We start from the raw sequence: 93,589 nt of genomic DNA, 5'->3' as shown, positions 1-93,589 counted from the left end.
AGTCAGGCAGCGGCGAAAGGGGATCTGTCGGGATTATTTACCGCAATGGCACCATGACGGCGCGGCTGCGGTCGTCACTTTTTGCTTGACTGGAACGGCCCCGTTACCGAAGTCCTGACCCTAAGCGATATTTAACCGACGCGTCCTATGGATGTAGGGATCGACGCCTGGGAGAAGACATGTCGCGTTACAGCCCGTTTCACTCAAATTCAGAAACCACCTTAGAGGCGGCGTCAGAATGGAGAGACCGCTGCCTGAAGAAGGACGGATCGCTCTTCGGGCCGGACCACCTCTGGTCGCATGAAGGCCTCACGGAAGTCGCCGAACGCTTTAGCGGCGCCGTCGAAAGCGGCGTCGGCGGATTCTACGAGAAATTGACGCAGCAGTTTAAAGGCGCATCCCCGAACGTCTGCAAATTGCTGTCCGAGATTCTGTGGATTCTGTACCTCTTCCCCATCAACATGGGTCCGCATTCGAAGCGCGAAGGTATAGGCAAAGTATGGGCATGGTCGGGAGCGCCGCTCCAAGGTGAACAGGCCGAGCGACTTCTATCCGACGACGTTCTAAAGGGACTCGGCTCTGGCGGACCCGGCTTTATGAACCATAGGCCACGAGAGTTGGCATTCCTCATTCGTGCCATGATGGCCTTCAAGTCGCTCTCACCCGAAATGCAGCTGTCGTTGCTCGATGATGCGTGGGCTTTCGCGACATGGCTGGATGAGGTGCCTGACGCCGGCAGGCGGCAGCTCAAGCTAATCGTGCCGCATTTGCTCTTTCCCGAGACGTTCGAGCGATTTTCAAGCGCGGGGCAAGTCAGGCAGGTTCTTGAAACGCTTGGGAACCTGCCCCGTACAACGGTCAGCCAGATGACCAAGATCGAGCAAGATCGTGAACTGGCGCGCGTTCGCCAGAAGTTGGAGGAGAGCCGGGGAGAACTGATCGACTTCTACCAGCCTGACGTCAAGGAGGTGTGGGATCCGGCGAAAGAAATTGACGATGCGCCAACCCCGACCTCCGTCGGCATCCACGACGTCGCGGGCGCCGACGAGATTTCGTCGAGCATGCCGCTCAATCAAATTCTGTATGGCCCTCCCGGAACGGGCAAGACCTTTCAAGTCGTCGATCGAGCCGTCGCCATCCTAGACCCGACTTTTCTGGTTCGGTCGGAGGGGGATCGCAAGGGCCTGAAGGATCGTTTCGATGAACTTGTCGATGACGGTTCAATCCGCTTCGTCACTTTTCATCAAAGCTTCAGCTACGAGGAGTTCATTGAGGGCCTGCGGGCGGAAACGACAGATGAAGGATCTGTCCGCTACGTGGTTCGCGATGGCATCCTGAAGTCGTTCTGTGCATCCCAGATCCGGCCCTTCAAGCTCGGAGAGCAGTTCTCGAGCGGATATGTGGTCAGCCGATGCACTCCCGAGATTTTGTGGCTCGACAAGCCGAACGGCTCGCAACTGCCTTTCCCTTGGAAGGTGCTCGACGAACTCGCTGAAGCGGTCCGACATGGCAAGCTCGCCGTCCAGGACATCCGGGACAAGAAGGTCTTCGATCTCATTCCCGATTGCCGGCTCGAGAAATTCCTCGTCAACGGCTACAACAACATCATCCCAGTTCTAGTTGAGCGGCTTCTCGAGCGCACCCCGACAAAGAACGACGTTTTCCGCAAGAGGGTCCTTATCATCGACGAGATCAACCGAGGCAACATCTCAAAGATACTCGGCGAGACGATCACGTTGATCGAACCGTCAAAGCGTCTCGGTACGAAAGAAGCGCTAACGACGATCCTGCCCTATTCTAAGACGACGTTCGGCGTCCCAGTGGGGCTTCACATCATCGGCACGATGAACACCGCCGATCGCTCGCTTGCGTCGATCGACATGGCTCTACGTCGTCGCTTCGTTTTCGAGGAAATAGAGCCGCAAACGACTCAGCTTGAAGGGGTCGAGATCGCGGGCGTTGATCTTGCTCAGTTGCTTTCAGTGATGAATGCGAGGATCGAGGCGCTTCTGGATCGTGATCACCGCCTGGGACATGCCTATTTCCTGAACTTGCAGGCTTCCGACGACATCGATCAACTCAAGGAGCTGTTTTCCCGAAGGATCGTCCCGCTTCTAAAGGAATACTTCTTCGACGACTGGCGGCGAATTCGCCTCGTCTTGAACGATCAGCGGAAGAACGACCCGCGGGATCGATTCGTCGTCGAGGGACCGCACGACGCGGCGGCGCTTTTCGGACCCGAACAACACGGGGTCGCGATCAATGGAACCTGGCGGATCAATGCGACAGCCTTTGATCGACCGGAAGCCTACAGGCAAATCATCGGCGGGCAGAATGCCGACCGTTAAGGAGTTCGCCCGGCTGACGACCAAGCAGGTATCTTCCTCCCTGGATTGCGCGTCGATCTCGGCGAGTGCCTTCGATTGGCTGCTGCGGTACGGGCGAGGCAATGACGAAGAATTCCCGTTTGTGCAGATCAAGTCCCCCGATACGATAAGCCTACAAAACTATGTCGGCGTGATCGAAACGCCATGCGGCACTCGGGTCGAAATCTTGCCGAAGCACGTCTCAGAGACGTCAGACGTGACTAGGATCCGCAGCCTGCTCATCAAGATGATAACGGAAAGCCTCAATCTGCGCCCTCGTCGCGCAGGCAACGCGGGCGTAGCGGCCTTCCATATGCCGATGACCGAGTGGTTTGCCAGTGCGTTCCTAGAGGAAGCTTCGGACCTGATCAGGCGGGGCCTCCGCTCCGGCTATGCCACCATCGGAACAAGAGAGCCGTATCTCCGCGGGCGACTTGAGGTCGCAAGGCAGATCGGCGCAGCCGGCGGACTTCATCAGTTCAGTGTTCAGTTGGACGAGTATTCGCTGGACCGGCCGGAAAACCGGATTTTGCGGTCCGCCGTGGAACATGTCGCCCGCAATACGGCCTCGTCGGAAAACTGGCGCCGAGCCAGAGAACTGTCAGCGCTCCTCGGCGAGGTACCGGAAAGCGGAGACGTCGGCTCCGACCTCGGAAAATGGGAGCGAGGGAGGCAACTCGCCGACTATGGACGCGTTAAGCCCTTGGCCGAATTGCTGCTCACCCATCAGCTGCCCTTTGCGACGCTCGGCGACCGGAAAGGCATGAGCATGCTGTTTCCGATGGAGCGGCTTTTTGAACGATATGTCTTTTCTTCAGTGTCGGCCTCGCTCAAGCCGGGCTTCGAGTCCGTTTGGCAACCGAGCCGACATCACCTCTGCTCCCTCGGCGCAGAGGAATGGTTTCGGTTGAAACCCGACATGCTGGTGCATGACGAGGCGCGGAGATGGATCATCGATGCGAAATGGAAACGGTTAAACCCCGACCGAAGCGAAAAATTTGGACTGGCGCAGGCGGATTTCTACCAGCTCTTCGCGTATGGCCAGAAATACTTGGGGGGATCGGGGGACATGTTCTTGATGTATCCGGGGACCGATGAGTTTCCCGAAGTCCCGGGACCATTCGAATTTTCCCGGGATCTTCGCCTTCACGTTCTGCCGTTCGATATGCACTCACGTACCGCGCCTGTGTGGCTCTCCGTTATAGGCAGCGACAGCAACGAGGAATCTGCGGCATAATTTCTCAGTCCGACGAGCTATCGTTGCAACATTGGAGCTCGAGCAAAGAGGATCCAGTCTACGCTCGTTCTCCAAGCATTCGGCTTAGGCGAAAGCCGCGTGAACCGAAACTACGACAGGGCCTCGCGATCCATATGCCCGCACTGTAACTTGTCGGCCGGCTCGGTCCGCCCGTAGCGCAGGCAGCGTGGTCCATGATGTGAAAGGATTTGAACCAAAGACCGGCCAACTAAAAACTCAACTGTCTGAAGCAGCTACTTTTCTGACTTACGGCTCAGTCTTCCGTCATCGCACGCGCCAGTTGGTCCGACAAAGGCTTCAGCAGATAGGACGTCGCCGGGCACTGTTACTTTAACGAGAGTGCAGACGTAACGTATTCTTTGGCGCATCTGTCATGCGGATTTCAGGCACGTGATTTCGCGCCACATGTCAGTGGCGGCTTGTCGTAACTCACGATGATCGGCGGCATTGAATTGGTTTCGGGGGAAATAATTTAGGTTGTAGATCGGATCATGTATCGACGTGAAATTTTGCACATGTCGCGCCGATTTAAAGCGCTTCATAACCCGCTCTCGTCGTCGGATCGGCTGATGCGAATTCTCTGCCCGATTGTTCAAACCCTTATGCTGGCGATGATCGCAAACGCTAAGTCCCATCGTTCGTTTGGCAGCGCCATATGATCGTAGTTTATCGGTGACCATGATCCGGGGTGCACAGCCCTGTGCAGAGAGAAGCTTGCGCATGAAGCGCTTGGCGGCCTTGGTATTACGGCGTTTCTGGACCAGAACATCCAAAACAAAACCATCCTGATCAACTGCTCGCCAAAGAATGTGATGCTCACTTTTGATAGATATTACACATTCATCCAGGTGCCATTTATCGCCAAGCCGCGGTGTGCGGCGACGGATATTACTGGCATAAGCACGTGCGAATTTCTCCGCCCATTCGTACACGGTCTTATATGTGACGAAGATGCCACGATAAGCCAGCATGTCTTCAACCATGCGAAAGCTTAGCGGAAAGCGGAAATACAACCACACCGCCTCTGCAATAATCTCAGATGGATAACGATGGCGGCGGTAAAGCGAAGAACGAGGTTCGGTCATCACCCGTTATCGCAACTGATGTTTACACTTAGGTTAAGGTAACAGTGCCCTTCGACCAGCTATAATAAAGGCTCTCGGCGATCCCCTCGCGGCGGCAGATCGCAGCAATGCTGTCTTCCCCGCGCAGTCCTTCCAGAACAATGCGGATTTTATCCTCTGCCGAATAATGTTTACGCGTGGCACGCCGGATGTCTTTGATCGTTTTCTCGGACGCAGATGTCTGAGGTACGGTTTTCTGTCTCATCTTCGCTTCCTTTGAATAAGCTATGATGAGCCGAAAACCCTCTCTTCTCAATTAATCCAATTTGGTCTCATGGGCGTTGATCCGGGACAAATTTCCACCACGTTGTCGAAAGTAGTGGCGATTTCATCATTCGCTCGAGCTAGAAGACGCACAAGCTATGGATACCCGAAAGCCGGTCGCGCTTTGACGTTTTCAAAGCGCTTGGTGACACACAAGAAGACGAGGTACAGCAGCCAGTAGACGTTCACTATCGCCATGCGCAAACCGCAAAGTGCCGCATACCACAGTCGAGAACGGGTACGCGCGACACGGAGAAGACACCAGCACCACAATCGTCCATAGCGGCTGAGTGAGTTCACGCTCGTGATTACTTCGTTGTCTCGTGACGAATATCCACCCGAACGGGTCCGACGTTGTATTCCATACGCTGGCAAGTTGAGCTTGCCTTCAAGAGGCTCAAAAGCTTGCTTCACCTCGGTCGGTTACCGGCCAAAGACAAAGCATTAGCGCGGAACTGGATTATGCTCACCCCATCGTAGCTTTTCTAATCGACGATATGACCTGAGATCTCCTAGACTCCCTCCCCTACACACGGAACAATCGCACATAGAAAGACTTCTATCCGGCGACTCTACAGATTGTTCGTGGCAATCTTGCGAAATGCTATTCTGGACCTGCCAGAGATTTCCCATGTAAAATTGAACACTGTCAAAACTCTACGTCACAGGCGCTAACGCCTTAAGTTTGCGCCCATGGCGGCGTCCATCCCATCAGAACCATTATTCCCGCATCAAAATTTCATTTCGAAATTTGCGTTGAAAACATGGTCCCGTGAAGAAGCAGAATACTGTCCCGTGTAAGACAATCCCAACGTGACGCTGGATGTGACGTCAATATCCAGCCCCGCCTCAATTGACGCGCTGTCTTTTGCAAGAGGCACACCGGCAATGGTAAAATTGTCGCCATCTGAGAAAGCAAACACAACTTCAGGCACCGTGCCATTTATTGCGTGTCGCCAGCCGGCCATGCCGCGCAGTGTCGCTTTCATTTCCCCAAGGGTAACAATCTGCTCTCCGCGCAGGCCAAGCGTGGTAAATGTCATATTGGTATTGCTGCTTGGACTGTTAAGCGCTGCTGCACCACCGGTCTCTGATAAACCATTGGTGTGCAGGCTGACATGCGCCAGATTTGCAAAAGGCTCAAGCCGCATGCCATTCTTCAGACGAATATCGTAACCGAGTTCGCTGAAGGTCTGAAAAGTACCGGCGCTGTAGTCCGCTTTGAGCTGCTCGTTCAAACCCGGAATGGCCACAAAACGACCGGCATCCACATTATGGTATGTATAAGCAATGCCGCTTCTGAAATTCACATTGCTCCAGTTAGTTCCTGCATAAAGACCGAGATGATAATTGTCAGAGGATGCCGATCCGCTGCCAGTATCCCCTTTGATGCGGGAATGGCTGTAACCGGACAGCATACCTGCACGCCAGTAATCAAGCATGGTATCTGCCCCAATCAAGAGACCACCGGTATTGCGACCCATACCGCGGGCATTGCCGTCACTATCCGCTGAGCCCCAGCTGCCAAAAGCCTGTGTCCAGAATACCGGCCCCGAATGCGTCGCGGCAACGGCAACCGGATCACTCTGTGAGACGTAGGCCAATACCGGAGCAGTAGACGCACCAGCATCACCGAAAGCTGCACGCAGACGATCATTGGCGGCATTGCGGATAAAACGGCTGTCTTCAATCAGTGCTGTCTTTGCGGAGGCATGAATTTCACCGGACAGCGCATCAAAGGCCTGCCGTGCACTGGTCTCATCTGTCAGTGACGCCACGAGATCATAGACCGTATTACCGACGCCGATGCTCTCAATCCCATTGCCCGTTGCACATTGATTGGAAGTCACGGCAACATCGCAGAAAGCGACGGCATTACGTTTAGCATCAATATATACGTGATTACGGTCATAGCTGAGTGCGAGATCAACAAACGGCATATTCTGATCAAGGTTGTTAAAGACCCCCGTCACACCGCCTACAACAGTCACAATCGTCCACCGGCTTTCGGGCAGATAGACACCACCCGCTTTCAGTGCATAGACCGTTCCGCCGTTAATATTGGCCTGTCCTGTTACCGTAATCAGATCACTTTCAAGCGCCGGATTGATCTCGGCTTCCAAGGTTGAACCCGCTTCAAAAGTAAGATTACCGTCAATTGTCAGTGTATCGATAGAATTACCCGGTGCAATTGTTGCACCCGAAGCAACCCTCACCAGAGATCCTGTGCCGGAGCCGATCGTGCCGGAACCGCCAAGTCTCGCTCCGGCGAGCACATCCAGTGATCCGCCAAGATGGCCGGTGCCGTTTGCATTGCCGACCAGCAATGTTCCCGCATTGAGCGTGGTTGTGCCGGTAAAGCCGGAGCTGTCACCGGTCAAAAGCACGGTTCCTGTACCATCCAGCGCAAAGCGACCGCTGCCGGACAATACACCGGCGTAATGGCCTGCATGACTGCCGTCGAAATGGAGTGAAGTGCCGGAGGCAATCTCCGCATTACCGCCGAACCGGTCAGCCGCGGTGATCAGTTCTCCACCGGCAATCGTCCAGTCCAGCACAGATGTGCCCGCAAGCGTAAGCGTCCCTGCGCCGCGCTTTTCCATCCGGCCTTCAACACCGTCCAGACCGGCAATATTCCCCGCAAATGTCCCAGCAACATTCTGATCAAAGATCATGGTTGCAGCATTGCCGATATGGCCGGATAGCGATCCGGCATCGCCGGTCAAAATGCCGGACTGCACGAGTGTATTGCCGTAAGCGTTCCCGCCATTCTCAAGGCGCAGAGTGCCTGCACCGGACTTGATCAGATCACCGGTGCCGGTGATAACACCGGTCAGGCCGAATTCGGTTCCGGCAGCGATGTCGAAAGTGCCGTTTCCGGTCAGCCCGATTGCACGGGCACTGTCAAAACCGGCTGTGGTGGCAAGTGTTCCGCCGCTAAAGGTCAGCCCCCCCAGCCCAGCTCCCAGATTATTATCCGCAGAGACCTGCAATATGCCGCCCGCAATGCTTGTTCCGCCCGTATAGGTGTTGATACCCGACAGGATGAGTGTGCCGCTGCCGCGCTGCTCAACACGACCGGTTCCGGAAATAACATTGCTGAAAGCAAAACTATCTGAACGGTTGAAGGCAAGAGCGGCATTATTGGTGATGTCGCCCAGAACCGAGCCCGTTATGCCGCCGTTGCCGAGCTGCAAAACCCCGCCCTGAATTGTGGTGCCGCCGCTATATGTATTGGTGCCGGTCAGCAGCAGCGTGCCGTCCCCCGCTTTCGTCAGACTTGTACCATCCCAACCGGACACGACATTCATCACCTGATCGGCCAGTGCTGTACCGACGGTAAAATGGTCAGTTGCATTGGCAAGGGTGAATGTACCATGAGCAAGATTATTACCCGCAGTCCAGCTCAGACCATAGCTCGCCAGATATTTTGTTTCGTCATCGGATTTGCGGGTATGGACAGTCATATAATCGACCGTTCCGTTAAAACCGCCGATCGTCACCGCTGAAAAATCCCCGCTGATGCCGTTCCGCGTCGAGATCAGAACCTTCTCAAGCTGACTTTCGTTCTGAATGCCACTGAGATTGAACGCAACACCATTGCCGATCCTCATCCGGTCAGACTCAAGTGACGGCTGTCCCGCACCGGCATTGATTGCCAGCTGTGTCTGATCCTGCAGATCAATGGTATTTGATACCCACAAGGATGAGGAACCGGCGATTGCGAGTTTGCTTCCCGCACCACTGACATTCAGATCACCCGAGAGACTGTTGATCGTGCTTTGTGCCCCGCCGCCAAATTGCAGTGTTCCGCCCGTGACTGCAGCCGAACCGCCAAGTGTGCCTTGCACGATCAGCTTGCCGCCGGACACGGTTGTCATACCCCTGAAGTCGGTATTGTCAGCCGTCAGCACTGTTGTTCCGGCGATCTGATTGATGCTGCCCGTGTTCCCGCTTTTCATGCGTGTATCGAAGACATAATTGCTGTCGGTGTGGTTGAAACGCAGCGTGGCGGTTCCCTTGCCAAATTCGAGCAGCCCCGCTTTCAGCCGCCCTGCAACAGCCGCCTTGGCAGCGTCATTGCTGTCTGCACCGATGCTGAGCGTACCGGTTGAACCAAAACCCGGGAACAATCCGTCTTTCGCCAGATAGACCGTGCCCTTTCCGTCCGCTCCGGCCTCAACGACTGCGCCCATCGTAATGGAAACGGAACCCGAGCCGTAATTAAAGGGCGTACCAAAGCCGATATTGAGGTCGCCGGTATTGATCCAGCGAGAACCTGATCCCTCAACAATAACCGAGCCGGTGCTGTTAGTCATACTGCCGATAAAGCTGTCACCATTCGTAACAATACCGCCATTGGTGATCCGCAAAGTTCCTTTGCCGCCCATGTCACCGACCCGCAAAGTACCGGCATTGCTCCAGTTCGAACCTGTGCCGGACACGACGACCAGACCTTCACCGGCGGCACCATTGAGTGAGCGGCCGATATGGCCGTCAGTGCTGGTCAGGGTTGCACCGTTCAGAACATAAACCTCCCCGTGGCCATCTACACCGGCCAACAGAGCGGCGCGGTTATCCCATCTGGATCCCCGACCATTGACGACCGCTGTCGCCGGTTCTCCGGACACACCCTTCACATCACCGAAACTGTTGGTAACTATGCCGCCCTGATCAATGACGAGCCCGCCGTTACCGGCACCGCCAATTGAGAGATTACCGTCAATCAGCCAGCGCGCGTCAGTACCAGTGACACGCAAATTGGCTGTTGCACCACTGGTCGTTCCCGCATCGATATGGCCTGCACTGCTGCCAAGCTTTCCGGCAATTTGCAATGTGCCCTTGCTTACACTGGTTTCACCCGTGAAGGCTGAACTGTTACCGGTCAGGATGGTTATGCCTGTGCCTGATTGCAGGAGGCTCCCGTTTCCGGAGATTGCACCTGCCAGTGTCAGAATACCGGAACGGTTGAAGGCAAGTGCCGCACTATTATGAATATCTCCTGCAAGGGAGCCTGTTGTGCCGCCGTCACCGATCTGCAAGGTGCCGGTTTTAATATCCGTGCCGCCTGTATAGGTATTGTCTCCCGTCAGCGCCAGCGTGCCGGTACCGTCCTTGATCAGGGATAATCCGCCGCTGCCGTTTTCAATAACACCGGCAAAAACAGAGTTTACATTGCCATTCGCAGTGATCACAGCAGAATTCGGAGCACTGTTAGTAACAGTACCGCTGCCGGATAGCGCAGTGAGATTTGTACCAAAACCGTTGACATCAACAACGGCATCTTTCGCAATCGCTACGCGCACGGGAAGTGTAGAATTTGTATCTATGCCCAGCGCTGTTTTGCCGGCGAGCAAACTTCCTATCTTAACTGTGCCGCCCGCAACATGCGTTTCCTGACCGGCAGCACCGGACCGGCTGGCATTGCGAAAGCTGAGAAAAACAGTTCCCGTATCCGCAGCACTTCCCAGTGTCAGAACAGAGCCGTCTTCCGCCTTAAAGCCAGTCATAATATTGAGCGTTGCGCCAGCGGCTGCAGCCAGTGTTCCGGACTGACCGCTCAGTAAACTGATTGTGCCTGTCGACAGTAACATGTCCGCAATGGCGGATATGACACCACCTTCAAGATTATAAGAGACGTTACGGGATGTCGCCCTGTCAAAAGCCAAAGTGTCTTTGACGGTCAGCGTTGCCGGTGCGGATGCGCTCAATTCGCCGCGCACAGTTGTTTTACTGTCCTGCAGTACAGAAGCATCGCCGGACAGGTTCAGTACGCCGTTAATCTCACCACCGGAGAGGATCGTTTTACCAGCAACATTAACCGTCGTGTCTTTGGCGATGACACCGCGTTTTTGTGTGAAAGTACCGGCATTCAGGGTGATATTCCTGCCGGTTGTCCCATCTGTCTGATTATAATGCCCGCTGATATTAACTGTCGTACCGGTTCTGCCGGATACTGTGCCACCGGTTTGCTGCAATTCTCTGATTGTTTCGTTACCGATAAGGACGTCAAAGGCGCCATTGGCGCCAACATTAACCGTCGCACCGGATGCCAGCGCCGCACCATCAGTCTGCAATGTTCCGTTACGCACTGAAAGTGTGGTTGAACCGACATCCCCTGCCCCCAGAAGTGCGAGGGTTCCGCCTGTCACATCAATATCGCTGAACATGGAACCGGCACTGGCCCCATAGAGTGTCACTGTACCGGCACCGGTCTTGGTCAGCTTATGCGTGCCGAAGATCTTGCCTGCAACACTCATTTCCGCGTTTGCGCCAACTGTATCGACAGTTACATCCGATGCCAGATTCAAAACAGCCGTCGACTGAAAAATTGGCGTATGATTCCTGCGGGTCACAATAATACGGGCATCATCCGTTGTTCCCGAATTCAAGGTCAATGTACCGTTCTGAAAAGCATATCCGCCCAGAACACTATTGTTTATGTTGAGGGTTCCGACGGTATACGGACCACCATCCAGACCGACATAATAAGTTATGCCGTCACTCATGCCGTTAAAGGTAACTTCCGCTCCGGCGCTGTCGGGAATGCTGCCGGATGACCAGAATGCGGGCGAGTTCCATCCCCCGGTGGTTCCTGTCCATACAAATTCAGCCCGCGCGGTCTGCACAGAAAGAGCCGGACACATCACAATTGCTGCTGCAACAGACCAATATCTGATCCCGACAAGCGCCGTTGTGTTCTGCAATAAAGAACGCATCTTGTGCACGGTTGTCTTATACATGATCAGCCCCCGGATCTGCCGATACCGTCGGGCGACCTGAACCTGCACGCACATAACGACAATCAGCATTGCAGGCGCCACATTGCTTTATTTTTAAAACAATGTTGCCACCTGATATAAATAAAATCTGATCGCAAATTTGAATTTAAGCTGGTGCTTGTCAAGCCGTAAGAGACTAAAATTTATAACTATATCAATCTGTTATATTGAGCGTCTCAAAAAATATTCCAAAACTTTTCTGTATGTCTCACATCGTAAAAATGTCGCGCTCTGTTAAACCGACAAAATCCTATCGCATGGCTGCAAGCCAGCGGCTCCAGTCAACCTCTGAGGTCGATTCGGTATGATGACGGGTACTGCCGAAGGCCATTTCCCGATAGTCGCGTGGCGGCATGCCGAAATGGCGTGAAAACAATGTGCTGAAAGTCTGCGCATTCGCAAAACCCCAGCTGATTGCAATCTCGCTGACAGACAGGTGACGGCAGGCCGGATGCACCAGATCATCCCTGCATCGGTAGAGCCGCCGCTGCCGGACATAGCTGGAAAAGCCGTGAACCGGTTCCATGATCCGGTATAATGTTGCCCGCGAGAAAGCAAAATGCTGTGCGACACTTGCTGAACTCAACGTGAGATCGGCCAGATTATCCTCAATATAGCGACGCACCGCCAGCCATGCCGCTGTACGGACGGGGACAGCCTGCTCTTCTGTCACCACGCCATTGAGAACAGCTGCAGCCAGTGCCAGTGTAGGCCCCTGCATCGCCATAGCCTGCGCCGGTGTCATTTTGGGTCCTGCTGCATAAAGGGCCAGAACATGACTGCGCAATAAGGCCGTCAGCGGTTCCTGAGCCGCCAGTCGCGAACCGCCATAGCCATCAGGCTGCGCAAGCAACGGATCAAATAGACGCCGTGGTAAAACCAGATCAAAACTCTGATATTCCGTCGATACAGTCTTCAGTGGCTGCGTCATGTCAACGATCAGAAGATCACCTTGCTGGGCAATTTCTTCACGGCCACGCGCCTGTGCGCTGCGCTTACCAAAGACATAAAATTGCAGCATATAATAATCGAGGCTGTCGACGGCGATCCGCGATTTAACGCGCTCGGTCGTCTGGCCGGAGCTGCGAACAGTGCCAAACATCAGATCGCCCGCATGAAAAGCGTCGACATTGGCATAGAAACTGTCATAGGTGAGCTCAGAAACATCCCAAACGGAAGTCGCACTGTCCCGCCACAGCGGAATGCGCTGATGCAACGGCAGTTGGTTGGTATTGAGAACCGACCGCGGTACGAAACTTCCCCCAGACCCCATTCGTTCACATTTTCCTTGTCGTTAAAAGCACACTTAATGCTTGAGTATACACTCTTCATCTTTCCGCTTTAGCAGGTGAGCTTGTATGCATATTTATGCTTTGTATCGTAATCTTTTTATCGATCCAGTGCCAGAACCAAGCACCTCAACTTCCGATAGCCTGAGACCGCTCCTTCGCTGCGTCAGCACTAGGCGTTCCACCGCTGACAATTTCGGTGAACATTCTACATCGGGACTATTGGAACGAAGCTCTCCACACAAGCCGTGACGCCTCATCAGCTCAAATCCGAAATCCGACACGGCCGCGTTGCGAGCGTCTTTTTTCAGCAAAGGATCCTCCCTACCGGACGGAAGACCAAACGGACCGCCGTTTCGAGAACTTTACCGAACGGGTGACGATGCGCTCATTTATGCGGCGACCCGAAATTTCGTAAACGTCGCTGACGAACTTTTTTGGCGGAATGCAGCCCCTGACTCTTTCATACGAAAAACTGTTGGCGTGCAAGCATTGTTCGATGTGTTTCGCGAGATAGCAGGGCCTATGCTGAAAGAGGGCGACCTCAGTGCAGACGCATTTCGCAAGCGGCTATCTCCCGCGAGCTGGGTCGACTTCGCTAATGTGCGTTTCCAAATTGCTTCAGGTTCCAATCGCACTGTAATCCGTCGTATCATTCGTGCCAATTTGGAACTGATCCCCGTATCCGAGCTACCGATCGACGACCATCAGTTTGTTAGAAACTGAATATGAAGTAGCTTCATCTAAGCGGTGAAGTGCGTGAAGCGTTGCTAAACAACGCCCCACGCGCGAAACCGTCCCCTGCCGGTCATTTCGCGCAAATTTAGCTCTTCCACAAGTCGAAGGGCGGCACGGGGCGTGATGTCGAGTTCCGCAGCGATCATACCGGCCGAAACCAGGGGCCTCGCCAGCACCAGTTCGATCAGACCGGGAAGATTTGACGAGGCACGTCGGCCGAGAAGCCGTCTTTCCATCATCTGGCGCGCCAGCAGCAACCGGTCATGCTCTTTAAAACACGCTTCAATTCCGGCAATCAGCCCGTCGAGACTGGCATGCAGTCGGGTTTCAAAGTTGCGATGGCGCCGCCGTTCGACACGGATGGTTTTCAGGGCGGCATTGAAGGCCAGCAAATGCGCTTGGCTTGTCAGCCCTTCGCGCCGGAGCAATGAGGCGGCCAACAAGCGGCCCAACCACGGCGCTCGCTGCAAAACGGCAAGCTCGTTCCACGCATCAAGCGCCAGAATGGCCTGCAGCACCGGCGGCAGATCGTTGATCGACCGCAAAACGGTTCGCCATTCCTCGAGCCGTTCCTCTTCATCCCAGTCGGGATCGCGGATCAGCGGGTCAGTCTCCGGCTTAGCCATCCTCTGCGGCTGTTTCGCTTTGGTCAGAACGTCTTCGGACCGTGCCAGCACAGCGTCGATGGCGTCGAGATCGATGCCGGGCAAGTCGAGTCTCTCATCCCAACGATTTTTTCTCCCCTCCCCGTCCTGATCCGGCCGTTCGACAGTCGCATCGTGCACAGTGGCGCTTTCGCCCTCCGCGACGATGCCGCCGCCACCCAATGAGGCTGCAGGCCCTGCCTGTCGCAGACTGCGCAAACCGTTTTGGCTCAGCGCCCAGTCCGGCGCCTGCGCGGAAATGCGCCGCCTTGTCTGCAACACGTCCCGGGCAATTGTCAGCGCGTGGCTGGGCGAGCGGATATCGCGGGCCGCCTCATGCAGGACGAGGTCTTCCATCTCGACCAGTTCGCCATCGAGCCACAATGAGGCGCAGGCATCGGCAAAATGCAACCGTTCGATCAGCCCCGCGCCGACCGGCGAGTGGGCAAGGCGCTCGTCGAGGCGTACCAGAGCCGCACTGGCGCGCGTCAAGGGCTGCAACAGGGCCTTCAGAGGCAAATCATCGAGATCGTAACGCATTGAAAACATGGTAAACAAATTCTCGAACGGACACCAGTGTTTATTTACTGTCCGGCACTGGCGATGGTTGGAAGTAGCACCTTTCATCATCGATAATTATACAGTATCGATGATTAGCCATCTCGGAGGAGAACCTTGCCATCTTAGCCTCTGATTGCTATGCTTGCCTGAAAAGCAGCGAGGAAAAGGCAATGTCCGAACAGCAACTGTCCGTGCGCAGTTCCAAAGCACGTGATCTGGCCCATTCCCTGGCCAAACGCACCGGCCAGCCAATCAACAAGCTCGTTGAACGGGCACTGGAGCGTTACGATCAGGAATTGCGCCAGCAACAGGCGCTCACCCCCATGGACGCGCTTCTCGACCTGATGGCGGAAGGCCGGCGGTCCGTGCCAGAAGGCACGACCTCTGCGCATGATGATCTCTATGATGAACACGGACTGCCGCGATGATCGCCATTGATACCTCGGTCATCCTCGCGATAGCCTTGCGCGAACCGGAAGCTGACCCGTTCGAGCGCCTGGTGCGTCGCGATGCGATCCTTATCGGCTGGCCAACCCTTCTGGAATTGCGCATGGTTCTCACAGGCAAAGGCTTCGCGAATGCTGCAGCTATTGTCGATCAACTCATCGGTTTGCCGAACGTGACGACTATTGCCTTCGATGAAGCCCAATATCGCGCGGCAGAACGGGCATTCGACCGGTTCGGCAAAGGCCGCCATGCCGCCGGTCTGAACATGGGGGACTGTTTTTCCTACGCCGTCGCCTCGATTGCCAGGGCGCCGCTGCTGTTCAAGGGACATGATTTCGGAAAAACCGATCTCAAACTACACCCTGAATCATCGACGGCATAATGATGACCGCGGATAAACCGATCGAATGGCGTGCCCAACAATTGGATACGATTGCAGCCGTCCTGCCGATGAACCGGCGCGACATGCTGGCCGAGATTTTGACGGATCAGGATGTCGAGACACTCCGCCATCTGGTCAATGAAGGCATGGGCGAGAATACGCTGCGTGCGCTAACCTCGGATCTGGCCTATCTCGAAGCCTGGTCGCTGGCCGCAACCGGCAGCCCCCTCGCCTTCCCGGCACCCGAAGCCCTGCTCCTGAAATTCATCGCCCATCATCTGTGGCGACACCAGCAACGCGAGATCGATCCCGATCACGGCATGCCAGCCGGCGTGGAAGCGGAATTGCGCAGCCAGGGTTTTTTGCGCGCATCAGGACCGCATGCGCCAGCAACCGTGCGGCGGCGCCTGTCCAACTGGTCGACATTGACCCGCTGGCGAGGGCTGGAAGGACCGTTTTCGGCACCGTCGGTCAAATCCGCTCTGCGTCTTGCCGTGCGTGCCACCAATCGTCCGCGCAGCCGCAAGAGTGCGCAGGCCATTACCGGCGACATCATGACAAAACTTCTGGGAACCTGTGTTGGCGACGATTTGCGCACGCTGCGCGATCGGGCCATTCTGATGGTCGCGTTTGCCTCGGGCGGCCGCAGGCGCAGCGAGGTTGCACGGCTCTCATTGGAACAGCTCACCCTGGAAGAGCCCGTAATCGACAAGGACGGCAATCCCCTGCCCTCTTTGTCGATCCGCCTCGGGCGCACCAAGACGGCCAGTGCCGAGCAGGACGAGGTCGTCTATCTGACCGGTCGCCCCGTCGACGCGCTCTATGCATGGATTGCAGCGGCGAAGATCGAAAGCGGAAGCCTGTTTCGCTCTGTCGATCGATGGAACAATGTCGGACGCCAGGCGATTGATGCCCAAACGGTCAATGCAATCGTCAAAGCACGGGCCGTGATCGCCGGTCTGGATCCGAAGGCGTTTTCGGCGCACGGGTTGCGCTCCGGCTATCTCACCGAAGCGGCCAATCGTGGCATTCCGCTGCCGGAAGCCATGGAACAATCGCGCCATCGCTCCGTGCAGCAGGCGTCCGACTATTATAACAACGCCAAGCGGCGTAGCGGACGAGCGTCGCGGTTGCTTTAGCCCCGGAAGCGTAGAGCCTCGATCGGCACTGTTACCTTAACCTAAGTGTAAACATCAGTTGCGATAACGGGTGATGACCGAACCTCGTTCTTCGCTTTACCGCCGCCATCGTTATCCATCTGAGATTATTGCAGAGGCGGTGTGGTTGTATTTCCGCTTTCCGCTAAGCTTTCGCATGGTTGAAGACATGCTGGCTTATCGTGGCATCTTCGTCACATATAAGACCGTGTACGAATGGGCGGAGAAATTCGCACGTGCTTATGCCAGTAATATCCGTCGCCGCACACCGCGGCTTGGCGATAAATGGCACCTGGATGAATGTGTAATATCTATCCAAAAGTGAGCATCACATTCTTTGGCGAGCAGTTGATCAGGATGGTTTTGTTTTGGATGTTCTGGTCCAGAAACGCCGTAATACCAAGGCCGCCAAGCGCTTCATGCGCAAGCTTCTCTCTGCACAGGGCTGTGCACCCCGGATCATGGTCACCGATAAACTACGATCATATGGCGCTGCCAAACGAACGATGGGACTTAGCGTTTGCTATCATCGCCAGCATAAGGGTTTGAACAATCGGGCAGAGAATTCGCATCAGCCGATCCGACGACGAGAGCGGGTTATGAAGCGCTTTAAATCGACGCGACATGTGCAAAATTTCACGTCGATAAATGATCCGATCTACAACCTAAATTATTTCCCCCGAAACCAATTCAATGCCGCCGATCATCGTGAGTTACGACAAGCCGCCACTGACATGTGGCGCGAAATCACGTGCCTGAAATCCGCATGACAGATGTGCCAAAGAATACGTTACGTCTGCACTCTCGTTAAAGTAACAGTGCCCCAGCACCTCATATCCGTTGATGAACAACTATTTCGTGTATTCTTCTTGGATAATTACAAAATGTTGTTGCGCAAAGGATAACTGATCCTAGAATTCGGTTAACGGGTTCTTGGGGTAAAAAACTATGGTCAACACAAATGTTGTGTGGGGAGTCGGTGTATCCGCATTGTTTGGCTTCATGATCTTCAAAGGGCAACAGGATAATTGGAAGAAGGCCGAGGCCGCAAAAGGTTTCAGCGACAAAATCAATACCCAGCTCGATGACGCTGAGAAGAAGGGGAGCACCCCTGCCCTGTTGAACAAGCTGATCGTCGATATAGCATATTCCGTTCGCCCGAGAGACGGAGATGCCGTCAAAGTCGTCAATGACCGATATCCAGATAAGACTGTGCGACAACGCGCTCTGGAACAGATTCAGTTAGGATATCAGGAAACAGATCCGATTAATCCGAAGGCGATATCGAGATTGGCTGAGGAGGATTGCGATTATCGGGCGCGTAACCTCGAACGCAATAACAAAAATTATAGCGCTGATGATGTCATCGCCGCATGGCAACTCGCGAATGCCGACCTTCAAGTTTGGCTTCCATATGTCCAGTATCAGGATTTATCCGTTAAAGCGTGCCAGGCCACGTTTCAGTCAATGATTAGAAAGCTGCAGGACAAGAAAGACAAAGAGCTCAACGCTAAAAACATCGGTGCGGCGGTCGGCAAGGTCACCGGAACGATTGGGAATCTTTGGGATCAATCGACCAAGCCCATATCCGATGCTGTTGACGGTGTCGTGAACGATTTTAAGACTGGCTATTCCGAGGCAACCAAGTGACGCGACCCCTCTCCGCCAGCAACTTAATTTACTCGTAAACGACATCTACTAAATCTACGGAAGCTATTGAAAATGAAAAGAATTGCAGCGGTTTTGATCGCCAGCGTCAGCCTTGTTTCGAATGCCTATGCGTTGCACCCAAGCGATATAATCGACAATCCTTCGAAGTTCTCCGATATGTGGACACGGGCCGCTGTACAGGCGTTTTCCTGCAAGAACGTCGACTACGATTCCAAGCTCAAAATTGTGCAATTCGATGACCACTTCTATGAGTTTCCACGCTTTGAAGGCGATCCCAGGAAAGATGATCGGATTTCATCTCTAACGCGGCCGACGAACACGCTGATCCTTTCGGAAGGCATGGCGACCGAGACAACAAGCATCGCGGGTCGCAGCCTCTTTGGAGCATCGGAAGACACCCCTACTCATTTTTCTGCTGGCCATTATACAGCTGTCACAGCGTATCCGAAGTTTGATACCGCCAAGATAGGCAAAGGCATTTTGGAACAGGATCGGTTGCTCGAAGGAAGCGAAGTCCAATTTAAAGGCGTCGTGCTCGACAAGAAATCCGGCAGGCTCACGGCCTTGATCAGCCAGAACCAGGCATCATCAGGAGAGGCTCCATAATACGAGAGTTACGAAGAGCAGTTTGATTGCAAGGCGATCCCCACGGATGACGTTGCAAACTTTGCTGACAAAACGGTGCGCACTCTGTTGGCTTCAATGGCCAAGGTTCGAAAGGAAGTGGCAGTTTCGTCCTCGCCTACGGCTGAATCCACTGCTACCCCACCAATCGTTCAAACGATGCCACCCAAGGACGATGTGTCAGCAGAATACGACGCAGGTCCAGTCGGCAACCTTGAGAACCCCGGCCCTTACATTGCCCAGGTGTCGAAACAGACAAAATTCGCACTCACCTGCAAAGACGACGAGGGCGACAGAATCCGCGTTGCCGTGTTCGAGCATCCATTGCGTGGGTTTCCCCATCTTCAAATCGAGCACAATGAAGACGAATTGAAGCGGGATAAAATCTATACGAAAGATCGGCTTCATGTGACGGCTAAAGTCCGCAGCATCAGAGAACCGAGTTCCCCGAACTCCAAGCTAGCTCGTCATGCGCTAGTCATTGTTGACTATCAGCTGGGTGACGAAATCTATCCTGCGGGATTAAGCTTCATTGCTGATTTGGCTGAAGGTCCTAACGCATATGAAGGAGGGCGCGGAACACAGCTTCGCGCTAGCTCGGAGTTACCGACAATCATGCGTCCAAAAATTAGAAATGAGTACGGCGAGTTCAATGTCACATTGAACAAGCTAAAAATCGACCGCGTGACGGGGGATACCACACTCACGATGTCGTGGTTTCTAGTTCCGGCCCTACATATCAAGCATAAGTGTCAGATCTCGAAGCAGCCTGATAAAGACGCTGCCATTATGATTGGTGAGGCGTTTGAGGGGATGAAAGCCGAGATCAAACGGATCACTAAGAAGGGTGTCGAAAACCGACTTTAGCGAAACCCGAGATAGGAGAGGCCCGAGATAGGAGAGGGAGGAAGGCCTTCCCTCCATTTTCAATATTCTCAATTTTTGCGTTCCTGTAATCAATGAGGTCGGTTCGGCGCTCATATTGCTAGTGGTGAAGAGCGGAGGTTAAAGGACGTATTCGAAGCTGTCCTTGCTGCTGCACTCGGTTAGAACCGTCAGCTCCTCACATCGTCGGCTCGCAAAGAATTCGAAAAACTTTACAACTGTAAAGTCGCCCGCAACGACGGCCACCCTGTGAAAAACTTTACAGTTGTAAAGTCGAGCGTCAGCCAATGCCTCCGTTAAGCTCTCGTTAACGAAAAATTCCTTGTAGAATCGGTTGCATTCGGGTCTTATGACGGAAAGTGAACCGTATCGGGTTCAAAACCGTCAAGAGAACTAAATGCTTCAGTCGCACAATTCCGTCGTCACAGACACTGCGTCAAAGATCGAAGGCTACACCGCCAAGCTCTCGGCTGAGTTGAGGGAGATGCGTGAGGCCTTTTATCCGCCTTCCTCGCGAAAGTCATTCTCGCGCACTTTTTCGACACTCGATCTCGTCAGACTCCTCGATGTCCCTGAGAGCACCTTGCGTCAACTCACCATTGAGGGGAGGGGGCCTCAGCCTGATCGCGCGGAAAACAATCGTCGCACCTACACCATCGAGCAAGTCAAAGAACTTCGGCAATTCCTAGCTGATCTTCGTCCAGACGAAGCCGTGAGCCTGCTGCCGTATCGCCGTGGCAACGAGAAGCTTCAGGTTATCGCCACATCCAACTTCAAGGGTGGCTCCAGCAAGACGACGACTTCTGCCCACCTTGCGCACTTTCTTGGCCTGCAAGGCTATCGCGTTCTGTGCATAGATCTCGACCCTCAGGCATCATTGACGTCGATTTTTGGCATTCAACCTGAATTCGACCTTGAACCAAATTCGACCGCGTATGCCGCGCTGCGGTATGACGAAGAGCGTCTCCCTTTGTACGACGTCATTCGTTCCACATACTTCCCGGGTGTCGACTTGGTGCCGGGAAATCTGGAATTGATGGATTTCGAGTTCGATACTCCGTCATATCTGGCTGACCGAAACCGAGACGAGCTGGGCCTCTTCTTCGAGCGCCTGGTTAAGGCAATTCAGACAGTCGAAGATCGTTACGACATCGTCATTCTCGATACACCGCCTTCACTCGGTTACACGACGCTTGCGGCTCTATATGCGGCGACATCCCTGATTGTCACTGTTCATCCGGCAATGCTTGACGTCGCGAGCTGCAACCAATTCCTGATAATGATCTCGGATTTGTCGGAAGTGTTGGCGCAGTTCGGAGCAAAGTTCGAGCACGATCATTTCAAGTTCTTGCTCACCCGCGTAAACCCGAACGATGGCCCGCAGAAATATATGGCTGGTGTAATGCGCCGCCTGTTCGGGGACGACGTTCTGGTTGCTGAGGCATTGGAATCGACGGCTATCGCGGGCGCTGCAGTCGCCAAGAAGACACTTTACGAGCTGGAATCTGGAGAGGTGGGTCGAGAAGCCCTGAAACGGGCCTTGGAGAGCGCGGATCGCGTTAATTTCGACATCCTGAGCCTGATCCATAAAGTTTGGGGACGTAACCCATGAAAAAAAGCATTCTAAAGCAAATGGCCGATGTCGAGGCTAGGGGAGGGGAAGGCGCAGATAAAGCGATCCTGAACCCAATGGCGGCTCGACGTCATTCGTCACCAGTGATCTCAAACGTCGGCCGTGCGCTCACCCAGCTGACCGAGGACAGCATTGTCACGCTCGAAGCCAGCAAGATCGAGCGGTCTCCGTTCAAGGATCGTTTTGAAGCTGATGCTGAAGCCAACGAGGAACTCGAAGCCCTTAAGCTCTCGATTGCTTCCGAAGGCCAGAAAATCCCTGTTCTGGTGCGGCCGCATCCATCAAAGCCGGGGCATTATCAGCTTGCCTACGGCTATCGTCGCCTCGCAGCCATAAAGGCGCTGAACGAGGAGGATGGTCGCTCTGACCCCATCAAGGTTAAGGCCTACGTTCGTGAACTGACGGATCGCCAGCTCATCGAAGAGCAGTCCCTTGAGAATGGTGTTCGCGAAAGCCTGACCTGGATCGAGCAAGCGATGTGGACACTCCAGCTGAAGGCTGTAGGGCTGTCTCAGCGGGCGATCTGCCCCATCCTCGGCCTGACTGAAGCCGCGATCTCGCATTTTGGTAAGGTGACTTCAGCCATTCCTGAAGACGTCATCTATGCGATTGGGCGCGCGAAGTCAGTTGGTAGGCCGAAATGGACATCGCTCGCAGAGCTGATGTCGGGCGATGGCAAAGTCGAAGCCGTTCGCGAACTGATCAAGACGCCGGATTTCCAGGCGGCGGACAGCCCGACTCGTTTCTCGAAGGCCTTCGAAGTGGCCAAAGGCGAGAAGACTGTGCCTCAATCTGCGCCTGCTGCTAAGTCCTGGACATCCAAAGACAATTCGGTCAGCTTTATGATGAATCAGAAGCCGAAGAAGGTCGCTATCGAGCTAACTAGCACGAAGGCTGCACCCTTCGGCGACTGGCTATCGAGCCGTCTGGACGTCCTCTATGAGGAGTTCAGGCAATCAGAAACAGGAAATGGAGATAACTAAACCGCGAAAGAGAAAAGGCCCCACAAACACACGGTCTGCGAAGCCTTTCGGTATTCTCTAGCAAGATAACGAATCGCATTTCTCAGAATCCGTGTCAAGCGTTTTGACGTCGTTTGCGGCGAACGGATCTCTTTTGCCTTCAGTTAGGTGAGAGAAATGCAAGCTGGAGAATATGCAACGACTCCCTTTGGGAGTCGACCGATGACGCTTGCCTCGTTGGCAGCGCAACGTGTCACACGTGAATCCGAAGGGCAGGGCAGGGCGGTCGATAAGTGGGCGCTCTACAAGGATATCTGTGAAGCTAAGAGCGTGCTGGGAACGAATGACCGTGCGTTGGCGGTCTTGTCGGCGCTGTTGTCCTTTTATCCAGACAGCGAGTTGTCAGAGGAGAACGGGCTGATCGTGTTCCCATCAAACCGCCAGCTCTCGCTGCGTGCTCACGGAATGCCTGACACGTCTCTGAGGCGTAATCTAGCCTCTTTGGTCGACGCAGGCCTGATCCTGAGGCGCGACAGCCCGAACGGGAAGCGTTACGCCCACAAGAGCAGGGGAGGGGACATTGAGGAGGCTTTTGGGCTGTCTTTGGCACCATTGCTCGCTCGCGCCGACGAGATCGCTCAGGCGGCCGACCAGGTGCGTGCTGAGGCCCAACGCATCAAGCGGACAAGAGAGCGCATTACGCTCCAACGCCGCGATATCTCCAAGCTGATCGAAGTTGCCGTCGAAGAAGTCGCTGAAGGCGACTGGAGCGGTCTCTGGAGGCGTTTCCGTGCCATTGTAGACGCTATTCCGCGTCGAGCATCTATCACCGAGCTGGAGACGATTCTCGACGAACTGGTGGCAATCCGCGTCGAAGTGGATAACGCGCTGAATTCCTTTACGAATGATCAGAATATGGACGGCAATGATGTCCATACTGGACGGCAACATACTGAATCAAACCCAGACTCACATTTTGAACTTGAACCTGCTCCAGAAACGAGCGGGGTCGAGGTTGAGCCAAAACCTAGATCGGTGGAGCCGCCGAAAGGGTATCCGCTCGGCCTGATATTGAAGGCCTGCCCAGACATAATCGACTACGCCGTCGACGGGATCGCGAGCTGGAGAGACTTGATGGCGACGGCCGCGCAGGTTCGTGGCTATCTCGGGGTTTCGCCGAGCGCATATGCCGATGCCTTAGACATCCTCGGGCAGGAAAACACCGCTGTCGTGATTGCGTGTATCTTGCAGCGCGCCAACCACATCAACTCGGCAGGCGGCTATCTGCGAGCATTGACCGACAAGGCGAGGGCAGGGGGCTTCTCTGTCGGCCCAATGTTGATGGCGCAACTGAAAACGAATGGGGTGACGACGTCGAGGATGGCTGGATAAAATGCGGATTTGCCACGGAACCTCGTCCATCCATCTGGATTCCATCCTGCGTGAAGGACTGAAGCCGCGTGGCCAGAAGCCTTCCAACTGGCAAGCATCCAGTCACGCCGACCTGGTCTACCTTTCACAGGCATACGCTCTCCATTACGCGGGGAATGCGGCCGACAAAGAAGGCGGAGACATCCTCCTGGTCGAGATCGACACCGATCTCCTTCCAGCGTCGAGTTCGATGCTCGCAGACGAGGACGCAATCCTCAGTGCGCTCTCCATGGGCATCATCGAGCGGCCGAGTTTCGCGAATTATGATCCCGATCTGGCCCTCCATGATGTTGCGGAGCTGATCACCGCCGATCTCGATAAATTCGCGGAAATCGGTGCTGACGCTGAGTGGTCGCTATCCGTCATCGGGAACTGCACGCATCACGGTGTCATCCCACCAGATGCGATTACCAGGATCGTAAGCTATTCGGCCGAGGCGAACTGGTGGATTGGTTTCAATGACCCTGTGATCGCGATTCCAAATTTTCGATATCTGGGCGGCGAGTTCACGAAAACCCAGCTGTGTCTTATGGGAAGGAAAGACGAAGCCGAACCAATACCAACAATGTTCCCAATGACTTTCAGTTTAAATGATCTCGATGATCATATAAGAGGAATGAAAAAAGAGGAATGGCACCGTGTAAACGGTCGACTGATCGAGGTGTATTAGGGGGAAGCATGGAATTCTCATTAGGAATGCTGTTTGGCGGGGCAATAGTTGCGTTTCTGGGTTGGGCAATATTTCGCCCTGCCGCCCGTGCTCATTTGCCGCCAGAACGAGCTAACGGCCTGCCGAAAACCGACGACTGGAAAGACACCTACATAAAGCGGAAATAACTTTCCGCCACTTTTGGCTGTCCGGTGAGTTTAGCAGTCATGCAAAAGCCGTTCCCAAATCACCACAAAAGCGGCCTCGTGCTAAAAGGCCAAGTCCCAAGACCGAAGACGGCCCGGTGACAGACGAAGAACTGGAAGAGCTGGAAGCGGAAAATGCCCGGCTCAAGCTCTCATTAAATGAGCAGTTGAAAGCGAAGCAGGATGGTTCTGAAAACTGACAAGCTGCTAAACTTCGGATGATTTGGATTAAGACACAGGGAGTAGTGATGGCTGTTACATTGTTGCATGGAACCGGAAATCTCATTTGCGACGGCGTTGATGTGGGCGGAGTCGAATTCAGCATTGCTAGTCCTGAAGATGGTCCGGATGTGACCAGGCGCGGAAAAGTGTGGGGAAACAAAAAGGCAGTTGTAGCCGCAATGAACGCCACAAAGACAGAACTCGCCGTACCTGAATACGATGGCTTGCTTCTCCTGGACATTCAGGACCTGGATCGCGACGGTGGAGCGCTGTTCACGGTTTTACAAACAGCTCCCGTCTGACCACGGCACGGTCGTAAACTTTTGACGATCAACGAAAGTCAAAGATGATCGAAATTTGACTTTATGATAAATACCGCTCCCAATATGCAGGAGCGGGGTCATGCATGGTCGTCTCGATTTTCATAAATCAAAAGCGTTAAACGCGCTTCTCACCACCGAAACCAATGAACAGGCGAGATCAGCGCAGGATCATCGTTTCGATAATTGGTTTGGCGAACTGTTTTCTATACGATACGTCGTTACGGTGTGCATATGCTGTGTTGCGACGTTCTTGGTCGTCGCCCAAATCCTTTAATCCCCGGCGCTCTTCCCGGACCGCCGGGGATATGCAGACATCTCCGGTCACGTTATCGGTGATGTTTACACACGGGCAACCCTATCAAGGTCGACTTCGAATTTGAAGTGTGCATGGAACAATATCCGAAAATAGGCATCGGGCATCTGGTAGACGTCGGGGGCAGCATTTCTAGAAATTGGATAGTATTGCGGTTCATTCACCGTTAGAGCCTATATCGATTCACAAAATGCTCAAAACTACTTCGCATCATATGAGTCATCGTGAAAGGGAAGGCTCCGCCGCCGAAATGCTGTTATTAGCACGCGCTTTATTCTGGAACCGACGGGAAAATAGCATCCTAGGCGCGCAACCAGCTTATTTCGTTCGGTCGAGACAATACCGACGCTGTTTTCTCGAAGAAGCTTAGCGGTGAGAAACATTGCATCGCCGGTTAACCGGATATCGCTTTGGCTGGAGTCAACCACTATAGAACCGAGCGCAGGTCCGTTTGAACGAAGTCGTCTCCTACATAGAGCAATGGACAGCCGTGCTCGTGAGCAACTTCATAGGAAAAGCAGTCACCATAGTTGAGCGAAGCTGGGTGAATGCCTTTGCCCCATCTGGCGTAAGCATTGGCGACCCGGCGTGCGGAAGCGGCTGTCACGGATACGATTTCGAAGCCGAGCCCGGAAATCAACGCGTCAACCTCTTCGCCGACATTACGTCGCGCAGCAACAATGAGGGCTTCAGTAACTGTTCCGGCGGAAATCAATAGCTCATCAGCCCGTTCGATTGCCGTCATGCAAGCTTCGCCTTTGGGCTCATTGAGCACGATCGCCATGAGCGCGGATGTATCGACAGCAATCATACGGGCATCCCATCGTCGTCATAAAGAAAGTCCTGGCTACGCGCAGCATTAGCCCCGGGTAATGCTTTAGTCGCTGCCGTTGCCCTCACCCTTTCCATCAAAGCGCGTCGGCCCTTGGGGCCGGGCGCTGCCGCAACGGCTACAAGGCGTGCGATCTCATGGCCGCGACGAGTCAAAATGACCTCATCCCCGGCTTCCGCCCGCTTAACCAGTTCGGTGAGCTGTCCTTTCGCGTCACTGACAGATACGCGCATGGTCCATGTTCCTTTGGGTTTCGCTCATACTTAGCAGTATAAATGGTCCATGTTATGGTCCATGTCAATATTGACCGGGGAACAGAGTTTGGATCTGTTCATTTCTTCCTGCAAATTGACACGAAGAGAGCGAAGCGAACGTAGTTGGCCGGAGGCACCCGCGCTTTCATATTGACCCGGTGACGATCACTTGCCCTGCGCCTGGGGTGGTCTGAATATTGCGCGATATATCTCGTGCTACAGAAAGGATCGTTCGATGTCGGCAGAAATTAAATTCATTGGTCTCGACGTTCATCGAGACACAATCGCTATCGCGATAGCGGAAGGGGATATGAAGCAGGAGGTGCGGTTTTTTGGAACGGTGGCTAACACCGGTGAAGCTTTGCGATCCGCTTTGAGAAAGATTGGACAAGACGGCGCGGAATTACGCGTTTGTTAGGAATCTGGACCATGCGGTTTTGTCGTTTACCGATTTCTGTTGAAACTCGGCATTGATTGCATGGTGATCTCACCATCGTCGATGCCTCGCCGGCCGAATGATCGGGTCAAAACGGACCGTAGAGACGCGCAAACTCTGGCTCCGGGCCATGGGTCGCATAATAGGATGTGATGGTAAGGATGAAGCAGCCGATGCCACTCAGAATAATACCTGTGCGCCCTGTAACTTCAGCTGCCAGCAAAAGCACGATGGCGTAGAGAACGGCAATAGCGCCTTCAATATCGGTGAAGGTATCGACGTAAAAGACTGCAAGCGCCAGGGCGATAGCGAGAAAGCCCGCGGCGAGATCTATTCCCTGCTTGTGCTCGGCCTCTGCAAATTTAGCCATTGTTTGTCGTTCCCCAGATTCGACTGCGCGAACCATAGAGCAATATATCTGGCCGGGAACCTATACAAAGGTTTGGGTGTGGACCTGCTGACCTGTGGAGCAGCTCTGCGATCTGAGAAGCACTTTTTTGAGACGAAACCAAATTCAAGTATCAGCCTCGCCGCTTTTTTTTGACGGTGAGTCAAGAATAGCCGTGCTTCAACCCGAAAGCTTGAGACGGTTGTGATTGCAGACCGCCAGTCAACACCGTATTCGCCAAGCAAATTGTGTCTCAATTTGTCAGACTATTTGCGACAATCCCGTCAATTCGAACCAGCCAGTAAACCGGGATCGGCGATGCCCGATTTTAAAGCGTCGTTAGCCTGATCATTTACTCAGACTCGAAGAAGTCACTCGGGTAGCGCGTGCCTCGTGCGAAGAACGCAGACGGTAACGATCTCCCGGATATGTGAATCGGCTTCGAGTGACAGGGATCCCATCGCGCCATGTCTGCCTATCTACAAGCAAACAAGGCTGACTGATATCAATCTGCAGATTTTCGCGAATGTCTTCATCCGCGCGTATAGCACGGATTGTATTGTCGACTGTCGTGACAATCGTGTTACGCAACAGCCAGAAATTCGGGGTAATCAGGGTGAAGTCCTGCTCGAGATAATCGGGCGCTTCAGCGCTATTCACATATCGCTCTTCGATTTGGATCGGTGTTCCATCTTCGAGGTGCAAAAGCTTGGAATAGAAGACGTCGTTTTCGGGCGAGCTCTGCAACATATTCCGCCGCGGGTTGTCCGCACTCAAAACCTCGTGCTGCAAAACACGGCTGCTATGCGCGCCGCCCGACAGGATCACTTCCTCTGAAGCGTCTGGCAAATTGAAAATCGCGCATTGCATCCGCGGGCCAATGACAAATGTTCCGCGTCCCTGAATGCGCAACAGCACCCCGTCAGCCTGCAATTCCCGCAATGCCCGGCGCACTGTCAGGCGAGATGCACTGAAGGTTCCCGCAAGGTCATCTTCTGAAGGCACCTGAAAGTTTGCCGGCCATTCTGCTGTTTCGATCTTTTTGTCGATAGCGCTTTTTATTTGAGCATATAATGGTTGGTCTGAACTGTTCATATCTCACAACAAATGATGTTATTGATAGCGCATAATCACATTCATAGTCGGGCTGGGTCAAGTCCACTTGCGTGATTACACATTGCATGAATCACGGGTTTCACCCCTAATGATTGCTTGCTAATGTTCTGGCTACAAATTCAGCGTCTGCCGGAAGTTGGTCCAGCGCCGGAAAGCCGAAGACATTCAAGAACATCAGCGAAACCGCTAAAATATTTGGTTTGTCATCAATGGAATCCACGCTGAAATAGATTGGGATCAGTTTTTCCAAAACATCAACTTCAATTCTTTCGGCGTTTAACTCAGCACTTTTGATAGTCTCGCGGAAGGCACCCGTATTTTCAAAACGTGTCGCCCACGCATGCACCTTCAGCGTCTTTCGGACAATTCTCAGCGGGATTACGACCTCTTCCCGCCATTCTTGTATTTCGGCGTATAGAGCGCTGAGCGCTTTTGCCGTGACATATCGGTCTGTTGTTACCGCGTGCAGAACCGCCAGATAAAACGGCACATCAATGGCATAATTGTCTTGCAAGCTCAGCAAGGCAGCCGGAATTCCGGGCTTGGCATAGAGTTGAAGCATAAAGCTCCAAAGTGCTGAATGACGTTCTATATCGTCCACTCGCGTGATCCTCTGCCTTTAAGATCCAGGCTTCAGTCCATCCCAACGTTTAACCGTGCCTGTTTCAATACCGAACAGATCAAGAGCGCGGCCCACAGAATGGCAGACCATCTCGTTAATGCTTTCGGGATGCGAATAAAAGGCTGGAACGGGCGGCATGATGATTGCCCCCATTTCAGTGAGTGCTGTCATCGTTTTCAAATGCCCGAGATGCAGCGGCGTTTCCCGCACCATGAGAACCAGTCGGCGCCGTTCTTTCAAAACCACATCCGCCGCCCGGCTCATAAGTGTCGACGTCACTCCCGACGCTATCTCGGACATTGTTTTGACCGAGCACGGTGCAACCAGCATACCCATTGTCCTGAACGATCCCGATGCAATCGAAGCGCCGACGTCAGCAGCCGAATGAACGACATCGGCGCGATCCGAAAGTTCAGATTTTTGTATACCAAGCTCCTGATGGAGAGTGAGCAGCGCTGCGCGTGACACGACAAGATGCGTTTCAACGCCTACTGATCGCGACAGTTCAAGTGCTTTGAGTCCATAAGCTGCGCCCGAAGCGCCCGAAATTCCTATCACCAGGCGTTGAATGCTCATCGGTTAAGCTCCCTCGAACCAGTCACTGGCCTTGACACTGTTGCCAAGGCGCAATCGTTTGCGTTCAAACTCCTGTTCCCGCCCCCATGGCTTGGTCGCATCCACAAGCAGCCTGCCCCAATGGTCCTTCTGTTCATCTCTATAAAATGATGGTGTATCCGGGATAATCAGCATGTCCTTATCTGGGCGACAACGCGTTAGAATGGCCCATTGAACATCATCCATGTCGTAGATATTTACGTCGGTATCCACCACCGTGATCTGTTTTGACCATATGGGTTCGGCCCCGATAGCCGCCAGCATGACCTGACGCGCATGCCCCTCGAACTGCGGCTCGATCTGGATGATGGCGTGATTGACGAATGGCTGGCAGGTGACATTGACGATACCGGGAAGCGCAGCACTCAAGCGCTGATAAATATTCGCGGAAACCGAGAGTTCGAGTGTGAGCACTTCTTCAGGTGAACCACATAATATCGAATGGAACAGCGCGTCTTTGCGCACGGTGACGCCCAGTACTTCGAAAACCGCATTCGGTCCGACAGGAACGTAATAGCCCATGAACTCGCCAAAAGGCCCTTCAGCGCGACGTTCATTGGGAAGAAAGCGACCTTCGATCACCACTTCGGTTTCTGCGGGAACTTCAAGATCGATATGGTTGCATTTGCGCATGGAAATCGGTCGTCCACGCAACCGCGCCGCCACTTCCAATTCGTCGACATCATAAGGCAGTGGCGCTGCTGCGGTTAGAAATGCATGCGAAGGCGTACCAATCAACATGGCCGCTTCGAGCGGTTTGCCCAGTTTTTCCGCCTTCTCATGATAGATCGTCAGATGATGGCGAGGTGCCAAGCGACAGCGCAGCTCGTTATCGCTGATAAACATCGAGCGATGATAAGACAAATTACCAACGCCGGTTTCCGGATCTTTGGCGATAAACATTGCAGAGGTGAAATAGGGCGCGCCGTCGCGGTCAGAATAGGTGATCAGCGGTAGATCGGACAGTTTGACTTCTTCATATTCGGGAAGCTCGCTGTCCTCGGCAAGCTTTAGCGGCTCTTTCAGCTCTGACGTGCCAAGAGATGCGAGACGGCTCCACTGGGTGCAAAAATCCTTAGCGTCAATGCCGATCACTTCGGCAATTCTGTCGCGCGTGCTGTAGACATTGCTGACAACGGGAAACCGTGTGCCTTTTACGTTGGTAAACATCACGGGCTTCGCCCATTTTTTCTGCGCAAGCTGCGTGACGGCTGCAAGTTCATGCGCAGGGTCAATCTCGCGATCAACCACCAGCAGATCGCCGCGCTCTTCAAGCTTATTGATAAAATCTCTCATCTCAAACTCCGTTCTAGGATTCAGCGGACAGTGCCCAAGTTGGGTGTTAATGCGATACGGGTGGTGCGCGCGTCGTGCGCGGAACGCAGCCGATAACGGTCTCCGGGATAGATAAAACGGCTGCGCGTGACCGGAATCCCGTCGCGCCAGGTAGAACGGTCCAGAAGCAGACAGGGCTGGTTGGTATCGATCTGCAAAAGCTGGCGTATGTCGTCTTCAGCGCGAATGGCACGAATGGCATTATCAACTGTTGTGACCACCGTTTCGCGCCGAAACCATGCTTCAGGGCCTTGCGCTGAAAACGTCTGATCCAGATATCCCGGAGCTTCTGCGGCGTTGACATAGCGCTCTTCAAGCTGAATGGGCGTGCCATCTTCCAGATGAAGAAACCGGCTGTAATAAACCACCCCATCTGCGGACAATTGCAAAATGTTGCGCGCAGGATTGTCCTGCGCAAGGGTTGTGTGAACCAGAATCTGACAGGTGTGCGCGCCGCCAGAGCTAGCGATCTCGTCGCTGATATTGGGAAGGTCGAACACGGCGCACTGAATGCGCGGCCCCAGCACAAACGTGCCCCGTCCCTGCACGCGGATTAACACACCTGCCGTTTGCAGCTCGCGCAACGCACGGCGCACGGTCAGTTGTGAAACATCAAACTCTGCGGCCAGATCACCTTCCGAAGGGATCTGGAAATTTGCCGGCCATTCTTCCGTTTCAACGCGGCGATCAATTTCGCTTTTGATTTTTTTGTAGAGATGCTGGTCAGTGTTCACGATACGCACTCTTAAAAGGCCGATGTAATAGCAAACCTCAACTATTATGATATCATTATCAACCCATTAAATTTTGCGACGCTATGATTTTATCAGGTTCCGATAGCTTCACTCGGCATAAATACGACAATATCGCGGCTTTGTCGCCATGTTGGTGCAATTCTGGCATCTTTTCTTTTTTCTATTGACTTTTAAAGTGATATCACTTTGCATAGATAGAGATATCCTTAGTGCATCTAAATGAATGATTCCGGGCCGCAAAGGCAAAGGGAAGCCATGCTTCCAGCCCGAAGGCTCGCCAAGAGGAGGGGCGATGTCGACCCACGACCTAGAAAAACTTGCTATGTATATCAACGGTGAATGGGTAGAGCCGTCATCGGGTCAATATATCGAGACCATTGATCCATTTACGGCCAAACCGTGGGCTCTCGTGCCTCGCGGCAATGCCGAAGATGCTGACAGAGCCATACAAGCAGCGCATAGCGCGTTTACCAAAGGCCCTTGGAGACAGATGCATCCCAGCGAGCGTGGCCGCATTATACAGCGCTTCGCCGACCTCATCGAACAGAATGCCGATAAACTGGCCGAGATCGAAGTGCGCGATAATGGTCGCCTTCTCGCCGAAATGCGCCATCAAATTCGATATATTCCGCGCTGGTATCACTATTATGCCGGGCTTGCAGACAAAATCGAAGGTGCGGTACATCCCTGCGATAAAAAAGCCCTGAGCTTCTCGCGGCACGAACCACTCGGCGTCTGCGTGGGCATCGTTCCATGGAATGCGCCGCTGTTTTTGTTCTCGCTCAAAGCTGCCCCCGCTTTGGCCGCAGGCTGCACTTTGGTGATGAAACCGGCTGAATACACGTCGGCTACTGCCATAAAATTGATGGAGCTCGTCGAGAAGGCTGGTTTCCCCGCAGGTGTGATTAATGTCGTGACGGGTTATGGACCCGAAGTTGGCGAGCCGTTGGTGACGCACCCGCTCACTCGCCACGTTGGGTTTACGGGATCAACACGCACCGGCGCGCACCTCTATGCGCTGGCCGCCAAAGACATCAAGCGAGTCAGCCTTGAGCTGGGCGGCAAATCGCCCAATATCATTTTCGAAGATGCCAATCTTGATAATGCCGTACGCGGCGTTGTCGGCGGTATTTTCGGCGCCGTCGGTCAGACCTGTATCGCCGGTTCGCGTTTGTTACTGCAGCGCAAAATCCACGATGAGTTTCTGGAAAAACTCACTGCCTTCACCAAGACCGCACGCATTGGCGATCCCAAACACCTCGATACCCGCATCGGGCCCATCGCGAACGCCATGCAATATGAGAAAGTGCTGGGTTACATTGATATCGCCCGGCAGGAAGGTGCAGAACTCATCCTTGGCGGCAAAAGACCTGATCTGGATGAATGTGCGGCAGGCTACTTCGTTGAGCCAACAATTTTTGCTGGCGTGAACAATGATATGCGGATTGCCCGTGAAGAGGTCTTTGGCCCTGTTCTGTGCGCCATCCCGTTCGATGAGCCGGAAGAAGCTGTAGCCATCGCCAATGACAGCGAATTCGGGTTAGCCGCCGGTGTCTGGACCTCGGATATGCGTCGCGCCATCCTCATGTCGGAAAGCTTGGAAGCGGGCAGTGTCTGGGTAAACACATATCGCGATGTGTCCTACACCACCCCGTTTGGCGGCTATAAAAAAAGCGGAATAGGCCGGGAAAACGGAATAGAAGGAATTAAAGAGTTCCTGCAAACCAAAGCAGTGTGGCTATCCACCGCAGAGGAGATAGCAAATCCGTTCGTAATCGGCTGAGAAGGAACACCAAAACAAAGCAGAAAAAGCGAGCCATTTAAGGCTGGGTGGCTCGCAAACAATCACGGCCAAAGGGGAACTAAGAAATGAATGTTGTAAAAACAAAACGCTCCAAAAATGTAATGGTGTTTACCATCGGGGCAGCAATTAGCCTTCTCATGATCACAGGCTCTGTCAATGCGCAAACAGCAGCGGACAGTCTCCCACAGAAATATCGCCAATCAGGTGTCATCAAGCTGGTTACCGACGCTAAATATCCGCCCTTTCAGTCTATGAACGACGCCGGCGAGATGGTCGGATTTGAAGTTGATCTCTGGAATGCTATCGCCGCCCGTCTCAATGTGAAGATGGATGTGACGTCTGTGGCGTTCGATTCCCTAATCCCCGGTGTACAATCCGGACGTTGGGATATTGCGATGGAAGGTATCACCGACAATGCCGAACGCCAGAAAGTTGTTAGTTTCGTCGATTACGGTTACACGACATCATCGGCTTATATCCTTGAGCAAAAAGGCACCGATATCAACGACCATCTTGACCTTTGTGGCCGGAAAGGTTCGGCACAAAGCGGCACGGAATGGGTCGACATGATCACCAAGGAAATTGGGGATGCCTGCGTTGCTGCAGGCAAGGAAAAGCCTACCGTTTCAGAATTCGGCACATCCGAAGCGACGTTGCTGTCCGTTTATTCCGGACGCAGTGATTTCGTTTTGACCTCTGCGGCACTTGCTGGAGAAATTCAGAAGTCCGCACCGCATCCAGTCAAAGTCGTTCCCATGGGCATTTTGCCAAGAATGCCAAGTGGCATTGCATTTCGTAAGAATGAAGCAGATCTCGGCGAAGCACTGCTTGCAGCTCTCAAGGAAGTCAAGGCCAGCGGTGACTACGACAAAATTTACGCGAATTGGACTGTCTCGCCAATGGCGATGGAACACGAGCCTGGTATAAATCTGGCCACGATCCCAACTTCAAAATAGCAATCTCGGCCGGTGACATAACTGATGATCGGGCTCATCGGCCGCATCAATGCGAATACGATTGAGAGACAGCCACCATGTCGGATGATTCAACTTTCGCCCCCTCGCCTTCACCTGACCGGCCCATGTTAACATATGTCCCGTCCAGCGCCTGGAAGACGCGGATTGCTGCAACGCTGCTTATCATCTTCATACTTTATTGCGTCAAGATGATTGCGGCTAATCCTAATTTTGGATGGAATGTAGTTGGAGAATATCTTTTCGACAGCCGTATCCTGTGGGGGCTGTATCTCACGCTATGGTTGACGGTAGTCACCATGGCTATTGGAGTTGTTCTGGGAACGATTTTGGCCATTATGGCAATGTCCAACAATATCGTTATTTCGAATGTAGCCAATGCCTATATCTGGTTTTTTCGTGGAACCCCCGTCCTGGTACAATTGATCTTCTGGTACAACCTCGGCGCCCTCTTTCCCGAAATGTCAATCGGGCTGCCTTTCACATCGTGGTGGATTTCGGTTCCCACCAATTCATTGATATCGCCGGTAACGGCTGCCGTCCTTGGTCTGGGTTTGAATGAAGGCGCATATATGTCCGAAATCATTCGGAGCGGCTTGATGTCGGTGGAACCCGGTCAAAAACAAGCGGCAAAATCACTTGGTATGACCAACGGAAAGGCTTTGTGGCGCATTATACTGCCGCAGGCGATGCCAGTGATCATCCCTCCGACCGGCAATCAAACGATTGGAATGCTGAAAACATCCTCTCTGGTGAGTGTGATATCGTTGGCTGACCTGCTCTATTCAGCACAAACGATCTATTCACGCAATTTTCAGACTATCCCTTTGTTGATCGTGGCGTGCATTTGGTATCTGGCGGCAACGACCATCTTGAGTGCTGCGCAGGTTCGCATTGAGCGGCATTTTGGTCGCTCCAATCAGCAGACCCATAACTCCCCACCCCGCCCAACCCGTCGTCTGTTTCGTCAGAAAGCTCAATAATATGTCTGATCCGATGATTGTCTTTGACCGGGTATCGAAAAATTACGGCAGCATGACTGTTCTCAGTAACATCAACCTTGAAGTGGCCGCTGGTGAGGTGATCAGTCTGATCGGCCCGTCGGGGTCAGGAAAGTCGACGCTGCTGCGCTGCGTGAATCATCTGGAGCGCATCGAGCAAGGTAGTATTACGGTGGACGGCGAGTTAATCGGCTACCGGCGCGAAGGCAATTTTGCGCACGAACTACCAGAAAAGCTGATTGCATGCCAACGTGCCCGGATCGGCATGGTGTTTCAGAACTTCAACCTCTTTGGCCATAAAACAGCACTCGAAAACGTTATAGAAGCGCCCGTCCATGTGCTGGGAGTTCCAAAACGCGAGGCCGAGAAAAAGGCCTTCGAACTGTTGGCTCGCGTGGGGTTGGCCGATAAATTAAACCATTATCCCCGTATGTTATCTGGAGGTCAGCAGCAACGCGTTGCCATTGCACGCGCCTTGGCAATGAAGCCCAAGGTCCTGCTTTTCGATGAACCGACCAGTGCACTTGATCCCGAACTGGTGGGGGAAGTGCTGGACGTCATGCGGTCGCTGGCAGCAGATGGCCTGACAATGATGGTGGTGACGCACGAAATGTCGTTTGCACGCGATGTCTGCAATCGGATTGCATTCATGCAGGCGGGCCAGATTGTCGAATGTGGCGCTCCGGCGGAAATATTGGATAATCCCGCATTTGAGCGAACCCGCTCTTTCCTTTCCAAGGTTCACTAGATGACTGTTCCGCACAAGGCGCATTCTTCGGACAAATGGGACCTGATCATCGTTGGCGGCGGTATAGTCGGATGTTCAACGGCTCTTTATGCCGCACGATCAGGCTTGCGTGTGCTGATTGTCGAGCGTGATACACCGGGATCCAGACAATCCGGCCGAAATCTTGGCTTTGTACGTCAGCAGGGCCGTGACTTTCGCGAGCTTCCGCTGGCTATGGCTTCTCTCAACCTGTGGGAAGGGCTGGAGCAGGATCTGGGCCGTAAAGTGGGCTGGCTTCGTGGCGGCAACGTGGTCCTTGCCACCAGTGACGGTGACCTTGCCAACCAAGCCAATTGGCAATCCAAAGCCACACAGTTTGGGTTGGACACGGTTCTGCTCACACAAGCGCAAATTCGCGAAAAGCTTCCGCTTATCGCAGACGATGCTAAAGTGCGCGGGGCCATGTTTACCGCATCAGACGGGCGTGCCGAACCGAGCCGAGCAACGCGAGCCATGTTTGAAGCGGCGATTGAAGCCGGTGTTTCCGTTATCCTTGGCGCGCGTGTGACACGAGTGGATATTCAGGCTGGTCATGTGCACGGGGTCTGGATTGGCCGCAGGCATTATCGCGCAGATCAGGTGCTGTGCGCTGCGGGCACCGAAAGCTCCAAGCTGTTGCGCGCGGTTGGGTACATTCTCCCGCAAGAAAGAATACGCGCAACCGTGGCACGAACGGTCCCGGCCGCAGATCTCACCGTCAATCCCTGCATTTCACTCCCACTGACAGGCATTCGGCAAGACGCACGTGGAGCATTCGTTTTTTCAGTGGCGGGCGGGGAATATGACGTACGCTTCGATTCCTGGCGCACCATGCGTCACTATAAAGAAACACATAAAAACAATCCTGACGCGGCCCGCATCAATTACCTTGGCCCTCTGCAAAGGTTTGCGCCCTCGCGACCGTTGGTGCCAATTGCAGATATTGCACCGACAAGCGAGGCGGTTGAACCTGCACATTATCGCGTGCAGCAGGCGCAGGATGAATTAAGCCGCTTCCTGCCGGCGATCGCTGATCTCGAAATCGAAGCGGTATGGGCTGGCATCATCGACACACTTCCTGATGTGATCCCAGTTATGGGCCATGTGGACGGCGTCAATGGACTTCTAGTGGCCACGGGTTTCAGTGGACACGGTTTTGGCCTAGGGCCAATGGCTGGTAAAGTCATGGCTGAACTCGCACAAGGACACTCGTCTTCAGTGGATATATCGGGCCTATCACCGGACCGGTTCTAACCATCATCGGTAGATCTCAAATAGTGTAACGCCCACCCAACACGATCAACTATCAAAGACAAGGAGACGGAAAAATGGCACAGAGAATTTTTTCTGGAGTCCCTTCGGAGGCAATCGCCGGATATGCCAAAGCGGTTATTGATGGAAGCACAATTTATGTGTCGGGGACCACTGGCCGCGATAAAACAACAGGCATATTTCCCCCTGATGCAGCGCAACAGGCCCGTAACGCGCTCGCAGATATCGACAACGTGTTGAAGAAAGCAGGGGCGAGCCTCGCCGATGCCGTAGCAAGCCGAGTGTATGTTACAGATTTTGAGGCCGCCGATGCTGTAACGCCAGTGCTTGGGGAAGTGTTCAAAGACATTCGGCCGACCAGTACGTTCCTAATCTGCCAGATCCCTGCACGCGGTGCGAAAGTGGAGATCGAGATTACAGCTTCAGTCGCTAAGTAAGGCGCCCTTTCATTAAACTAGACTATAGTTCGGAGTAAAATTTCCATCCATTACTTAAAGTCTCAGACGTAGACAAGCGAGGCAAAGCTGGCGTTTGATTGCCAGTCAGGATGTGGCTCGCAATGTACGCGGTATCCCAACGTTACGTTTAGGCTAAGAACCGATACATCGTATATGTGGAATGCACTTGAAATCGGCGGATATGTCCGGCGATTGATCGAGCTGCGCTGGCCTGCATTAAAGCGTGTCGCATTTATTCGGCCTCATACCCAGCAGCCTTAAAGAAGTTCTGGCATTCATTGATGGAGAAGAGACTGATGATATCGCCAAGTGCTTTTGAGATGGCGTCGAAGCTGCGTGCTGCTCGCTTTCTCAGAAGTGCCTTGAGTTTTGAGAAAGCCATTTCGATTGGGTTCAGGTCCGGCGAATAGGGCGGCAGGAAGAGAAACCAAGCGCCCTTTGCCTTGACCAGTTGCTCAGCCTTCTGGCTTTTGTGGAAGCCGACATTGTCGAGGATGACTATATCACCGGCTGACAGTGTCGGCACAAGCTGTGTCTCGATCCAGGTTTCGAAGATGCGGCTGTTCATCGGTGCATCGACGATCCATGGCGCGGTCAGGCCATGGCAGCGCAGTCCGGCAATGAAGGTTTGTGTCTTCCATTTTCCGAATGGCGCATAGGCGGCAAAGCGCCTGCCTTTGGCAGACCATCCGGTGCGTTTTGTCAGGCGCGTATTCGTGGAAGTCTCATCGATAAAGATGAGACGCGACAAGGCCTTGTTGAAGAACCGCTTTCGGCGATTGATCCAAAGATCACGCGCCTTGGCGATCTCTGGTCTACGCTGCTCGCTTGCCTTGAGGCTTTTTTTTATTGCTCAGCCCAAGTCGGTGTAGAAATCGCCCGACCGTGGCGCGGTGGACTTCAATACCGCGCTCCGCGAGCGCAACGCACAGTTCGTCCAAAGTCGTTTCGCCACGGGCGGACATCTGCTCGCGGACCCAATCACCATGAGCCAAAAGCTTCACACTTCCAGGCGGGTGGCCCTGCCTGGCGGCGGCCAGACAGCCGGATGACCGATGCAGGATCATCATGTTGTTGACGAACCGAGGCGAAACACGGAAATGCCGAGCGGCTTCCCGGTGACTATTGCCCTCATTCACAAACGCAACGACACGCTCACGCAACTCAATCGGATGCGGCTTGCCCATGGTGCATCTCCTTCCATGAGACAAGTGAATCACAGATCAAGCCAAACGGGAATCCCGAATCCGGTTAACAGCGACATGCTTTAGATCGGCATCTTCTTTATGTGGAACATGAACCGTTCGAGAACGCCAATGTGAATGAAGACTCGTTTCTCCGCAAAAGCGCGTTGGCTTTTACCATATCCATCGAAATATATAAATGAATAGAGTTGCTTATCCCCCCGCAACCTCTATTACCGCTCAAATTACTCCCCAGTGCCAGTGATATTTGAAGGATTTGGATCAACAGCATTTTATCCGATAATCAAATGATGACTTCGCAGATGAGTTTTGTTACGTTTCGAAGCGGGAGATGTGTATCGATCAGGGCGGGATACGTGCACAGATACTATGGGAGAACTCATGTTGAAGGCCTTGAAAGCTGCTGCACTATGCGCAGGACTGCCGCTCATCACTCTCGATCCGGGCCTAGCCGCCACCGCCACCGGCAATATGAACGTCCGAATTACGATACAGGCGGAATGCAAGATTGTAACTGCCACTGACCTGGATTTCGGCACGAAGGGCGTTATCGACGTAAACGTTGACCAAACGAGCACAATTTCAGTCCAGTGCACAAATGGAACGCCTTATACGGTTGGACTGAGCGCTGGCGGTGGGGCGGGTGCGACCGTTGCAATGCGCAAAATGACAGGCGCAGCTTCCGCGACGATAAATTATACCATCTATCGTGACGCTGCGCGCACGCAAGTCTGGGGCGTGACTGCAGGCACCGACGTGGTGTCCGGCACTGGCAACGGTAATGCGCAGAGCATTACTGCTTACGGCCGTGTGCCAGCGCAGACAACGCCTGCGCCAGGTGTCTATTCTGACGTGGTGTCTGTTACGGTTACTTATTAAGACTGCAAATCAGGAGAATATCATGCGTTCCATGCTGCGAAGCATTGTCGCTGCGACCCTGCTTTTGCTGGGTAGTAGCATCTCTGCCAATGCCGCGTCTTTACGTTTGGCGCCGACAACACTCGAATTGTTCGCACCGGACAGTGCCGCTGTTCTCAACTTGCGCAACGAAGCCAAGTATCCTCTCAATGTTCAGGTACGCGTGTTCCGCTGGATCCAACAAGGCGGAGTTGAGCAGCTCGAGCCTACGAGCGATGTCGTTGCCAGCCCTCCCTCAACGAGCTTGCCGCCGAATGCCGACTATGTTGTGCGCATTCTGCGTGTGAACAAAACGCCCGTCAAAAAGGAGGAAAGCTACCGTGTTGTCGTTGATGAGCTTCCGGACCCTTCGCGCCGGAAAGCAGGCACGGTCAGTCTGGTTGTCCGCCACGTCATTCCCGTCTTTTTTCGCACACCGGACGCCGGTGCACCTGAAGTATCGTGGAGCCTTGCTCGATCCGGCGGAAGTCTGATGCTGGTGGCAAGAAATGCAGGCGGTACGACAATGCGATTGTCTGATGTCAAGCTTTCACAAGGTGGAAAAGCAGTAGCGTCGCGCAAGGGACTTGTCGGCTATGTCCTGGCCGGAGCAACAATGCAATGGCCGATCGGCAGCGCAAAACGCCTCGGGGGCGGTCCGGTCAAACGTGAGCGCTACGAACAGCCCACCTTTTCTTTTGTGAATGATGCCGCGAGATAAGCTTCTTTATTGATAGGAGCGGACCGAGATGATTGGAGATCGCGCTGATGCCATGCTTGAAGACATGGATGAAGCCAGGCATGAGGGAAAGTACCATCGGATCGAGGTGATTACCGGCCGGCGTCAGCGGCGCAATTGGACTGACGAGGAGAAGGCACGGATCCTTGCGGAAAGCGCGGAACCTGATGTGAACATCTCAGCCGTTGCCCGGCGCTGGGGCGTCAATCGCGGCTTGCTGAACGTCTGGCGTCGGGACGCTGGGCTGACGTCTCAACGATCCGCGAGGGTCAGTGCGCAACAGGCGATGTTCGTGCCGGTGACGGTGACTGGCGATCAAGCGTCGGTCCCAGGCTCGCCGCCAGATGTGGCCCACTTTGGCGTCGGTCGAATTGAGGTCGAGATTGCTGGCGCGCGCATGACGGTTATTGGCCCGATAGCACCAGAACTGGCGCAAGCGATGGTGGCGGCCTTGCGAGGTCGCCGGTGATCGGCGTTTCGCCGAGTGGCGTGAAGATCATGGTGGCAACGCAACCGGTCGACTTCCGGCGCGGCATGAATGGCCTTGTGGCGTTGGTGGCGTCAGCACTTATGGCCGATCCCTATTGTGGCGACGTGTTTGTGTTCCGCGCCAGGCGTCTGGATCGGCTTCGCTGCATTTACTGGGATGGGTCAGGCATGATCCTGGCGACGAAGTGGTTGGAAAGCGGAAAGTTTGTTTGGCCCCCGATCCGCGATGGTGCAATACAGATGAGTACCCAGGAGTTCTCGCTTTTGCTGGCGGGCATTGACTGGACGCGGGTCAGGCGAAACGCGGTGAGACGCCCCTCAAAAACAGGCTGATCCTATTGGTTTTGCTTGAAAATTCAGGCTGATATGGTAGGGTCAGTCATGCTGCTTCGACCCGATCCCTTGCCCCAGGATGCTGCGCAATTGACCCGGATTATTCTCTCGCTCGACGAAGAGAATGCCGATCTCAAAGCGCGTGTTGCCTTCCTTGAGCGCCAGCTCTTCGGGACGAAGTCGGAGAAGATGACGATCATCGATCCGGCCCAGGCAACGCTCGACCTGGGCGATCTAAGCGATATTCCCGTTGCAGCCAATGACGATGCCGCACCGGTCGGTGAAGACAAAACACAGGCACGGCGGTCACCTGCCCGCAATATCGGCCGCTTGCCGAAGCATCTTCCGCGCCATGAAGAGATCATCGAGCCGGAGAGCAAGATTTGCCCCTGCTGTTCGTTCGAACTGCATTGCATCGGCACGGACGTCAGCGAGGCGCTCGACATCGTACCTGCTGTTGTCCGGGTCAAGCGGACGATCCGGCCGCGCTATGCATGCCGGGCCTGTGAGAGTGCCATCGTGCAAGCACCTGCACCGGCGCGGGTGATGGACGGTGGCATGGTGACCACGGCGTTTGCCGCGCATGTCGCTGTTTCGAAGTTTGCCTGGCATCTCCCGCTCAATCGCCAGGCACAGATGCTGGCCTCCTGTGGTGTCAGTATTGATCGTGGCACGCTTGGCACCTGGGTCACGCGGGTCGCCTGGTGGCTGGAGCTTCTCTATGACACGCTTACCGTTTTTATCCGCTCACAGCCGAGGGTGTTCTGTGACGAGACGCCGTTGCCGCAGCTCGATCCGGGGCGCAAACGAACCAAGGTCTGCCAGTTATGGGCGCAGGCGGTTGACGACCGTCCATGGAATGGTCCGGCACCACCGGCCGTGGCCTATATCTTTGCCGAAAGCCGCAGCGCCCGCGAGATCGAGGGACAATTGTCGTCGTTTACCGGCGTGCTTCAAGTCGATGGATACCAAGCCTATAAAACCATGGTCAAACGTCGGGGCAAAAGCAATGTCGCCCCCATGCGGCTGGCCTTCTGCCTTGCCCATGCTCGGCGCAAGTTTGTCGATGTCGTCAAGCTGACGGGCTCTTCGGAGGCTTTGTCGGTTCTTGCCAGGGTTGCGGAAATCTATCGGATTGAAGCAAAACTGCGCGGCGAAAGTGCCGATACCCGGCTCGTCGTGAGACGTCGCGAGGCCGCTCCAGTCATGAGAGAGCTGAAAGCCCATCTCACTGAACTGCGCGAGGAGGTGTCGGCGAAATCGGCGCTTGGCAAGGCCATCGGCTACACGCTCAACCATTGGAGCGGGTTGACAGCCTTCCTTGATGATGGCCGGGTCGAGGTGGACTCCAATGTCGTCGAGCGTTCAATGAAGTCCGTGGCCCTGACGAGGAAGAATTCGTTGTTCGTGGGCAACGAGCGGGGTGGAAAGTCCTTCGCGGTCATCGCATCGCTCGTCAATACTTGCAAATTGAATGGTGTGGATCCTGAGACCTGGCTTGCCGATGTGCTGGAGCGCATCATCTGCGGCAAAGTGAAAGCCACTGAAATGGAAAGCCTCCTGCCGTGGACCTGGAAGGCTGAGCGTGAAGCGATGATGCAGCAGGAGCGACGGGCGGCATGACGCACAACAGCCAGGAGATGACGGCACGTCCGAAGCTCGATGACGAGGCGTTCGAAGCCTTTATCAGGGGACGCCGTCCGGCATCGCCAATCTGGTCAATGAGGCGTCACGACACGAAAGTGGTGAATCTGTCCGACTTTTGAGAACGTATGAAGAACTCACGCCGGCTTGACGGTAGATGCGGGGGATTTTTCGGCTTTGAGGGCCTCGTAGAGCGCGGTCTTTCCGATCTTTACGCGGGCGGCAGCTTCGCGGACATTCAGCCCGGATGCTAGATGTTGCCGGGCCTTTGCGAGCTTCTCCGGGGTTACAACCGCTTGGCGGCCTCCGCGGCGGCCCCGTTCCTCTGCTGCCTGGAGTCCGGCGCGGGTTCTTTCCCGAATGAGATCGCGTTCGAACTGGGCCAGCGCCCCGAACAGATGGAAGACCAGGCGACCGCCAAATGTCGTGGTGTCGATGCTTTCGGTGATGGACCGGAAGCCGACGCCTTTGGCCTCCAATTCGGTGACGATCTCGATGAGGTGCTTCATCGATCGGCCCAGGCGATCGAGCCTCCAGACCGTAAGCGTGTCGCCGTCTCGAGCATAGCGCACGGCCTCAGTCAGCCCCGGCCGATCGGTTTTCACACCCGATGCCTTGTCTTCGAACACTTTCTCGCAGCCCGCCTTGCGCAGGGCATCGAGTTGCAGCGCCGTATCCTGGTCGCCGGTGGATACCCTTGCGTAGCCGATCGAGGTCATGAGGCGTGATTTGTCCGCTTTCCCATTGAAGTCGGACAATGTCCGGTTTGCCGTCGAATGGCAAGGTTTACGGACGAAATCTGTGGACGCCGCGAAACGACCGTTTGCCGGACACGCATTTTCCCTTTCGGTGCATCGTCCGCAACGAGAGGGAGGGTGATGAATGGCTCGAAGAGCATTGCTGAGCGAAACATGGTGGAGCCAGGTAACCACGATCCCGAATGAGGATAGGGAGATCGCCAAGCACTACACGCTGGACCAGTCAGATCTGGATCTGGTCATGCGACAGAACAAGGCGTCGAACCGGCTGGGCTTGGCCTGCGTTCTGGCGATGTTGCGATTTCCGGGCCGACCGCTCGCGGATGGTGAGATCCTGCCTTCCGGCGCCTTGCGGTTCCTGGCGCGGCAGATTGGTGCCGATCATCGCGAGATCGATCGATATTTCGAGCGCCCGCAGACACGCCGCGAGCACCTCGCCCTGTTGTTCGAGAAAATGAAGATGCGCCCGTTTGCGCCCTCGGACGTGCGGGCACTGACCGGCTGGCTGACGCCCGCGGCGCAAACCCTGCGCCGGGCCGATGTTTTGGCGGATATGGTTGTGGAGGAATTGCGACGTCGGCGCATTCTCCTGCCGGCGCGCGGAGCACTCGAAGCCATCATCCATGTTGCGATCCGGCGTGGCATCCGCATCGCTCACCGGGCCCTGGCTGGCGGGCTTTCGGAAGGCCAGAAGCGTGGCCTCGACAAACTTCTCGACCCGCGTGCGGGGACGAACGTGACCATCCTCGCGTGGGCGAGAACACCGGCATTGTCGCCTACCGCCATCAATCTCGACAGGATAGCCGAACGCGTTCAGCTTCTTCGGTCACTGAACCTGCCAACGGAATTGATGGAGCGCATTCCGGCCAAGGTTTTTGACGAACTCGCCGCGGAAGGGACACGGATGAGCGCGCAGCATTTGCGGGACCTTAATCCCGAGCGCCGGCACGCCGTGCTGGCAGCAACGGTCCTGCATCTTTCCCGCCATCTAACCGATTGCGCAATCGACGTGTTCAAGAAGCTGATCGGCGCCATGACGCGGCGAGCCGACAATCAGGCGACCGCCCGCATCACCCGTTCCGTCCGGGAGGTTCAGAAGCCGCTGAAGGACGTTTCGAAAGTTTGCCACGCGATCATCGAGGCCAGGCAGAAGGGCGAGGATATCGGCAGGTCGCTCGAAGCGGTCATTCAATGGCCGGTCTTCACGACCAGTGTCCAGGCGGTCGACACGCTGATCGCCCCCGACAGCATCGATGGGAAAATCGAAATGCTTCAGCGCTATCCAACGATCCGGAAGATGGCGCCGGAATTCCTGTCGACGTTTGTGTTTCGTGGCCACGCCGTGGCGGCGAATCTCCTGCGGGCGCTCTCCGTGGTCGCCGATCTGTACCGCACGGGCAAACGCACGATCCCGGTCAAGGCTCCAATCTCCTTTGCGCCGAAAGGCTGGATGCCGCTCATCCTCCAGGATGGCAAGATCGATCGCAGGGCCTATGAACTCTGCCTGTTCAGCGAATTGAAACGCCGCCTCGATGCCGGCGATGTCTGGGTGGAGGGAGCCAAGCGCTTCCAGTCCTTCGAGAGCTTCCTCATTCCGGCGCCGACATTCGAGTTGATGCGCGAGGAAGGTCCGCTTCCGGTCGCCGTCGATACCGATGTAGAAACTTATCTGAAGCAGCAGCGTCAGACTTTGAACGACGGGTTGAGCGAGCTTTCCCGTCTGGCGGAAGCCGGTGAGCTCGACGATGTCGAATTGGCCGGCGCGGGTTTCAGCGTCACGCCGCACAAGGCCATGTTCCCGGACATCGCGAAGACGCTGAAACCGAAGGTGGAAAACCGCCTGCCGGCGATCCGGATCACCGACTTGCTGCTTGAGGTGGACGCCCGAACGGGATTTTCGGATGCGTTCACCCATCTTCGCACCGGGCGCACGGCCGACAACAAGCTTGCTCTGCTTACCGCCGTTCTGGCGGACGGCATCAATCTCGGTCTCACCAGAATGGCGGATGTTTCCCCCGGGCTGACAATGCGGCAGCTCGCTTGGGCGCACGACTGGCATATCCGGGAGGAGGGTTACACTGGCGCGCATGCCATTCTCGTCAATGCCCAGAGGCAACTGCCTCTCGCGAGATTGTGGGGCGACGGAACCACCTCGTCCTCGGACGGGCAGTATTTTCCGGCGGGAGGGCATGCCGAGGCGATCGGTGACCTCAACGCCCGCTATGGCCCTAACCCCGGCGCCAAATTTTATCGCTTCACCTCCGACCAGTATGGCGCGTTCCATATCATCGCCATGAACGCCAATGCGAGCGAGGCCATCTACGTTCTCGACGGTCTGCTGTATCATGGCAGCGATCTCGCCATCGAAACCCATTATGTCGACACCGGCGGGGTCAGCGACATGAGTTTCGCTCTTTGTCATCTTGTCGGTTTCCAGCTCGTGCCCCGGCTGCGCGGCCTTAAGGATCGCCGGCTCCATCTCTTTCCGGGCGACACGCCTCCTGAAAACCTCGCCTCGCTCATTGGTGAATCCGTCAACGTCGAGCGGATCAAGGCGAACTGGAATGACATCCTGCGTCTCGTTACCACGATCCGTTCCGGCCAGGTGCGGCCTTCGACTTTGCTGGCGAAACTGTCCGCATTCCCGCGCCAAAACGGACTGGCGCTCGCCTTGCGCGATATCGGACGCATCAATCGATCCATCTTCCTGCCGCAATGGTGGCAGAACCCCGAAATGCGCAGGAACGCCACTGCCGGCCTTAATAAGAGCGAGGCCCAGAACACCCTGGCTCGGGCGCTGTTCTTCAACCGGCTCGGAGAACTGCGGGACAGGACCTTCGAGAGCCAGTTCTACAGGGCGTCCGGGCTGAACCTGCTCATCAACGCCATCGTCTACTGGAATACGCTCTATCTCGAACCAACGTTTGCTGAGCTCAATCGCGAAGGTATTGCGACGCCGGCCGACGTGATCAAGCACATCACGCCTCTCGGATGGCAGCATATCAGCCTCACCGGCGATTATATCTGGACCCCGACTGACAGCCTCGACCTCAGGCCTCTTCGGCGCGAGACGTCCATGCTGGCCGCCTGATCACCATATGTTCTCAAATGTCGGACAGATTCACCACTTTCGTGTCGTGACGCCTGGAGGACGAGAACACGAAACTGAAGCGGCTTCTGGCGGATGCGATGCTCGACAACGCCGCGTTGAAAGACCTTTTGGGAAAGAAGTGGTGACGCCCGCAGCCCAGCGGAACGCTATCGCGCATCTGATGAACCAACATCGGATGAGCGAACGGCGGGCGTGTAAAGCCATCGGTGTTTGCCGGATGACAGTTCGTTACGAAAGCAGCCGCATCGACGACCATGACCTTCGCGAGCGAATGAAGGCGTTGGCGCATGAACGCCGCCGCTTTGGCTACCGACGCATTCATGTCCTACTCAGACGCGAGGGGCACCTTGTGAACCACAAGAGGCTCTTCCGGCTCTATCGGGAGGAAAAGCTGATGGTGCGCAAGCGCGGCGGTCGCAAGCGAGCGATCGGCACACGAGCACCGATGCTGGTTCCGATGACAGCCAATGATCGTTGGTCACTGGACTTCGTGTCGGATCAACTCACCGATGGACGCAGGTTCCGGATTCTGACGGTCGTCGACGATTGCACCAGGGAATGCCTGGCACTCGTCGCCGATACATCGCTTTCCGGTCTGCGCGTTGCCCGCGAGCTTGACCGGATCATCGAGGAGCGCGGCAAACCGAAAATGATCGTCAGTGACAACGGCAGCGAGTTCACCAGCAACGCGATCCTGCAATGGACGGACAAGACTAAGGTGGATTGGCACTACATTGCGCCTGGCAAACCCATTCAGAACGCTTTCATCGAAAGCTTCAATGGACGGCTGCGAGACGAGTTCTTGAATGAAACCCTCTTCTCGTCACTGACCCATGCTCGATCAGCGCTTTCAAACTGGCGCGGCGATTACAACGATCACCGTCCACATTCTGGCCTCGGCTGGCTGACACCTGCCGAGTTCGCTCAGACCATCAACCCGCGACGTGATGCGGTGCTGCGCAGCCGAAATGGCTCCGCACCGCAACCCGCCGCTACCGCCCCAAATACAGCAACCCAAAACCGCTGGAGCGAACTCAAAACTGGATAAAACTTGGGGGCAAGGTCACCGCCAACATTTGTCTTCTTCTTCGCGTCTCAACTCTCGTTCAATATATGACGCCTGAGTTTCCAACGCTTTTGCTTGTTTCGCCATTTCCGCACGTTGTTCACTAAGTTCCATACCCTGCATGATCACTGAAGTGATTACCCAAATAAGTGCCAATGGCCCGCATATCCCTGCGAGAAAGTCACCCCATTCGTTTAGCGTCAGGACTGTGGTCGGAGTTTCTTTGTTTACAAAAAGCCAACCTGCGAAGGCCATATATAAAAGGGTAAAAATCAGCGTAGAAACTAAAACAGCACGTTGACCGCGAGAATTCATTAAGACACCTAGGAATCCAGTTTGTTCACCGACAACAGTTTTCAGAGCCTAATCTTGTGCGACAAAGCGTTACAAAACCATTTCCGTTAAAGCGCTATTGCCGACTATAATAGTCCTGAAGATTTTGCGAATTTTTAAAATTTTCAAAATGAGCTTTCGCTGACTTTATCACTTTCATGGCACCTTTGGTGTTTTGGTCGATCATGTCTTCATATGGCAGTACCATCGTTTTGGTCGAACGCTTTTCCTCCATTCTGCTCTTTCGGCAGTAATCAATGAGGTTCTCAACCTGATCGTTTCTGTTACGCTTGTACCTGGTATGGCTGGTAAATCGAGAAATCTGTACGGGTTCTTTAAACGAGCTATCGATTAATGGATGCTGCTTCAAAAAATTTGATAAATGAGTAATAACTTCATTAATTACCCCTTCGGGGGTTTGCGTTGCAAACACTAGTATCGAATGGATATGAGGAAAGCTGTGTTTTAGTATCCCCTTTTTGCTTTCGCTAAAATCCAAGGCTGCAAAGAGACCAGGAACTCTACATAATGGAAGCTTATGTTGTTTGACAAAGATTTTTATAAATTCGTGGGTATCTCGAACAATCTGTTCAAAAGCTGCTTTATCCTTTAGATGTACCGTTATGAATAATGTTCTATTATCTAAGTCTTTTACAGTTTTCATGTGAGAAATTGTTTGTGATAGGTACCACATATTAATCAGTTTATTCTGCATTTATATTTCCTTTTAAATTTATTGATATATTTTATTGAATAGTAATTATGTGAATTAAAGACGCAGTGCGCCCTAGCTCCGATTTCAGTCGGCTTTGAAGTGGCTCATTTTGCCCTAGGAATTAAATGAGACTGCAAAGTTCCTTCGACAAACTAACGCTGTGAGACCTCGGTCTGGAACGTTCAAGTCTTCTAGTCGGAAGGAAGGCTAAGGCGGATTTGACAGTAGCGTTCGGTGGATTACAAACACGGAATGGCCCAACCAACTCTGTCGGCTGGCCCTATGTCACCAACGATATTTATATGCTGGCGCTAGAATTTTAATATTGAATGCTTCGACCAGCATCACGCTATTGAAGCTCCATTGCGGTTCCTAACCCCAATCGCCGGACCGTGAAATTGCGTTTTGTGATATCCACGCTATCAGCAGCATGTGCTTCAACTAACTGCTTTAGATTAGCTTCAGCGTCGTCAAGTGAGGCAAGGTATTTCCTTAGATTCGTAGTTTTCGCAAGATCGTCGGCAATGTCTTGAAAAAGGCATCGAAGACAATCCCTGTCAAAGTCTCCTTCGAGACATGCAGTTACTACAAATCTGTTTGGCGATTTCACCTCTAGGCCGAGCTCGTTTAGATGCAATCCTAATGACTGGCAGATTACGAGGCCATTGCTATCTAAATCACCATAAAGATCAAGGAATTCCTCAAAATGTTCTTTGACTCTGGCAGTGACTCCAGAAATGGTTTGGTCTTTCTTACAGTAAGGAAAAGACATAACCGGATTATAAAGAGACGCGTCTAGGTCCCTTGTCCGCACATTTGCGAACGAAGTAATAAAATTCAATCAAAAACTCCGGAAGGCCTTGGACCTTCCCACCTGTTACAAAATATTTCCGCCTTTAAAAAAAGGAAGGCGTTTAAAAAACAATCAAGCTTCTCGCCGAATTGTGAAAACATATTACTAAATCTTACCTAATAAGTCAAGTACGAAATTGAATGAAAGCTTTATTTTCTTTACGATCCGAGGAGAAGTTTAGTATTATATAAATTTTCAACAGGTGCAGCGGAGCAGAACAGCGCTACTTCTGGGTAATGATCCATGGGACTTCTATCTGCTCGCCAGCTGTAATCCATTCCATCACATATTCTTAGCAAAGTTACGATCGCTTAGTCTCAATTCGAGCTCAATTGCTGTGTCCGCGACAAACTCATGCCGTCGGCAATCGGTTAAGGCGGCGCTACCACTGTGATTGCTCAGGCGAAGAATGACATTGATTTTGATTTCAGTTTCCTGTCTATGAAATTTGCGTACGGCCCGCTGAGCTGAAACTTAACAGAAGACAATTGAATAAAGCGCTTAACCCATAGACCGGGTTATCGCCCTATGACGTGCTTTTTTGCTACTTCCAAGGCCTTCCGCGCGTTGTTCTCAGCGGTCTCCTCAGTCGGCGCGGCCGACTGGATTGTGAGCCTATCCCCGCCCTCTACGACAAAAATATGGACCCCCTTCAGGCCACCGACGTTCGGGAGGCGGATAAGTCGTCCTATTGCAGGGGAGACATCGATTTTCTCGATTTTGAACCCGATTTTTTCGGAAATGACGTCCAGCTCCGTGAGATAACCCTCGTCCGTTCTGTTTTCCTGCCCCTGCTCGTCGACATGGCGGTCGATAGCGATCATCAAATGCTGGTCGTCATTTGTTCCGCAGCAGGACATCCGAAAGTTAGTCGGTTCTTCCGCATGATGCGCGGAGGCGTCGAAAATTGACCAGAACTCTTGCTTGATGGGCGTGAGCTCGTGGATTTTAAAACCGTCGGCCCACACGGGGACATTAATTCCGGCAAATGCAATCGCGATGACGACCGCTATGAAAGTTCTATTTTTCATTCAGGGCACCATTACATTAACTTGAGCGTGACCAGAGTGAATCTCGACCGCTAAGCTTGAAAAAATAGTCAAAACTTGCGTCATGATAGCGTTCGTGCAGCAAAATCAGTTCAGTCACGATGGCCCGGCGCAGGACAATTCGACGCAACCGCGTTTTCGGCTTCTCTACCAAATTAAAGGGAAATCTGTAGCCCTTGGTTTTCTCCTTCAGGATATAGTCGAATAATACAAGGAGCCATGGGCACCCCTTCCCTGACAAGAAGAACCACAGGCTGCCAAAAGAACCTTTCGCGTCTCACACCCATCGGTTTCGTCGTTAGCGTGAAACGATTGGGACTTACTGGGAAAGGCGCCTGCTCTGCATCAATATATGATAAATCAGGCTGCTTTCAGTTCATGGATGGCTAAAAGCTGATCCTGAATAGCTACCGCCTCTGTTTTAAGGTCGTAACCTGACTGCAAATTCATCCAGAATTCGGGCGTGGTGCGGAAGAACTTCGCAAGGCGCAGAGCCGTATCAGGTGTAACGGCAGTCTGTTCTGTCGCCAGACGCTCAATTCGAGTGCGAGGAACATTCAGATTCTTGGCAAGCGCACCTGCACTCATCCCGAGCGGGATGAGATATTCTTCCCGAAGGATTTCGCCGGGATGGACCGGGGGGAGTTTACTGGTCATGGCTTCTTCCTTTCAGTGATAGTCAACAATTTCGATTTGTTCAGCGCCAGCATCGGTCCAAACGAAACAGATGCGCCACTGATCGTTGATGCGAATCGAGTGCTGCCCTTTACGGTCCCCCTTCAGAGCTTCCAGCCTGTTTCCGGGAGGAGAGCGAAGGTCATCGAGAATTACAGCACTATCGATCATGGTAAGTTTGCGAACAGTTGTTCTTATCAAATCTGCCGGGAACCCCTTTGGCGCTTTGCCGGCTGCAACGGCTTCGGTTCTGGCATCTTTGTAAGAACGGATCATGGCTTGCTCCTGCGGCTTGTATCATATCCTGATACAAGCGGGAGTCAATAGTTTTGTATCATATTGCGATACACCGCAGGGCTGAATGCTGAAAGTGAGGCTTTATCTCGACAGCCCCTGAAAATTTTGCTTTGATCTTTTGAGGGATTAGGGATCCAAAATTGTCGAAGGCAACCAACTGGATATTAGGGGCAACTGCCCTGTTCATTCTCACGAAGGTTTTCGGGAATGACAAGCCGGACCCCGTATCTCCACCCACCGCTATTCCACCGCAGGAGACAATCCGGGCAACCGAGCAGGCTCCACAGCCTTTAGGCTTCATGCAGGCTAAAACTCACCGACAGACAAACCAGCCGCCGCCGCCATCGGCTGGCCAGCACCCATTCATTGGAAAATGGCTTTATTCGACCGCCAAAGTAAACGTGAGAACCGAGGCGTCGTTAACTGCACGCGTCAGTACGGTTATCGGTAGAGGTAAAAGGGTGCACGTTCTGAACTACCGCTCCGGATGGTTCAGCGTCACTTACGCCAATCGAACGGGATGGATTTCCGAGCTATACCTGGCCGAAAATCCGCCGCCTGTACCTCGAAACCCAGTTTCCGCTCCTCGAATAATGGCGCCGCCTGCCGCAAATCGCGCGGTTCCGGCGCATCAATCAGGTCAACCTGTTCGGTCTCCATATGTTGGCACGTGTGATTGCCCATATGACGTCATGCGGAATGGCCGTTCGTGTGGGGGACGGAGCGCTTATAGTCGCCCAGGTGGGCGTAGCCCTGTGTGCTATCGCTAACGAAATTGCCATCAACTGGTTCGGCCTGGCGCAAATGCATCAACTCACGACAGGTGGAGATTAATATTAAAGGTCAAAATGGGAGAATCCAGTCAGACAATTATCGCGACAATCGTCAAACCGGAATCAAGGTAGCTTTCACAGAATGAAAGCTGATTGTCATCGTACGTGGGTAAGCAAGAGCTCCTTTGATCGTCTTTTCCGAATGATAGAGGAGGACTATGTTGGGTTAATCACCTCACTCATCAATTGGCTATGTGGGTCTTGCGCAAGTCAGTTGGACGTTTATTTTCCGATTGCCAGCCAAACTTGCCTCGCTCGCAAGAACGAGCGTCTTCACCGCATCCTTGTTGATTGGGATAATGCCTTGCTGCAGCATTTCTTGCACACGCTCTATAGTGACGCTGCTTGTGTAGATCGCCCGAGCCGAGAAGCATCCGCAGTCACCAATTGGCCTATTCAATCGAAAATGGGTTTTCACCGTTATGGCATTCGCTTTCAAAACAGCGCTCTCGCCTGTGACCGTCACACACTCGGCCAGCTTGTTTTCAAAGACGACACCGCCAACGTCCTCAGCTCCAGCCACTCCGCAAAACGATGCCGTTAGAACTACGCCGTAGATTAACCTGAACATGAACAGATCCTTGTTTAACGTGCTGGCAACTGTTTGAGACAGCTCAGAATATCGGTACTACAAATACGAACTTCGGAGCGTTTTGCTGGATCCTCCAGCCAGCGGTGGTATGCGCTGCGGATCTCCACGTCCTTGTAATTGTAGGTTCTCGCCTTCTTACTGACACGGCTCGCTGTGAGCGCTTTCGGTGTTACAGCCATATGAGAAGCAAGTTCATTGAACTGCCAGACTTTCCAGTCTTTCTGCCGCTCTATGACCCGTACATGATAATAGGGATCATCGGGGCGCTCTGGCTGAACCTTGTAAACATCGGCCCACCGCACCCATTTCGGTGAAACGGACAAGATGATTGTTTCCTGATGCTCCTGGGCCAAGACCGGAACGGATGTCAGAACGTCGAGGGCTGTCAAAAGCAGGATGGCAGTCAACGGTTTTGACATTCACGCATTCCCTCTGATGACTTGGCTTTCATTAGCGCCGAACCCAAGGTGACACGGGTTATTACGCTCTACATTATCTTTTTGTTGGCACGGATCCTTAATTATCCCGCATCCAGATTTCCGTGTGCGTTCATTCCTGAAAACAATAGCTGGCTGATTGAAAAGGTCCTTCCTCTCGCCTTCTCAGTCAAAGATCGCAGATATCCGCCTGGCGAATTGATCGAGGCCAGTTTCTGGAGAATCCAGGCGATGGCCGTCGATGCGGATTCTGCCCCCATGAAATGGACAGCTTCCTGATAGGCCGAGCGACTGATGCCAAGAAAGCCGGAAACAATTCGTGACGCATCAAGAAGTTCCCGCCATGTGCCGATCCCGTTTATCCCGTAGTCGCGGATATCCGGGCATGTTCGAAGCACCTGATCGAGAGAGATTGAAGGAGAAGCCCGAACTTGATCTTCTCTTTCGAGGCTCACAGCAACAAGGCTTTCCGAAGAAGGCGCTTTCAAATCAATCATTTTACCATTTTGAGATTCAAAAAGGGATTCTGGCAGGGATTCAATATGCTGCCGCTCAAACTGAGCGACGCTGCCGCTCAATTCCGGGGCAATGCCTTTTGCTTTCAAGATGTTATCCAATTCACCACGAATGGTTTCAAGATTAGTCCTGACAGTGGCCAGTTGGGCGAGAGATGCGCGGCGAGGAATTGCGTCAACGACCTCACGGAAGCGAAGGAACACTTCTTCCAGACTCTCACAAAGCTTGCCAGTTTCTTCGGCCGCTTCGGCAAAAATCGACGCGATATCTCTTCGCAAGACTGATACTTCGTCGCGAAGACGCTTCAGCGCTTTCTGATCGGCGAGAATTTTCTCTGCAATAGCGGCAATTTCCGACGCACGATCAAGCAATGGCGCGAAGGAAAATCCAAAAGCGAGCTCGACCTGTCCTTCCCTGTCCTTGTGAGCATAGCGTTTACGTGTCGGACTATCCTTGCGTTCAATAATCCTCGCTGCGATAAGGAATGCGAGATGTCGGCGAAGCGTGGACTCTGGCATACCATGGGCCCTGAGTGAAAGCTGGTGATTGGACGGAAAAACGACGAGGCCGCTTTTCTCATTCAGTTCGTCCTCAGGCAGAAATGACAAAAGCGAGCTGAGAACTGCAAGGCAACGATCGTTCAGCTTAAGCGCTGATTTAGCCACACAGAGCTGTTTGTAGATTACCCAGCGATTTAGGCCCCTCCCCTGCTTTTTCTGTAGTTCAGGATTTTGGGTAAACATCATCATTCGCCCACATTGTGTGGACGTAATAGTCTCCAGAATTTGCATTTCCTCTTACCTTTCGAAAGGCAAAAGAAATCCACCCGCCAAAATGACGCTATGACTCTTGACACCGATTCGGGGAAATGCGATTCTCAGTCTGCTACAACGTGAGAGAGACTTCCTTGACGGTAACGTTTTGGGGGTCTTTTTCTTTTGCTTGTTAGTCTCCTGCGTTTTCCGATTTCGAATTCTTAAACTCTGCATAAAGAGTATCTAGACGACGCGTTAGCCAGTCTCCGAACGGCGCCGCATTTGCGTTTGAAAGTTCGATTGCAACTTTCTTCGACCGGCGATTCATCGTGAAGTTCATAGCGTCGTCATCCGCCGTCCAAGATACCGATTCGGTTGCAGGCCGATTGAGGCTTTTTGGCTTGGATAGTTGTTGCGCTATGTAATCCGAAGCGAATTGAAATCGTTGGTCACTCGTAAGCCCACGAGTGTTGTCCGCGGACAACGCGCCGATCAAGTCGCTAATCGAGATGTTCTGAACTCTATCGCCGAGTTCCATCCAGCGCCGTCGCCCTACTTCGGGAGCCGCTCCAATCGCCTCTATTAGCTTCGTCGATACTTGTTTGACCACCGACAACATCTTGGATAGCGCGGCTTTGTCAATTGCCAACGAGGCCATGATCACATCTCGGGAAAACCCCCTCTCCTCAAGCCGTGCAGCGAAAAGAGCTCGTTCAATGTAAGACAAATTAGTACGAGCATTATTCTCTTGTCCCTGGTTGACGACTAATTGTTCATCAGACAGATCACGGATAACCGCGCGAACTTTTATTCCGAGTTCCCTCGCTGCCGCTAGCCGACGATGGCCAAAAGCGACTTGATATCTGTTCCGATCAAGTGGGTGTTGACGCAGAAGTATGGGAACAAGCTGACCGTTAAGCCTGATTTGTTCCACCAACTCCGAGAGCTGCGCGGGATTGATCTCTAAACGATCAGAGACGAAAGAGTTGTCAATAAGTATCGGATCGACTTCAACTACGGTCTGACCTTCCGCAAGTTGCCGCTCGAGTACGTCTACGCGTTCTACCTTTTGTGTAATGTTCCCGAGCGATTTCGTAATTCCGCCTATCGGTGCGGCTCTTGCAGCAGGAACAAAACCGGCAAGTGGGCGGCTCTTTGACGGCTCGGTTTCGTTAGAAGGAAGCTGAGCGTTTTCCGGATCGAGGGAAATACCGATCAAATTCTTACGTGCCATCGTTTATTTTCTCCCCCACGTCGATTTCAAAAGGCTCTCAATCTCACTATTGACTGCGTTCAATGAATCCATCGCACGGTCATAAGTACCCCTGGTAAATTGTGAACGTTCCACTTCGTACAGGGTTTGTTTTGTAACTCCTGCGTCCGAGATCGCAGTCGATTTCAGCATAGCGTTGTGAAGCATACGGTTGCCAAATATAGCCCGCATGAACCCTGTCATTTGGCTTTGCGGCCCATCATTAGGTTCGTAACGAGTGACCAAGTAGCGCATCCAGTCGTAACTAGTCCTGCCACCGGCTCGTTCCACTACCGCCATCAACTCGCTCGTCATCGCGAGAAACTGACTCATCGACATCACGTCAAGCATTTGTGGATGAACTGTGATAAGCACCCCGGTTGCCGCACAAAGCGCGGACATCGTCAAAAAGCCTAGCTGAGGCGGGCAATCGATGACCACGACATCGTACAGGCTTTCAATATCGGTAACGACTTCTCCAATGCGAGCGAAGAACATACTCTCCGCATGGCCAGACATGATTGCTTTTGGAGTTTCGTGCTCAAATTCCATGAGCTCGAGATTTCCCGGAATAACATGCAGATTTGGTGTGTATGTCGAACGCACTATTTCAGTTATTGGACGAGGATTCTCATATTTGATCGCGCCATATAGAGTCTCGCTTTCTCCAACGTCCAACTCCGGTTGGTGACCAAATAGCGCAGACAACGAAGCCTGGGGATCCAAATCGATAGCTAGTACTCGGTAGCCCCGCAAGGCAAGATACTGCGCCATATGTGCAGAGGTGGTCGTCTTTGCAGAGCCACCCTTAAAATTCATGACGGCAATAACTTGAAGCTTTTCGCCGGCCCGTCTGTTCGGGACGTATTTGGGCGCGCCGTTCTTTTCGTCAAGAATGCGTCTAATATGGCCCATGTCGTCAGGGCTGTACATCCGGCGACCATTAGCCATTGGCTCTGGGCCGTGCCCTTCAGCTGCCACCTGTCGCAAATATCCTTCGCCGATACCAATATATGCGGCGGCTTCTGCTGGAGAAAATTGACGTATGGTTTTTTGGGAGGTGGGAGCAAAGATTTTTTGCTGATGAAGTTGAAGTTGGCGAGACAACTCTAGTGAATCCGCCGACAACAAGGTAGGCAGATGTTCCTGGGTATCGGTATAGTTAGTAGTTGTTAACATTTAAGGCCCTTCAACTTCGCAAATCATGCAAAAACATCGATAACTGCGAAGTTGACATTAAGCCCGATTCGTAAACATTTTACAAACGATTAACCATCAATCCCAGATGAGGCCGAAGTTGTCCGCGGACAACTGGCGGTGCCGTGCCTCGGGCGTTTACCGGCGCTCACTTACTGGTGCCGTGAGCTACGCTACAGACAATACCCTTTGAACTAGGTTCTCCAATTCCAGTCGACGGCTTTTATCTATACTCACCGCATTGCCGTGAGCGATGTCGTTACGAGATCGCCGGAGTGATTGGAAAAGTTGATCATCATCCGGATTAAGTGTCGTCCAAACGAATTGACGCAACCAAGTGAACTTCTCTTGAAGCCTAACCTTAGTATGATCTCGCAGTTGAGCTTGGGCGCCTTGCGCTGCGATTTGGCGATAGCTGCACTGGAAGGCTATTCCGATTGCCAACTCCAACGTGATGAAAAGGAGAAGATACTGTTTTGTTGGGTCGGCTTCCTTGTGAGCAAGATCATAGAAGCTCGCGACTTGAGGCGCGAGCGAACGTCCGCGTCTAAGAGCGCTCGAAAGAGACTCAGTCATAGTATCGGCTGCAACAAGGCGGGATACGCTGATGTTGTTTGATATCCCAAAGCGGAGATCGAATATTCGAACGCCATCTGCGGTGATGCCGTAGTTCTCTTGTCCGACGCAGCGAATTACCGGGGAATAGTGATTTAAAGCGGTCATTACGCCCGAAAGTATTCGCGGAACTACCTGTTCTTGGGCTCTGTCAAGCTCGGCTCGAGCCTGACCAAAACTATCATAAAAGCAAAGTTCATCGTCGAGGTATCTCGCACGACATGAAGTTGAGGGCATAGCGTTGGTTTCCCGCTAAACAACGTTAAGGTGGAACGCGGTCACGCCACTCGCTGTTTTGTAGATAAGTTGAGCGGTTTCCGGCCGGTCGTCTTTGCGGCGCGATCCCAGAGGAAGTCACCGGAAAAGGCGATGTGCTCCCACCCGACCGGGGAGGTATGAGCCAGGAGATTGTCGGAAACAGCTTCCCCCTGCGAGCGCAGATGCTCAATGGCGTCACGCATATAGGTGGAATTCCAATAGACGATCGCCGCAATGACGAGGTTCAAGCCGGAGGCCCGGTACTGTTGGGCCTCGTGACTGCGGTCGATGATGCGTCCCTGTCGGAAGGTGTAGATCGCTTGCGCGAGGGCATGGCGCTGCTCGCCCTTGTTGAGACCGGCGTGGCATCTACGTCGCAGCCCCGGACTTTCCAGCCAGTCGAGCATGAACAGGGTTCGCTCGATTTTGCCGATCTCCTGAAGCGCTATGTCCAGCTTGTTCTGACGCTCATAGGCCGAGAGCTTCCGCAACATCACCGATGGCGCGACATGGCCGGTCTTGAGCGAAGCGACCAGACGCATCACGTCATCCCAATGTTCGCGGATGACATCGGTGCGGATGCGTTTGCCGAGGAGCGGCGCGATTTCGGGATAGCCCGCGGGATGCTCGATCGGGATCAGTCGGCGATCCGGGAAGTCGCGTAGCCGCGGGCAGAAACGGAACCCAAGCATGGCGCAGAGCGCGAACACATGATCGGTCGCGCCGCCAGTGTCGGTATAATGCTCCGCAATCGAGAGATTGGTGCCGTGGTGAAGTAGCCCGTCGAGCACATAGGGCGCCTCGTGCGTCGCCGCCGAGAGAACCTTGATGTGGAAAGGGCCGTGTTGATTGGAGACGTGGGTGTAGAAGCTGAAGCCCGGATCGACGCCGTAGCGGGCGTTGATGTCTCCTCCTGCCGTGCCACGTTTGCCGCCACGAAAGAACTGCCCGTCAGAACTTGACGTGGTTCCGTCACCCCAGACCCAAGCGATAGGCAGGCGGTGTTGAGCATTGATGATGGTAGCGAGCGCTTCCCGGTAGGTATCCTCACGAATGTAGGCGTCTTGTGTCCAGATGAGCTGGTCTCGGGTGACGCCGTGGCTGGCGGCCGCCATGCGGGAGAGCCCGAGATTGGTCGCATCGGCCAGAATTGCGGCCAGCAGCGCGCTCTCGTTCGGACAGTTTTCGCCGGTGCGCAGATTGGTGAAGGCCGCCATGAATCCGGTCTCGCGCGCCACTTCATGCAGCAGTTCGGTGATGCGGATGCGCGGCATCATTGCGTCCAGGCGATCGGCGAGTGCTTCGGCTTCGTCGGGAACTGCGGTCTTGACGGGTAAGACCTGCAACCGATCTTCGGCAAAGCGGACGCCTTCAAGCTGGTTGCGTTTGAGGCGCTGCGCGAATTTCTTCAGCCGCCAGTCCAGTTCCCGGCCGCGCTTTTCGAGCCATGTGTCGGCGGCGGTCGGCAATCCGAGTTCGGCGACGATTGGAGCGGCGGCCGGTTCCGGCAGAAGGTAACTGTCGAAGCGGCGATAGGCTGACGACCGCTCAACCCAGACGTCCCCGGAACGCAACTTGTTGCGCAAGTGCGCCAGCATAGCCGTTTCGTAGAGCCGACGATTGATCTTGCCATCCGGCTCGATCACCAGCTTCCGCCATTCCTCCTTGAACGGCATCGGCGCATCCGGCGGCACATCGCGCCTGCCCGACCTGTTGAGTTCGCGAAGCTTTTGAACGCCGGCTATCGTTCGCGTGCTTCCTCGGTTGGCCTTGAATTCGAGAACTTCGATCAGCGCCGGAGCAAACTTCCGCAATGTCGCATAGCGGTCCACGGCCACCGTGAGGGGATCGACATCGGCAGTTTCGGCGAGCTCGGCAATCTCATGTCTGGCTTTGAGCAGATTGATCCAGCCGACAGTTTCGTCAATTGCCTCGACCGGGTCCGAGTGGTTGTCGATAGCACCGGCAAGAGCGTCGATCGTACCGCGAAACAGTCGCATCAGCCGGGCGACGTCTTTCGCGGTCGCCCCATAGCGGCGGGCCTGCTTGTTCTGGGCACGGCTGAACGCACCGCCGATCAGCTTGTCTGCCATTTCGATGGCCGCGTCGGTAAGCCGCTCTTCGAGGTCGATCAGAAATGCAACGAGCGTCGCCCGCCGGCGCGACGTCGTGTAACGCTCGATCATATAGGCGGGGGACACGCGCCCCTCACGCACGAACTGCCGGTAGCGGGCGGGGTGGATGGCGGCGCTTAATTTCGGCGGGATGCCGATCCTCCGCACCACGCCCAGACGATCGAGAATGCCTCGAACGTGATCGGGCTTTGCAGCCACCGGGATCGTCTTGAGCCAGGTGAGCGGCATAGCGCCGGTCGAATCTGCAGCCAGAAGCGCATCGAGCGCGTCCAGTTGAGCCGGCCGAAGACCGGACAGGAGCGCATGAGCCGCCTGTTTTCTGGCACGCGCCCGGCCGGCAATGCCAGCGCGCTCTATGGTCGAGGTAGCAGGCAGAAGAATCTTGGCCTGGCGCAGCGCGTCAATGATACCGGCGGCGATCACGACACCCTTGTCCGTTCCCCAGGCAGCTTTGGCGGCCGCCTCGATCATGAAGGGGATATCGGTCCGGCTTGCGCCTCGAAGGCCGAGTGCCGAGGCGAGCTCGCGGGCATGATCGGTCATTGTCTGGTCGCGGACGGCATATGCGGCGAAGGCAGTTTCCGGCAGGTCGAGCTGCTCGGCAATGAAGGACACGAGTTCTTCGGAAAGCCCGGCGCTGCGTTGAAGAATTTGTGCCAATGTCATGCCGGGATGGCGAAACAGCGCAAGTTGAACAGCAACACCGAGACGGTTGCGATTCTCTCGGCGAAGCCGGATCAGGTCGAGGTCGTGCGGTTCGAAGGTGTAAAGTCGGGCAAGATCGTCTCGGCTCGTCGGAAAACCCAGCAACTGTTCCCGCTCGGCTTCGTTCAGCAGTTCGTGCTTGCGCATGGTGCTCCTTCCGCCGCCCCTAAAAGGACTCGAAAATTCATGGACAGTTCGGAATAAAGAGACATATTCTGTGGACGGAATCACAGTATTCCGACACACGCAGCTTCGGTTGTCCACAGAACGGACGTTTCGGAGACATGAATATGGGGGCAATTCTCGGTTATGCGCGCGTCTCGACTGGTGATCAGGATGTCGCCGGCCAGGCAATGCGCCTTGAGCAGGCCGGTGCCATAAAGGTTTTCAGCGACGTCCAATCCGGAAAGAACATGGACCGGCCGGGCCTGGCCGAACTGCTTGCCTATGCCCGTGCTGGCGACACGCTCGCGGTCGTGCGGCTCGACCGGCTCGGACGGTCATTGGCGGAATTGCTGGAAACCGTGAAGATGCTGCGGGAGCGCAAGATCGACCTTCTCAGCCTCGAGGAAAAGATCGACACCTCCTCGGCTGCCGGCGAGCTGATCTTCCATGTCTTCGGCGCCATCGCCCATTTCGAGCGCAGGTTGATCTCGGAGCGCACAAAGGACGGCATCGCCGCCGCGCGAGCGAAAGGAAAGAAGCCGGGGCGCCAGCCGCTCGACATGAAAAAGGTCGATGCGGCGATGAAACTGATCGCAGCCAGCATATCTCCCGCCGAAGCGGCAAAGCAGCTCGGCCTTGGGCGGTCGACAGTCTATCGGGAAATGCGTCGACTGGGTGTTAGTCGAAGCACTTAGAGCCGATGCAACGCTGTGCCCTCAGGTGAGGGCCGATTGCTGAGCCTAGGGCTCTCGTGCTTCACCGATATCTTGGATCCGGTTCTGCAGGCTCATGCGGTCCAGCGAGGCGAACGGCAGATTGATGAAGATGCCCAGCCGACGCTCCAGTCCTGCAAGAACCTCCGTGAACGCCCGCTTGCGCTCCCACGCCTCACCCTTGACCAGGGTCGGGTCCGGGCAGCGCCAGTGGGCCGTGACCGGAAGACCGGGCCATTCGGGGAGAGGCTCGCCTGCAGCGGTGTCACTCAGCGTAAAGACGAAATCGAGCTCCGTCGCCCCGGACGCTCCGAATGCTTCAAAGTGCTGAGGCTTCATGTCCTCCACCGGATACTCCGCGCTCCGCAGCAAATCCAGAACAACAGGTTCGATTGCGGGTGCGGGATCGACAGCGGCGCTGACGGCTTCGAACCTGCCCTTGCCAATCTTGTTCAAGATTGCCTGTGCCATCACACTGCGCGCGGAATTGCGGCGTGAAAGAAAAAGCACACGATAAATACCGTCCCGCATCTCATCTCCCTCGGATACCGATATCGGAATTCGATATAGCTGTTCGATGACAGCTATATGAAGCTTTCGAGTCTGACCACGGCTTTGACCACCGTGATCTCGTGCGGACCAAAGCGCCGGTCGCCTTGACGCCGATCAATCCATTGCCCGCGTCCCGCGCGAGTATGCTGGTGTTTTTAGATCAGACCCGACACAAGTCCGGCCCCAATCACCAACATGGCCACAGCCACGATAAGCTGCACGGTCCGCAACGTGATCTTCTGCAGGACACGCTTGCCTACGAACGAACCGGCGAACGCGCAGATCGTGCCGATGACTACCGGCATGAGCATTTCCTGCGACCGGGCAAGGTTATCCGCCATGATACTCGTCCCGTAAGTGACCAGCCGTACCGCATCGACTATCACCGCCGCGACGACACCAGTGGCGACGAAAGCCTCCTTCGTAAGGCCCGCCTTCAAGAGGAAGGCAGAACGTAACGCCCCCTGATTGCCGGACAGGCCGCCGAAGAACCCTGACAGCACGCGTGGCAACCAGCGCGGCGGAAATGCAAGCGCCTGAAAGCGCGGCCATAGTTCCAGCAGGGCGAAGGCGACAATCAGCACACCGATGACCGCCTTGACGACAGTGATTTCATAGGCCGATCCACCGAGCATGTAGCTCGCGAGAGCCGGCATCCTGTCGAACCAGGTGAGAAGACTTGCTCCAACGATGGCAGCGAGGGCGGCCGGCACCCCGAACCGTGCCACGACCCGCCAATCGGCTTGCCTGGCCATCAACCCGAACTTGAAGATGTTGTTGGCGAAATGCACGACCGCGGTCGCCGCGATCGCCAAGGGCACCGGGAAGAACAGCGCGAAGACCGGCATCAGGATCGTCCCAAGACCGAAACCGGAGAAGAGCGTTACACCGGCGGTCAGCAGCGCCACAAGGCCGATCAGGATGAGTTCCATATCTTTGTCTTTTCCCTGCAATCGATTTTCGCTATCGTAAACGGATAGTATGAACCGATCATTCCGCGAATCAAGAAGGCAGGTGGCATGACAGGGAGCCAATCGGAAAACGATGCGCTTGGGAAAAGGCATTCGCTGAAGATGGAGCACCATGATCTCCTCTCCGGCCTCGTGCGTCTGCACGTGCTTCATCACGCAGCCGAGCATGAGATCTACGGACAGTGGATGATCGATGAACTGGCAAGCCACGGCTACCGCCTGTCTGCCGGTACGCTCTATCCGCTGCTGCACAAGATGACGCGGGACGGCTACCTAACCTCGCGCGAGGAGCGCGACGGCCGCACGGTGCGCAAGCTCTATTCCATTACCGACAAAGGGCGCGAAGGTCTCGCCTTGGCCAAGGAGCGCGTCCGTGAATTTACCGGAGAGGCAATGAAACGATGACGGATACAACAACGAGCCACGATGAAAGCAGCGCCGTCAGAGGCTCGGCCGGGGAGGTCTTCACAACCTTTCTCAAGCTCGGTTTCACCTCCTTCGGCGGGCCGATTGCGCATCTTGGGTACTTTCGCGACGAACTGGTGTCGCGGCGCAAATGGATCGACGAGCAAGGCTATGCCGATCTCGTGGCGCTCAGCCAGTTCCTGCCCGGCCCGGCATCGAGCCAAGTCGGTTTTGCCCTGGGACTCTTACGCGGCGGTCCGCTCGGTGCACTTGCGGCCTGGGCAGCCTTTACCCTGCCGTCGGCGCTCCTACTTGTTCTCTTCGCCTATGGCGCTGCGGCATTTGGCGGCCCGGTCGGCGGCGGCGTTATTACCGGTCTCAAGATCGTTGCTGTTGCCATCGTGGCACAGGCCGTCTGGGGCATGGCAAGGAACCTCTGCCCGGACCGCGAACGGGCCACGATCGCTCTCGGCGCGGTGCTGATCATCGTGCTTGTGGCGGGCGCACTCGGCCAGGTGGCGGCGATCGCCGCCGGCGCGGCGGCAGGCCTTCTCTTCTGCCGCAATCATCACAAAGCAATCACCCGGCACATCGAATTCCCCGTCTCACGGACGTTTGGAGCAGTTTCGCTCGTCTTGTTCTTCGCCCTGCTGATCGGACTGCCGATCCTCGCCCCCGCCATACCCTCACAAGAGCTGGCCGTCTTCGACTCGTTCTACCGCGCGGGATCACTGGTCTTCGGCGGCGGCCATGTCGTGCTGCCGCTGCTCGAAACAGAAGTCGTGAAAAGCGGCTGGGTCAGCCACGATCAGTTCCTAGCCGGATACGGGGCGGCGCAGGCTGTTCCGGGGCCGCTCTTCACCTTCGCGGCCTATCTCGGAACCGTGTTGGGGCCGGAGCCCAACGGCCTCATCGGCGCGAGCATTGCGCTGATTGCGGTTTTCCTGCCGGGCTTTTTGATCCTGCTCGGCGTCATTCCGTTCTGGGACAGCTTTCGCAAACGCGACAGCGCGCAAGCCCTGATGCGCGGCGCCAATGCTGCCGTGGTCGGTATCCTTGGCGCGGCACTCTACGATCCGGTCTTCACCAGCGCCATCGTCGGCCCATACCAGTTCGCCCTGGCACTCACCTGCTTCGTGCTGTTGATGACGTGGAAGATCGTACCCTGGATCGTGGTGCTCGCCGCCGCGGCAGGTGGCGTTCTAATTGGCGCTCTCTGACGGCTACTGCAATTGATGAGGACAAGACAACATCGACGATTCGGGATCGTCCCAGCGTCTTTTCCTGTTTGTTCCCCCTTAGCGTTGTTTAGCGGGAAACCAACGCTATGCCCTCTATAGTGCCGGATCAAACCGTCCTTGTCCGCCAGCCCGAGAAGATTTTGCGCCTCTGCCGCGCTAATCAGTTTCCTTCGCCCCACCCGCCTACTCCTTTTACATCCGGCATCCCGATGAACAGGGTGGGGTTTCCTGTCCAAAAACGAGCGATTGCGTACAGGGGTAAAACACCCTGTCCACAAATTATCTTGACAGTCTTATGAACAGAGGCAATATTTTGGACAGCCTATTCGGACAGAATTACCCTCATGCCACGCACCTTCGCCTATGTCCGCGTCTCCACGACCGGCCAGACCACCGAAAACCAACTTCAGGAAATCGAAGCCGCCGGCTTCCAGGTCGAACCGCGCCGGATCGTCACCGAGACGGTTTCCGGTAGCACCGCCATCGCGCAACGCTGCGGCTTTTCCCGACTCATGGACAAGCTGGAATCCGGCGACATTCTGATCGTGACAAAGCTCGACCGCCTCGGCCGTGATGCCATTGACGTCAGCACCACTGTAAGAACGCTGGCCGAATTGGGCGTGCGCGTCTATTGCCTCGCGCTCGGCGGCGCCGACCTCACCAGCTCGGCCGGCACCATGACAATGAACGTGCTCAACGCCGTTGCCCAGTTTGAGCGGGATTTGTTGATCGAGCGGACGCAATCCGGTCTCAAGCGCGCCAAGTCGGAAGGCAAAACCCTCGGCCGGCCCTTCACGCTCAGCGATGAACAGAAGCAGGGTGTCCGCAACGATCTCGCGACGGGCATGAGTGTTTCAGCGATCGCCAGAAAATTCGCAACCAGCCGGCAGACCATTATGAGGGTTCGCGACGAGGATTCATGGTCCGTTCGACCTTAGCGTGTCTGGGGGAACAAATCTTGTTCTGACCCCTTATTGGCACCGGGTTGCTCGCTGTTCCCGTATTGGCGGGGTCGGCTGCTTACGCCGTCGCGGAGATGTTTGGATGGCCTGAAGGACTTGATCGGCGTCCTCGCGAAGCCAAGGCGTTCTATGGCACGATCGCTATTTCAACGATTGGTGGGGTCATTCTCAGTTTAAGCGCAATAGACCCGATACGCGCCTTATATTGGTCGGCATTTCTCAATGGTGTGCTGGCTACACCTCTGATGATAGTCCTGCTGGCAATGGCAACCAACAGACGTATCATGGGGCGACTGACAGCACCCATTTGGATGGTTAGGCGGCGTGGACGAATTGGTTGACGAATTGATCGCAGCTTGATTCAAGACTGCTTTTTGGAGGCAGTCATGAGCCGAGGCGATCTGAGCGAATCCGAATGGCGTGTTCTGAAGGATTTATTGCCGATTGAAGCAGTCAATCGGGGACGCGGTCGTCGTCCGGAGCAAAATCGTGCGATCATCAACGGCATACTTTGGAGACTTCGCTGCGGGACGCCTTGGCGGGATGTCCCACCCAAATACGGCAATTGGAATACGATCTATCGGCGGTTTCGGCGTTGGAGCGAAGCCGGGGTCTGGGAGGCTGTTTCGATCACGCTCGCTGAGATCATGGCTGACAGCGGCCACTACAGCATCGATAGCACCACAGTTCGGGCCCATATTTCGGCAGCGGGCGGAAAGGGGGGATTCATCGACGCGCTCTTGGCCGCTCGCGGGGCGGGTTCACCAGTAAACTTCACTGTCTGGCTGATGCCAGAGGAAGACCGCTTGCCTTCCATCTGACGGTTGGCGAAGCCGCAGATTGCAAGGCTTACGACACTCTGATCAGCTTACCCGAGCAAGCGCCACAGGCGCTTCTTGCTGACAAGGGATATGATGCGGATGCCATTCGTGATGATCTTGCCAGCCGCAATATCAAGCCCGTCATTCCTGGCAGAGCAAACCGCCGCGTGAAGATTGAATATGATCGCACGCTGTATAAACAGCGCAACCTAATCGAACGGATGTTTGGCAGACTGAAAATCAACCGCGCCATTGCTACTCGATACGACCAACTCGCCGAGAGCTTCATCAGCATGGTTCATATTGCTACCGCAAGATACTGGCTCAAATTCGTCCACGCCGCCTAGTCTGGGGTGGTTGACAGTTTTAGTTATGTCACTGGCAACTATAACTTTTTTTCTTTTATGATAATTGTATCAAGTTCTGCTTAGAGACTGCCCGTTCATTGAACAGGCCCGAGATGCACGGGCTGTCGGATGGGCAATCATTCAGTTTTCACTTGGTCACTGCTGTGGGAGGCTGCCAATTGGTTAGTTATCTGACGCCAATAGAGTTGCGATACAGGATATATGACGCAACCATGAAGATTATCGCAGCGAATATACGGTTTAAGATGTTCTTGTATGCGCTCAATCGCGTGGCGAGCATCATTCCGAGTACCCCTCCTATGATACCACCTCCGATGAACTCACCAGCAAGCCACCAGTCGACAAGACCGGAACTGGCATAATTCAGAGCCGTGGCCAGTCCGAAGGCCCCCACGGAGAGAAGGGATGTGCCGACTGCGTTGATCATCGGCATACCTGTTGCCAACATCAAGCCGGGCACAATCAGGAAGCCGCCGCCGATACCGAAGAATCCTGATGCCGCACCCGAAGCGAGAGCCACTGCTGCCGTTACGAGACACATTCTTAAATCGATCGGGCGGCGCTCCACGTCCAATCTCTTTTTGGGCTTCAACATGAACAGACCGATGACGATCATGAGGATACCGAACAAAAAGATGAGGCGATCACCGTCTAGAGCTTTTCCGAGACTAGATCCGATAATTGCCCCTATAACGCCAAGTGCGGAGAAGACAACACCACAACGCCACCAGACGTGCCCCTTCAGAGCATGGCTCGTAAAATTCGCGAACGCGTTGACTGAAACAGCAAGTGCACCCGTACCGATGGCGACATGGGGCTGGCTCACACCGACGACGTAAAGGAGCAACGGTGTAGCGAGGATGGAGCCGCCGCCGCCAAGCAATCCCAGCATAAAGCCAACAACACTTCCGGAACCCACCGCCGCAAGGATGGAATTACTCAACACCATAGGATCCTAACTCTCTCACGCACTGTCAGCGCTCATTTCGCCTTCTCCACGCAGAAGATGTCGTAAAGGGAGGCGACCAGTTGCGCTGCCTTTTCTTCTGTGAGGCGATAAAAAATCTGTTTCCCCTCCCGTCGCGTCTCGACTATTCCGGAACTGCGCAACACCGTTAGATGCTGCGACAGGTGCGGTTGATGAACCCCGATCTTTTCTTCCATCCTACCAACGGAATACTCGCCTTCCACCAGGCTGCAAACGATCATCAGACGCGCTGGATGGGACAGCGTCTTGAGCAGGTCTGCGACTTCGTTCGCGCGCAGAGATAATTCAACTGAAGATAGTCCAGCTTTCATCATCGTTATGCTGTTCACGGTCATTCCCATGCAGCCCCTTCCAGAGCATCCAGCGGAAACTTCAGATAGCGCTTACCGTTGGCTTCTGGCTCAGGTAGACGTCCACCACTTATGTTCACCTGCAACGCATGCAAGATGAGCCTTGGCATTGGCAGCGTTTTGTCGCGCTTGGTCCGTAAGGCAACGAAGGCTTCTTCTGATACGCCCGACAGGTGCGGATTGTGCTTCTTTTGATCAGCCACGGTGCATTCCCAACGCGGCGCACGACCGCCCGGTTGGTAATCATGTCCGGTGAATAGCCGCGTCTCATCGGGAAGTGCTATGATATTCTGGATTGACCCCCACAATGCTCGCGCATCGCCGCCGGGAAAATCGGCCCGTGCCGTACCGCTGTCGGGCATAAAAATTGTGTCGTGGACAAATGCCGCGTCGCCGACCACGTAAGTGATTGAAGCGAGCGTATGTCCCGGCGAGAACATAACTCTGGCATCGATGGAACCAACCTTAAACGCCTCACCATCGGCAAAGAGCCGATCCCATTGCGAGCCATCTGTAGCTAGTTCGGGCCAGTTGTAGATCTCCTTCCACAGCTTCTGGACTCTGATTACATGCTCGCCTATCGCCGTCTTTGCGCCCGTTTTCTCCTTGAGATACTGAGCTGCGGAAAAGTGGTCGGCGTGTGGATGAGTGTCGAGAATCCATTCGACCGTCAGGCCACTATTGCGGACGTAATCGAGAATTGCGTCTGCATTGATCGTCGCCGTGGCCCCCGACTTTTCATCAAAGTCGAGAACGGGATCTACAATGGCGCAAATACCGGTTGCCGGATCGGACACCACGTACTGAACACTGGAGGTTCGCTTATCGAAAAAGCCTTTTACCCGCGGTTGATGGTCAGCAAAGCGTTTAAGCCACGATACTGCGACACTGGTATCAAAGCCGAGCTGATGTCCGAATGGTACGACGTCTTCAACAGACATGCGTCCGTCCAATACCTCGCCGATCAGATAAAGGCTGAGCGAGCGCATACCCGTCTTGCAATGCGCAAGCACTGGGCCATCGGATTTTCTGACCGCCGCGTGAAACGCACGCACATCAGCTTCAGTGATCGTATTCATTGTGACCGGAATATACGCATAAGAGAGATCGGATTGGTGGGCTGCATCGCATTCAGCCTGGTTTCCAGGCTGTTCTGCGCTTTCATTATCGGGACGGTTGTTGATCAGCGTTTTGAAGCCGCTTCGATCGAGTACACTGAGTTTTTGCGCGTTTGGCTGCGAAGATACCGACAGCTTCTCAGATATTCTGGTGACGGGCATCGTTGCCTCCGACGTTAACATTATATAATATACTATAATGTATACTGTTAAACTTTTCAAGCCTCCCTCGAACAGGCAGATCCTCAAAACCTGCGCATAAACTCTAACGAAAAAGGTAAAACCCCAATCACCGGAGAAGAATTCTATAACTTCAAATTTTCAGTCCACTGGCAAAGGGTCTCGATAGCGGTATGATGATATGAATCCAACGTCCGGAGGTAGCTCAATGAGCCGATTGCATACAGAAAACCACCTCGTATCTCGGATCGGATGGCTTCGCGCAGCGGTACTCGGCGCCAATGATGGCATTGTCTCAACGGCCAGCCTCATTATGGGCGTCGCATCTGCTTCAACGGGAACAACACAGATAATGGTCGCTGGCATCGCGGGCCTTGTCGCAGGCGCGATGTCCATGGCGGCGGGTGAGTATGTTTCCGTCAGCTCTCAATCCGATACGGAGTTGGCAGATCTTGCCAGAGAGCGCAGGGAACTCGAATCTCAGCCCGAAGCAGAGCTCGATGAATTGATGCAAGCCTATATTGATCGCGGCCTAACTTCGGAATTGGCGCGGGAGGTGGCAATACAGCTGACCTCACGCGATGCTCTGGAGGCACATGCCCGTGACGAACTGGGAATTGTCGAACACATGGAAGCACGGCCTGTGCAAGCAGCACTGACCTCAGCGGCCACGTTCTCGATTGGGGCCGCCCTACCCTTGCTGATGGCGTTCATCGCGCCTCCCTCGATCTTGCTTTATGCGGTTGCTATCTCTTCCTTGCTGTTTCTAGCTTTACTAGGCGCAATCGGCGCCAAGGCGGGAGGAGCTAATATGCTTAAGGCAACCGTTCGCGTCACTTTTTGGGGCGCATTGGCCATGGCAATCACGGCTGGTATTGGGGCCCTAGTCGGCACAGCGGTCTGACCGTCGATCTGAGTTTATAGAGAATACATATGTAAAGAAGAATTACTGTAGTCGGTCAGAGGCAGGGCTCTATAATTTGCTCATTCTATAGGTCGGAGGAGACTATGAAGATGCGGTTCTCGGTTGAAGATCGATCAAAAACAATCCTGCTGATTTTTGCCTTGTGCGGACTTGTGATGGGGCTCGGCTTGCACTTTTCCGGCTACTTCTCGGGAGCACGGATAATCTGGGCCATTGCCACTTTGCCTGTGCTGGGATCTTTGCTCGTCGAGATTCTCCGGAGTTTATGGCGAAAGGAGTTTGGGCTGGATATCGTCGCGGCGATGTCGATGACGGCCGCGCTGGCATTTGGGGAAATGCTGGCGGCTTCGATTGTCGCTCTCATGTATACTGGGGGAGCCTTTCTTGAAAGCTTTGCCGAGGGACGAGCACGCCGTGAGATGCATGCTTTGCTGTCCCGCGCACCGCGAACAACAATGCGATATGTCGATGACCATCTCGAAGAGATTGCCGTCGAAACTATTCGTCCGGGTGACCGCCTTCTGATCCGTCAGGGAGACGTCATCCCCGTCGACGGAAGTATCACTTCCGTAAAAGCTTTCGTAAACATGTCTGCTTTGACGGGAGAGTCACTTCCGATTTCGCTTACATCCGGAGCCGATGCTTTGAGCGGATCAGTAAATGCTGGCGATGCCTTCGATATTGTTGCCAGACACGAAGCAAAAGATAGCACCTACGCTGGCATTGTTCGGCTCGTGGAAGAGGCCCAGCATTCGAAAGCCCCGATGTCTAGGCTAGCAGACCAATGGTCTATCGGCTTTCTGATAGTGACCGTCTTAATCGCCTTCGGCGCGTGGTTTTTCACGGGAGACCCGATTAGGTCGGTCGCCGTTCTCGTCGTGGCGACACCATGTCCTCTCATCTTGGCGGTGCCAGTCGCTCTTGTTGCGGGACTATCGCGCGCCGCTCATTTCGGCGTGCTGGTAAAGGGTGCTCGTCCATTAGAGAACATGGCCCGTATCAATACGCTGGTACTGGACAAGACTGGAACACTGACAGATGGCCGCCCACAAATTACTTCAATCAATGCGCAGCCAGGATTGAGCGAAAATGATCTACTGCGTTTCGCCGCCTCCCTTGACCAAGTGTCCAAACATCCGATGGCGCAGGCTCTTGTACTGGCCGCTCAGCGGCGCGGTATAGATCTTGTATTGCCGACCGATGTAAGCGAACTGGCCGGAGATGGCGTGGCGGGCTGGGTCGATCGCAAAAGCGTCGTTGTCGGTGGACATAGCTTCGTTGAGAGACAGGTCAATGCAAAACTGAGTGAAATCCCCCATAGAGAAGCTGGAGCGGCCCTGGTTGCAGTCGCAATAGACGCCAGGATTGCGGGCTATATCATCATGGCCGATCCCTTGCGCGGCGAAGTTGTCGATACGTTACGGGGATTGCGCAAGGACGGCGTAAAGCGAATAGTGCTGGCGACAGGTGATCGTACTGCAGTGGCCAAACGTATCGCCAAGGGTTTGGGGCTCGATGCCGTCTACTCGGAGCTTTCGCCCGATCAAAAGGTGCTGACCGTGCTCAGCGAGCGTAAGAACGGCCCCGTGATGATGGTCGGAGACGGCGTCAACGACGCGCCCGCACTTGCAGCGGCTGATGTTGGCGTTGCCATGGGTGCGAGGGGAGCGGCAGCCTCGGCAGAAGCTGCCGATGTCGTTTTCCTCGTAGATAGAATAGATAGACTTCGCGCCGGGATTGAAATTGCCAAGAGGTCAAGGCGCATTGCTGTCGAAAGTGTAGTGGTTGGGATTGGTCTTTCTGTAATCGCCATGATCGCAGCCGCGTTCGGTTATCTAAAACCTGTTCAGGGTGCATTACTCCAGGAGCTGATTGACGTCGCTGTCATCCTCAATGCGCTTCGGGCGTTGAGAATCTCCCCCAAGATCGGCTAAAGGGCGTCGTGGTACACCAGAATTTAAACTGGTGAATAAGTCACCTACAGCGGCGTTGGTGCATCAATCGCCGGTGAGTTTCAGAGTTTTTATAGCATTGGCTTTTAATGTTTTGGTTCGTTGAGAATTTGGATCAAGCCAATGCCTTTCAAGCACAATTCCGCCCGTCGTCACCGGATACCCAAGCAGAAGTTCAAGGTCACGAACTGGGCGGAGTACGAAGCAGGCTTGCGTCAGCGCGGGAGTGTTACTTTGTGGATCAGTGAAGCAGCTATAGCCGGATGGATTGCACCACTGCGCAAGACGCGCGGTGGTCAATGTCGCTATTCTGACCTGGCTATTGAGACGACGCTGATATGTGGCAAAGTGTTTAACCAGCCTCTGCGTCAGACAGAAGGCTTAATGGCCTCGTTGTTGCGGCTACTCAATGTTGAACTGCCGGTGCCAGATCACACAACATTCAGCAGACGCTGCGCCAATCTTGTTGTTTCCAGCTTAACCCGGTGCACCAGGAGGGATGGAACAGATGAACCTCTTCATGTGATCGTCGATAGCACTGGTATGAAGATATATGAAGCTGGCCAATGGCTTGAAGAAAAGCATGGCGCTAAATCTGCCCGAAAATGGCTCAAGCTGCATCTTGCTATTGATGCAGATAGCAATCAGGTCATTGCAGAAACACTGACTGATCAAAATACAAGTGACCTCAGCCAGGTTCCTGATTTGCTTGATATGATTGATCGCCCCATCGCTTGTTTCATGGCAGATGGTGCTTATGACAGTGATCAAACCTATCAAGCTTTACGCAGTCATAGTCCCGGTGTGAGCATTATCATTCCGCCACGAATACGAGACTTACAAGAAGCGTCATATGGCCCACCTGATCAGCGTGACTGGCATAGCCGCACAAATGCTCAACGCGGTCGGATGGAGTGGCAAAATCTTACCGAGTATGGGAAGCGAGCGAGAGTAGAAAACGCCATAGGCAATTATAAATCAACAAACGGGCCAAAGCTAAGATCACGCAAATTCACCAACCAGAAGACTGAAGTTAAACTTGGATGCGGCGTCCGTAACCGCATGCTGCAGACACCACGCCCGAAATCCGTCCGCGTCAAAGTTGAAACCACATAAGCCAGCATCAAAGATCGGAATCCGCCACCAATTCGTTTCATGCAACAACGCCGCTATGCGGCCATTTCCAATCGTGTACTTCCGGCATGTCTTCGCCATGTTCACGCACATAGTCATGATGCTTTTGCAGCTTCTCATTGAGCGAAGTGATCAGAGGCTCGGCAATATCAGCGGCCAAAGGCAGGCGGTGGAGTGCTTCAATTGCCAGATGATAACGATCCAGTTCATTCATGACAGCCATATCAAACGGCGTTGTGGTTGTGCCTTTTTCGATAAAGCCACGCACATGGAAGTTCGGATGATTGGCGCGCTTATAAACCAGACGGTGAATGAGATATGGATAGCCGTGATAGGCGAAAATCACCGGACGGTCGGTGGTGAAAAGCGCATCAAATTCACTATCGGCAATACCATGCGGGTGATGCTGCGGTGATTGCAGCGCCATCAGGTCGACAATATTGACAACACGAATGCGCAAATGTGGCAATGCTTCACGCAGCATTGCGGTGGCGGCCAATGTTTCCATGGTCGGCACATCACCAGCACAAGCCATCACCAGATCTGGTTCCATGCCATCTTCGCTGCCTGCCCAGTCCCATTTGCCAAGACCGGCTTCACAATGTTTTTCTGCCTCATCCATGGTGAGCCATTGTGGTGATGGCTGCTTGCCAGCCACAATCACGTTCACGCGGTTCCATGTTTTGAGGCAGTGCTCACCCACCCAAAGCAGCGTATTGGCATCCGGCGGGAAATAAACACGGACAATATCAGCGCTCTTATTGGCAACCAGATCGACAAAGCCCGGATCCTGATGGGAGAAGCCGTTGTGATCTTGACGCCAGACATGAGACGTCAGCAGATAGTTAAGCGATGCAACCGGCTTGCGCCATGGCAGTTCGCGTGCCACTTGCAACCATTTAGCATGTTGGTTGAACATGGAATCCACAATATGGATAAAAGCTTCATAGCAGGAGAAGAAGCCATGGCGTCCGGTCAGCAAATAACCTTCCAGCCAACCTTGACACAGATGTTCACTCAGCACTTCCATCACGCGGCCATCAGCCGCCAGATGGTCGTCACTGCCTAAAGTTTCAGCCATCCAGACACGGTCGGTTGCTTCAAAAACACTGCCCAGACGATTGGAGGCGGTTTCATCAGGCCCGAAGACGCGGAAGTTTTTCTCTTCGTCATTGAGGCGGATGACATCGCGCAGATAGTCGCCGAGGATTTTGGTGGTCTGTTCTTCAACCGCGCCCGGTTCGGTGACATTGACCGCATATTTTCGGAAATCCGGTGTGTTCAGTTCCTTACGCAGCAAGCCACCATTGGAATGCGGAATGGCGCTCATGCGCTTTTCACCATCCGGTGCTATTGCGCGTAATTCCGGTTTGAGCTTACCGCTTTCGTCAAACAGGTCTTCCGGCTCATAGCTGCGCATCCAGTCTTCGAGGATTTTGCGGTGTGCATCATCAGCACGGCAATTGGCAACCGGCACCTGATGGGAACGCCAATGGTTCTCCACCATTTTACCATCAACCACTTTGGGTCCTGTCCAGCCTTTCGGGCTGCGCAGAATAATCATCGGCCAGCGCGGACGCTCCGGCGATTTAAGATCGGCCTGCTCTTTAATGGTTTTGATACGGTCAAAAGCCATGTCAAAAGTTGCTGCCATCAGCTGGTGCATTTTTTCCGGTTCATGGCCTTCAACGAAAAATGGCTCATAGCCATAGCCGGTGAAAAGACTGTGCAGGTCTTCATCCGACATACGGGCGAGCAGGGTCGGATTGGCGATTTTATAGCCGTTCAGATGAAGAATCGGCAGCACCGCGCCATCGCGCTTCGCGTTGAGGAATTTGTTGGAATGCCATGCTGCTGCCAACGGGCCGGTTTCGGCCTCACCATCACCTACGACACAGGCAACGACGAGATCGGGATTGTCAAAAGCTGCGCCGTAAGCATGCACAAGCGCATAGCCAAGCTCGCCGCCCTCATGGATGGAACCCGGAGTTTCGGGTGCCACATGGCTTGGAATACCGCCCGGAAACGAGAACTGGCGGAAGAGCTTTTGCATACCTTCAACATCTTCGGTAATGTCAGGATAGGTTTCAGTATAAGTGCCTTCCAGATAGGTGTTCGCTACCATGCCCGGGCCACCATGCCCGGGACCGCAAACATAGAGCACATCCTTGTTGCGTTCTTTAATAATGCGGTTGAGATGCACATAGATGAAGTTCAAGCCGGGTGTTGTCCCCCAATGGCCCAGCAAACGCGGTTTGACGTGGTCAGGCTTTAAAGGCTCGCGCAGCATCGGATTTTGCATCAGATAAATCTGGCCGACGGAGAGATAATTGGCTGCACGCCAATAGCGGTCGGTCAGTTTCAGCTGATCTGGAGTAAGCGGCTGGGCGCCAGTCTGATTATTCATTCCGGAATTCCTTAACCTATTGGGAGGATTAGTTTAAAACAGTGAGAGTTTCAGAAGCAATCACTTGCTCTTCATCAGTTGCGAGCATGAAGGCCGCGATTTTGCTTGATGGCGTGGTGATGCGGAAAGCATTGTTGTTGTTGGCCGTATCGTCCAGCTCAAGGCCGAGCCATTGTAATTTGCGAGCAATGCGGGCACGGATTTCCGGTTGGTGTTCACCAATGCCGGCGGTAAAAATAACGGCATCCACCCCGCCAAGGCTGGTCGCCTGTCGAGTGATTTCACCGGCAATACGGGTGGTGAAAAGATCAATCGCTTGCTTCGCCTCAGGTGCATCACTTGCCAGCAAGTCTCGGCAATCACCACTGATGCCTGAAACACCGAGCAGGCCGGAGCGATGATAAAGCATATCGGTCACCTCATCGGCGCTCATATTCTGCCGGCTCAACAGATGCAGCAGCACACCGGCATCAATATTGCCGCAGCGTGTTGCCATCGGAATACCGTCAAGCGTGGAGAAGCTCATGCTGGTATCAACACTTTTACCCTGATCGAGTGCACAAATGCTGGCACCGCTGCCAAGATGCGCAACAACAAGTTTCTTACGGCCTAAATCGGGCTGAAGCTCGTTAAACTGTTGCGCGATGGATTGGTAAGAAAGGCCATGAAAACCATAACGCTTGATGCCCTGATCGTGCATCGCCCGTGGAATGGCAAGGCGGCGGATCACATCCGGCATAGTGCGATGGAACGCTGTGTCAAAAGAAGCTGTTTGCAGAATATCAGGGAAAAGCTGACGGATTGCTTTAATCAGCGCCAGACTTTTAGGCTGGTGGAGCGGCGCATAGGCCGACAAATCGTCAATGGCCTGAATTGAGCGATCATCAATTAATGCAGGACCTGCAAAAATATCGCCGCCATGCACGACACGATGGCCAATTGCTTTGACACGGGAAAGTTCGATATAGGCTGAAAGCTTGTCAAAAACTTCGCTGAGAACAGCAACAATATCGGCTGACTCTTGCGTCTGCAGTTCAATATCCAGCCGTTCCTTGCCGCGTTCCATATGAAAATTCAACGGAGTCGCGGCAAAATCGATGTCTGCTTTTGCCGATTTTTGCAAAGACGAACCATCATATTCAAAACTGCCGATTTTGACGGTCGATGATCCTGTATTGAACGTCAGCAAGACGCTGTCCATAAAACCTCCATTATGAAATATAACCTCTTTGACTGATCGGCAAATGCGATGCATTGAGCGTAATCAACATTAGTGGCTTTATCCCTGGTTCAAGCTAAGGGCTCACTGTTTCAAAACACCACATTCTAGTCATTTCAGTCCTTCGGCTTAACCCCATAAATAATTGAATCACATAAGGATATTAATGAGAACGCGACTTGCAGTTCATCCCATCCGGCATTCTTTGCTTCAGAAACCAAGCACACAAAGCTTGGTTCAAGTGCAAACTTGCATTCGATCTCATCGCCCTCCGCGCTGATTAGCTTCGACGGAGGATTGATTAAAGCTCCCATGATAACTGACTCCTCACTGTAATTCCTTTCCTCTAATTTCTATCACTCGAGGGGAGAAAGAATCGAGGAAGACCTGACTTGTTCCAAAATAAAGTGTGGTTGGCGCGAATTGTTCACGAAGAATACTGCACAAAGCTGCTGCGGTTTGTGTATCGAGACCTTCGAAGGTATCGTCCATGACAACACATCGGGGCCGACGGATGAGTAGTCTGGCAAAACTCAAACGCATCTGATCTTCATGATTGAGTAGCCGATCCCACCGGAAAGGTTTTTCTAATTGCTCGCTTAGTCGCTCCAGACCAACTGTCTTCAGCGCCTTACGATATACTTCCATGTTGTCAGTTCTCGGATCATCTGGGTATTCCAGCACACTACCTATCGACTCCTCCGGCAACCACGTGTCGCGGGACAAAAAGAGCGTGTCAGCATCTGCCGGGAGGGCGATTGTGCCGCTGCCCCACGGCCAATTTTGAGCCAGAGTCAAAACGATAGTGCGGAGATTGGCGGCGCTACCTGTAAACATCACAGTTTCCCCGGTCTTGACGTCCACAGTTCGCTCTGAGAGTTCTAGTGTGCCCAGCACGGAAGGTCCAAAGACGTTGCACCGCACTTCGATATCCTTGAATACAACGCTACCGTCGTGAGTTGTTTTGAATGACAACATCGTGTGAGACGCCGCAGCTTCCATTGTTGCTAGGGTCAGGACTTCGGTAACGGGGCCGTTCCAGTCAAGCAAAAAGTGACGACCGCAGCCGCGCCGTCATGGTGCCATTGCGGTAAATAATCCCGACAGATCCCCTTTCGCCGCTGCCTGACTTGCTTTGCCCTTCGTTTGAGGTCCGCCCGGGCTCATGCTTCGGTCCGTGGTCAGCGCGATAGCTGCCAACATGATGCTGGTCCAGTGCGGTAATTCCGATGTGCCCATCTCATTGGCGTGCTCGGCAGAGGCCGGCGACAGTCCTGACCACGGCATCATCGGAACCGCGTCCCGGTTGGGACCTCGAAGGTCTGCGGTCAGGCAGACGTCAACGATATGGTTCTGATGTGAAGGCTCAGGCCGACTTGGCGAGCAATCGGTCTGAAGAGAATTCGGTGCCATCCGTCCACATCCGGTGAAGGATGGTACCGATGCGCCTTGCCAAAGCCACCATCGCACGCTTTGCACCTCGGCGTTTGGCGACTTGTGCGGCCCAGCTTCTCAGCCATGTCGAGCGACCCCGATGTATCATAACGGTAGCCGCCTGACACAAGGCTCTTCGCAGATTGGCGTCGCCAGCTCGCGTAATACCGCCGATCACGTCGCGCTCACCGGACTGGTTGCGCGAGGGTGTAAGGCCGACCCATGGACCCACCTTCTTGGACGATGAGAACCGCGCGGGATCATCGACCGCGGATCGGAAAGTTAAGGCGACGACCGCCCCGATGCCAGGCATCGTCATCAATAGCCGGCACACCGCGTCGTCCTTCGCAAGCAGACGGACCTGACGTTCGAGTCCCGCCAGTTCATGGCGAAGGCTGGTGCGCGCGCGTAACATCGGTCCGGACGCTGCTTGCAACATGGAATTGCCTTCCACCAACTGTTTGATCCTGGCGTCGAACTGGCCGCGCGAGATGGCGCCGACCTTCAGGCCGAAGTTTCTCAGCAATCCGCGCAATGACAGTTCCAGCGCGATCATGCCTTGTTGGATCGCCTTGCGGGCAGACAGAAGTGCACGAACTTCCTGTGCCGACACGGATTTACAATGTACGGGCCTGAACCAGCCCAGATGAAGCAGTCGGGCAATCCCTTCCGCGTCGCGCCGATCCGTTTTGATCGGCATTGCCTTCAGAGCACCCTTCACCTGTCGGGTTTCCATCAGAACAACTTCCAGCCGGGCATCGGCCAAACCGCGATGCAGCCACTGGGACAGCGGCCCGGCTTCAAGCCCTATGATAGCGACCGATCCCTCCAGGGTGTTTGCAAAATCCACGATCGCTTGGGGATCACTGAGAACCTGCGCTTCTTTTACGATCTTGCCGTGCTCATTGATTACACAGACCGCAGTCTTCGCCAGTGATACATCCAGTCCTATGAACAGCTTCATCCCATATTCCTCCGATTGAGACCGATACGGGAACAACGACAGCTTGCTGCGGGCAATTTCAAGATGCGTCAGCCGGTGGCGTGGCGCAGGCCCCGTTACAGCATCTCATTGATCACAGCCAGAAGATTACGGTAGCGGCGAGTGCGATGGCTGAGAGGAAGACCATAGGGCACCTGTCATAGCGTGTAGCGACGCGCCTCCAGTCCTTGATGCGGCCGAACATGATCTCGATGCGGTTGCGGCGTTTATAGCGGCGTTTGTCGTATTTAATGGTCTTGTTTCGGGATTTCCTGCCCGGGATGCAGGGAGTGATACCCTTTTCCTGTAGGGCGTCGCGAAACCAGTCGGCATCATAGCCACGGTCGGCCAGCAGCCATTGGGCCTCGGGAAGCTCGTCAAGCAAGGCGGCTGCACCGGTATAATCGCTGACCTGACCTGCCGTGATGAAGAAGCTGATCGGGCGACCGTTGGCATCCGTTACAGCATGAAGCTTGGTGTTCATGCCGCCTTTGGTGCGTCCAATCAGGCGTTCCGCGCCCCCTTTTTTACCCGCAGGCTGGAAGCCGTGCGGTGGGCCTTGAGATAGGTCGCATCGATCATGATCGTCTTGCGCTCTGGAGCTTGAGGCACTGCCAGACCTTCCATCATCCGCAGGAAGATGCCCTTGTCGCCCCAGCGTTTCCAGCGATTATAAAGTGTCTTGGAGGGGCCATATTCCTTCGGCGCATCGCGCCATCTGAGCCCATTGCGATTGACGAAGATGATGCCGCTCAGAGCGCGCCGATCATCAACGCGAGGACGGCCGTGGCTATTAGGGAAATACGGCTGAAGACGTGCCATTTGCTCGTCTGTCAGCCAAAAGAGATCACTCATCATTCAGGCTCCTTCGAGCCCGTCTGAATCACAATCAGCGTGACAAATCAATGGGTCCTGACCCTAAGTCCAGGGTGTACTCCAAGCGCCGGGACGCTAGCCGACCTTATATTTTTATCACTGTGCCAGCCCGACCGAAAAGGAGCGCTGCCGCATCTTCGAGCCGTCCTATCCCCGCGATGCGGCCGGGATGGGAAGCAAAAGCGCAGGCCGCTTCGACTTTGGGGCCCATTGAACCGGAAGCAAACTTATGCGTTGAGAGTTCTGCTGGCGTCGCCCTGCTGATCGGATGCTGGGCCGGCGTTCCCCAGTTGCTATAGACAGCGTCCACGTCTGTGAGCATCAGGAAAGCGTCGGCATTGAGTTCTTCTGCGAGAAGCCCTGCTGCCCGGTCCTTATCAATCACCGCTTCTACGCCCTCGATTTCCTCCTGCTCGTTACGTATAATCGGAATACCGCCACCGCCCGCGCAGATGACGACAACGCCAGATTCAACCAGCAGTCGGATGACTTCGATCTGAGTGATCCGTTGCGGACGCGGCGACGGCACGACGCGCCGCCATTTTCCCTCACTCTCTTCGATGAGCGCCCAGTCATGTTCCGCCCGTACATGATCGGCATCTGCTTTGTCGTAGACGGGACCGATGGGTTTTTCCGGATGGGAAAAGGCCGGGTCGTCACTATTCACCTCAATCTGGGTCAAGAGCGTGGCGAGCCGCGTTTGCGTGGGCAAGGCATTGGTCAGTTCTTGCTCTACCAGATAGCCGATCATACCGACGCTTTCTGCCCCCAGAATATCGAGCGGATAAGCGGGGACATCCGCATAAGCGGAAGCCTGGAGTGCCAGAAGCCCGACTTGCGGACCGTTGCCATGCGCAACCACGATGTTGTGGTTACGTGCAAGCTCGGCCAGCGCTTTTGCGGCTTTCCGTACATTGGCGCGCTGGACCTCGGCGGTCATTGGCTCTCCACGTTTTAAAAGCGCATTACCTCCCAGAGCCACAACGATCCGCATGTCAACTTCCCAACGTTGCTACGAGTATTGCCTTGATAGTGTGCATGCGGTTTTCCGCCTGATCGAAAACGATAGAAGCGTTTGATTCAAAGACCGCCTCGCTCACCTCCATGCAGTCGATGCCGAATTTCTCGAATATCTTCTCTCCGATCTCCGTCTCGCGATTATGGAAGGCTGGAAGACAATGCATGAACTTCGCATGCGGATTGCCAGCCGCCGCCATGATCTCCGGCGTCACACGGTAGGGCGTCAGCAGTTCAATACGTTCTGCCCACACCGAATCCGGCTCGCCCATCGATACCCAGACATCCGTATAGATAAAATCACATCCCTTGACGGCGGCTACGGGGTCTTCGGTGAGTGTAATGCGCGCACCGGTCTGAAGCGCGATTTCCCGACAGCGATCGATCAGTTCCTGTTCTGGCCAACAGGCTTTCGGTGCGGCAAGGCGCACATCCATGCCGATCTGTGCCGCCCCTGTCAGGAGTGAATTGCCCATATTGTTGCCGGCATCGCCGAGGAAGGCGAAGGTGACTTGCGACAGGTGTTTGCGGGTATATTCGCGCATGGTAAGAAAGTCGGCCAGAATCTGGGTCGGATGAAATTCATCTGTCAGACCATTATAAACCGGCACACCCGACCATTTCGCCAGAATCTCCGCCTGTTCCTGCCCGAAGCCGCGATATTCGATAGCGTCGTAGACACGACCAAGCACGCGGGCTGTGTCTTTCATGGATTCCTTCTTACCTATCTGGGTACCGGTGGGCCCCAGATAGGTAACATGTGCACCCTGGTCATAGGCGGCGACCTCGAACCCGGTACGCGTGCGAGTGGAGTCTTTTTCAAAGATCAGCGCAATGTTCTTGCCTTTCAGCCTTTGATCTTCATAACCGCCATATTTGGCCTGTTTCAATGAGGCCGAGAGCTTTAGCAGGAACCGGATGTCATCCGGCGTGAAATCGAGCAACTTCAGGACGCTACGGCCCTTGATATTGACTGGCATTTTCGTCTCCTCAAACTGGATCGCGTATTAATGGACAGGTCATGCAGTGGCCGCCGCCTCGCCCGCGCCCGAGTTCTGCACCGGGCACGGTGATGACCTCGACGCCTGCCTTGCGCAATTGTGTATTGGTGTAGGTATTGCGGTCATAGGCAATGACCACACCCGGCTCCAGTGCAACGACATTGTTGCCGTCATCCCACTGCTCGCGCTCGGCGACGTAAGCATCACCACCCGTTTCAACAACGCGCAACTTCTTCAGTCCCAGCGCTTCAGCAACAACCTCGGTAAGCTTGCGTCCTTCCGCCCTGACGTCTATTTCATCTTTTGTCTTGCCCGGACGGATCGAATAGGGCTCGATCTTTTCTGCAACATCGGCAAAGAGCGTCACGAGATCACGATCGCAAAAGCTGAACACAGTATCCAGGTGCATGGATGAACGCTCTACAGGCAGCTTGCAGGCGATCACATGCTCAGCCCCCCCCTTCTGAAACAATGCGCGCGCCAGTTGCCCCACCGCCTGCGGCGTGCTCCTCTCACCCATACCGACAAGAACAATGCCGTTTCCAAGTGGCATGACATCTCCACCCTCCAATGTGGCAAGCCCATAATCCGTATCGGGATCACCCCACCAGACCGGGAAGCCCGCATCGCGGAAATCCGGATGGAAACGATAGATGGCCGTGATATTGACTGTTTCCAGCTTGCGTGCATTCCAACGCATCGGGTTGAGCGTGACGCCACCACCGATCCAGCAGGTTGTATCGCGAGTGAACAGATGATTGGGCAGAGGCGGCAGGACGAAATCCTCCGGACGCAATGTTGGCGCGAAAAGCCCCCGCCCCTCGATTGGCAGTTCGGTTTTACTCAAACCGCCCATCAGGATCAGCGACAAGGCATCGGCGTCAATCTCCATGAGGTATGATCGCAAATCGTCGGCCAAACCAACGCCTACGGTATTCTCGTTGACACGGCGCTCCAGAAGCCAGCGCCGGGCCTCGGCATCCTGCATCGTCTCTGCCAGCATCTCTCGCAGAAAGACAACCTCCACGCCACGATGTCTCATGGCATCGACAAAAGTGAGATGTTCGACACGGGCCTGCTTCACCCAGATGACGTCATCGAAAAGCAGCTCATGACAGTTCGATGGCGTCAGGCGAGCAAGTGCCGAGCCCGGACGATGGACGAGGACACGGCGCAGTTTGCCAACTTCAGAATGAACACCATAAGTTAAGCTCATATTGCAATCTCCTTCAGGCAAGCAGAACAGCGGCGCTCAGGCACGCCATGATGATAATGGTCAGGATCAAAAGCAGCGGCCACATGAAGCGCAACCAGCGTTCATAGGGAACGCGACCGATGGCCAAGGCACCCATTACGACCGCAAAAGTCGGATTGATCAGGTTCACGAGCCCGTTTGCAGACTGATAGGCGGTGACCACAAACTGGCGGCCAACGCCGGCGAAATCTGCCACAGGTGCCATGATCGGCATGGAAAGGACCGCCAGACCGGACGAAGACGGCACGAAGAAGGACATAAGTACCTGAAGCCAGTACATCACGTTGATGAAGGCCACCTTACCCAACCCGGAGACGGAAAGCTCCGCCCAGTGCAGGATGGTATCTGTGATCTTGCCAGCGTCCATGACCACGACGATGCCGCGCGCCAGGCCAATGATCAGCGCCACGCCAAGCAGGTCGCGTGCACCGTTGACGAAACTGTCGACAAAACTTGCCTCACCAGGGCGTGTGATAAAGCCGATCAGGATGGCTGAAGCGAGGAACAACCCGCTCATTTCCCCCATCCACCAGCCGCCTTTCAACACGCCCCAGATCATGACGACAAAGGTGACACCAAAAACCGTGAGTACGATCTTGTGCAAAAGTGTAAAGTTAGCCTTTTCACCTTCATGCGCACTTAGAAAGTGCTTTTCGTTAGCCGCCTTCATGTCATAGACAAGCGATTTTGTAGGATCTTGCCGCACCCGTTCGGCATAGCGCATCACGTAGATCACACAGGCCAGCCAGCAAAGTCCCAATATGATGCAGCGCAACACGAGGCCGTTAGTGAAAGGTACGCCCGCAGCATCCGAGGCAATGACCGTAGCGAATGCATTGACTGTCGAACCAAGAACGCCGACGCCTGCACCAAGCAAAATGACAGCGACCGCAGTTACTGCATCGAAACGCGCCGCTATCATGATTGGAAGCAAAAGCATATAGAAGGCAAGCGTTTCCTCTGCCATGCCATAGGTTGTACCGCCGAAGGCGAACAGTGCCATAAGCACAGGGATTAGCCATTTCTCTCGCCCCTTGAGCGCAACCATGGCGCTGCCAATGCCAGCATCAATCGCGCCAGTGGAGGTGACGACACCAATAAAACCACCAATAATGAGAACGAACACCGCCACATCAATGGCGTTGGCCTGATTGGTCGAAGGATTATAAAGCCCTCCGATCGGTGCCATGAATATATCTGTAATACCTTGCGGATTGGATTCAGCGACCTTGTAAGTCCCAGCAATAGGAACTTCCTTGTTCAAAGCCGCATTCATGGTTCGCTCGTACTGGCCAGCTGGAATGATCCAGGTCAGCGCCGCGACAATGACAATGAGGCCAAAAAGAATGGTGAATGCGGTAGGAAAACGAAATCGTTTTCCATCGCCGTCTTGTGCGATGTCACTCATGCATTAATCCCGCTCTCTTTCAATGCAACCGACCTGAGTTTATGGGTTGCAAGATAAGCCGCATTGATTTCAATCAAGAAGCATCAAGTATAGAAAAATATCACTCGGATAGTTCTGGTTCCAGATGCTGTCGAAGTCTTGTGTGAGGTGTTCGCCGAAGCGAAAAACCGGAGCCTGCCTCGAAAGTTATACTCCATCACATCAAAACCCGATATACTTCACCAGTCTGATCTTCTCATCTCTACCCCAAATGGATAGTGGGATTTCGCACGATGTTAGTGATTAGATTTATGGAGCCATCCACTTTGAGAATAAGACACAATATTAACTCTTCAGGTCATCGAAATGAGTTCTGAAAAAACGAATGTTATAAGCCTTGACGCGTCGACTGTGGTCAGGAAAACACTATTCAATGAACTCTCTGGAGCGATCGCATTCTCGCAATGCAATGGTGTTGATAAAACCATTCCCCAGAACGTTACCATAGCTCGAGAGGGTGACAAAATCGGTCGGATTTACATGGTGAATGAGGGCTTATTAAGAGCTTTCAGAGTCTTGCCCGACGGTCGGCGGCAGATAACACACTTCATATTCCCAAGAGAACTAATAGGGATTATCGACGATGAACACTATTCATCGACAATTGAAACCATCGTAACAAGCAATATTACCTCCCTATCTAAAATTAAATTCCAGGAGTGTATCGTTAGAGATGAAAGAATTAAGCAATATTCTCACGCCGAGACAAAGGATTCGTTAAGGAAGGCGAACTTTATTCAACTCATACTGGGTCGGCTGGCACCAGTCGAAAAATTATCATGCTTTATCATTCTTCTCGCTCAATGGTCCCCCAACAGAGGCTTCGTTTATATTCCTATGCCAAGACAGGATATCGCCGACTTCTTAGGTTTGACTGTTGAAACCGTGAGTAGAAGTTTCACGAGACTGCGCAATCTTGGCCTCATCACCTCGCGGGATCATAGCTGCATAGAGATACCCTCGCTATCTGCGCTACATCAGGTGGCAGGTGTGAATTTGTCTTGATCAGATAGTTTGGTTTGAAAACTTGGAAAAAGCTATTGCCTTTCAGGATTCCCAATGGAGTGCTCCCCGTTTCGCCGGACAAGTCGGCTAGTTTGATTTAGCCCTGATGAACTGCCGAGGGGAAGCCATCTTGAGCGCGGAATGTAGATGGATTTCATTATAGTCCTCGATCCATCCGTCGATGAGCGGGAGCGCTGTTTGTGCGTCCGGTAGTGCTGCGATGCGGATGTAATCCCGCTTCAGGGTTTTAACGAATGCCTCGGACATTCCGTTCGACTGCGGGCTGGCCACCGGCGTGAAGCAGGGCGTCAGATTGAGGGCTTGAGCAAACAGCCTCGTGTCCCGCGCGGTATAAGCCGAGCCGTTGTCAGAGAGATGCTCGATAGCATGCGGGGCTCGTGTTGCCTGGAAGCGTTTCTCGACCGCCTCCAGCATCATATCGCGCACGTCCGAGCCGGAGATGCCCGCATTGGCAACTGCCGTCCAGGCAATGATCTCCCGGTCGAAGGCATCGATGATGAAAGCGAGACGAATGACCTCGCCATTCCAGCAGGTGAACTCCAGACCGTCCGAGCACCAGCGCAGGTTGGATCGCATAACCATGACCTTGCCGTCATGGATGCGGCCCTTGCGAACGGCGGTATGCTTCTCCAGCAGCATGGCGTGGTTGCCCATGATGCGATGGACCCGTTTGGCGTTGACGACAGGCTTATCGGCGGCTCGCCTCTCGCGATTGAGGAGCGCGGCGATACGCCGATAGCCATAGGTTGGCCTTTGATCTACCAGCCTGCGAATGATGGGCAAAAGCTCTGCATCCTCGGCCTTGTGATAGGAGCCGCGCGGCTTCGATCTGCCTTTCAGCCGCTCGATGAGGTTGGAACGGGATACGCCCAGCGTATCTGCGACGGCCTTCATCGCGAACCGTCCTTCGGCAACAAGATCGGCCGCGATATCCGTTTTTTTGAGTCTGCTTTGGACAAGGCTTCCCGAAGGATTTCGACCTCCATCGTCTTGCGGCCGAGCATGCGCTCCAGCTCGCGGACGCGATCTTCCAGCTTCTTCACTTCCGAATTGCCGACCACCGGCTCGTCAGAATCCACAGCTGCAGCACCTCCCTCGCTCAAGAGCCTGCGCCACCGATAAAGTAAATTGGGCGCGACGCCATGGCGGCGAGCGGTGGACGATACCGTCTCGCCTGGTTCGAAGCTCTGCTCAATGATCGTCAGCTTTTGCTCGGTTGTCCACCGCCTGCGGCGAACATCACCCGTCAGCAATTCAACGTGTCGATACTCGTTAGACATAAGCCTATACCCAAGCCTGTGCTTGAGCCTTTCTGCTTATGCCGACTGTCCGGTCGAAATGGGGGGCAGTTCACCCAATGGGTTTGAAGTATAAACAGAATGTATCTTTTAATGAGATGTCAAGGCCGATAAATTGTTTCATGGTTGCTTCCTGTTTGATGCTGGGCCTGGTGCCCAGTCGTAAGCCAGTATTTCATCTTATCGGGAAGCAACCACCTTTCCAATGAGAAGCAAAACAAACGCGCGATCACACTATGTAATCGGAACACGGTCGATGTCGAAATCACTAATCCCGACCTTGTTCGATTGATTATTCAAAATGCTTCCCGGATTGTGCTTCAGCTCGCGCGAACATCGTTTTCTACCGCATTGCGAACAACTCTTGATGGAACCGTTTCGCGACCGGTAGGCCCTGCGCCTCAAAATCTCGGCGTAATGACTCTCCGAAACCTGCCGGACCGCAGAACCAGATACTGGCCTCACGCCAATCTGGTACGGCAGCCCGAATGCGATCGCCGGTCAAGAATCCGTCGCGCGAGTCTACCAGGATATGTAGCCGGATGCCGGCAGCCAGCGCATCGGCCTTCAGCTTATTGATAGCGTTCTCGTCGTAATCGGTCGTGGTGTGAAATAGATCGATCAGCTTGTGTGGCGCATCTGGATTTGTAATCCGCTCTTGCGCCAGATGTTTCATGCCGGCAATGAAGGGCGTGATGCCAATACCGCCACCGATCCAGATCTGGCGTAGTTGGCCGTTGTCAAAATCAAAACAGCCATATGGGCCCTCGAGTTTTACAACCTGCCCGACCTTTAACTTCTCGTACAGGCGGTCGGTGTGATCGCCCAGTTCCTTGGTGATGAAGGTGATATGTTTATCTTCTTCATTCCATGCGGAAGCTATCGTGTAAGGGTGTGCTCCTTCTGAACTGTCCGATGTCGCGAATGCGAACTGGCCCGACTTGTGACCTGGCCAGCCTTGTGGGACGTCGATTTCGACCTCAAGTGTCCGTACGCCGGGATAGTAGTGAATTGATGATATCTCGCCCAGAACCTGCTGTTTCACAGCCACACGTCGCAGAAGTACTTTCACTGCCGCAAAGGTGCCTGAAGCCAAAAGCAATGCCATCACGATGCCGATGGGTGAAAGCCAATATCTGAACGTCATCAGCACTACAGTATGGAAAACGAGCACCAGATAGACGACGGCCAAAAGCCGGTGTGTCTTGTAAAAAAGCCGGTAGGGAAAATACTTGACCAGAGCCAGAACGATCAGCAGAGCTGCTATATAAAATGCCCATTCACCCAGATCTTCTGCAGATCCGCGCAAGCCCAATAAAAACTGCTCGACCGGGTTTTCCAGCGGCGGTCTCGTCCCGCGTACCGGGCGCTCAATCAAGCCCCAGCCAACAGCCCATTTCGGTCCCTTGCCCCACAGCCAGTGAATAAACGAGACGATGAGAGCCGCAATGCCTAGGCGGCGTGGACGAATTGGTTGACGAATTGATCGCAGCTTGATTCAAGACTGCTTTTTGGAGGCAGTCATGAGCCGAGGCGATCTGAGCGAATCCGAATGGCGTGTTCTGAAGGATTTATTGCCGATTGAAGCAGTCAATCGGGGACGCGGTCGTCGTCCGGAGCAAAATCGTGCGATCATCAACGGCATACTTTGGAGACTTCGCTGCGGGACGCCTTGGCGGGATGTCCCACCCAAATACGGCAATTGGAATACGATCTATCGGCGGTTTCGGCGTTGGAGCGAAGCCGGGGTCTGGGAGGCTGTTTCGATCACGCTCGCTGAGATCATGGCTGACAGCGGCCACTACAGCATCGATAGCACCACAGTTCGGGCCCATATTTCGGCAGCGGGCGGAAAGGGGGGATTCATCGACGCGCTCTTGGCCGCTCGCGGGGCGGGTTCACCAGTAAACTTCACTGTCTGGCTGATGCCAGAGGAAGACCGCTTGCCTTCCATCTGACGGTTGGCGAAGCCGCAGATTGCAAGGCTTACGACACTCTGATCAGCTTACCCGAGCAAGCGCCACAGGCGCTTCTTGCTGACAAGGGATATGATGCGGATGCCATTCGTGATGATCTTGCCAGCCGCAATATCAAGCCCGTCATTCCTGGCAGAGCAAACCGCCGCGTGAAGATTGAATATGATCGCACGCTGTATAAACAGCGCAACCTAATCGAACGGATGTTTGGCAGACTGAAAATCAACCGCGCCATTGCTACTCGATACGACCAACTCGCCGAGAGCTTCATCAGCATGGTTCATATTGCTACCGCAAGATACTGGCTCAAATTCGTCCACGCCGCCTAGCCATTTGTGCAGGCGGTACATCTTATCAAGTCCGCCGAACCACCGCTCCGGCCAGCGGGGGCGAAGTGCCAAAACCATGGCTACGCTCATAGAAGCCATGGCGATAATTCCGCTGTACTGGACCATGGTCCCACGAAGCGCGAAGAAAGTTGTCGTCTCATACACGTGAGGTTCTTCAATCAGCCACAGGACGGTCAAAACTAAAAAAATGCCCCAGAATGTGAACTTGATATGTTGCACGACTGAATACCTTAGGGTCAGGACCCATTGATTTGTCACGCTGATTGTGATTCAGACGGGCTCGAAGGAGCCTGAATGATGAGTGATCTCTTTTGGCTGACAGACGAGCAAATGGCACGTCTTCAGCCGTATTTCCCTAATAGCCACGGCCGTCCTCGCGTTGATGATCGGCGCGTTCTGAGCGGCATCATCTTCGTCAATCGCAATGGGCTCAGATGGCGCGATGCGCCGAAGGAATATGGCCCCTCCAAGACACTTTATAATCGCTGGAAACGCTGGGGCGACAAGGGCATCTTCCTGCGGATGATGGAAGGTCTGGCAGTGCCTCAAGCTCCAGAGCGCAAGACGATCATGATCGATGCGACCTATCTCAAGGCCCACCGCACGGCTTCCAGCCTGCGGGTAAAAAAGGGGGCGCGGAACGCCTGATTGGACGCACCAAAGGCGGCATGAACACCAAGCTTCATGCTGTAACGGATGCCAACGGTCGCCCGATCAGCTTCTTCATCACGGCAGGTCAGGTCAGCGATTATACCGGTGCAGCCGCCTTGCTTGACGAGCTTCCCGAGGCCCAATGGCTGCTGGCCGACCGTGGCTATGATGCCGACTGGTTTCGCGACGCCCTACAGGAAAAGGGTATCACTCCCTGCATCCCGGGCAGGAAATCCCGAAACAAGACCATTAAATACGACAAACGCCGCTATAAACGCCGCAACCGCATCGAGATCATGTTCGGCCGCATCAAGGACTGGAGGCGCGTCGCTACACGCTATGACAGGTGCCCTATGGTCTTCCTCTCAGCCATCGCACTCGCCGCTACCGTAATCTTCTGGCTGTGATCAATGAGATGCTGTAACGGGGCCTGCGCCACGCCACCGGCTGACGCATCTTGAAATTGCCCGCAGCAAGCTGTCGTTGTTCCCGTATCGGTCTCAATCGGAGGAATATGGGATGAAGCTGTTCATAGGACTGGATGTATCACTGGCGAAGACTGCGGTCTGTGTAATCAATGAGCACGGCAAGATCGTAAAAGAAGCGCAGGTTCTCAGTGATCCCCAAGCGATCGTGGATTTTGCAAACACCCTGGAGGGATCGGTCGCTATCATAGGGCTTGAAGCCGGGCCGCTGTCCCAGTGGCTGCATCGCGGTTTGGCCGATGCCCGGCTGGAAGTTGTTCTGATGGAAACCCGACAGGTGAAGGGTGCTCTGAAGGCAATGCCGATCAAAACGGATCGGCGCGACGCGGAAGGGATTGCCCGACTGCTTCATCTGGGCTGGTTCAGGCCCGTACATTGTAAATCCGTGTCGGCACAGGAAGTTCGTGCACTTCTGTCTGCCCGCAAGGCGATCCAACAAGGCATGATCGCGCTGGAACTGTCATTGCGCGGATTGCTGAGAAACTTCGGCCTGAAGGTCGGCGCCATCTCGCGCGGCCAGTTCGACGCCAGGATCAAACAGTTGGTGGAAGGCAATTCCATGTTGCAAGCAGCGTCCGGACCGATGTTACGCGCGCGCACCAGCCTTCGCCATGAACTGGCGGGACTCGAACGTCAGGTCCGTCTGCTTGCGAAGGACGACGCGGTGTGCCGGCTATTGATGACGATGCCTGGCATCGGGGCGGTCGTCGCCTTAACTTTCCGATCCGCGGTCGATGATCCCGCGCGGTTCTCATCGTCCAAGAAGGTGGGTCCATGGGTCGGCCTTACACCCTCGCGCAACCAGTCCGGTGAGCGCGACGTGATCGGCGGTATTACGCGAGCTGGCGACGCCAATCTGCGAAGAGCCTTGTGTCAGGCGGCTACCGTTATGATACATCGGGGTCGCTCGACATGGCTGAGAAGCTGGGCCGCACAAGTCGCCAAACGCCGAGGTGCAAAGCGTGCGATGGTGGCTTTGGCAAGGCGCATCGGTACCATCCTTCACCGGATGTGGACGGATGGCACCGAATTCTCTTCAGACCGATTGCTCGCCAAGTCGGCCTGAGCCTTCACATCAGAACCATATCGTTGACGTCTGCCTGACCGCAGACCTTCGAGGTCCCAACCGGGACGCGGTTCCGATGATGCCGTGGTCAGGACTGTCGCCGGCCTCTGCCGAGCACGCCAATGAGATGGGCACATCGGAATTACCGCACTGGACCAGCATCATGTTGGCAGCTATCGCGCTGACCACGGACCGAAGCATGAGCCCGGGCGGACCTCAAACGAAGGGCAAAGCA

80 protein-coding genes and 9 pseudogenes are annotated in these 93,589 nt (G+C 54.3%); 45 read left to right on the top strand and 44 right to left on the bottom strand.

All coding sequences use genetic code 11. The features are described from left to right. Nucleotides 1-179: 179 nt before the first annotated feature. Both OANT_RS25200 and OANT_RS24805 read left to right on the top strand, forming a co-directional pair. Nucleotides 180-2,348 (top strand): McrB family protein, encoded by a 2,169-nt coding sequence (locus tag OANT_RS25200; protein ID WP_011983100.1) that lies wholly within the window; start codon nucleotides 180-182, stop codon nucleotides 2,346-2,348. Further along, entirely contained in the window at nucleotides 2,335-3,603 is a 1,269-nt protein-coding gene (locus tag OANT_RS24805) for an McrC family protein (RefSeq protein ID WP_011983099.1), read from the top strand. Before OANT_RS25200 ends, OANT_RS24805 begins: the two co-directional genes overlap by 14 nt. Before the next feature lie 392 nt (nucleotides 3,604-3,995). Here the strand turns inward: OANT_RS24805 and OANT_RS24800 are convergent, their stop codons facing one another. Together OANT_RS24800 and OANT_RS24795 are read right to left on the bottom strand one after the other, a co-directional pair. Continuing rightward, nucleotides 3,996-4,709 carry an IS6 family transposase gene (locus tag OANT_RS24800; RefSeq protein ID WP_011983098.1) on the bottom strand — a complete coding sequence of 238 codons (714 nt, stop codon included), beginning with the start codon at nucleotides 4,707-4,709 and terminating at the stop codon, nucleotides 3,996-3,998. Nucleotides 4,710-4,758: 49 nt separating this feature from the next. Continuing rightward, nucleotides 4,759-4,953 (bottom strand): annotated as a pseudogene (locus OANT_RS24795) (transposase); the annotation flags it as partial. Between the two features lie 413 nt (nucleotides 4,954-5,366). On the opposite strand from OANT_RS24795, the gene OANT_RS26135 reads away from it, so the two are divergent. Beyond that, nucleotides 5,367-5,492, top strand: a complete 126-nt coding sequence (locus OANT_RS26135) for a transposase (RefSeq protein WP_144243781.1) — start codon at nucleotides 5,367-5,369, stop codon at nucleotides 5,490-5,492. 251 nt (nucleotides 5,493-5,743) lie between these two features. Here the strand turns inward: OANT_RS26135 and OANT_RS25195 are convergent, their stop codons facing one another. From OANT_RS25195 to OANT_RS24775, 3 genes are all read right to left on the bottom strand, one after another. Continuing rightward, a complete protein-coding gene (locus OANT_RS25195) occupies nucleotides 5,744-11,755 on the bottom strand; it encodes an autotransporter domain-containing protein (protein WP_011983096.1) in 6,012 nt (2,003 codons plus the stop codon). Nucleotides 11,756-12,044: 289 nt separating this feature from the next. Next, nucleotides 12,045-13,067, bottom strand: coding sequence for a helix-turn-helix domain-containing protein (locus OANT_RS24785; RefSeq protein WP_011983095.1), 1,023 nt, complete (start codon nucleotides 13,065-13,067; stop codon nucleotides 12,045-12,047). Between the two features lie 786 nt (nucleotides 13,068-13,853). Then, the gene (locus tag OANT_RS24775; protein ID WP_011983093.1) at nucleotides 13,854-15,014 is read right to left on the bottom strand and encodes an RHE_PE00001 family protein; all 1,161 of its coding nucleotides are present in this window, start codon (nucleotides 15,012-15,014) and stop codon (nucleotides 13,854-13,856) included. Nucleotides 15,015-15,196: 182 nt separating this feature from the next. On the opposite strand from OANT_RS24775, the gene OANT_RS24770 reads away from it, so the two are divergent. From OANT_RS24770 to OANT_RS24715, 12 genes and pseudogenes are all read left to right on the top strand, one after another. Next, complete coding sequence (locus tag OANT_RS24770; RefSeq protein WP_011983092.1) at nucleotides 15,197-15,454, top strand: type II toxin-antitoxin system VapB family antitoxin; 258 nt, start codon at nucleotides 15,197-15,199, stop codon at nucleotides 15,452-15,454. Continuing rightward, on the top strand, nucleotides 15,451-15,855 hold the full coding sequence (locus tag OANT_RS24765; RefSeq protein WP_011983091.1) for a type II toxin-antitoxin system VapC family toxin: 405 nt from the start codon (nucleotides 15,451-15,453) through the stop codon (nucleotides 15,853-15,855). Before OANT_RS24770 ends, OANT_RS24765 begins: the two co-directional genes overlap by 4 nt. Beyond that, nucleotides 15,855-16,994, top strand: coding sequence for a site-specific integrase (locus OANT_RS24760; RefSeq protein ID WP_011983090.1), 1,140 nt, complete (start codon nucleotides 15,855-15,857; stop codon nucleotides 16,992-16,994). Before OANT_RS24765 ends, OANT_RS24760 begins: the two co-directional genes overlap by 1 nt. Nucleotides 16,995-17,067: 73 nt before the next feature. Beyond that, nucleotides 17,068-17,782: pseudogene (locus OANT_RS24755) on the top strand (IS6 family transposase). Nucleotides 17,783-17,960: 178 nt separating this feature from the next. Next, a complete protein-coding gene (locus tag OANT_RS24750; protein ID WP_011983089.1) occupies nucleotides 17,961-18,662 on the top strand; it encodes a hypothetical protein in 702 nt (233 codons plus the stop codon). A 72-nt stretch (nucleotides 18,663-18,734) separates the two neighbouring features. Then, on the top strand, nucleotides 18,735-19,289 hold the full coding sequence (locus OANT_RS24745) for a hypothetical protein (RefSeq protein WP_040128212.1): 555 nt from the start codon (nucleotides 18,735-18,737) through the stop codon (nucleotides 19,287-19,289). 96 nt (nucleotides 19,290-19,385) lie between these two features. After that, a complete protein-coding gene (locus OANT_RS24740) occupies nucleotides 19,386-20,174 on the top strand; it encodes a hypothetical protein (RefSeq protein WP_011983087.1) in 789 nt (262 codons plus the stop codon). A gap of 415 nt (nucleotides 20,175-20,589) precedes the next feature. Beyond that, the gene (gene repA, locus OANT_RS24735) at nucleotides 20,590-21,804 is read left to right on the top strand and encodes a plasmid partitioning protein RepA (RefSeq protein ID WP_011983086.1); all 1,215 of its coding nucleotides are present in this window, start codon (nucleotides 20,590-20,592) and stop codon (nucleotides 21,802-21,804) included. After that, complete coding sequence (gene repB / locus OANT_RS24730) at nucleotides 21,801-22,808, top strand: plasmid partitioning protein RepB (protein ID WP_011983085.1); 1,008 nt, start codon at nucleotides 21,801-21,803, stop codon at nucleotides 22,806-22,808. Before repA (OANT_RS24735) ends, repB (OANT_RS24730) begins: the two co-directional genes overlap by 4 nt. Before the next feature lie 156 nt (nucleotides 22,809-22,964). Further along, entirely contained in the window at nucleotides 22,965-24,179 is a 1,215-nt protein-coding gene (repC, locus tag OANT_RS24725) for a plasmid replication protein RepC (RefSeq protein ID WP_011983084.1), read from the top strand. A 1-nt stretch (nucleotide 24,180) separates the two neighbouring features. Further along, nucleotides 24,181-24,888, top strand: coding sequence for a hypothetical protein (locus OANT_RS24720; RefSeq protein WP_011983083.1), 708 nt, complete (start codon nucleotides 24,181-24,183; stop codon nucleotides 24,886-24,888). A gap of 433 nt (nucleotides 24,889-25,321) precedes the next feature. Further along, complete coding sequence (locus OANT_RS24715) at nucleotides 25,322-25,597, top strand: hypothetical protein (RefSeq protein WP_040128254.1); 276 nt, start codon at nucleotides 25,322-25,324, stop codon at nucleotides 25,595-25,597. A 761-nt stretch (nucleotides 25,598-26,358) separates the two neighbouring features. Here the strand turns inward: OANT_RS24715 and OANT_RS24710 are convergent. Then, complete coding sequence (locus OANT_RS24710; protein ID WP_011983081.1) at nucleotides 26,359-26,742, bottom strand: type II toxin-antitoxin system VapC family toxin; 384 nt, start codon at nucleotides 26,740-26,742, stop codon at nucleotides 26,359-26,361. After that, entirely contained in the window at nucleotides 26,739-26,996 is a 258-nt protein-coding gene (locus tag OANT_RS24705; RefSeq protein ID WP_011983080.1) for a type II toxin-antitoxin system Phd/YefM family antitoxin, read from the bottom strand. The genes OANT_RS24710 and OANT_RS24705 overlap by 4 nt, the downstream gene beginning before the upstream one ends. 256 nt (nucleotides 26,997-27,252) lie before the next feature. On the opposite strand from OANT_RS24705, the gene OANT_RS24700 reads away from it, so the two are divergent. Together OANT_RS24700 and OANT_RS27490 are read left to right on the top strand one after the other, a co-directional pair. Beyond that, nucleotides 27,253-27,435, top strand: a complete 183-nt coding sequence (locus OANT_RS24700; protein ID WP_040128217.1) for a hypothetical protein — start codon at nucleotides 27,253-27,255, stop codon at nucleotides 27,433-27,435. Continuing rightward, nucleotides 27,436-27,564, top strand: a pseudogene (locus tag OANT_RS27490) (IS110 family transposase); the annotation flags it as partial. Here OANT_RS27490 and OANT_RS24695 read toward each other — a convergent pair. From OANT_RS24695 to hutC (OANT_RS24670), 6 genes are all read right to left on the bottom strand, one after another. Further along, a complete protein-coding gene (locus OANT_RS24695) occupies nucleotides 27,542-27,823 on the bottom strand; it encodes a hypothetical protein (protein ID WP_011983079.1) in 282 nt (93 codons plus the stop codon). The pseudogene OANT_RS27490 and the gene OANT_RS24695 sit on opposite strands and share 23 nt — an antisense overlap. A gap of 366 nt (nucleotides 27,824-28,189) precedes the next feature. After that, nucleotides 28,190-28,936: a histidine utilization transcriptional repressor HutC gene (hutC, locus tag OANT_RS24690; RefSeq protein WP_011983078.1), complete on the bottom strand. Its 747-nt coding sequence runs from the start codon at nucleotides 28,934-28,936 to the stop codon at nucleotides 28,190-28,192. Nucleotides 28,937-29,042: 106 nt separating this feature from the next. Continuing rightward, nucleotides 29,043-29,558, bottom strand: coding sequence for a TIGR02444 family protein (locus OANT_RS24685; RefSeq protein ID WP_011983077.1), 516 nt, complete (start codon nucleotides 29,556-29,558; stop codon nucleotides 29,043-29,045). A gap of 18 nt (nucleotides 29,559-29,576) precedes the next feature. Next, entirely contained in the window at nucleotides 29,577-30,155 is a 579-nt protein-coding gene (locus OANT_RS24680; protein ID WP_011983076.1) for a UbiX family flavin prenyltransferase, read from the bottom strand. Nucleotides 30,156-30,158: 3 nt separating this feature from the next. Further along, nucleotides 30,159-31,490, bottom strand: a complete 1,332-nt coding sequence (locus OANT_RS24675) for a UbiD family decarboxylase (protein ID WP_011983075.1) — start codon at nucleotides 31,488-31,490, stop codon at nucleotides 30,159-30,161. A gap of 20 nt (nucleotides 31,491-31,510) precedes the next feature. Continuing rightward, entirely contained in the window at nucleotides 31,511-32,266 is a 756-nt protein-coding gene (gene hutC, locus OANT_RS24670) for a histidine utilization transcriptional repressor HutC (protein WP_115179360.1), read from the bottom strand. A 310-nt stretch (nucleotides 32,267-32,576) separates the two neighbouring features. Between hutC (OANT_RS24670) and OANT_RS24665 the strand changes: the two genes are divergently transcribed. The 6 genes from OANT_RS24665 to OANT_RS24640 all read left to right on the top strand — a co-directional run bounded on the left by OANT_RS24665 (nucleotide 32,577) and on the right by OANT_RS24640 (nucleotide 38,538). Next, entirely contained in the window at nucleotides 32,577-34,067 is a 1,491-nt protein-coding gene (locus OANT_RS24665; RefSeq protein ID WP_011983073.1) for an aldehyde dehydrogenase, read from the top strand. Between the two features lie 86 nt (nucleotides 34,068-34,153). Next, nucleotides 34,154-35,044: an ABC transporter substrate-binding protein gene (locus tag OANT_RS24660; RefSeq protein ID WP_011983072.1), complete on the top strand. Its 891-nt coding sequence runs from the start codon at nucleotides 34,154-34,156 to the stop codon at nucleotides 35,042-35,044. Between the two features lie 125 nt (nucleotides 35,045-35,169). Next, entirely contained in the window at nucleotides 35,170-36,045 is an 876-nt protein-coding gene (locus OANT_RS24655) for an amino acid ABC transporter permease (RefSeq protein ID WP_244448935.1), read from the top strand. 1 nt (nucleotide 36,046) lies between these two features. Continuing rightward, a complete protein-coding gene (locus tag OANT_RS24650; protein WP_011983070.1) occupies nucleotides 36,047-36,811 on the top strand; it encodes an amino acid ABC transporter ATP-binding protein in 765 nt (254 codons plus the stop codon). Beyond that, complete coding sequence (locus OANT_RS24645) at nucleotides 36,812-38,083, top strand: NAD(P)/FAD-dependent oxidoreductase (protein WP_011983069.1); 1,272 nt, start codon at nucleotides 36,812-36,814, stop codon at nucleotides 38,081-38,083. Nucleotides 38,084-38,157: 74 nt separating this feature from the next. Beyond that, nucleotides 38,158-38,538, top strand: a complete 381-nt coding sequence (locus tag OANT_RS24640) for a RidA family protein (RefSeq protein ID WP_011983068.1) — start codon at nucleotides 38,158-38,160, stop codon at nucleotides 38,536-38,538. Nucleotides 38,539-38,791: 253 nt separating this feature from the next. Here OANT_RS24640 and OANT_RS27320 read toward each other — a convergent pair whose 3' ends face one another. After that, complete coding sequence (locus OANT_RS27320; protein WP_040128162.1) at nucleotides 38,792-39,310, bottom strand: IS630 family transposase; 519 nt, start codon at nucleotides 39,308-39,310, stop codon at nucleotides 38,792-38,794. A 64-nt stretch (nucleotides 39,311-39,374) separates the two neighbouring features. Beyond that, nucleotides 39,375-39,746: a winged helix-turn-helix domain-containing protein gene (locus OANT_RS27315; RefSeq protein WP_011982874.1), complete on the bottom strand. Its 372-nt coding sequence runs from the start codon at nucleotides 39,744-39,746 to the stop codon at nucleotides 39,375-39,377. 399 nt (nucleotides 39,747-40,145) lie between these two features. On the opposite strand from OANT_RS27315, the gene OANT_RS24625 reads away from it, so the two are divergent. From OANT_RS24625 to OANT_RS26120, 6 genes and pseudogenes are all read left to right on the top strand, one after another. After that, on the top strand, nucleotides 40,146-40,643 hold the full coding sequence (locus OANT_RS24625; protein ID WP_011983066.1) for a Csu type fimbrial protein: 498 nt from the start codon (nucleotides 40,146-40,148) through the stop codon (nucleotides 40,641-40,643). 22 nt (nucleotides 40,644-40,665) lie between these two features. Next, on the top strand, nucleotides 40,666-41,382 hold the full coding sequence (locus OANT_RS24620) for a fimbrial biogenesis chaperone (protein WP_011983065.1): 717 nt from the start codon (nucleotides 40,666-40,668) through the stop codon (nucleotides 41,380-41,382). A 28-nt stretch (nucleotides 41,383-41,410) separates the two neighbouring features. Beyond that, on the top strand, nucleotides 41,411-41,869 hold the full coding sequence (gene tnpA / locus OANT_RS24615) for an IS66-like element accessory protein TnpA (protein ID WP_011983064.1): 459 nt from the start codon (nucleotides 41,411-41,413) through the stop codon (nucleotides 41,867-41,869). Further along, the gene (tnpB, locus tag OANT_RS24610) at nucleotides 41,866-42,222 is read left to right on the top strand and encodes an IS66 family insertion sequence element accessory protein TnpB (RefSeq protein ID WP_011983063.1); all 357 of its coding nucleotides are present in this window, start codon (nucleotides 41,866-41,868) and stop codon (nucleotides 42,220-42,222) included. The genes tnpA and tnpB overlap by 4 nt, the downstream gene beginning before the upstream one ends. Nucleotides 42,223-42,270: 48 nt before the next feature. Continuing rightward, a complete protein-coding gene (gene tnpC / locus OANT_RS24605) occupies nucleotides 42,271-43,845 on the top strand; it encodes an IS66 family transposase (protein ID WP_011983062.1) in 1,575 nt (524 codons plus the stop codon). Next, nucleotides 43,842-43,946: pseudogene (locus OANT_RS26120) on the top strand (UPF0149 family protein); the annotation flags it as partial. The gene tnpC and the pseudogene OANT_RS26120, both read left to right, overlap by 4 nt. Before the next feature lie 57 nt (nucleotides 43,947-44,003). Here OANT_RS26120 and OANT_RS24600 read toward each other — a convergent pair. After that, nucleotides 44,004-44,585, bottom strand: coding sequence for a recombinase family protein (locus OANT_RS24600; protein ID WP_011983061.1), 582 nt, complete (start codon nucleotides 44,583-44,585; stop codon nucleotides 44,004-44,006). A gap of 163 nt (nucleotides 44,586-44,748) precedes the next feature. Here OANT_RS24600 and OANT_RS24595 point away from each other — a divergent pair, with 163 nt between their 5' ends. Continuing rightward, nucleotides 44,749-47,715, top strand: coding sequence for a Tn3 family transposase (locus tag OANT_RS24595; RefSeq protein WP_011983060.1), 2,967 nt, complete (start codon nucleotides 44,749-44,751; stop codon nucleotides 47,713-47,715). A 53-nt stretch (nucleotides 47,716-47,768) separates the two neighbouring features. Continuing rightward, nucleotides 47,769-48,784, top strand: a pseudogene (locus tag OANT_RS24590) (IS3 family transposase); the annotation flags it as partial. Between the two features lie 15 nt (nucleotides 48,785-48,799). Here OANT_RS24590 and OANT_RS24585 read toward each other — a convergent pair. The 5 genes from OANT_RS24585 to OANT_RS24560 form a co-directional block, all read right to left on the bottom strand. Then, a complete protein-coding gene (locus OANT_RS24585) occupies nucleotides 48,800-49,117 on the bottom strand; it encodes a hypothetical protein (protein WP_040128186.1) in 318 nt (105 codons plus the stop codon). Between the two features lie 94 nt (nucleotides 49,118-49,211). Next, on the bottom strand, nucleotides 49,212-49,850 hold the full coding sequence (locus tag OANT_RS24580; RefSeq protein ID WP_011983059.1) for a hypothetical protein: 639 nt from the start codon (nucleotides 49,848-49,850) through the stop codon (nucleotides 49,212-49,214). Nucleotides 49,851-51,221: 1,371 nt separating this feature from the next. Further along, nucleotides 51,222-51,734 carry a hypothetical protein gene (locus OANT_RS24570; RefSeq protein ID WP_011983057.1) on the bottom strand — a complete coding sequence of 171 codons (513 nt, stop codon included), beginning with the start codon at nucleotides 51,732-51,734 and terminating at the stop codon, nucleotides 51,222-51,224. A 378-nt stretch (nucleotides 51,735-52,112) separates the two neighbouring features. Beyond that, nucleotides 52,113-52,409: a HigA family addiction module antitoxin gene (locus OANT_RS24565; protein WP_011983055.1), complete on the bottom strand. Its 297-nt coding sequence runs from the start codon at nucleotides 52,407-52,409 to the stop codon at nucleotides 52,113-52,115. 12 nt (nucleotides 52,410-52,421) lie between these two features. Next, nucleotides 52,422-52,703, bottom strand: a complete 282-nt coding sequence (locus tag OANT_RS24560; RefSeq protein WP_011983054.1) for a type II toxin-antitoxin system RelE/ParE family toxin — start codon at nucleotides 52,701-52,703, stop codon at nucleotides 52,422-52,424. Nucleotides 52,704-53,023: 320 nt separating this feature from the next. Here OANT_RS24560 and OANT_RS27310 point away from each other — a divergent pair. Then, nucleotides 53,024-53,206 (top strand): annotated as a pseudogene (locus OANT_RS27310) (SH3 domain-containing protein); the annotation flags it as partial. 16 nt (nucleotides 53,207-53,222) lie between these two features. Here the strand turns inward: OANT_RS27310 and OANT_RS27305 are convergent. From OANT_RS27305 to OANT_RS24525, 7 genes are all read right to left on the bottom strand, one after another. After that, a complete protein-coding gene (locus tag OANT_RS27305; protein WP_235823085.1) occupies nucleotides 53,223-53,384 on the bottom strand; it encodes a hypothetical protein in 162 nt (53 codons plus the stop codon). A gap of 363 nt (nucleotides 53,385-53,747) precedes the next feature. Further along, nucleotides 53,748-54,128, bottom strand: coding sequence for a DUF2195 family protein (locus tag OANT_RS24555; protein ID WP_011983052.1), 381 nt, complete (start codon nucleotides 54,126-54,128; stop codon nucleotides 53,748-53,750). Nucleotides 54,129-54,142: 14 nt separating this feature from the next. After that, entirely contained in the window at nucleotides 54,143-54,568 is a 426-nt protein-coding gene (locus OANT_RS24550; protein ID WP_011983051.1) for a DUF5086 domain-containing protein, read from the bottom strand. A 101-nt stretch (nucleotides 54,569-54,669) separates the two neighbouring features. After that, nucleotides 54,670-55,893 carry a plasmid replication protein RepC gene (gene repC, locus OANT_RS24545; protein ID WP_011983050.1) on the bottom strand — a complete coding sequence of 408 codons (1,224 nt, stop codon included), beginning with the start codon at nucleotides 55,891-55,893 and terminating at the stop codon, nucleotides 54,670-54,672. Between the two features lie 154 nt (nucleotides 55,894-56,047). Beyond that, complete coding sequence (repB, locus tag OANT_RS24540) at nucleotides 56,048-57,091, bottom strand: plasmid partitioning protein RepB (protein ID WP_011983049.1); 1,044 nt, start codon at nucleotides 57,089-57,091, stop codon at nucleotides 56,048-56,050. Between the two features lie 3 nt (nucleotides 57,092-57,094). Next, entirely contained in the window at nucleotides 57,095-58,288 is a 1,194-nt protein-coding gene (gene repA, locus OANT_RS24535) for a plasmid partitioning protein RepA (RefSeq protein ID WP_011983048.1), read from the bottom strand. 911 nt (nucleotides 58,289-59,199) lie between these two features. Then, the gene (locus tag OANT_RS24525) at nucleotides 59,200-62,166 is read right to left on the bottom strand and encodes a Tn3 family transposase (protein ID WP_011983046.1); all 2,967 of its coding nucleotides are present in this window, start codon (nucleotides 62,164-62,166) and stop codon (nucleotides 59,200-59,202) included. 143 nt (nucleotides 62,167-62,309) lie between these two features. Here OANT_RS24525 and OANT_RS24520 point away from each other — a divergent pair, with 143 nt between their 5' ends. Further along, nucleotides 62,310-62,879, top strand: coding sequence for a recombinase family protein (locus tag OANT_RS24520; protein ID WP_011982979.1), 570 nt, complete (start codon nucleotides 62,310-62,312; stop codon nucleotides 62,877-62,879). A 45-nt stretch (nucleotides 62,880-62,924) separates the two neighbouring features. Here OANT_RS24520 and OANT_RS24515 read toward each other — a convergent pair whose 3' ends face one another. Then, nucleotides 62,925-63,428: an arsenate reductase/protein-tyrosine-phosphatase family protein gene (locus tag OANT_RS24515; protein WP_011982978.1), complete on the bottom strand. Its 504-nt coding sequence runs from the start codon at nucleotides 63,426-63,428 to the stop codon at nucleotides 62,925-62,927. Between the two features lie 176 nt (nucleotides 63,429-63,604). Beyond that, nucleotides 63,605-64,381, bottom strand: a complete 777-nt coding sequence (locus tag OANT_RS24510; RefSeq protein WP_011982977.1) for a sulfite exporter TauE/SafE family protein — start codon at nucleotides 64,379-64,381, stop codon at nucleotides 63,605-63,607. 141 nt (nucleotides 64,382-64,522) lie between these two features. Between OANT_RS24510 and OANT_RS24505 the strand changes: the two genes are divergently transcribed. The 5 genes and pseudogenes from OANT_RS24505 to OANT_RS27485 all read left to right on the top strand — a co-directional run bounded on the left by OANT_RS24505 (nucleotide 64,523) and on the right by OANT_RS27485 (nucleotide 68,196). After that, complete coding sequence (locus OANT_RS24505) at nucleotides 64,523-64,825, top strand: PadR family transcriptional regulator (RefSeq protein ID WP_011982976.1); 303 nt, start codon at nucleotides 64,523-64,525, stop codon at nucleotides 64,823-64,825. Next, entirely contained in the window at nucleotides 64,822-66,045 is a 1,224-nt protein-coding gene (chrA, locus tag OANT_RS24500) for a chromate efflux transporter (protein ID WP_011982975.1), read from the top strand. The genes OANT_RS24505 and chrA overlap by 4 nt, the downstream gene beginning before the upstream one ends. Before the next feature lie 365 nt (nucleotides 66,046-66,410). Further along, nucleotides 66,411-67,004, top strand: coding sequence for a recombinase family protein (locus tag OANT_RS24495; protein WP_011983045.1), 594 nt, complete (start codon nucleotides 66,411-66,413; stop codon nucleotides 67,002-67,004). A 35-nt stretch (nucleotides 67,005-67,039) separates the two neighbouring features. Further along, the gene (locus tag OANT_RS24490; protein ID WP_080514382.1) at nucleotides 67,040-67,369 is read left to right on the top strand and encodes a divalent metal cation transporter; all 330 of its coding nucleotides are present in this window, start codon (nucleotides 67,040-67,042) and stop codon (nucleotides 67,367-67,369) included. A gap of 45 nt (nucleotides 67,370-67,414) precedes the next feature. Further along, a pseudogene (locus tag OANT_RS27485) lies at nucleotides 67,415-68,196 on the top strand (IS5 family transposase). 187 nt (nucleotides 68,197-68,383) lie between these two features. Here the strand turns inward: OANT_RS27485 and OANT_RS24475 are convergent. From OANT_RS24475 to blh, 3 genes are read right to left on the bottom strand one after another with little or no spacing between them, the layout of a single operon-like run. Beyond that, the gene (locus OANT_RS24475) at nucleotides 68,384-69,166 is read right to left on the bottom strand and encodes a sulfite exporter TauE/SafE family protein (protein ID WP_011983044.1); all 783 of its coding nucleotides are present in this window, start codon (nucleotides 69,164-69,166) and stop codon (nucleotides 68,384-68,386) included. A 32-nt stretch (nucleotides 69,167-69,198) separates the two neighbouring features. Beyond that, the gene (gene bigR, locus OANT_RS24470) at nucleotides 69,199-69,546 is read right to left on the bottom strand and encodes a sulfite-sensing transcriptional repressor BigR (protein WP_011983043.1); all 348 of its coding nucleotides are present in this window, start codon (nucleotides 69,544-69,546) and stop codon (nucleotides 69,199-69,201) included. Then, nucleotides 69,537-70,835, bottom strand: coding sequence for a bifunctional sulfur transferase/dioxygenase Blh (blh, locus tag OANT_RS24465; protein WP_011983042.1), 1,299 nt, complete (start codon nucleotides 70,833-70,835; stop codon nucleotides 69,537-69,539). The genes bigR and blh overlap by 10 nt, the downstream gene beginning before the upstream one ends. Nucleotides 70,836-71,061: 226 nt before the next feature. Between blh and OANT_RS24460 the strand changes: the two genes are divergently transcribed. The 3 genes from OANT_RS24460 (at nucleotide 71,062) to OANT_RS24450 (ending at nucleotide 74,846) form a co-directional block, all read left to right on the top strand. Beyond that, complete coding sequence (locus OANT_RS24460; protein ID WP_011983041.1) at nucleotides 71,062-71,757, top strand: VIT1/CCC1 transporter family protein; 696 nt, start codon at nucleotides 71,062-71,064, stop codon at nucleotides 71,755-71,757. A 110-nt stretch (nucleotides 71,758-71,867) separates the two neighbouring features. Next, a complete protein-coding gene (locus OANT_RS24455) occupies nucleotides 71,868-73,712 on the top strand; it encodes a heavy metal translocating P-type ATPase (protein WP_040128237.1) in 1,845 nt (614 codons plus the stop codon). Between the two features lie 141 nt (nucleotides 73,713-73,853). After that, on the top strand, nucleotides 73,854-74,846 hold the full coding sequence (locus OANT_RS24450; RefSeq protein ID WP_011983039.1) for an IS5-like element ISOcan1 family transposase: 993 nt from the start codon (nucleotides 73,854-73,856) through the stop codon (nucleotides 74,844-74,846). 37 nt (nucleotides 74,847-74,883) lie between these two features. Here the strand turns inward: OANT_RS24450 and OANT_RS24445 are convergent, their stop codons facing one another. The 9 genes from OANT_RS24445 to OANT_RS24395 form a co-directional block, all read right to left on the bottom strand. Further along, entirely contained in the window at nucleotides 74,884-77,271 is a 2,388-nt protein-coding gene (locus OANT_RS24445; RefSeq protein ID WP_011983038.1) for a phosphoketolase family protein, read from the bottom strand. Nucleotides 77,272-77,299: 28 nt separating this feature from the next. Next, nucleotides 77,300-78,472 (bottom strand): acetate/propionate family kinase, encoded by a 1,173-nt coding sequence (locus OANT_RS24440; protein WP_040128197.1) that lies wholly within the window; start codon nucleotides 78,470-78,472, stop codon nucleotides 77,300-77,302. A gap of 345 nt (nucleotides 78,473-78,817) precedes the next feature. Continuing rightward, the gene (locus OANT_RS24430) at nucleotides 78,818-79,540 is read right to left on the bottom strand and encodes an ABC transporter family protein (RefSeq protein ID WP_011983036.1); all 723 of its coding nucleotides are present in this window, start codon (nucleotides 79,538-79,540) and stop codon (nucleotides 78,818-78,820) included. A gap of 316 nt (nucleotides 79,541-79,856) precedes the next feature. After that, nucleotides 79,857-80,888, bottom strand: coding sequence for an IS110 family RNA-guided transposase (locus OANT_RS24425; RefSeq protein WP_011983025.1), 1,032 nt, complete (start codon nucleotides 80,886-80,888; stop codon nucleotides 79,857-79,859). Nucleotides 80,889-81,000: 112 nt separating this feature from the next. After that, nucleotides 81,001-81,761 (bottom strand): IS5 family transposase gene (locus OANT_RS26100; protein WP_086000527.1). Its coding sequence is split into 2 segments (ribosomal slippage): nucleotides 81,001-81,437 and nucleotides 81,437-81,761, totalling 762 coding nucleotides; the frame shifts between segments, so codons are not numbered across the junction. Between the two features lie 106 nt (nucleotides 81,762-81,867). Further along, nucleotides 81,868-82,776, bottom strand: coding sequence for a carbamate kinase (gene arcC / locus OANT_RS24410; RefSeq protein WP_011983034.1), 909 nt, complete (start codon nucleotides 82,774-82,776; stop codon nucleotides 81,868-81,870). A gap of 1 nt (nucleotide 82,777) precedes the next feature. Further along, nucleotides 82,778-83,779 (bottom strand): ornithine carbamoyltransferase, encoded by a 1,002-nt coding sequence (gene argF, locus OANT_RS24405; protein ID WP_011983033.1) that lies wholly within the window; start codon nucleotides 83,777-83,779, stop codon nucleotides 82,778-82,780. 10 nt (nucleotides 83,780-83,789) lie between these two features. Further along, nucleotides 83,790-85,016, bottom strand: a complete 1,227-nt coding sequence (gene arcA, locus OANT_RS24400) for an arginine deiminase (RefSeq protein WP_011983032.1) — start codon at nucleotides 85,014-85,016, stop codon at nucleotides 83,790-83,792. A gap of 13 nt (nucleotides 85,017-85,029) precedes the next feature. Beyond that, nucleotides 85,030-86,463, bottom strand: coding sequence for a YfcC family protein (locus OANT_RS24395; protein ID WP_011983031.1), 1,434 nt, complete (start codon nucleotides 86,461-86,463; stop codon nucleotides 85,030-85,032). A 345-nt stretch (nucleotides 86,464-86,808) separates the two neighbouring features. Here OANT_RS24395 and OANT_RS24390 point away from each other — a divergent pair, with 345 nt between their 5' ends. Beyond that, the gene (locus OANT_RS24390; RefSeq protein WP_011983030.1) at nucleotides 86,809-87,507 is read left to right on the top strand and encodes a Crp/Fnr family transcriptional regulator; all 699 of its coding nucleotides are present in this window, start codon (nucleotides 86,809-86,811) and stop codon (nucleotides 87,505-87,507) included. 87 nt (nucleotides 87,508-87,594) lie between these two features. On the opposite strand, the gene OANT_RS24385 is transcribed toward OANT_RS24390, so the two are convergent. Then, nucleotides 87,595-88,808, bottom strand: a protein-coding gene (locus tag OANT_RS24385; protein WP_148209300.1) for an IS3 family transposase whose coding sequence is annotated in 2 segments (ribosomal slippage) — nucleotides 87,595-88,472 and nucleotides 88,472-88,808 — 1,215 coding nt in all. Because the reading frame shifts where the segments join, the coding sequence is not laid out codon by codon here. A gap of 361 nt (nucleotides 88,809-89,169) precedes the next feature. Beyond that, nucleotides 89,170-90,282, bottom strand: a pseudogene (locus tag OANT_RS24375) (ferredoxin reductase family protein); the annotation flags it as partial. A 67-nt stretch (nucleotides 90,283-90,349) separates the two neighbouring features. Between OANT_RS24375 and OANT_RS27480 the strand changes: the two are divergent. The 3 genes and pseudogenes from OANT_RS27480 to OANT_RS24350 all read left to right on the top strand — a co-directional run bounded on the left by OANT_RS27480 (nucleotide 90,350) and on the right by OANT_RS24350 (nucleotide 93,354). Next, a pseudogene (locus OANT_RS27480) lies at nucleotides 90,350-91,131 on the top strand (IS5 family transposase). 318 nt (nucleotides 91,132-91,449) lie between these two features. Beyond that, a protein-coding gene (locus tag OANT_RS26090) for an IS5 family transposase (RefSeq protein ID WP_086000526.1) occupies nucleotides 91,450-92,210 on the top strand; the annotation gives its coding sequence in 2 pieces (ribosomal slippage) (nucleotides 91,450-91,774 and nucleotides 91,774-92,210; 762 coding nt in all). A gap of 112 nt (nucleotides 92,211-92,322) precedes the next feature. Next, entirely contained in the window at nucleotides 92,323-93,354 is a 1,032-nt protein-coding gene (locus tag OANT_RS24350; RefSeq protein WP_011983025.1) for an IS110 family RNA-guided transposase, read from the top strand. Nucleotides 93,355-93,589: the final 235 nt, after the last annotated feature.

The sequence above is a fragment of the Brucella anthropi ATCC 49188 genome, assembly GCF_000017405.1.
GTDB classification, from domain to species: Bacteria; Pseudomonadota; Alphaproteobacteria; order Rhizobiales; family Rhizobiaceae; genus Brucella; species Brucella anthropi.
The sequence above is the reverse complement of the archived record's forward strand: the minus strand, read 5'-3'. Positions and strand labels throughout refer to the sequence as shown.

What these genes read in the sequence shown, in the direction of transcription:
- OANT_RS24655 (WP_244448935.1), top strand. Translation starts at nt 35,170, where the DNA reads ATGTTAACATATGTCCCGTCCAGCGCCTGGAAGACGCGGATTGCTGCA.
- OANT_RS24640 (WP_011983068.1), top strand. Translation starts at nt 38,158, where the DNA reads ATGGCACAGAGAATTTTTTCTGGAGTCCCTTCGGAGGCAATCGCCGGA.
- OANT_RS24475 (WP_011983044.1), bottom strand. Translation starts at nt 69,166, where the DNA reads ATGGTGTTGAGTAATTCCATCCTTGCGGCGGTGGGTTCCGGAAGTGTT.
- OANT_RS24650 (WP_011983070.1), top strand. Translation starts at nt 36,047, where the DNA reads ATGTCTGATCCGATGATTGTCTTTGACCGGGTATCGAAAAATTACGGC.
- OANT_RS24775 (WP_011983093.1), bottom strand. Translation starts at nt 15,014, where the DNA reads ATGTTTTCAATGCGTTACGATCTCGATGATTTGCCTCTGAAGGCCCTG.
- OANT_RS24785 (WP_011983095.1), bottom strand. Translation starts at nt 13,067, where the DNA reads ATGGGGTCTGGGGGAAGTTTCGTACCGCGGTCGGTTCTCAATACCAAC.
- OANT_RS25200 (WP_011983100.1), top strand. Translation starts at nt 180, where the DNA reads ATGTCGCGTTACAGCCCGTTTCACTCAAATTCAGAAACCACCTTAGAG.
- OANT_RS24390 (WP_011983030.1), top strand. Translation starts at nt 86,809, where the DNA reads ATGAGTTCTGAAAAAACGAATGTTATAAGCCTTGACGCGTCGACTGTG.
- OANT_RS24705 (WP_011983080.1), bottom strand. Translation starts at nt 26,996, where the DNA reads ATGCGCGTATCTGTCAGTGACGCGAAAGGACAGCTCACCGAACTGGTT.
- arcA (WP_011983032.1), bottom strand. Translation starts at nt 85,016, where the DNA reads ATGAGCTTAACTTATGGTGTTCATTCTGAAGTTGGCAAACTGCGCCGT.
- OANT_RS24800 (WP_011983098.1), bottom strand. Translation starts at nt 4,709, where the DNA reads ATGACCGAACCTCGTTCTTCGCTTTACCGCCGCCATCGTTATCCATCT.
- OANT_RS24560 (WP_011983054.1), bottom strand. Translation starts at nt 52,703, where the DNA reads ATGATCCGTTCTTACAAAGATGCCAGAACCGAAGCCGTTGCAGCCGGC.
- hutC (WP_011983078.1), bottom strand. Translation starts at nt 28,936, where the DNA reads ATGAACAGTTCAGACCAACCATTATATGCTCAAATAAAAAGCGCTATC.
- OANT_RS24455 (WP_040128237.1), top strand. Translation starts at nt 71,868, where the DNA reads ATGCGGTTCTCGGTTGAAGATCGATCAAAAACAATCCTGCTGATTTTT.
- OANT_RS24760 (WP_011983090.1), top strand. Translation starts at nt 15,855, where the DNA reads ATGATGACCGCGGATAAACCGATCGAATGGCGTGCCCAACAATTGGAT.
- OANT_RS24710 (WP_011983081.1), bottom strand. Translation starts at nt 26,742, where the DNA reads ATGATTGCTGTCGATACATCCGCGCTCATGGCGATCGTGCTCAATGAG.
- OANT_RS24445 (WP_011983038.1), bottom strand. Translation starts at nt 77,271, where the DNA reads ATGAATAATCAGACTGGCGCCCAGCCGCTTACTCCAGATCAGCTGAAA.
- OANT_RS24570 (WP_011983057.1), bottom strand. Translation starts at nt 51,734, where the DNA reads ATGAAAAATAGAACTTTCATAGCGGTCGTCATCGCGATTGCATTTGCC.
- OANT_RS24580 (WP_011983059.1), bottom strand. Translation starts at nt 49,850, where the DNA reads ATGCAGAATAAACTGATTAATATGTGGTACCTATCACAAACAATTTCT.
- OANT_RS27305 (WP_235823085.1), bottom strand. Translation starts at nt 53,384, where the DNA reads ATGGAGACCGAACAGGTTGACCTGATTGATGCGCCGGAACCGCGCGAT.
- OANT_RS27315 (WP_011982874.1), bottom strand. Translation starts at nt 39,746, where the DNA reads ATGGGCAAGCCGCATCCGATTGAGTTGCGTGAGCGTGTCGTTGCGTTT.
- OANT_RS24660 (WP_011983072.1), top strand. Translation starts at nt 34,154, where the DNA reads ATGAATGTTGTAAAAACAAAACGCTCCAAAAATGTAATGGTGTTTACC.
- repA (WP_011983048.1), bottom strand. Translation starts at nt 58,288, where the DNA reads ATGTTAACAACTACTAACTATACCGATACCCAGGAACATCTGCCTACC.
- tnpA (WP_011983064.1), top strand. Translation starts at nt 41,411, where the DNA reads ATGATTGGAGATCGCGCTGATGCCATGCTTGAAGACATGGATGAAGCC.
- OANT_RS24460 (WP_011983041.1), top strand. Translation starts at nt 71,062, where the DNA reads ATGAGCCGATTGCATACAGAAAACCACCTCGTATCTCGGATCGGATGG.
- OANT_RS24625 (WP_011983066.1), top strand. Translation starts at nt 40,146, where the DNA reads ATGTTGAAGGCCTTGAAAGCTGCTGCACTATGCGCAGGACTGCCGCTC.
- OANT_RS24745 (WP_040128212.1), top strand. Translation starts at nt 18,735, where the DNA reads ATGAAAAGAATTGCAGCGGTTTTGATCGCCAGCGTCAGCCTTGTTTCG.
- OANT_RS24395 (WP_011983031.1), bottom strand. Translation starts at nt 86,463, where the DNA reads ATGAGTGACATCGCACAAGACGGCGATGGAAAACGATTTCGTTTTCCT.
- OANT_RS24450 (WP_011983039.1), top strand. Translation starts at nt 73,854, where the DNA reads ATGCCTTTCAAGCACAATTCCGCCCGTCGTCACCGGATACCCAAGCAG.
- OANT_RS24565 (WP_011983055.1), bottom strand. Translation starts at nt 52,409, where the DNA reads ATGACCAGTAAACTCCCCCCGGTCCATCCCGGCGAAATCCTTCGGGAA.
- repC (WP_011983050.1), bottom strand. Translation starts at nt 55,893, where the DNA reads ATGCAAATTCTGGAGACTATTACGTCCACACAATGTGGGCGAATGATG.
- bigR (WP_011983043.1), bottom strand. Translation starts at nt 69,546, where the DNA reads ATGGGAATGACCGTGAACAGCATAACGATGATGAAAGCTGGACTATCT.
- OANT_RS24695 (WP_011983079.1), bottom strand. Translation starts at nt 27,823, where the DNA reads ATGGCTAAATTTGCAGAGGCCGAGCACAAGCAGGGAATAGATCTCGCC.
- OANT_RS24520 (WP_011982979.1), top strand. Translation starts at nt 62,310, where the DNA reads ATGGGGGCAATTCTCGGTTATGCGCGCGTCTCGACTGGTGATCAGGAT.
- tnpC (WP_011983062.1), top strand. Translation starts at nt 42,271, where the DNA reads ATGCTGCTTCGACCCGATCCCTTGCCCCAGGATGCTGCGCAATTGACC.
- OANT_RS24680 (WP_011983076.1), bottom strand. Translation starts at nt 30,155, where the DNA reads ATGAGCATTCAACGCCTGGTGATAGGAATTTCGGGCGCTTCGGGCGCA.
- OANT_RS24440 (WP_040128197.1), bottom strand. Translation starts at nt 78,472, where the DNA reads ATGGACAGCGTCTTGCTGACGTTCAATACAGGATCATCGACCGTCAAA.
- chrA (WP_011982975.1), top strand. Translation starts at nt 64,822, where the DNA reads ATGACGGATACAACAACGAGCCACGATGAAAGCAGCGCCGTCAGAGGC.
- OANT_RS24765 (WP_011983091.1), top strand. Translation starts at nt 15,451, where the DNA reads ATGATCGCCATTGATACCTCGGTCATCCTCGCGATAGCCTTGCGCGAA.
- OANT_RS24505 (WP_011982976.1), top strand. Translation starts at nt 64,523, where the DNA reads ATGGAGCACCATGATCTCCTCTCCGGCCTCGTGCGTCTGCACGTGCTT.
- OANT_RS24600 (WP_011983061.1), bottom strand. Translation starts at nt 44,585, where the DNA reads ATGACCTCGATCGGCTACGCAAGGGTATCCACCGGCGACCAGGATACG.
- OANT_RS24620 (WP_011983065.1), top strand. Translation starts at nt 40,666, where the DNA reads ATGCGTTCCATGCTGCGAAGCATTGTCGCTGCGACCCTGCTTTTGCTG.
- OANT_RS24665 (WP_011983073.1), top strand. Translation starts at nt 32,577, where the DNA reads ATGTCGACCCACGACCTAGAAAAACTTGCTATGTATATCAACGGTGAA.
- OANT_RS24550 (WP_011983051.1), bottom strand. Translation starts at nt 54,568, where the DNA reads ATGTCAAAACCGTTGACTGCCATCCTGCTTTTGACAGCCCTCGACGTT.
- OANT_RS24510 (WP_011982977.1), bottom strand. Translation starts at nt 64,381, where the DNA reads ATGGAACTCATCCTGATCGGCCTTGTGGCGCTGCTGACCGCCGGTGTA.
- repB (WP_011983049.1), bottom strand. Translation starts at nt 57,091, where the DNA reads ATGGCACGTAAGAATTTGATCGGTATTTCCCTCGATCCGGAAAACGCT.
- OANT_RS24555 (WP_011983052.1), bottom strand. Translation starts at nt 54,128, where the DNA reads ATGTTCAGGTTAATCTACGGCGTAGTTCTAACGGCATCGTTTTGCGGA.
- OANT_RS24585 (WP_040128186.1), bottom strand. Translation starts at nt 49,117, where the DNA reads ATGAATTCTCGCGGTCAACGTGCTGTTTTAGTTTCTACGCTGATTTTT.
- argF (WP_011983033.1), bottom strand. Translation starts at nt 83,779, where the DNA reads ATGCCAGTCAATATCAAGGGCCGTAGCGTCCTGAAGTTGCTCGATTTC.
- OANT_RS24740 (WP_011983087.1), top strand. Translation starts at nt 19,386, where the DNA reads ATGGCCAAGGTTCGAAAGGAAGTGGCAGTTTCGTCCTCGCCTACGGCT.
- OANT_RS24750 (WP_011983089.1), top strand. Translation starts at nt 17,961, where the DNA reads ATGGTCAACACAAATGTTGTGTGGGGAGTCGGTGTATCCGCATTGTTT.
- OANT_RS24350 (WP_011983025.1), top strand. Translation starts at nt 92,323, where the DNA reads ATGAAGCTGTTCATAGGACTGGATGTATCACTGGCGAAGACTGCGGTC.
- OANT_RS24720 (WP_011983083.1), top strand. Translation starts at nt 24,181, where the DNA reads ATGCGGATTTGCCACGGAACCTCGTCCATCCATCTGGATTCCATCCTG.
- blh (WP_011983042.1), bottom strand. Translation starts at nt 70,835, where the DNA reads ATGCCCGTCACCAGAATATCTGAGAAGCTGTCGGTATCTTCGCAGCCA.
- OANT_RS24805 (WP_011983099.1), top strand. Translation starts at nt 2,335, where the DNA reads ATGCCGACCGTTAAGGAGTTCGCCCGGCTGACGACCAAGCAGGTATCT.
- repB (WP_011983085.1), top strand. Translation starts at nt 21,801, where the DNA reads ATGAAAAAAAGCATTCTAAAGCAAATGGCCGATGTCGAGGCTAGGGGA.
- repA (WP_011983086.1), top strand. Translation starts at nt 20,590, where the DNA reads ATGCTTCAGTCGCACAATTCCGTCGTCACAGACACTGCGTCAAAGATC.
- arcC (WP_011983034.1), bottom strand. Translation starts at nt 82,776, where the DNA reads ATGCGGATCGTTGTGGCTCTGGGAGGTAATGCGCTTTTAAAACGTGGA.
- OANT_RS24525 (WP_011983046.1), bottom strand. Translation starts at nt 62,166, where the DNA reads ATGCGCAAGCACGAACTGCTGAACGAAGCCGAGCGGGAACAGTTGCTG.
- OANT_RS24595 (WP_011983060.1), top strand. Translation starts at nt 44,749, where the DNA reads ATGGCTCGAAGAGCATTGCTGAGCGAAACATGGTGGAGCCAGGTAACC.
- OANT_RS25195 (WP_011983096.1), bottom strand. Translation starts at nt 11,755, where the DNA reads ATGTATAAGACAACCGTGCACAAGATGCGTTCTTTATTGCAGAACACA.
- OANT_RS24495 (WP_011983045.1), top strand. Translation starts at nt 66,411, where the DNA reads ATGCCACGCACCTTCGCCTATGTCCGCGTCTCCACGACCGGCCAGACC.
- OANT_RS24675 (WP_011983075.1), bottom strand. Translation starts at nt 31,490, where the DNA reads ATGAGAGATTTTATCAATAAGCTTGAAGAGCGCGGCGATCTGCTGGTG.
- OANT_RS24715 (WP_040128254.1), top strand. Translation starts at nt 25,322, where the DNA reads ATGGCTGTTACATTGTTGCATGGAACCGGAAATCTCATTTGCGACGGC.
- OANT_RS24425 (WP_011983025.1), bottom strand. Translation starts at nt 80,888, where the DNA reads ATGAAGCTGTTCATAGGACTGGATGTATCACTGGCGAAGACTGCGGTC.
- OANT_RS24515 (WP_011982978.1), bottom strand. Translation starts at nt 63,428, where the DNA reads ATGCGGGACGGTATTTATCGTGTGCTTTTTCTTTCACGCCGCAATTCC.
- OANT_RS24645 (WP_011983069.1), top strand. Translation starts at nt 36,812, where the DNA reads ATGACTGTTCCGCACAAGGCGCATTCTTCGGACAAATGGGACCTGATC.
- OANT_RS24700 (WP_040128217.1), top strand. Translation starts at nt 27,253, where the DNA reads ATGTCGGCAGAAATTAAATTCATTGGTCTCGACGTTCATCGAGACACA.
- OANT_RS24770 (WP_011983092.1), top strand. Translation starts at nt 15,197, where the DNA reads ATGTCCGAACAGCAACTGTCCGTGCGCAGTTCCAAAGCACGTGATCTG.
- repC (WP_011983084.1), top strand. Translation starts at nt 22,965, where the DNA reads ATGCAAGCTGGAGAATATGCAACGACTCCCTTTGGGAGTCGACCGATG.